Source organism: Arhodomonas sp. KWT2 (assembly GCF_041949875.1).
Classification (GTDB): Bacteria; Pseudomonadota; Gammaproteobacteria; order Nitrococcales; family Nitrococcaceae; genus Arhodomonas; species Arhodomonas aquaeolei.
Genome location: NZ_JBHFPQ010000032.1, coordinates 1 through 110,974, shown reverse-complemented (window position 1 = coordinate 110,974; position 110,974 = coordinate 1). Strand labels below are relative to the sequence as shown.

Sequence of the window (110,974 nt, the reverse complement as noted above, 5' to 3'; positions counted from 1 at the left end):
CTGGAACGCCGAGTCGCCGAACTGGAAGGCGGACCGGCCGGCGGAGACGCCGCCGTTTCCGGCGACGAGACGGAATCCGGCGGCGCCTGACGCCGCCTGCGGCGGGGGCAGGACGGCCCCCGCACCGGGAACAGGGAGGTTCGCGTGTCCCTAGCAGTCGTGAACGGCCGCGCCGGTGTCGGCGTGGAGGCGCCGCCGGTGGCGGTGGAGGTCCACCTCGCCGGCGGCCTGCCGTCGCTCACCATCGTCGGCCTGCCCGAGACCGCGGTGAAGGAGTCCCGCGAGCGCGTGCGCAGCGCGCTGGTGATGAGCGGCTTCGACTTCCCGCCGCGCCGGGTGACCATCAACCTCGCCCCGGCGGACCTGCCCAAGGACGGCGGACGCTTCGACCTGCCCATCGCCCTCGGCATCCTCGCCGCGTCCGGCCAGATCCCGGCCGATGCCCTCGACGGGCTGGAATTCGCCGGCGAGCTGGCACTGACCGGCGCCCTGCGCGGCATCTCCGGTGCCCTGCCGTTCGCGGTGCACTGCCAGCGCGCCGGCCGCCGGGCCGTCCTGCCCCGCGACAGCGCCGCCGAGGCCGCCCTCGTGGGGACGGGCCGCGTCCTCACCGCGGACCACCTCCTCGACGTCTGCGCCCACCTCACCGCCCGCACCCCGCTCGCCGTGGCGACGCCGCCACCCGCCGGTCGAGGCCCTTCGGTGGCGGACCTCGCCGATGTCCGCGGCCAGCAGCAGGCCCGGCGCTGCCTGGAGATCGCCGCCGCGGGCGGTCACTCGCTGCTGCTGTGCGGCCCGCCGGGCACCGGCAAGAGCATGCTCGCCGCACGCCTGCCCGGCATCCTGCCGCCAATGACCGAGCAGGAGAGTCTGGAGAGCGCGACCGTCGCCTCGGTGAGCGACGGCGGCTTCGACCCGGCACGCTGGGGGGTACGCCCGTTCCGGGCGCCGCACCACTCCGCCTCCCACGTCGCGCTCGCCGGCGGCGGCGGCCGTCCGAGGCCCGGCGAGGTCTCGCTGGCGCATAACGGCGTACTGTTCCTCGACGAGCTCCCGGAGTTCAGCCGCCGGGCACTGGAGATGCTGCGCGAACCGCTGGAGACGGGGCAGGTCGAGATCTCACGGGCCGCCGCCAAGGTCCGCTACCCGGCGACCTTCCAGTTGGTGGCGGCGATGAACCCGTGCCCGTGCGGCCACCTGGGCGACCCGGGGGGCGAATGCCGCTGCACCCCCGACCAGATTGCCCGCTACCAGGGCCGGCTCAGCGGCCCCCTGCTCGATCGCATCGACCTGTTCTGTTCGGTGCCGCGGCTGGCGCCGACGGAGCTGCGGGCGAGCCCGCCGGGAGAGGACAGCGCCACGGTGCGCGCCCGGGTCGCGGAGACGAGACGTCGCCAGCACGAGCGCGATGACGCGCCGGCGGCCGCCCTGCCGCCGGGGGTGCTGGAGGATCGCTGCCGGCTGGACGCCACCGCGGCCGCCCTGCTCGACCAGGCCGGCGAGCGCCTCGGACTCACCGCCCGGGGGATCCACCGCTGCCTGCGCGTCGCCCGCACGATCGCGGACCTCGCCGGCAGCGACGCGGTCACCGCCACCCACGTGGCCGAGGCGGTCGGCTACCGGGAACGTCGTGGCACAAGTGAGGCCGCGGCACCCCGGTGACGGCGTCGCCGGCGCATCCGGACAAACGGATCAGGGCAGCTCGATGTACCCGCGCCGGAGCACGGCCTCGAGGTCGTCGGCGGATGCCGGTGCCGCGGCGAGAAATCCCTGGAGATCGCCGCACCCCAGGCGGCGCACCGCCTCGAGCTGCTCCGGCGTCTCCACGCCCTCGGCCACCGTGGTCAGACCCATGCTCGCCGCGAGGGCGACGATGGTCTCCACCAGTCCCAGATCCATGGGATCACCGGGGATATCGCGCACGAAGGACTGATCCACCTTGAGGCAGTCCACCGGCAACCGCTTGAGGTAGCTGAGCGATGAGTAGCCGGTGCCGAAATCATCGATGGCGACGCGCACGCCGTGGCCCTTGAGCTCGGTGAGCTTCACGGTGTTGGCCTCGGCATCGCGCATCGCCGCACTCTCGGTAACCTCCACCTCCAGGGCATCGCCGGGCAGCCCGCAGGCCGCGAGCGCGGCAAGAACGGTGGCGACGAAGTCGTCTTGCTGCAGCGTGAGCGCGGAGATGTTCACGCCGACCCTCAGATTCAGTCCCCGGCTGCGCCAGTCCCGGGCCTGAACGCAGGCGGTGTTCAGGACCAGCCGGTCCAGTGCGTGGACGAGCCCGGTCTGCTCCGCCAGGGGAACGAACTCCGCCGGCGACACCCAGCCCCTGTCGGGACGGTGCCAGCGGGCCAGTGCCTCCAGGCCGGTGATCCGGCCGTCGCGGACGTCCACCCGCGGCTGGTAGTGCAGCTCGATGTCCTGCGCGGCGATGGCCTCGCGCAGGGCACGCTCCAGCGCGACCCGCTCCTGCACATGGTTCGCCTGGGCACGCCGGAAAACACAGTAGCCGAGGCCACCGAGCTTGGCCTCGTACATGGCGATGTCGGCGTTCTTGAGCAGCTCCGGCAGGGTCGCACCGTGCTCCGGATAGTGGACCAGGCCGATGCTCGTCCCCAGCTCGGCGCTCAACGAGCCGTGGCGGAAAGGGCGCTCGAAGCACTCGAGCACGCGGCGGGCCTCGGTCTCGAGGATCGCCTCGTCCGCCCCAGGGATCAGGACCGCGAACTCGTCGCCGCCCAGGCGGGCCAGCAGATACCTCTCCGGCAGGACCTCGCGCAGCCGCCCGGCCACCTGCTGAAGCAGGGCATCGCCGTGCTCATGGCCCTGAGTGTCGTTGATGTCCTTGAAGCGGTTGAGGTCCATGTACATCACGCCCAGCGGTTCACCCCGGTCGTCCGCCCGCGCGAGCAGGGCGCTGCCGCGGGCATGGAGGAGGCGACGGTTGGGCAGCCCGGTCAGGGGGTCGTAGTGGGCGAGCTCCTCGATACGGCGCTCGCGCTGCCGGCGCTCGGTGATGTCGTTCCAGACCACGTACAGCGCGGTGCGACCGCGGAACGCCATGGTGGTAAGCGTGACCTCGCAGGGGAAGGGTTCGCCGTCCGCCCGCAAATGGGTCCACTCGAAGCGGTGGAAGTGCCGTTCGTAGGCGATTCGCACCATCTCGGCGGCCTTGTCGCAGGAGCGCTGGCCGTCGGGCTGGAACTCGGGGGAGATGTCACAGGGCCGGCGCCCCAGGATATGGTCCCGGTCCGGCTGCCGGAGTATGTGCAGGGTCGCCGGATTGCAGTCGGCAAACGTGTCGTCGTCGAGGATGAGGATGGCGTCCTCGGAGGCCTCGAAGACGCTGCGGAACATCGCCTCGCGTTCCTCGAGCTGGCGCTCGTGGCGGCGGCGCTCGGTGATATCGAGCATGACGCCGACGATCCCGCCGGGAGCGCCGGCGTCATCCGGGAAGACCGCCTTGTGGAAGGAGATGTCCCGCTCGCTGCCATCGGTGAAACGGACCCGCGTCTCGTAGACCTGGACGCCACCGCTGGCGAGCAGGGCCCGGTCCGCTTCCTCGTAGACGGCGGCGAGATGCGGTGGCGCAAGGTCGTACACGCCCTTGCCGGCCACCTCCTCCGGGGCGCGCCCGAGGATGCCGCGGGCGAAGGCCTCGTTGCAGCCGATATAACGGCACTCGGCGTCCTTGAAGAAAACCGGTGCCGGGATGGCGTCGACGATCCGCTGCAGGAGGCGGCCGGCCTGGCAGCCGTCTCCCGGACAGTCGCCGCCCCCCGCGCTGTGCTCCCCCGAAGACCTGGCTTGATCTGCGTCCATTTCCCGCTCTGAATTGTCTCGCCGCAGCGGCAGTCCCTGCCCCGTTGAATCGTCCCGTGCCCCCGGTTCGCATCCCTGGCCGGGGGCCCGGTGCTCTGCGCTGACACTACCCGTGATCGCGACAGTATTCCACGAACATGACGGCAGCGGGGAGCGGCGCCGCGCCCGGAGCGGGCGCGGGACCCTTCGTCAGCGGTTGGAGAGACGGTAATCGACGGGAATCACGATCTGCCGGCCGACCAGGCCGGGCGGCGGTGCCGGCAGCGGGGAGGCGGAACGCACCATTCGCAGGGCCGCGCGATCCAGCGTACGACTGCCGGAGCCGCGCACGATCTCCAGGCCCTCGACGCTTCCGTCCGCGGCGATGCGCATCGCCACTCGGACGACCCCCTCTTCGCGGCGTAATCTTGCCCGGCGGGGGTAATGCTTGTGTCGCTCGAACAGCGCGACCAGCGAGCTGAGGTAGCCCTTGTTACCCGCGGCACCGGGATCCCCGGCATTTCCGCCCCCGGGCGCCCCCCCGCCGCCCGGGGACGCCGCCCGCTTACCACCGGGGCGGCCGGCCACCCCCTCCGACCCGCCGGTTGACTCGCCGTCCGGCGAGCCCGCTGTCTCGGCGGGCTCTTCCGTCCCCGCATCCGGTTTGCCCGCGGGCCCGGAATCCGATGACGCCGCAGGTTCCGGTTCCGGCTTGGTTTCCGGCTTGGTTTCCGGCTTGGGTTCCGGCTTGGGTTTCGGCTCCGGTTTCGGCTCCGGTTTCGGCTCCGGTTTCGGCTCCGGTTTCGGCTCCGGTTTCGGCTCAGGCTTCGGCTCAGGCTTCGGCTCAGGCTTCGGCTCAGGCTTCGGCTCAGGCTTCGGCTCAGGCTTCGGCTCAGGCTTCGGCTCAGGCTTCGGCTCAGGCTTCGGCTCAGGCTTCGGCTCAGGCTTCGGCTCAGGCTCGGGTGCGACCTTCGCCATCGCCTCCGCCGGGGGCCCCTGTGGCTGCGCGTCCTCGGACGATGCCTGTTCCACGGCGCCGCCCTTGCGGAGCCCGCCATCGCCGACCATCGCCAGTTCGAGGGTGACGGGTCCGCCGCCGCCACCGCCGGCGCCACCGCCTCCACCGCCGCCCACGGGCACACGCCACAGCCCCCACAGGAGGAGGGCGTGAGCGGCCAGGGATACCCCCAGCCCAGCCAGCAGGAAACGTCTATTGCCGTGGATCATGTCGAGCGTAGCGTGATCAGCGTCACCCGCTTCACCCCGGCCGCGCGCAACCGGGCCAGCACCGGCATCAGCTCACGGCTGGCGACGGCGGCATCCGCGCGGATAACCACCCGGACGGGCGGCTCGGCACCGAGGCGTTCATCGAGCCCGTCGAGGCTGACCCGCTCGCCACGCCAGGCGAGCTCACCCGCCGGACCAACGAGCAGGTCGGTCTCGGAGTCGGCCGATGCCCCCGCCTCGGTGTCCGGGGGACGCACGGGGAATGTTTCCGGTGGGGTCATGGTACCCGCCACCATGAAGAATACGAGCAGCAGGAAGATGATGTTGATCAGCGGCAGCAGGTCATCGCCCTGCCGCCGCGGCGAGGGCCGCGGGAGCTGCATTCACCGCCCCCCGTCGTCGTCGAGGAGGCGCACACCCTCCACGCCGCGGGCGCGCAGTCCCTCCAGAACACTCACGAGCCGCTGCAACCGCGTCTCCGGGGCGGGATCGAGATAGACAGTGGCCGGCGCATTCGCCCCCCGGACCGCGCCCGCCAGGGCATCCAGCCCCTCGTAACGGCTGCCGTCGAGGGTCGCGCCGTCAGGCAATACCCGCACGATCGCGGTACGCACGTCGCTCTCGCCCCCGCTGCCGCCGCCGCTGACCGTGACGTCCACGCGCCCCCAGTCGACGAGGCGCGAGACGAGCATGAAGAACACCAGCAGGATGAACACGACGTCAATGAGCGGTGTAAGGCTCGGCGCATGCCGCCGCCGGCCCGGCGGCTCAATACGCATTGGCGGCCCTGTCGCCGGCCTCCGCCACGGCCGCCGGCGCCGCCGTGGCGGCACCGGCACCCTGATCGGCCGGCGCGGCGGCATGGGTGAACACCCGGGTCACCGCGTCCTCCAGCCGCGTTCGGAAACGCTCCACCCGGGCATCCAGCCACGCGTGGGCGAACAATGCCGGAATGGCGACGATGAGGCCGGCGGCGGTGGTCAAAAGCGCCTGCCAGATGCCACCGGAGAGCACCGACGGGTCCGGCTGGCTGCCAGCGGCGGAGAGCTGCTGGAAGGCGGCGATCATACCGAGGACCGTGCCCAGCAGCCCCAGCAGCGGACTGAGCTGGGCGATCAGCTCCAGCGGTGTCAGCCCGCTGCGCAGGCGCTGGATCAGCGCGACAGACTGGCGGACCACCTCCTCGCGCACCTGCTCATCGTTCACCGACGGATCCCGCGTGCCGCGCATCGCCACGGCCACCACCGGCGCTGCCGGCTCGGCGCTCGAGGCGACGGTCTCAAGTGCCTCACGCCGCGCCTGTCCGCGCCAGGCGGTGAGCGCTGCCTCCACCTCGCGGAACCGCCCCAGCCCGGCACTCACGAACTGCAGACATTTGCCCGCAATCAGGGCGAGGGCCACAACCGACAGCACGCCCAGCACCCAGAGCACGGGCCCACCGGCCTCCACGAGCGTGAACAGCCCCGGTGAGGCAGTTTGCGGCGACATGACGACCTCCGATCCAGCCGTGGCAAGAGAAGGGCTATAGAGTACGAATAATGGGAATCATTATCAAACTCAACCGCGCATTGATCCCCGCGACACGGGCCGCGCGGAGGTGGCGTGCGGACACGCCACCTCCGCGCCTGCCGCCAGGCGCGCTAGAAGCGGTAGGTGAGCGTCGCCCGGACGGTCCGCTCGCGACCGTAGTAGCAATAGTTGAGGTCGTAGCAGGAGGCGATGTACTCCCGATCGAAGAGGTTGGAGACGTTGAGCTGCGCACTCATGCCGTCGATGCCGACTCGGGAGAAATCGTAACCGAGCATGGCATCGACCACAGCGTAGTCCGGCACCTTCTCGGTGTTCTCCTCATCCGCCTGGATATCGGCGCTGTAGCGCACGCCGACGCCGGAACGCAGACCGGCGAGCGCGCCCTCGTGGAACGTGTAGTTCCCCCACAGCGACACCTCGTGCTCCGGCACCTGATTGGCGGCGTTGCCCTCGGTGCCGTCCTCGGTCTCCTCGTAGGTGACGTCGGTGTAGGTATAGCCCCCCTGCACGGACAGGTTCTCGGTGAGGCGGCTGCGCACCTCGAGCTCCACGCCCTGGGAGCGGATCTCGCCGACCGCGCGGTAGAAGGTCTCGTCCGGGTCCTTGGTGGAGACGTTTTCCTGGGTGATATGGAAGACCGAGACACTGTAGCGGTCGCTGGTGCCCGGCGGCTGGTACTTCAGCCCCGCCTCCACCTGCTCGCCCTCGGTGGGCTCCAGCAGATCGCCGTCCTGATCGGTGGTCGCGTTGGGCGAGAAAGAGGTGGAGTAGCTCAGGTACGGCGAGACACCGTTGTCAAAGAGATAGAGTGCGCCGGCGCGGCCGCTGAACTGGGTGTCGTCCAGCTCGCTGGTGGTACCCGCGGTCTTGTTGGTGTTCTCGATATCGACCCAGTCGTGGCGGCCGCCGACGACGAAACGCCAGTTGCCAACCGCCATCTGGTCCTGGAGGTAGGCGCCGGTCTGGCGGAGCTCCCGGTCATGGCGGGCCGCATAGGTGAGCGTGACGTCGTTGCCGTACTGCGGGTCGGTGACGTCCAGGCTCGCCACGCTGCCCTGCGTCCAGAGGACGTCGTTGTCCCGGTGCTGGTAATCCACGCCGACCAGTACGGTGTGCTCGACCGGGCCGCTGTCCAGCTCGGCGGTGAGCTGGTTGTCCATCGTCCAGGCGGACAGGTCCTCCTCGGCGCCGTAGTAATAACGACCGAGCTCAGTGTCGGAGATCCAGCCCGTCGCGGCGACCTGGTCCAGGCTGACGTCGGAGTTCAGGTAGCGGACCTTCTGGCGGAATTCCCAGCGCTCGTTGAACGCATGCTCGAACTCATAGCCGAACATACGCTGGGTGCGCTCGAACTCGTCGTAATCAGGCTCGCCCTCGTAGAAGGTGTTATCGAGACTGATGCCGGCATGATCATCGACGGTCCCCTCGTAGGGCAGGCCGGAGTGGTACCCTCCCTCCGGGTCCTTCTGGAAGAAGCCCAGAAGGGTTAGATCGGTGTCCGGGGAGATGTCCCACGTCAGCGACGGCGCGAAGGCATAGCGCTCCTGCTCGACGGGGCCGAACTGGGTATCCTCGGCGCTGCCGAGGCCGGTCAGCCGGTAGGCGACGTCCTCGCCGGCCGGGCCGGTCAGGTCGAACGCCGCACTGCGCTGATCGTTGTTGCCGACGCGGAAACGCACCTCGCCGCTGCGCTCGAACTCGGGCCGCTTGCTGCTCAGCGCCACGATCCCGCCGGGGGAGGAGCGGCCGTACAGCACGGCGGCGGGTCCCTTGACCACCTCGATGTCCTGCAGGAAATACGGGTCGATGCTCATCGAGCTGTAGGAACCGCTGTCCCCCATGATCTTGAGGCCGTCGAGGAACGTGTTGTTGATGCTGCCGTCGGCGAAGCCGCGCAGCACCAGATAATCGTAGCGGCCGGACGCGCCGATCTGGTTGGTGAACACACCGGGGGTATAGTTGGCGGCGCGCTGCACGCTGTCGGCGGCCTTCTCCTCGATGTCCTCGCGGGTGATCAGCGACACCGCCTGGGGCGTCTCGATGAACGGCGTCTCCGTCTTTGTCGCCGCCTCGCCGGTCACGGTAATGGGCAGAACCAGCTGGGTGTCATCGGCGCCCTGCTGAACGTCGTCCGTGCCCTGCTGGGCCGCCGCCGCCAGCGGCAGCAGCGATACGCCGAGTAGCCAGGCCGTTCCCCGCCGGGCCGATCGGGAGATCTGCATATCAACTCCTCGCTTATCGTCCAAAGGCATTAGCGCTAGTGAGAATTATTCCTTTTCAAGCGCAGTCATGCCTTTGGGTCGCGCCGCAAAGGCTATGCGGGATGGCAGGCCTGCCCGCCCGATACGGGCGTCACCGCACAGCGCTGGGCGTCAGCCCATAGCGCTGACGGAAGGCCGTGGCAAAGTTCGTGGCATGACGGTAGCCGGCACGGTTGGCCGCCTGCTGGACGCTCAGTCCGTCGCGCAGCGCCCGGTGCGCCTGCTCCAGCCGGCGCTCGCGGAGGTAGTCGAACACCGAGCGCCCGTAGGCACGGCGGAACTTCGCGCGCAGGGTGCTGGGGCTCATGCAGGCCAGTCCCGCCAGCGCCTTGAGGGTGTGGGGCTCGCCCGGGTACTCGTCGAGGTACTCGCGCACGCGCTCGAGCAGCCGCCAGTCGCGGCCACGGGGTGCCGGCACCGGGCCCGGGAGGGCCTGCCCGCGCCCGGCGAGCCCCTGGGCGACGAGCTGCAGGGCGAGCCCCTCGGCCATCAGGGGCAGTGCCGGCGCGGCGGGCGCGCTGGCGATCCACTCCGCCAGCGACAGCCGCAGCCCGTAAGGCACCGACACCGGCCACAGCCCGCCGCCGCGGGACCGGAACAGCGGATCCACGCTGCCGGCGAGGCGTGGGTCATTCTCCAGGGAATCCCTGAGCAGGGTGAGGTTCACCGCCCGCACCCGCTGGTCTGCCGGGTGACGCGCCCGCAGCGACTGGTTGCGGTCATAGGCGAGGAGCAGCCCGTCACCGGCGGTGAGGGTGTGCCGGCTCGCGCCGAGCGCCAGTTCGGCGCGGCCCTCCAGGAGCACGATGATCGACACGTGCGCCGGCGCCTCCGGGCGGGCGTGGGCTTCATAGGTACGGCGCACGAACAGATCGGAGCCCACCATCTGCAGCCCCCGCCAGGGCTGGCGCTCGGCCACACGGCCCTCCGCCACTGTCTGGTCCGGCGGCACGTGCCCCTCGCCGGAGACCCGGTGACTCAGGTTGTAACGATGCTCATAGGCAGTCAGGTCGGCGACGGTCAGGCGCTGTCCCGGAGCGGGTTGCTCGGCCGCCACGGCAGCAGTGACGGTATCGGCCATAAGGGTTCCCCCCGGCTGGGTCGTCAGGGCGTGCGCAGAGGTACCTCTGGGCACTTCATTTTATGAATGATAATGCTTTTCATTCCATACCTCCACCCGGGTGCCGCTCACTCCCCGGGCGGCGGCGCCGCCAGCCGGGGACAGTTGCCGCACAGCCCGTACTCCGGGAGCAGGTCGCGGATGCAGCACATGCGCCGCTGCCGCCAGGAGCGGCGCCCACCCTCGCCGTCCGGCACATCAAGGTAGCGCACGGGCTGATGAAGGGGATTACGGGTTCCGTCCGGCCGGCGGGACGCGGCAAGCAGCGCATACGCGTCGTCGACGCCGCCCGGCGACAACCCGGCCTCCGCCAGGCGCCCGATGACGAATTCCAGGTAGTTGCCCGCGTTGCTCCAGAGCACCCGCGCCGAGAGGCGCTCGTGGCGGGCAAGGGCTGTGACGACAGGGCTCAGGTGATCGTCGAGCAGGTGAGCGAAGCGCTCGAACGGGCCGTCCGGAGTGGCCTCGAACGGCCCACCGGGGCCCGGCAGGTGGAACGCCTGCACATCGCCCCCGGTGCCGACGGCGACGCCGACGGGCTCCGGCGGCACCGGCACCCGCCAGCCCTGGACCGCCGCCGTGGCCACCGGCAGGATCAGCCGCGCGAAGTAGAACTTGCTCCACTGCGAGACCACGGCCCGGCGGGCCGACGGCACGAATCCCGGATGCATCCGTTCCAGGTACGGCTCCAGGCCGCCCGCCTCCAGCAGTGCCGGCACGGGGACGGTCACGTCCGAATCCGGTGCCTCCGCGGCCACGAGCCACTCGCCGTAGGCCGCGAACTCACCGGGAAACAGGGGCTCGAGAGCGGGGATCACGGCGGTCGCTCGATCAGTAGTGGCGTTCGGGAGAATCAGTCTATCGCCTTCCTGCGCAATTGATAACCATTCCCGTTATGGCTATCATCGACACGGTTCCCACTGGGCAAGCGGACAGCAGGCGGACGCGGACGTGTTTGAGGTCAAGGGGGCGAGTTTCGAGGTCGAGGGCCGGCGCATTCTCCAGCCCACCGACCTTTCGCTGGAAGCGGGTCTTGTCTACGGGCTGATCGGGCACAACGGCTCCGGGAAGTCGACCCTGGTCAAGCTTCTCGCGGGGCAGCATTCCCCCTCCGGCGGCATGATCCGCTTTCAGGGCCGTGAGCTATCGCGCTGGGGCGGGCGCGCCTTCGCACGCGAGGTGGCCTACCTCCCCCAGCGCCTGCCGGACACCGAGAGCCTGACCGGCCGCGAGCTGGTGGCCCTGGGACGCTATCCGTGGCACGGCCTGCTGCGCCGCCTCGGCGACGAGGACCGCCACCACATCGACCGGGCCATGGCACTGACCCAGACCGAGCCGTTCGCGGAGCGCATGGTGGACACCCTCTCCGGCGGCGAACGCCAGCGCGTATGGCTGGCCATGCTGCTCGCCCAGGGCAGCCGGTTCCTGATCCTCGACGAGCCCCTCACCGCGCTGGACATCGCCCACCAGGTGGAGATGCTGGCGCTGATCCGGCGGCTCAGCCACGAGCTCGGGCTCGGCGTGGTCATCGTGCTGCACGACATCAACATGGCCGCACACTACTGCGACCAGCTCATCGCGCTGCGCCAGGGCCGGCTCCTGGCCGAGGGGACCCCGGACGCCATGATGGAGGAGGCCACCCTCCGGGACATCTACGGCATCCCCATGGAGGTCGTGCCGCACCCGGAGAACGGCCTGCCGGTCGCGCTTGTGCACTACACCCGGCCGGAGGACACCGGCCGGACCTCCGCCCAGGAGCCACCGACGGACCGGTACGCCGCCGGCGGCTAGTCTTTCGCCGCGGTCGCGCCCGTCTCCTCCGGCGAAACGCCGCTCGCGGGCAGATCCTCCGCCTGCGTCTCCAGCATCCCCTCGCGCAGGATGAAGCTGATCACCCCGGTGAGCCCCTCCTCGCGGGCGAGGCTGGTGAAGCAGAACGGCCGCTCGCCGCGCATCGCGCGGGCGTCACGCTCCATGACCGACAGCGAGGCGCCGACGTGGGGCGCCAGGTCGGTCTTGTTGATCACCAGCAGGTCCGAGCCGGTGATCCCGGGGCCGCCCTTGCGCGGGATCTTGTCGCCGGCGCTGACGTCGATGACGTAGAGGGTAAGGTCCGAGAGCTCGGGGCTGAAGGTCGCGGACAGGTTGTCGCCGCCGGACTCGATGAGCACGGCGTCCAGCCCGGGGAACCGGGCCTGGAGGTCCGCCACGGCGGTGAGGTTCATGGAGGCGTCCTCGCGGATCGCGGTATGCGGGCAGCCGCCGGTCTCCACGCCGACGATGCGGCCCTCGGGCAGGGCGTGGTGACGGCCCAGGAAATCCGCGTCCTCGCGGGTATAGATGTCGTTGGTGACCACCGCGAGGGAGAAGCGCTCCCGCAACGCGCGACACAGCGCCAGGGTGAGGGCGGTCTTGCCCGAGCCCACCGGGCCGCCGATACCGATGCGAAGGGGGTCGGTGCGGGTCATCGTGATTCTCCGTGGTTCAGCTGCGGAACAGTCGGGTGTACTGGGTCTCGTGGCGGCTGCTGGCGATGGCCACACCCGGGGCCGAGCCGCCGAGGGCCTCGTCCGCGAGCCCCAGCGCGGCGCGGGTCCACTCCGGCACCCGGACGCCGAGCTCGAAGAGCACCCGCTGGCCCGCGGACTGGCCGAGGGGGATGAGCTTCACCCCGGCGGCAACCTGGTTCTCCAGCCAGGTCCAGAGATAGCCCGCCGCGGCATCCTCGACACGGATATCCCAGCGGCTGGCGGCGAGGGCGAACAGCGTCGCCCAGCTGGTGCGCCCCGGGGCGTCCCAGTCGCCGGCGTCGCTCTCGCCGAGGCTGACGAGCAGCCGCGCCAGCGCCCGGCCCATGTGCTCGTCCTCGGCGCGCAGCTCCGCGGTCTCCCGCGCGGCACGCAGCCAGTCGGTCCAGTAGCCCAGCCCCTCGGCATCCCCCGCCGTCCAGGCACGCATCAGCCGCGCCAGCGCCGGCAGGTCCACCGGCACCAGCAGCGCGCCGGCCTGCCCGGCGAGCCAGTCCGCGAGGTCGGAACCGTCGCGCACCGCGCCGTCCGCCACCGCCGTCTCCAGCCCGGCCGAGTAGGCGTACGCCCCCACCGGCAGGGTCGGACTGATGAGCTGCCACAGCCGCAGGGTGGCCGGATCAGGCATGGTCGTGGTGGTGGCCATGCCCGTGGCCGTAGGCCCCCGCTTCGGGCTCGAAGGGGGCGGACTCGTGGTGCACCGCCAGGCCGAGACCGGCGGCCATGGCGTCGAGGACGTGGTCGCGGCGGTAACGCAGCCAGCCCTCGCCGACCTGCAGTGGCACATGCCGGTTACCCAGGTGATAGGCGCCCCGCGCCAGGGTCGTGGGGTCTCCGGCGGTCACCGTGGACACGGCCTCGGCGGCGGCGGCGACCCGGACCACCGGGGCGCCGTCGCCGCCGAGGCGGTCGCCGTCGCGCAGCAGGGAGCCCCGCGGCAGATGCACCCCGGCATCCCGGCCGTCGTCCAGGGTGGCGCGGAAGCGGCTCTTCTGCCGGGTCTCGAAGGGCAGGGTCAGCACTGCCTCCGCGGACCGCACGTCGTCGTATCGTTCCGTGAGCTCGATCACGCTCGTCGTCTCCGTATCGTCGCCGCCCGCGCTCAGAAGAGGTAGTAGCGCTGGGCGAGGGGCAGCTCCTCGAGGGGCTCGCAGGTCAGGCGCTCGCCGTCGGCGCGGACCTGGTAGGTCTGCGGATCGACCTCGATGCTCGGCTGCCAGTCGTTGAGCTTCATGTCCGCCTTGGTCACCGTGCGACAGCCGGCGACGGCCACCGTGCGCTTGGCAAGGCCGAGACGGTCGGCGACGCCGGCCCTCGCCGCCGCCGCGGAGACGAAGGTCACCGCGGTCTCGGCGAGCGCGCCGCCGTAGGCGCCGAACATGGGCCGGTAGTGCACCGGCTGAGGCGTGGGGATGGAGGCGTTGGGGTCGCCCATCGGGGCGGCGGCGATCATCCCGCCCTTGACGATGACCCCCGGCTTGGCGCCGAAGAACGCCGGCTTCCAGAGCACCAGGTCGGCGAGCTTGCCGACGGCCACCGACCCCACCTCGTGGGCGATGCCGTGGGTGATCGCCGGGTTGATGGTGTACTTCGCGACGTAGCGGCGGGCACGGAAGTTGTCGTTGCGCTCGCTGTCCTCCGGCAGGGCACCGAACTGGCGCTTCATCTTGTGCGCGGTCTGCCAGGTGCGCGATACCACCTCGCCGACCCGGCCCATGGCCTGGGAGTCGGAGGCGATCATCGAGAACGCCCCGCGGTCGTGGAAGATGTCCTCCGCGGCGATGGTCTCGCGGCGGATGCGCGACTCGGCGAAGGCCACGTCCTCCGGAATCGCCGGGTCCAGGTGGTGGCAGACCATGAGCATGTCGAGATGCTCGTCGATGGTGTTCACCGTGTACGGCCGCGTCGGGTTGGTGCTCGACGGCAGCACGTTGGCCTCGCCGGCCGCCTTGATGATGTCCGGTGCGTGGCCGCCGCCCGCCCCCTCGGTGTGATAGGTGTGGATGGTCCGGCCCTTGAACGCGGCGATGGTGTCCTCGACGAAGCCGGACTCGTTGAGGGTGTCCGTGTGGATCGCCACCTGCACGTCGTAGGCATCGGCCACGGTGAGGCAGTTGTCGATGGCCGCCGGCGTGGTGCCCCAGTCCTCGTGGAGCTTGAGCCCCATGGCGCCGGCGCTGATCTGCTCGCGCAGCGGCTCCGGCAGGCTGGCGTTGCCCTTGCCCAGGAAGCCCAGGTTCATGGGGAACGCGTCCGCGGCCTGGAGCATGCGCGAGATGTTCCACGCCCCGGGGGTGCAGGTGGTGGCATTGGTGCCAGTGGCGGGCCCGGTGCCGCCGCCGAGCATGGTGGTGACCCCGGACATCAGCGCCTCCTCCACCAGCTGCGGGCAGACGAAGTGGATGTGCGCGTCGATGCCGCCGGCGGTGACGATGCTGCCCTCGGCGGCGATCACCTCGGTGCCCGGGCCGACGACGATGTCCACGCCGGGCTGGGTGTCCGGATTGCCGGCCTTGCCGATCCCGGCGATGCGCCCGTCGCGGATGCCGATGTCCGCCTTGACCACGCCCCAGTGATCGAGGATCAGGGCGTTGGTGATCACCAGGTCGACGACCTCGGCACCGCTGCGCTGACTCTGGCCCATGCCGTCGCGGATGACCTTGCCGCCGCCGAACTTCACCTCGTCGCCGTAGACGGTGTGGTCGCGCTCGACCTCGATGACCAGGTCGGTGTCGCCGAGGCGCACCCGGTCGCCGGTGGTGGGCCCGTACATCTGGGCGTAGGCGTCACGTTCTATGCGCGTCATTTCACCGCCCCCATGACCTCACCGCGGAACCCCACCACGCGGCGCTCGCCGGCATAGGCCACCAGGGTGACCGTGCGCGACTGCCCGGGCTCGAAGCGCACCGCGGTCCCCGCCGGGATGTCCAGCCGGAAGCCGAGCGCCTGGTCCCGGTCGAAGGACAGTGTCGGGTTGGTCTCGTGGAAGTGGTAGTGCGAGCCGACCTGCACGGGCCGGTCGCCGGTATTGGCCACGCTCAGGGTACGCCGCTCGCGGCCCTGGTTGAGTTCGATCCCGCCGTCGGCGGGGATGATCTCGCCTGGAATCATTGCCGGTCTCCTCTCCCGCGCGGGCTCAGCTGATCGGGTCGTGGACGGTCACCAGCTTGGTGCCGTCGGGGAATGTCGCCTCCACCTGCACCTCCCGCAGCATCTCGGGGATGCCGTCCATCACCTGGTCGCGGGTGAGCAGCCGCGTGCCCTCGCTCATCAGCTCGGCGACGCTGCGCCCGTCACGGGCGCCCTCGACAATGGCGTTGGCGATGTAGGCCATCGATTCCGGGTAGTTCAGGCGCACGCCCCGGGCGAGCCGCCGTTCCGCCACCATCGCGGCGGTGGCGAGCATCAGCTTGTCCTTCTCACGGGGTGTCAGTTCCACGTCTCAGGTCCTCCAGATCCGGGGTTCACAGGCCGGGCGATCCAGCAGCCGGGGACGCAGCGCCGCCCAGGCCGCGCGCAGCAGGGCGAAGGCCGCCTCGGCACCGTCACCGATCCAGCGCAGCACCAGCACGTCGTCGAGCCGGGTCACGCCCGCGACGGCGTCGGCGGGCAGCAGCTCGCGCACCGCGGTCACTGCGGCGTCGTCGGCGCCGGTGGCGAGCAGGATGGCGGTGGCCTCGGCACCCCCGAGCCCCCAGGGCGCGGAGAGCAGACCGCTGCCGGCGGCCAGGTCGTTGCGTTCGTGCAGCAGCGGCCGGCCATCCCGGTGGATGCGCAGCCGGGCGTCGAAGCGGCCGCTGACGAAGGGCAGCGCCCCCGCCGGCCGGCCCAGGCAGGTCACCTCCCAGCCGATGAAGCGGGCATCGCCGGCGAGCTCCACCGCCAGCGTCGCCTCCGCCTGGGCGCCGTCGAAGACGATCTGCTCCAGCGGCAGCCATTCCAGGGTGCCGCCGTCGGCGACCCGCAGGGTCTGGCGCTGGCAGGCCACCGGCCCGCCACTGCGATAGAACTTGTTCGCCCCCGGTGTCGTGATCAGGGCATGGGCGTCACCGGCCACGTCCACCGTGGTGTTGAGCCGGTCCCCGCCGACCACCCCGCCCGGCGGGTGCAGGATGTAGCTGTGGCACACGCCGGGCTCCGGGTGGAATGCCTTCTGAACCCGCAGCGGCCCGAAGTGGCGCCGATGCACCGGGATGGTTCGCGAACCATCCCGGCCGAAACCCAGCTCCAGCCCGGCGCGCCATCCCGGTGCACTGGCCGGCGCCGCGCTCACGCCAGCAGGCCCACCAGGGCCACGGCGCCGAAGGCGGCGGTCGCGCCGCCCGCCAGCCGCAGGCCGATGCCGGCCGCCGGCAGGCGCTGCGCAGCGATGCCGGCGAGCACGCCAAGGGCGTGCAGGACCGCGGTCGCCAGGACCATGCCGGCGCCGAAGGCGAGCCAGGCGGTGCCGCCGCCGGCCTCCGCCCCGTGGGCATGGCCGTGGGCCACGGCGAACAGCGCGGTGATCACGACGGCCATCCCCAGCGGCAGGCGCCGCCCGGCGGCCAGGCAGACACCGAAGAACACCAGCGAGCCGGCGATGCCCCACTCGGCCAGCGCGGCAGCCCCGTAGCCCGCGCCGAGCGCAGCCCCGCCGGCCATGCCGGCGACGAAAGTCGCGGGCAGCAGCCAGCGGGCCCGGCCACCCAGGGTCAGCGCCCACGCGCCTACGGCGATCATGGCGAGCAGGTGGTCAGCCCCCAGCCACGGGTGCGCGAGGCCGGCGGTGAATCCGGCCGCACCGTGGCCCGGATGGGCCAGCGCGGTCACGGGCAGGGCGAGCAGCGCCACGAGCCCCGGCAGCAGGGAACGGTAAGTCATGGTTGGTGCATCCTTGTGGAATGGCTTCACTGCGGGAGAAGCACAAGCCGTGCCACCGCCCCACCCTCCACGAATCGTCCCCAGCCCGTTCCCAACGCGCCACAATGGTGCATTCCGCGCACCCGAACAGGGCAGCGCGGGCGGCGCATCGGGGTGGTTTCCGGGTTAGGATGTGCGCGTCCCCTTCGCCACCGGGAGGACGCCCCGGCGTGCCCATGCTCGACGAGGTCCTGATCCTGCTCACTGCCTCGGTGGTGGCCGTGACCGCCTTCCGCCGTCTGCGCCTGCCCCCGGTGCTGGGTTACCTCGCGGTGGGGGTGGCGCTCGGGCCGTCGGCGACCGGACTGGTCGGCGACGTCGAGGAGGTCCGCCCGCTGGCGGAGTTCGGGGTCGTCTTCCTGCTGTTCACCATCGGTCTGGAATTCTCCCTGCCGCAGCTGCGCGCGATGCGCTGGACGGTGTTCGGCCTGGGCGGCGCCCAGGTGGCGCTGTGCACCGGGGTGCTGGGACTCACGGCCTGGGCGCTGGGCGCCGGCGGCGGTGCCGCGACGGTGATCGGCGGGGCGCTGGCGTTGTCGTCCACCGCCATCATCATCAAGCAGCTCACCGAGCAGGTGGAGATCCACAGCCGGCATGGCCGCCGGGCGGTGGGCGTGCTGCTGTTCCAGGACCTCGCGGTGGTGCCACTGCTCATCCTGATCCCGCTGCTCGGGCGCGAGACCGGCGACGGCATCGCCCTGGCCATGGGCGCGGCGTTCGTACGCGGCGCACTGGTTTTCGCCATCCTCCTGGCGATCGGCCACTGGGCCCTGCGCCCGCTGTTCCACGAGGTAGCGCAGGCACGCTCCAACGAGCTGTTCACGCTCACGGTACTGCTGGTGGCCCTGCTCGCGGCCTGGACGAGTCACCTTGCCGGGCTGTCGCTGGCACTGGGCGGTTTTCTCGCCGGGATCATGCTCGGCGAGACCGAGTACCGCCACCAGATCGAGGCGGACATTCGCCCGTTCCGGGACGTCCTGCTGGGGCTGTTCTTCGTCACCGTGGGCATGCTGCTGGACCTGTCGGTCGTCGCCGATCACTGGCTCGGCGTGCTCGCCGTGGTAGCCGGGTTCATGGCCCTGAAACTCGGCGCGATCTACGGCCTCGCCCGGCTCGGCCGCAACGACCCGCGGGTGGCGATGCGCACCGCCGTGATCCTCGCCGGCGGCGGCGAATTCGGCTTCGCCCTGCTCTCCCTCGGCCTCTCGCAGGCGGTGCTCGACCCGGTGGCGGGCCAGATCACCCTCGCCGCCGTGGTGCTCAGCATGGCGGTGGTGCCGGTGATGGTGCGCCACAACGAGCACATCGCCCACGGCCTCGTGGATACCGGCGAGTCCTCTCACGGCTCGGTCACCGAGCGCCAGGTGGCCGCCCACGCGGCCGCGCTGACGGACCACGTGATCATTGCCGGCTACGGGCGCACCGGGCAGAACGTGGCGCGCTTCCTGGAGGAGGAAGGCATCCCCTATCTCGCCCTGGACCTCGACCCGGCCCGCGTGCGCGAGGCCCAGGCCGCCGGCGAGCGGGTGCAGTTCGGCGACTCCGCGCGCCAGGAGATCCTCGCCGCAGCGGGGCTCGAGCGCGCACGCATGGTGGTGCTGACCTACAACGATCCCACTGCCACGCTCAACGTCCTCGAGCACGTGCGCGGACGCCATCCGCAGCTACCGGTGGTGGTGCGCACCCGCGACGACGTCTGGCTGGAGCGTTTCCACCGGGCGGGGGCCACCGCCATCGTTCCCGAGGTGCTGGAGGCGAGCCTGATGCTCGCCACCCACGCGCTGACCCTGCTCGACATCCCGCTGACCCGGATCTTCCGCTACGTGCGCGACGTCCGCGCCAACCGCTACCAGATGCTGCGCGGCTACTTCCACGGCGAGGAGCGGGTCGACCTCGAGAAGGCGGACCGCTTCCGCGAACAGCTCCACGCGGTGACCCTGCCGGAACGGGCGTACGGTGTGGGCAAGCGCCTGGAGGAGCTGCGCCTGGAGGAGATCGGCGTGAACGTGACGGCGGTGCGCCGCGGCGGCATCCGCGGGCCTCAGCCCGAGCCGGACACCCAGCTCCGCAGCGGCGACGTGCTGGTGCTCTACGCGACCCCGGAGAACCTGGAACAGGCGGAACGGATGCTGCTCGGGGGGCTGCGCTAGTCAGTGAGCGATCACAGCCAGAACCGCGACGATCCAGACGTGCGGCATCGCCGGTGCGCCGTCATCAAGCCCATAAACAGCGGCGGGACCGCATTCATTGCCCATCCGCAGGCGATGACCACACGCACCGGCCCGCCGCCCAGCGAGGCGGCGGCCGGGTACTCGTTCACGCCCACGGAACACACGCCGTGCCGGGGCACCGAAACGTGGACCGGTTCCGCGACCGCGGGACCTCGTGGCACCGCGCTCACACGGTGACACCGGCGCGGCACGCGGGCTTTCACAAGCCCCGCGCATTAGCCGCCAGTCGCGTACGCCGGCTTTTCCATGGATCGCCCGCCGAGCATGAACACAACGACCGCAATCACAGCGCCGAGCGCGTCACTGGCCAGCCCCGGATAGATAAGCGCCAGCGCCCCGACCAGTGCGAGCAAGCGCCACGCGGGCGTCAGCGCACGCCGCATATAGCCCTCAACCGCAACGGCCAGCAACAGCACGCCGAGCACACCGGTGACGGCCACCATGAGCACATTGAGCCAGGTCGCGTCGATGATGAGCATGCTGTGGGCGAACACGAACATATAGGGCACCACGAACCCGGCGATGGCCAGCTTCATCGCCTGTATGCCAGTGGCGTTGGGCGTGCCGCCGGAGATGCCGGCGCCGGCATAGGCGGCCAGTGCCACCGGCGGCGTGAGGTTGGCGAAGATGCCGAAGTAGAACACGAACATGTGCGCCACGAAGATGGCGGTGTCGCCGGAGCCGGCCAGCTCGCGGAACAGCGGCAGGTTGAGCAGGATCGGCGCCGCCATGGTCGAGGTGATGATGTAGCACGGAATGCTGGGCAGGCCCATGCCGAGCACGATGGAGGCGGCCATGGTGAGTGCCAGCGTGACCAGCAGCCGGAGCATGTCGTAGGGAATCGCCTGGCCCATGGTCACGACCGCATCGGCGGCGTCCAGGGCGATACCGGTGAGCGTGGCCACGCCGACGATGATGCCCACCGCGCCGCAGGCGATGGCCACGGGGATAGCGTTACGCACACCGTCGGTCATGGCGTCGCGACAGTCGCCAACGTCCATGACCTCGGACTCCAGTGAAAGCGCGCGGCGCGCGAAGTTGACGGCCACCGGTACGGCGATGATGGCGAACAGCCACCAGCGTGCGGCCGTCATGTGCGGCAGGCTGCGACCGTCCATCCACGCCATGATCTGCGGCTCGAAGATCAGAGCCGCGAGCACCGTCGACAGGCCCACGACCAGCCGTGGCGTGCCGCAGATGAGCACGGTGGATGCAATCGACCAGAACGCGGCAAAGAACGGCGCCCGCCCATCGAAGATCAGCCACAGCAGCACGACCATGGGAATGAGCAGATGCCCGCGCTTGAGCATCACCTCCTTTACCGGCGTGAGCTCCGCGCGGTCGATGCCGGACAGGCCGTTGCGCAGCGCGCGCAGGTGCACCTGAAACAGGATGCCGAGGTAGAACAGCAGCGCCGGGATGATGCCCGCCAGCATGATCTGGGTATAGGGCACACCCAGCACCTCGGCCATGATGAAGGCCGCCGCACCCATGATCGGCGGCAGGATCTGGCCGCCCACGCTCGCCGCGGCCTCGACCGCACCGGCGAATTCGGCACGGTAGCCGGTGCGCTTCATCAGCGGGATGGTGAACGCGCCCGTGGTCACCACGTTGGCGATCGCCGAGCCGTTGATCGAGCCGAGAAAGCCGCTGGCGACCACGGCGACCTTGGCCGGACCGCCCCTGGACGGGCCGGCGATCGCGAGCGCTAGGTCGTTGAACAGCTGCCCCAGCCCCGACTTGATCAGAAATGCGCCGAACAGGATGAACAGGATGATGTAGCTCGCCGATACCGCAATCGCCGTGCCCAGCAGCCCCTCGGTGATATAGACCAGGTGCGACACGACCTGGCGCGTGGTCGCGAGCACGATGGCCTCGTTGAGATCCGGATACAGCGACAGCTTGGCGTAGAAGGCATAGACCAGGAACGCCGCCGCCAACCCGGGCAGGCCCCAGCCCGTCACGCGCCGCGCGGCATCGATGACCAGTCCCAGCGCAGCCAGGCCCACCACCATGTCGACATTGTTGATACGCCCGGCCGAGGCGATCACCCGGTCGGCGGACAACAGCATGTAGCAGCCGATGGCCACCGCCAGCAGCGCCAGCACGGCCTCGGCCAGCGGCAACCGGTCGCGCGCGCCCTTCCTGGCGAACGGGTAAAGAACGAAGCTCAGCCCGAGCAGCACGTACAGGTGGATGCTGCGCTGCTTGATATCGACCAGCGGCCCGGCGAACGAGGTGTACAGGTGAAACAGCGCGAGCAGCACGCTCACGGCGATCACGACCTGCATGATCGCCTTCGGCAGGCGATCACGCATTACGCTCTCGCGATCGTATTTTTCCAATGTCTCGCGCGACGCAATCTCCGCTTGCGGGCTCTCGCCGCCCGGCTGGGACACGCTCATAGAATCAGCCCGTGCCTCGTGTATCGATCCAGTTTCCAATCAGGGTCGGCAGCACGCGATACAGCGGCGCGCGTGCATAGGCAAACGTGAGAATGGGCGCACCGGCCTGCCGACCGAGCGCGTGCCAGGCGCCATCGTAGCGCAGACTGTAGTTTTCCGCCGCCGCGGCCTGCACGGCCAAAGGGTCCACGATCCGGTCGATGCCGCTCATTACCACCCAGCCGTTCTCCAGCGTGGTGCGCTTGCCGGCGTGCGCCGGCACGCCCGCGCCGAAGGTCTTGAAGCGGGTGCCGATGAGCATGATCTGGCCGTTGTGCAGACGAAAACGTTCGATCCAGTTCTCGCGCTCCACCGAATGGGTCCAGCGCAGTGCGAAAGTCGTCCCGTCCTGCGCGGGATAGACGTAGCGCAGGTCGCCATTGTGGCGGATCAGCAGCCAGGATTGCGGCCAAACGAAGACGGCGGCGATCCCCCCGATCACCGCCGTCGCCAGTATCAGACCCCTGCGTTTGCGGGCCATCACCGCAGTGCCAAGCGTCACCCGCTAGCCGGCATCGTCTTCGCCGTCGGCCGAGCCGGAGTCGCCGCCGCCCTGCTCGTCATAGAACGCCTGTGCGCCGTCGGCCACCGGCACCACCAGGTTCCTGTCCATGGTGTCGCGGTCGAACTGCTTGAGCGCGCTGATCGAGACCTTGTCGGTCCCCAGATAGTCATAGAAACGACTGGCCAGCTCGTGGGCGACGTCGTCATCCATGGAGCCCGGCACGATCAGCAGGTTGCGGATCGACACGGTGTTGACGGCCTGATCGAGGTCGTAGCGCTCGGGCGCGTTGGCCGGAATCTCGTAGCTCTCGTAGTAGGGGTACTTCTCGAGCAGCCTGTCGGCCGTGTCGCCGTCGACGTTGACGAAGTTGACCTCGGTGTTCTGCATCAGGCCGGTGATGCTCGAATTGGGCACGCCCGAGGTGAAGAAGGCGGCGTCCAGGTTACCGTTGCTCATCTCGGTGACGCTGTCGGCGTAGCCGGTGTGGCTGACCCGCCCAAGATCGTCATAGCTCAGACCGGCGGATTCCAGCACCTTCTTGGCGCTCTGCTCCACGCCCGAGCCGACCTTGCCCACGCCGATGCGCTTGCCCTTCATGTCGGCAATGGAGTGAATATCGCTGCTCGCGGTGGCGACCACCTGGACGACGTTGGGATAGAGCCCGGCAATGGACTTGATGTCGGCCTTGCGCCCGTCGAACTGGTTCTGGCCGTTGATCGCGTCGTAAGCCACGTCGCTCATGACGATGGCGATCTGGTTGGTGCCGTCCTCGATATTGTTGATGTTCTGCACCGAGGCGCCGGTGGAGACGACCTGCACGTCACCGATCTTGTCGCTGGCCTCGAACACCCCCTTGAGCGCACCGCCGATCGGGTAATAGGTGCCCGAGGTACCCCCGGTGCCGAAGATCAGGTTGACCGGCTCACTGTCGGACGACGCCTGCGCCTGATCAGAGGACTTGTCGGCGCTGCCACCATTGCCCTCACTGCCGTCGCCGCACCCCGCGAGCAGCATCGCGGACAGCGCGAACACCGCGCCGAATGCGAAAACACGGTTCCCCATGATGGACCTCCTTGTTGGATATTGGCTATGCATGTGCCGAGGCGGGAACGCCGCAGCGGCATATTGGCGTCCATCAGTAGCAAACCGAGCCGCTGCGGGCAATGCGGCGATAGCGGAATGAGGCCTGCGCGGGCACGTTCACCCCGGCCAGACGCCATGTGCCGGTGTAGGTGTTGCAGCGGGTCACCGCACAGCTCCCACCAGCGTGATGCCGGACGTCCCGGCCTCGTGTAAAGCGTAGCGGATGCCTCGCCGGTCAACTCAGTGACCTTCAGGGCCTACCCGCGGACAACGTGGTGAGAAAACACGTCCCGTCCGCACGCCGCCAGGGCGAAAGCGGAAGACGAAAGACCTGCGGTGCGGCCGGCGCTGGAATGCCGGCGGCACCATGAGGGGGAGGAAGGATTTCGCTCGACGGCGGCGCTCCGGCAGCGGGGGCTACCAACCCGTGACCGACCGGAAACCGGGATCTGCCGTCGGACGCACGTCTAGACCCTGGACCCTGGCCGCGGGCGGTCGAAGTCGTACTCCGTTATCCGGCCACCGAGCGGCCGCATCATCGGTCGCTGGGACGGCCGACGGGTGACGCCGGCCGTCATCCGGCGATCCATGTCCATGCCCGAGAGGTCCTGCTCGGAGAGCTGGCCGCTCGATACCAGCGGATCCATCCGCGCGCTGCGCGGTCCCCTGAAGTGGGCCGCAACACCCGCGCTCGGCTGCTCACCCGCGTTACGCACGTCCTGCGGAGAGAGATAACCGCCACGGGCCGCGGCCTCGCCGCCTGCCGGGGCCGCCTGCGCCGCACCGATGCCCAGGATCAGGGCAACAACGAAAACACTCGACACGTGCCTTGCCATGATCATCACCTCTGCCTGTATTTGCCGGGAGGAAGGCAACGCCAAGACTCTCACGTAATCCGAATCCGGACTATCCGTAAAAACACCTAACCGCCGGTCGCCCGGAGCCGACAGGCAGCCCCCAGCATCAGGAAAAGCAGATGAGACCACGGCCAGGTGGCGGAACGGTCCCGATGGAACGGCAACCCGGGGTGAGACGGGCCATCGTGTCAGTGAGGAGTACGGCCCGCGTCGGCGGCGCCGTCACGCGCCCGCCGCCCGGGCGGGCGGCGGACATGATCGGAATGCGGATCGGGGCGGGACAGGGCGCGTCCTCGCAGACACGCCCCGTACCATGGCTACCCCCCGACGCTCAGGCCGGCCTGATCGACCATCCAGTGGATGGCCTCGCGGATCTCCTCCTCGGAGGCGGAGCCCTTCTGGGGCGGCATGTTGTTGAAACCGTTGGAGGCATGGTTCACGAGGGTGTCCATGCCCTTGTCGACACGCGGCGACCAGGCCGCCTTGTCGCCGATCTTCGGCGCCCCCAGCGTGCCACTCTGATGGCAGGCGGCACAGACCTGGTTCACCACCTCCTCACCGGAGCGCGGCCCGCTGCTGGCCTCCTCCTGACCGCCGCCGGCGGCGAGTTCCGGCATGGCCTCGCCGGTGAGGCGGACCTGTCCGACCGGTTCGAGGTTCTGCGCCGCCCGCTCGGCCGTGAACTGCCGGCGTTCCTCGGTATTGCCGTCGTAAAGCGTTGCCGCAATGATGGCCAGCACCACCGCCGTCACCACGAGGCCGCCGATGACGACGATGAAATTGCGAATGAACTTTCTGTCTTCCTGGCGACTCACCGCGTCCCCCCAAAGAGTCAGTGCCAGACACCGGCCACGCCGGGTCTGCTAGCGGAGTAAGGGGCAGGGACCCCGAACGGAAACGAGGGCAGAGTATATCGAGAATGGCCAGTGGCGAAAACTCGCCGGCCACAGGCCGTACCGATGCTTGGACATCACCCCGGCGACGCGATATTCTGTGCCTTCTCAACGCGCCCGTAGCTCAGCTGGATAGAGCGTCGGCCTCCGGAGCCGAAGGTCGCAGGTTCGAATCCTGCCGGGCGCGCCAGATTCGCGATGAGCCCGGCCGCGCACCGGGCTTTTTCGTTAGGGTCCGCACGGTCACGGCCCGGGCACGTAGCTCAGCCCCAGCGTGGGCCGGACACCGCGATAGTCGATCACGCCGTCCTCGTAGCGGACCGCGAACACCGACGACAGGCTCGCCCGCCACGCCCCGCCCCACAGGCGCCAGTCCAGTGCAATGCTCGCCCGGCGGTGGCGTGTCACCGAGTGCTCGATCCGGTTGCGGGTCATGCCACCGGCCAGTCCGGCACGCAGGGTTGCGTGGCGGATCAGCTGCCAGACGTAGTTCGCACTGAGGGCCCGGGTCACACGCTCGATCTCGCCGAGCTCGTCCTCGCGGTGGCTCACGAAGGCATCGGTGGAGAAGTCGCCGGGACCCATCGACCCGGTCAGCGACAGCCCGGTCAGCCGGACATCCACCGGGTTGTCACTCTCCAGCGCCTCGCGCACGTAACGGACCCGGGCCCGCGCGGCGAGCCCGCCGGCCAGGCGCCAGCCCCCCTGCAGCGCGGTGATGCGCTGGTCCGCCGGGATGTCGGCTCCCGCGGGCCGGTAATCCTCGCCGTAACGCTCGTAGGACAGCCGCCAGTCATACGGCAACATCCCGCCTTCACCGCTCAACGCCAGGAACCGGGCGGTGTCGGCGTGACCGTGCCCGCCAGCGGCGTCGTAGTCACCACTGAAACGCCCGTACTCCATCTCCATGGAAAGCCGCTGGCCGGCGACGGTGAGATCCCTCTGCCAGCTCAGGCTCCCGACGTCCTGGTTGATGCCTTCCAGCGCTGGCACCTCCGCCGCCGGCCCGTCGTAGCGGATCGCCGAGAGCGACACGGCACCGACGATGGTGTCCTCGATACGCCAGCGCCCGCCGCTGTAGCGTGAGCCGCCGCCTTCGCCGCTGCCGGAAAACAGCCGCATCGACTGGCTCGGCCCGGTGGTACGCGGGCGGAACAGCACCGACGCACCATCGATGGAGCGGTTGAAGGTGCGCGCGGAGGTGTCCACCGAGAGGTCTCCCGCCTTGACGCGGAAGGGCACGGGGGCCTGGTCGTTCTCCCAGGTCAGGCTGGCACGGCGCACGCTACCACTGCGGTAACGGCCGTCGTCTCCGGCCAGGGCGCCGGAGAAATCCCCCCGCAGCGTGCCGTAGGCGGAGAGACGCCGGTCGCTGCGCAGATGCAGCTCGTCGGCCGCGAAGGCCTCACTTGCGCTTACGCTGACCGGATCCCCCTCGATGCCGCGCCGCTCGACACGCAGGGCCTCATCTGCCGCGGCCGCTCCCGCCATCAGCGCGGGCAGTACCGCGACAGCCAGCACGACCGTCACCCGGCGACGGCCACGGAGTGCCTTCATCGCACCTGGGGCCCTCCCTTCGATGCAGCCTACAAGGCCCTCATGGTAGCGCGCTTACCCGGCCTGCCGGCTGGGAGGTGCGTCGCAGACTGACTGCCTCGTGGGATACGCACGCGCCTGCGCCGACGGGCTCAGGCCGGTGCCACGACGACCCGGTCGCGCCCCGTTGCCTTCGCCTCATAGAGGGCGGCATCGGCGCGCTCGGTCAGCATTGCCAGGGTCCAGCCGAAACGCATCTCCGCCACCCCGAGACTCACCGAGACGGGGCCGACCCCGGGGAACGGGGCGTCGGCGACGGCACGGCGGATCCGCTCGGCAAGCACCGTCGCACCGCGAAGATCCGTGTGTGCGGCCAGCACCAGGAACTCCTCGCCGCCCCAGCGCCCGAACTGGTCCGCCTCGCGGAGGATCGCGGCGACCCTGTGGGTGAGCTCGATCAGGGTACGGTCGCCGACCGGATGACCGAAGCGATCATTCACGGACTTGAACCAGTCGATATCGAAAAGCACCACGGAGAACGGTGTCGAGTAACGCGTGAACGCCGACTCCGCGGCCTGCAGCAGCGTGTAGAGCCTGCCGCGGTTGGTGACACCGGTAAGCCGGTCGTGGGTGGCCAGGTGCTCGAGCTCCGTGAGCAGGCGCTTGTGCTCGCTGATGTCGTGGAACACGCAGACGTAATGCTCGACCCGCCGGGCATGGTCGTAGACAGCGGCGATCGATTCCCAGTGGGGCTGGACGACACCGTCGCGGCGCCGGTTCCAGATCTCGCCCTCCCACCGGCCTTGCTCGCGCACCGCCGTCCACATGCGCGCGAAGAACGCCTCATCGTGGTGCCCGGAGCGCAGCAACGCCGGTGTCGCCCCCACCGCTTCCGACGCCGGGTAGCCGGTGAGGGTGGTGAACGCGGGATTCACGCGCTCGATCACGCCGTTCGCGTCGGTGATCATCAGCGCCTGGCTGGTACGGAAGGCCTTGGCCAGCAGCCGCTGCTCGGCGGCAAGCGCCCGCCGTTCGCTGATGTCCTCCACGATCCCGTCGATCCAGCGCTCGCCGGCGCTGTCGCGGACCCGCGCGGTGACTGCGACCCAGACCTCCCGCCCGTCCAGCGTCCGCAGCGGCAACTCGCGGGCACGCAGCACACCCGCGCGCATCAGCTCGGCCGCCACTGCACGCGCCTGGGCGGAATCGGGGTGGAAAGAGGCGGCGGACCGGCCGATGAGCTCGTCGGGTGTCGCCGCCCCGAGGATCCGGGCCATCGCGGGATTGGCATCGGTGACCCGCCCGCCGTCAGCGGGGCGGCTGCTGTACACGCCCACCGGCAGCGACTCGAAGATCCGCCGGTAGCGCTCCAGCCACTGCTGATAGCGATGCGCGCGGGTGACATCGTGAACGATGGAGTGGAGGTACTCCCGGCCGTCGATGAACACGGGTCCCGAGTACACTTCCACCTCCCGCAGCTCACCGTTCGCGGTACGGTGGCGGAAGCGGAAGAAGCGCTCCTGCTCCCGGCGGGCCCGGTCGATCTCCCCCGTCAGCATGTCCGGGGCAAGCGTGTTCAGATCGCCGACGTGCAGGGTGGTGATCTGACCGCGGGTGTAGCCATAGAACGCGAGGGCCGAGTCGTTGGCGTCCGCGATACGCCCCGTCGCCGCCTCGATGAGCAGCTTCGGGGCAATGTTGAGGTGGAAACTCTGCCGGAAATACGTCCGTTCGGCACGGCTGCGCTGCACCGCCTCGCGCCGCTCGTCCAGGGCCTCCAGCATCACGTCGGCCCCGTCTTCCAGCGCCCGGACGGTCACGACCAGCCACCGGCCCGGCACGCCGCCGGGCACGGGCAGACACAGTCGCAGCACACCCTCGCCACCGGCGAGCGCCGCCTCGAACGCGGAAGAGCACACGGCGCCGGGATCGAGCAGTGCCACGAAATGCCGGCCAACCGGTTCGTCGACGCCCGTCAATCGCGCTGCGGCGGGGTTGGCCTCGGCGACCGAACCTTCCGCAGTAACCTGAAGACGGCCCACCGGGGCGGCCTCGACGAACCCCTCCAGAGCTGCAAGCCGCCGCCGCAGCGCATGCTCGCCGGATATCTCTCCCTCAGCGGGTCGGCCCGTCGTCACACGCCGCCCACCCCGGGGCCGGCGAGCGCACCTGCAGGCAGCCCCCACCGGCCGTGCCCGCCGGGAGCGACGAGCCGGGAAGGATAAGTGTGTGAATCAATTCGCATGCCCGACATTATGCCAAGCAGCGGAGACAGGTGAAATGTTTAGTGAATCAGACACCTGTGCTTAATGATAACGATTTCCCCCCGTCCGCGGCGGCCGTGGACTGCTCAGCCGACGTCCTCTCCCGCCGGCTCGCGCTTGCGCCCGGTAACCATGGCGCGAGCCAGGTTCTCACCGTGACGAACACTGGCCAGGACCACGCCCGCGACGTGAAGACCGATCAGCACCAGCAGCGAATTCGCCAGGAAGGCGTGAGTCTCCTCGACCCACTCGACCCCCCAGAAGGCGTCCAGGGTGTACATCCAGCCGGTCAGCGCCGTGCCCGCGAGCGCGAGCAGCAGCACCACGATCATCGCCGCCCCGGCCGGATTGTGCCCGAGGTGGCGACGCTCACGACCGGATGCCATATCGACGATATAGCGCAGCACGGTGGCGGGCGGGCGCACGAACTGGGTGAAACGGGCGTAGCGTGGTCCGACCAGCCCCCAGAGCAGCCGGAAGCCGATCAGTCCGGCCACGATATAGCCGGCCCACTCGTGGATTTCCCCCCACTCGTCACCGGTGAGCCAGGCCACGGTCACCGCCGTGACCATCCCCCAGTGGAAGACCCGGACTGCCGGGTCCCACACACGGATCGTGCGCTCGCCCATCGCCTCAGTCCTCTCCCTTTACGCGCACCGGCTCCAGCGTCTTCGGGTTGAAATAGGCCTCCACCCGGTCACCGTTCTCGTCGTACGCGTACGCCTCGTAGCAGCCATCCTCAGTGCGGATGCTCTTCACTTCCCAGCCCTTGTCCATCAGCGCCTGCCGGAAGGTATCCCGGCTCTGCCACTCGGACTTCGGCACATCACATCCGTCCGCCGCCTGCGCCGCACCGGCCGCCACGACACCGAGCATCACCATCGAAAGCACAAGTCCGCGCTTCATCACTCAAGCTCCTTCAATCACCGAATGACGGTGGCCATCATCCCGGCGCAACCTGACAGGATCCTGAAAGACGGTGACGAATCGTGAAGCCGGTGTCCGGGTTACAATCGGCGCCCGGACACCGAAGGGGGCGGCCATGCGCATACTGCTGGTGGAGGACGACGCGAGCCTGGGCACCGCCGTCGTCGATCAGCTCGCCGCCGACGGGCACGCGGTCGACCGGGTGGATCACCTCTGCCGGGCCCGGCCCGCCCTGGCGGCGGTGGCCTACGACCTCTGCCTGCTCGACCTGATGCTGCCCGACGGCGACGGGCTCACGCTGCTCGGCGAGCTGCGCGGGCGCGGCGAGCGGCTGGCGGTGATCATCCTCACCGCCCGGGACCAGATATCGGACCGAATCCGCGGCCTGCGGGCCGGCGCGGACGACTATCTGGTGAAACCCTTCGATCTCGCGGAACTCTCCGCCCGCGTGCTCGCCGTGGGCCGGCGCAGCGCCGGCGACGCCGGACCGCGGATCGAGGTGGCGGGGGTCGTGATCGATGAGGCCGCGCGGACCGTCCACCGCGATGGCGAGCCGGTACGCCTGACCCAGCGCGAGTGGGCCCTGCTGGAGGCGCTGGCGCACAACCGCGGGCGCGTGCTCTCGCGGGGCCAGCTCGAAGACCGGCTCTACGCCTTCGGTGCCGAGGTGGAAAGCAACACCATCGAGGTCTACATCAGCCGGCTGCGCAAGAAGCTCGGCGCAGGCCTGATCGCCACGGAGCGAGGCCTCGGCTACCGCATGGTGCGCTCGTGAACGGCAGGGCCTTCAGCCTGCGCCGGCGTCTGGCGGGGATGCTCACCGCCGGTGTGCTCGCACTGTGGCTGGTAGCCACGGCACTGTCGTGGGTGCTGGTTCGTCACGAGCTCAACGAGGCCTATGACGAGTCCCTGGCACAGGCCGCACACCGGCTGCTCGCGCTCGGGGCCGCGGGGCCGGCCGGCAGGGAACCGACGACGGTCGGCGCCGGCGAGGGGCTGCTCACCTACCGCGTCCGCGACGCCGCCGGCCGGGTGGTGCTGAGCTCCCGCAATGCCCGCGACACCGGCTTCCCCGCACCGTTGCGGCCCGGTTTCGTCACCACCGCGTCGCACCGGGTGTTCACCGAGCGCGACGCCGACACCGGTCTGCTCATCCAGGTCGCCGAGCCCCTCGCCCACCGCCGCGAGGCGGCGATGGAGACGACGCTGAGCCTGCTCCTGCCGCTGCCGTTCCTGGTGCCGCTGAGCCTGCTCGGCGTGTGGTGGCTGGTGCGCCGGACCACAGCACCGGTGCTCTCGCTGCGCGGCGAGATCGAACGCCGCGCCCCCGGCGATCTGGCCCCACTGACCGCGAGCGGCCTGCCCGCGGAGATCCGTCCGCTGGCGGATGCCGTCAACCGCCTGATGGCACGGCTGCGTGACGCACTGGCGGCGGAACGCAGCTTCACCGCCAACAGCGCCCACGAGCTGCGCACGCCCATCGCCGGGGCCCTGGGCCATACCCAGCGGCTGCTCGCCGACACCGGCGACCCGGCCGTGCGCGAGCGCGCGCGGCACATCGAGGCCGGCCTGCGTCACCTCGCCCGGGTCTCCGAGAAGCTCATGCAGCTCGCCCGCGCCGAGGCCGGGGTCTTCGCCGCCGACACGCTCCAGCCCCTCGACGACGTGCTCGCCCTGGTGGTCGACGAGTTCAGCCGCCACGCCGGCAGCGGCGATCGGGTGACACTTACGGTACCGGACGGCGTGCGACTTGCCGGCGCGCTGGACCCGGACGGCTTCGCCATCCTGCTGCGCAACCTCATCGAGAACGCCCTGCATCACAGCCCGACGGACAGCCCGGTGGCGGTGGTGGTGGACGGCGCCCGGCGCCTGCGGGTGATCAACGACTCGCCCGTGATCCCCGCCGCCACGCTCCGGCAACTGCGGGCGCGTTTCCGGCGGGGGACGACCCGGCCCGGCGGCACCGGGCTCGGGCTCGCCATCGTCGAGGCGATCGCCGAGGGCGCCGGGGCCTCGGTGACCCTGAACTCCCCCGCCGCCGGCCGTGCCGACGGCGTCGAGGCAGTGGTCACCCTGCCGGACGGCACCCATCCGGCATGAGCGCGGGCACGCCGGTCATCGCCCCCGCTGGCGCCTGCCCCGGGCCAGCAACGCCCGGGCGCGCAGGAGTACGGGGCGGTCCACCATCCGGCCGTCCACGGAGAACACCGCGCCGTCCGCCGGGGCGGCATCGACCACGCGCCGCGCCCAGTCCAGGTCCGCCTCGCTGACCGCGAACGCCGCGTGGACGGGCCCGATCTGGGCGGGATGGATGCACAGCGCCCCCGAGAAACCGAGCCCCTGTGCCGTCTCCAGCTCGGCGCTCAGGCGCCCGGTATCGGTGTAGTTGGCGATGGAGCCGGGGAAGCCGATCGCCTCGATCCCCGCGGCCCGCGCCGCCCAGGCGACGCGGCGGGCGGGCTCGGTGAGCAGCGCCGCCCCGGGCGTGCCGCCCAGGTCCAGGGCCAGGTCCTCAGGCCCCAGGGCCAGGGCCGCGAGACGCGGCGTGGCCGCGGCCAGCCCGCCCGCGGCCAGCAGCCCCCGCGCGCTCTCGATCATGCCGATCACCGGCACTCCGCCCGGTTCGAGCCCCCGCTCCGTCTCCAGCTCGGTAAGGATGCCGTCGGTGACCACCAGCTCATGGGCGTGCTCGACCTTGGGCAGCACGATACCCGCGAGGGGCGCCCCGACGGCGGCCTCCAGGTCGTGGACCTGCTCCCGGGTGCCGGCGTTGACACGCACCAGCACCGCGACGCCGTCCGCCGCCAGCCGTGCGATCGCCGTGGGCAGCGCGGCCCGCGCCGCCGGCCGCCGCTCGGGGGCGACGGCGTCCTCCAGATCCAGGATGCAGGCGTCGGCACCACGCCGTCCCGCCTTCTCCAGCAGGCGTTCGTTGTCGGCGGGCACGAACAGGAGCGACCGCCAGCCGGGCCATTGCGTCATCTCGTCTCTCCCTTTCCGCCGGGCGGTCTGACAGCCCGGCTCGCGACGGGGGCGGTGAGGCCGTGATACGCCCGCCCTGTCCCCGTCTCCGCGGTCATTCCACCCGGCCGGTCAGCGCCAGCGCCCCGTCCGGACGGGTGACCCACAGGCGCGTGCCGTCGCCCTCGGGCACGCCGGCGGTGGTGAAGGCCATGTCGTCGAACACCGGCGCGCGGGAGCGGTACTCGAACCGGCGCACCGGCGTCCCGCGCTGCTGCACGGCCAGGTCGAGCATGAGCGTCGCCATCAGCGGGCCGTGGACGACCAGCCCCGGATAGCCCTCGACGCCGGCGCAGTAGGACCGGTCGTAGTGGATGCGGTGGCTGTTGTACGTGAGCGCCGAGTAGCGGAAGAGCAGCACCGGGTCCGGACGCCAGGTCGCCCGCCACGCGGGCTCGGGCATGTCGTCGCTCCCGGCGGTGTCCGCCCCGCCGCCCGACACCGGCGCGCGGTAGACGATATCCTGGGCCTCGTCGATGCGCCCGCCGCGCTCGCCCTCGATCTCGTGGCTGACGGTGACGAACACCAGCGGCCCGCTGCGGCCGTCCTTGGGCACGACCTCCGCCACCGTGGAGCGGCAGTGCACCCGCTCGCCCACCTGCAGCGGCCGCTCGATGGTCATCCGGCTGCCCGCCCACATCCGCCGGTGGCCCGCCGGCAGCGCCGGCAGGAAGGCCCCGAGGCGCTCGTGACCATCGCCGCCGGAGGCGGAGGCGCGGTAGAGCGGCGGGAACAGCAGCCACTGCCAGCACGGCGGCAGCGGCGTGCCGTCCGCGGGCAGGGACGCCTCCCGGTCCAGGGCGGCATTGAAGGCGGCGACGCGCCAGGCGTCGACGGTATCGTCACCCTCGCGGGTCCGCCCGATCCACGCCCGCGGGTCGGTTTCACTCATGGCCGAACTCCCGGCGTATCGCCTCGGTGTTCTCGCCCAGCGACGGGCAGCGGCCGAGGTGGTCACCGTACCACCGCGCCTGCACCGGCGGCGCGGGGATTTCGGCGTCGGCACCGCCGGCCAGGGCCACGTGGGCCTGGCGCAGGGCCGGGTGGTCCAGCACGTCGGCGGGCTCGTTGAGCTTGCCGTAGGCGATTCGCGCCCGGTCGAGACGCTCGATCAGCGCCGCCTCCGACAGGGCGGCGGTGGCCTCGGCGACGGCCGCCTCGACCCGCTCGCGCTCGGCGGTACGCCGGGCGATGCTGGCGAAGGCGGGCTCCTCGAACAGATCCGGGCGCCCGAGCACGTCCCGGCACAGCCGCTCCCATTCCCGCTCGTTCTGGATCGAGATCACCACCTCCGTGCCGTCGGCGGTGGGGAACGCACCGTAGGGCACGATGGAGGGGTGGCGCATGCCCATGTACGCCGGCGCCTCCCCGGCGTAGCGGGTCTGGAGCAGCGGCACGGCCATGAGGTCGGCCATGCTGGAGAACAGCGACGCCCCCAGGCGCTCGCCCTCGCCGGTGCGCTCACGGCGGATCAGCGCCTCCAGGATGGCGCCGTAGGCGTTGATGCCGGTGACGATGTCGGCGATGGACACGCCGATGCGCCCGCGCCCGCTGATGCTGGAGAGCCCGCTCTCCGCCTGGATGAGCATGTCGTAGGCGCGCATGCTGGCGTAGGCGTTGTCCTCGCCGTAGCCCGAGATGCCGCAGACGATCAGCCGGGGGAAACGGGCGTTGAGCGCCTCCCAGCCGTAGCCGAGGCGGTCGATCGCGCCGACCGAGAGGTTCTGCACGAACACGTCGGCGCGCTCCAGCAGGCCCTCGAAGACGGCGCGGTCAGCGTCGTCGCGCAGGTCCAGGCAGACCGACTCCTTGCCGTGGTTGGCCCATACGAAGTAGGTGGCCTCGCCCTTGACGTATTCGTCGTAGCCCCGGGCGAAGTCGCCCTCGGGGCGCTCTATCTTGATCACCCGGGCGCCGGCATTGGCCAACCGGGCGGTGCACACCGGCGCGGCGACCGCCTGCTCCAGCGAGACGACCAGCGTGCCGGCGAGCGGCTTGTCCTGGGCCTGCGTATCCATGGTGACTCCTTCAGAACGACCGCGGCATCCCCAGAACGTGTTCCGAGAGATACGCGAGGATGAGATTGGTGGAGACGGGCGCGACCTGGTAGAGCCGGGTCTCGCGGAGCTTGCGCTCGATGTCGAACTCGCGCGCGAAACCGAAGCCGCCGTGGGTCTGCAGGCAGGTGTCGCCGGCCCGCCAGGAGCAGTCCGCGGCGAGCAGCTTGGCCATGTTGGCCTCGGCGCCGCAGGACTCGCCCGCGTCGAACCGCCCGGCGGCCTCGTGGACCATGAGCTCGGCGGCCCGCATGTCCGCGTACGCCCGGGCGATGGGGAACTGCACGCCCTGGTTGCGCCCGATGGGCGCCCCGAAGACCTCGCGCTCGCTGGCGTAGGCGCTGGCGTGCTCGATGAAGAAGCGCGCATCGCCGATGCACTCGAAAGCGATCAGGATGCGCTCGGCGTTCATGCCGTCGAGGATGTAGCGGAAACCGCGCCCCTCCTCGCCGATCAGCGCGTCGGCGGGCACCGAGAGGTCGTCGAAGAACAGCTCCGTGGTGTGGTGGTTCATCATCGTCTCGATGGGCTGGACGGTGAGGCCGTTGCCCGCCGCCTCGCGCAGATCGACGAGGAAGACGCTCAGCCCCTCGGTCTTGCGCGAGACCTGGTCCCGGGGCGTGGTGCGCGCGAGCAGCAGCATCAGGTCGGAGTGCTCGACGCGGCTGATCCACACCTTCTGGCCGTTGATCACGTAGCGATCGCCACGGCGCTCGGCGAACGTCCGGATCGCGGTGGTCTCGGTGCCGGCACCGGGCTCGGTCACACCGAAGGCCTGCAGGCGGAGCTCGCCGGAGGCGACGCCCGGCAGGTACGCCGACTTCTGCGCCTCCGAGCCGTGGCGCAGCAGCGTGCCCATGGTGTACATCTGCGCATGACAGGCCCCGGGATGACCGCCGGAGCGCGCGATCTCCTCGAGGATCACGCCCGCCGCCGTGAGCCCGAGCCCGGCGCCGCCGTATGCCTCCGGGATCAGCGCCCCGAGGAAACCGTCCTCGGTGAGCCGCCGCACGAACGCGTCGGGATAGCCCCGGGTGGCGTCGAGCTCGCGCCAGTAGCTGCCCGGGAAGTCCCCGCACAGACGGGCAACGGCGTCGCGTATCTCGCGGATGGTGTCGGGCTCGTTCATCGATCCTCCCCTGAATGAGCGCCCGTGCCGGGCGCCGGGCCCAGCCGTGCGAATGCCTGCCGCTCGGCGGCGTCGAGGCGCGGCACCAGGCCCTGCTCCCACTCCAGGTAGCGGCGCGCGGCATCGAGGTTGCCGTCGTGGCGGTCGTGTACGAAGAACAGCCGGTCGATGCAGGCCCGGTCCGGCGGATCGTCCGGCGTCTCCACCACCGGCCCGCCGGCGGCGGCCCAGGCGTCCAGGCCGCCGTCGATCAGCGCGACGCCGTCGATACCGTGATCGGCGAGGTCGCCCGCCACCAGGGCGGCACGATCCGGGTCGTCGGCGAGCAGGCGCACGCCGCTGCGTTCCCGCGCCAGCACGGGGATGAACTCGCCGAGGCGGGAGCGGGTCAGCCAGCGCGCCCCCGGCGGGTGGCCGTGGCGGTGGGCGGCACTGCCGCGCAGGTCGAGGACCGGCGGCCCATCGCCGCCCGCATCCTCGGCGACCGCCGCCACCGCCTCGCAGCGGGCGAGCGCCGGCAGCGGGGCCGGCACCGGTGCGTCCGGCAGCAACGCCGTCTCCGCCACCGGCAGCACCCGCGCGTCCAGCCCCATCAGGCGCAGCCAGTAGGCGCACAACGGCGCGCGCACGCCATCGTCGTCCGCCAGCACGACCCGGGCGGTAGGCACGGCGATCCAGGCCTCGGTGGCCTGGATGAGCTCCACGCCAGGGGCGCGTACCGTGCCGGGCAACGGGGCGGCCGCGGGGTCGCCGGGCTGGCGCACGTCCAGGCAGTAGACCGGCTCCCCGGCGGCCCGCCAGGCGGTGACGTCGCCGGCGGTGACCGCGCTCACACCAGCATCGGCGGCGAGCGCGCGGATGCGTGCGCGCAGCCCCGGCGACGGCGTGGCGGGCGCGTCCGTGGCGACGATGTCCTCCGCCCCGTGGGCGCGGGTCCGGCCGGCGAGCTCCCAGCCCATGGTGCCGTTGCGCAGGGCATAGACCGGGTTGGGCACGCCGAGCTCGATCAGCGTCTGCGCGCCGATGATGCCGCGGGTACGCCCGGCGCAGTTGATCACGATGGGGGTATCGGGGTCCGTGACCAGCGATTCCAGGCGCACGGGCAGCTCGACGTTGGGACAGCAGCGCGCCCCGGGGATGCTCATGCGCCGGTATTCCGCTGGCGGCCGCGCGTCGAAGAGGTGGAAGCGTTCGCCGTCGCCGATACGGGCCGCAAGCTCCGCGGCGTCGATCATTGGCGTGTGCCGGCGCATCTCCACCAGCTCGCCGAAGGCCTTGCTCGGAACGTGGACGCCGGCGAACTCGCCGTAGCCGGCGCGGCGCCAGGCGCGCAGCCCCCCCTCCAGCCCGAACACCCGCCGATAGCCGAGCGCCCGCGCCCGGCGCACCGCAAGCCGGGCCGTGGTGCCGCCCTCGTCGGCGATCACCAGCGGCACACCGGAGTCGGGGACGAGCCGGGGCAGGTCGAGCTCGAAGCGGCTGTAGGGCAGCGGCACCGCCCAGAAGGGGTGGCGCAGGCCGAACTCGCCGGGCTCGCGGACGTCCAGCAACGCCAGCGTCTCGCGGGCGTCGAGCCGGACCTTGAGCTCGCGGGGACTGAGGGTGTCCATGCGCATCACCGCCGGGTCTGCACGCCGATGTCCATGGGCGCGCAGGTACCGGCCTCCGGATCGAAGCGCGTCCGCCCGGTGAGCGTCTCCAGCGCACGGCCGTAGAGATGGAGGTGACGGATGACCCCGCCCGGCGGGATCCGGACCGAGTGGATGTCGTCGGCGAGCAGCGCCACGCCCTTGCCCGGGGCGACCTCGACCTCCTCGCACACGGCCAGCCGGGCACGGCCCTCGACCGAACCGTCGTCGAGACGGCGGTAGAGGGTGTTGTGCTCCACGCCCTCCACGGCGGCCACGCACGCCCAGGTGGTGTGGTCGTGGGGCGGGATGCGCTTGCCCGGGTACATGACGTTGAGATAGAGGGCGTAGCGGCGGTCCGGGTCCTCGCTAAGCAGGTAGCGCGCCTGGCGCTCGTCGGCGGACGGCGCAGGGAAATCCGCCTCGCCCCAGAGGACACGCTCGCGGGCCAGCTCGATGAGGGCGTCCAGGGCCCGGCCAAGCGGCTCGCGCTCGCGTACCTCGCCGGGCAGCAGCGCCCGCACCCGTGCCAGGGTCTCGTTCACCCGCGCCTCGCGTTTCGCCTGCGTGTCCATTGCCTTGCTCCTCAGTACACCCGGGCCACCGGCTCGACGCTGGCGAACTCCGGCGTGCCGGTCTGCAGCCGCACGGGGCGCTCGCCCAGGCGCACGGCGCCGTTCGCGTCCAGCCAGGCGAGGCTGTGACGCATCCACTCGGTGTCATTCCGATCAGGGAAGTCCTCGCGGGCGTGGGCGCCGCGGCTCTCGGTGCGGTGGTGGGCGGCGTGCACGGTGGCCGCGGCGCAGCCGAGCAGATTCTCCAGCTCCAGGGTCTCGATCAGGTCCGTGTTCCAGATGCGCCCGCGGTCGGTGACCGAGACGTCGGCAAAGCCCGCCACCAGGGCGTCGATCCGGCGGCAGCCCTCCTCCAGGGTCCCGCCGGTGCGGAACACCGCCGCGTAGTCCTGCATGTCCCGCTGCAGGCCGTCGCGCAGGCGGGCGGTAGGGGTCTCGCCGGCAGCGGTACGCAGCCGCTCCAGGCGCTCGATCGCCGGCGCCGATGCCGACGCCGGCAGGGCCCCGCGGTCCGGCCCCTCGCCGCGCAGCACCTCGGCGGCGCGCAGCGCGGCGGCCCGGCCGAAGACGATGAGGTCGAGCAACGAGTTCGAGCCCAGGCGATTGGCACCGTGCACGGACACGCAGGCGGCCTCGCCGATGGCCATGAGCCCGGGCACCACGGCCTCCGGGTCGCCGCCGCGGGGCGCGACGACCTCGCCGTGACGGTTGGTGGGGATGCCGCCCATGTTGTAGTGGACGGTGGGCAGCACCGGGATGGGTTCGCGGGTGACGTCGATCCCGGCGAAGATGCGCGCCGTCTCCACGATACCCGGCAGGCGCTCGTTGATGACCGCCGGGCCCAGGTGGGCGAGGTGGAGGTGGATGTGATCACCGCGCTCGCCGACGCCCCGGCCCTCGCGCATCTCCACGGTCATCGCGCGGCTGACCACGTCGCGGGAGGCGAGGTCCCTGGCGTTGGGGGCGTAGCGCTCCATGAAGCGCTCGCCGTCGGAGTTCGTGAGGTAGCCGCCCTCGCCGCGCACGCCCTCGGTGATCAGGCACCCGGAGCCGTAGATGCCGGTGGGGTGGAACTGCACGAACTCCATGTCCTGCAGCGGCAGGCCGGCGCGCAGGGCCATGCCGGCGCCGTCGCCGGTGCAGGTGTGCGCGGAGGTGCACGAGAAGTACGCGCGCCCGTACCCCCCGGTGGCGAGCACGGTGATACGCGCGCGGAAGCGGTGGATGCGTCCGGTGGCTAGCTCCAGGGCGACGACCCCGCGACAGGCGCCGTCGGCGTCCATGATCAGGTCGATGGCGAAGAACTCGATGTAGAACTCCGCCTGATGCTTGAGCGACTGCTGATAGAGGGTGTGCAGGATGGCGTGGCCGGTGCGGTCCGCGGCGGCGCAGGCGCGGTTGGCGCGGCCCTCGCCGAAACGCGTGCTGTGCCCGCCCAGGGGCCGCTGGTAGACGCGGCCGTCACCGGTGCGCGAGAACGGCACGCCGAAGTGCTCGAGCTCGGTGATCGCCGCCGGGGCGGCCTCGCACATGGCGGCGATGGCGTCCTGGTCGCCCAGCCAGTCGGAGCCCTTGATGGTGTCGTAGGCGTGCCAGCGCCAGTCGTCCTCGTCCATGTTGCCCAGCGCCGCGGCGATGCCGCCCTGGGCGGCCACGGTGTGGCTGCGGGTCGGGAAGACCTTGGTCACGCAGGCGGTGTCGAGCCCCTGGGCGGCCATGCCCAGGGTGGCCCGTAGGCCGGCGCCTCCGGCGCCGACGACCACCACGTCGTGGCTGTGCTCGATGATCGGCTCGGCAGCGGACATCGGCTTGTCGTCACTCCATTCCGTTGACGGCCCGGCTCACCGGTCGGGCGCGATGCAGCACGGGGGCAGTCCGCTGTCGGGAGCCCTTCCACACCCCGGGCCGCGATGACCGGGGGAGGGGCAGTGCGGCGGCGGACCGACCGCGGCCAGGGGTGACCGCAGCCGGACGTACTGGGACGTGTCCCCAACGTGTCCGCCGACGCATTGCCCCTCCCCCACGAAGGCTCACACGCAGCGCGCCCCGTCCACCTCCAGCGCCACGCCGCTGATGAACTCGGCCTCGTCGCTGGCGAGGTAGAGCGCGGCGTTGGCGACGTCGGCGGGGCGGGACATGCGCCCGAGGGGGATGGTGGCGAGGAACTTCCTGCGGTTCTCCGGGGTGTCCGGCACGCCCATGAAGCGCTCCAGCATTCCGGTCTCGCCGATCACGGGGCAGATGGCGTTGACCCGGATGTTCTCCGGGCCGAGCTCCACGGCCATGGACTTGCTGGTGACGATGGCCGCGCCCTTGCTGCCGTTGTACCAGGTCAGTCCGGGCCGCGGCCGGACCCCGGCGGTGGAGGCGACGTTGATGATGTTGCCGCCGCCACGCTTGCGGAAGTGCGGCACGGCCTCCAGCGCGGCCAGGTAGATGGACTTCACGTTGACCGAGTAGCAGCGGTCGAAGTCGTCCTCGGTGACGTCCATCATCGGCTGGTTAACGTGGGTGAAGCCGGCGTTGTTGACGATGGTGTCGAAGCCGCCGAAACGCTCGACGGCGGTGTCGATCATCGCCTTCACGTCGGCCCGGTTGGCGACGTCGGCGCGCACGCCGACGGCACTGTCGCCGATCTCGGCGGCGACGGCCTTCGCGCCCTCCTCGTTGAGGTCGGCGACCACCACCTTTGCGCCCTCCCGGGCGAACACCCGGGCGATCTCCGCGCCGAAGCCCGACGCCGCGCCCGTGACCACCGCGATCCTGTCCTTCATCCTCATGGGACTCTCCTCCTCACTATCCTTCATTCATATGTGACCGGGGTTTGGGCCGCGCGGGGTGAGAGGATCCCGCCGGGACACGCTGTGAATACCTCCCTGTACGCTCGACTGCGGCCATCCATGGCCGCAGACGGTCCCGGCGGGACCCTCCCACCCGCGCGCTCCGATTGCCGTCGCATCAGCCATGGTTGAGCACGACGGTCTTGACCACCGAGAACTCGCGCAGCGCCTCGAAGCCCTTCTCGCGCCCGTGGCCGCTCTTCTTCATGCCACCGAAGGGCAACTCGATGCCGCCGCCGGCGCCGTAGCCGTTGACGAAGACCTGCCCCGCGCGCACCCGCCGCGCCATGCGCATCTGGCGGGCTCCGTCGCGGGTCCAGATGCCCGCGACCAGGCCGTAGTCGGTGCCGTTGGCCAGGGCGACGGCGTCCGCCTCGTCGCGGAAGGGAATGGCGCAGAGCACCGGCCCGAACACCTCCTCACGGGCGATGGTGTGCTCCCGCGGCACCGGCCCGAGCAGCGTCGGCGCGACGTAGTAACCCTGCTCCGGCGTGCCTTCGGCGATGCGCCCGCGGGCGATCACCGGCACGCCGTCCGCCTCCGCGTCGGCGAGCATGCGCTGCACCCGCTGCTGCTGGGCGCGACTGACCAGCGGCCCACAGTTCGCGTCCGCGTCGTGGCTGGCGGTGACCAGCTCGCCGAAGGCGGCGGTCAGGCGCTCGATGAAGGCGTCGAAAACGCTCTCCTGCACCAGCACCCGGCTGCCGGCGGAGCAGGTCTGGCCGGCGTTCTGGACGATGGCCTTCTGCACCACCGGCAGCACGGCGTCGAAGTCGGCGTCGTCGAAGACGATCTGCGGCGACTTGCCGCCGAGCTCCAGCACGCAGCCGACGTGATTGCGCGCCGCCGCCTGCTGGACCAGCGTCCCCACCTCCGGGGAGCCGGTGAAGGCGAGGAAGTCGATATCCGGGTGGGAGGCCAGCGGCGCGCCGGCCTCCTCGCCGAGGCCGGTGACCACGTTGATGGCCCCCGGCGGGAAGCCCGCCTCGATGGCGAGGTCGGCGATGCGCAGCGGCAGCAGGCAGGCCTCCTCGGCGGGCTTGAGCACGGTGGCGTTGCCCATCGCCAGCGAGGGCGCGAGCGAGCGCCCGAACATCTGCGCCGGGTAGTTCCACGGAATGATGTGACCGGTCACGCCAAAGGGCTCGCGCAGGGCCATCACCGTGTAGCCGTCGAGGAACGGGATGGTCTCGCCGTGGACCTTGTCCGCCGCCGAACCGTAGTACTCGAAGTAGCGCGCCGCGGCGACCATGTCCGCGCGGCCCTGGCTCAGCGGCTTGCCGGTGTCCCGGCTCTCGAGCTGGGCGAGCTCCTCGGCGTTGGCCTGGATCAGCTCGCCGACGCGCATCAGCAGCCGGCCGCGCTCGATGGCGGTGAGCCGGCCCCACTCGCCCTCCTCGAAGGCGTGACGGGCGGCGGCGACGGCCTCGTCCACCTCGGCGGCACCGCCGCGGGCGATCTGCGCGAACGCACCGTCGTCCGAGGGCGCGTGCACGGCGACCGCGCCACCACCGGCGGCGGCGCGCCACTGGTTGTCGATCAGGATCGTGACCGCTTCGCCGTCCGGCGAGATGTCGAGCTTCGTGCGGGTCATGAAATCTCCTCCTGTGTGGCGGCGTCCGCGTGGCTGCGCTCCAGGCTGCCCTCGCTCACCTCGCCGCGCTCTATGACGAGTGTCCGGTCGGCGAACTGCCGCAACAGCGCCGGGTTCGATTCGGTGATCACCAGGGTGATGTCTCGGTCACGCTCGCGCAGGGTGCGCAGCGCCTCCGCGTAACGGTTGGCCAGTGCCGGGGCGAGGCCCTGGAAGGGCTCGTCGAGGAGCACGACCCGGGTGCCGATCATCAGCGCCCGGCCGAGGGCGACCATCTTGCCCTGGCCGCCGCTGACCGTGCCGCCGGGGCGCTCGGCCATGTCCCGGAGCTCCGGGAGGATCTCGTAGACCCCGTCCAGCCGGCGCCGGATCTCCTCCGGTGCCACCCGCGCGGCGCGGGCCGGCAGCAGGATGTTCTCGCGCACGTTGAACGCGGAGAACAGCCGCCGGTCCTCGGGGGCGTAGCCGATCCCCAGACCAGGCCGGGCGTGGGCGGGGATGTCGTCGATGCAGCGATCGCCGAGATACAGCGAGCCGCTGTCCGGGGCGATGAAGCCCATGACCGTGCGCAGGGTCGTGGTCTTGCCCGCGCCGTTGCGCCCGATCAGCGCCACGGTCGCCCCGGGCTCGAGGGTGAAGTCCACGTCGCGCAGGACGGGCACCCCCTGGATACGCGCATTGATGCCTTCAAATCGCAGCATGGCTACAACCCAATCACGTCGCGTTGCACGCCGGCGTCGGCGAGCACCTCGGCGGGCGTCCCCTCGATACGGATGCGCCCGGCGTCCCAGACCGCCACCCGCTCGGCGTAGCGCTCCACCATCTCCATGTCGTGCTCGACGAACACCGCCGTGACCTGCTGGTGGGCGAGCACCCGCAGCAGGGTGTCCATCACCTGGAACTTCTCCTGGGAGCTCACCCCGCTGGTGGGCTCGTCCATCAGCAGCACCCGCGGCTTGAGCGCCAGCGCCAGGGCGATGTCGATGAGCTTGCGCTGGCCCTCCGGCAGCGCGGTGACCACCTGGGCGGCGACGTCCGCCACGCCCATGAGCTCGAGCAGCTCCATCATCTCGTCGCGGGCTGTGGACGCGGACAGCGGCCGCCACAGCGAGCGCACCCGGTCCCGGGCGGCGGCTCCGATGAGCATGTTCTCGATCACCGTGTGCTCGAGGAACAGCTGCGGGATCTGGAACGCCCGGGCGATGCCGCGCCGGGTGATCCAGCGCGGGCTGCGCCCGGTGATCTCGGTGCCGTCGAAGCGCACCGTCCCGGACTTGGGCCGCAGGTAGCCGGTGCAGATATTGAGGAACGTGGTCTTGCCCGCCCCGTTGGGGCCGATGATCGCGAGATGGTCCGACTCGTGGACCGACAGGTCCACGCCGTCGGCGGCCTTCACCCCGCCGAACTCGATGTGCAGGTCACGGGCCTCGATGAGTGCCTGGCTCATGATGCCTCCCTCCCCGCCGGCGCGAACCGGCCGGATATCCGGTGCCACAGGCCGACGAGCCCCTCGGAGGCGAACAGCACGATCACCAGCAGGACCACGCCCAGCAGCAGCTGCCACATGTCCGCGGCGAGCACGGCGAGGTACATGCGCACGCCCTCGTAGACCAGCGCCCCGGCGAACGCGCCCAGCACGTGGCCGGCCCCGCCGAGGATGGCGATGAACACGAACTCCCCGGAGCGCACCCAGTAGGCATACTCCGGCGTCACCAGGCCCTGCATGACCGCCGCCAGGGTACCGCCCACGCCGGCGAGCATCGCCGAGATCACGTAGGCCACCAGCAGCGTGCCCCGCGCCGAGATGCCCAGGTACTCCAGGCGGGTCTCGTTGGTCTTGATCGCCGCCAGGGCCCGGCCCGGTGCCGAGTTGAGGTAGCGGTGCACCAGCCAGCCGAGCACCGCCGCCGTCGCCAGGGCGACGTAGAACAGCGTGTACTCGAAGGGCAGCCGCTCCAGGCCGATGCCGAGCACGCTCGGACGCGAGAGGATCAGCCCGTCGCTGCCGCCGGTGTAGTGGTAGAACTTCTCCAGCACGGCGTAGAAAACCATGGAGAACGCCAGGTTGAGCATGCCGAAGAAGATGTAGCGGTAGCGCACCACGAACAGCCCGACCAGCAGGCCCAGCACGCCGCTGCCGAGGGCGCCGATCACCAGCAGGGTGAGCAGCTCGCCGCCACCGAGCAGCCGCGCGGCGAAGGCCGCCACGTAGGCGCTGGCCGCGAAGAACAGGGCGTGCCCGAAGGAGACCTGGCCGGCACGCAGCAGCACCACGATGCCGAGCACCGCGAGCCCTTTGGCGATCGCCAGCACCAGGAAGGTCTTGCTCCAGGGCGCGAACAGGGGCATGAGCGCGATCAGCGCCACCACCCCGAGCAACAGAAACCGGCCGCCGCGCATGTCAGATCTTCCTCGTCTGGACCGTGCCGAACAGCCCGTTGGGACGGACCAGCAGCACGAGCATCATGATGAAGTAGGGCATCAGCACGTCGAGCTCGGGCATCAGGTAGATCGCGAACGAGCGCCCCAGGCCGATCAGCACCGCGGTGACCGCGGCCCCCTCGACCTGCCCCAGGCCCGCGGTGACCACCACCGCGAAGGAGAGCACGATCATGTCCGCGCCCATACCGAGCTGCACCGCCGTGGTCGGCGCCGCGAAAGCGCCGCCCAGGGCGGCCAGCACGGTGCCGATGGTGAAGGTCAGCAGGAACACCCGGTTGGCGTTCACCCCCATGGCCGTCGCCGCCTCGCGGTCCTCGGCGGTGGCGGTGATGAGGTGGCCGAGCAGGGTGTGATGCAGGAACCACCGCAGCCCTACCAGCGTGAGCACGGCCACACCGGGCAGCAGCAGCACCTGGTAGGCGTTGTAGGGGATGCCGAGCACGTTGATGGTGCCCATCGCGTCGACCAGGCTGCTCGCCGCGTAGGGCTGCACGCCGAAGACCAGGCGCTGGACGTCCTCGAGGATCATGAAGATGGCGAAGGTGACCAGCAGCTGCAGCACCTCCTCCTTGACGTAGATGTAGCGCAGCACGAAGCGCTCGATGACCAGCCCGAGCACGCCGCCGGCCATCGCCGCGCCGATGACCAGCGCCGGCAGGTGCAGCCAGGGGCTGAGCCCGGCGGAGGCGATCGCCAGGCCGATGCCCGCCGACAGGTACGCGCCGATGGCGTAGAAGCCGCCGTGGGCGATGTTGAGGATGCGCATCACGCCGAAGATCAGCGTCATCCCGACCGCCACCATGAAGACCTGCGAGGCATACGCCAGGCCGTCGAGCACGGCGAGCGTGAAGATGATGAGGTCCACGGTTCCCCTCCCGCTTCAGGCCGCGGGGCGCCGGAGCGCCCCGCGATCAGGCCGTCGTCGATCCGCCGGGCTTAGTGGCAGCCCGGATAGGTGGTGACGTCGGTGTCCAGGAGGTCCGCCGACAGGCCCTTGAGCCACTCGGTGGAATCCTCGCCGGCCGGGGTCGTGATCGCCTCGGCAGGGAAGACCGTGATGTCGCAGAGCTCGGCGATGTCCTTGCCCTCCACCTGCTTGGCAGTGCCGAGCATCTGGTCCTCCAGGCCCTGGTGATCCGCCGGGCGGATGGTGATCTCGCTGGTCGCACCGCGGAAGCTCAGACCCTCGAAGGCGTCGGCCAGGGTCTCGGTGTCCGGCCACTCGCCGTCGTTGGCCTCGATGGCGCGGTCGTAGGCGGCCTGAAGCGCGTCGAACGCCTGGACCATGTGGAAGGCGGAGTAGATCGGCACGTTGCCGGTCTTCTGGCGGAAGCTGCTCACGAACTCGTTGAACTTCTCGTCGTCGGCATAGCCGGGATGGGCATAGTAGTGGTCGCCACGGGCACCGACGATCGCCCCGGTGGGCATGTCCTCACCCAGGCGCTCCAGCGAGCTCTCGGCGAGGGGCAGCACCAGCGTCGAGCGCTCGTCGAGCCCGCGCTGCTTGGCCTGGCGCACGAAGTTGTCGAGATCGCCACCCCAGGAGGTGGAGAGCACCACGTCCGGGCGCATCGCCAGCAGCCGCGTGATCTCGGTGGAGAAGTCCGGGGTCCCGAACTTGGGGAAGAACTCGGCAACCACCTCGACGTCCGGCTTCAGGGTCTGCAGGGCGGTACGGAAGATCTTCCAGGAGTCACGGCCCCAGGCGTAGTCCTGGTTGACCACGGCGATGGTCTCGAAGTCGGGGTGGGTCTTCAGCAGGTACAGCACCGAGGCCAGCATCTCGGGGGTCGCGTTCGCCTGCGTGCGGAAAACGTAGTTGTAGTCACCCTCCTCGAACACCCGCTGGGTGCCGCAGTCCCACATCAGGTTGACGACTTCGAGGTCCTCGGCGAGCGGCGCCACCTTCAGGCAGTTGCCGCTGGAGATCGAGGCGAACATGACGTCGTAGCCCTCGCTCTGCACGAGCCGGCGGTACTCGGAGAGCAGGTGCTCACTGCCCGCCCCCTCGTCGATGAAGCTCAGGTTGAGCGGCACGCCGTGGATCCCGCCGTTGTCGTTGATCCGCTCGGCCATGATCTCGGCGGCGGCACGGGCGGGCTCACCGAACACGGAGGCCGGCCCCGAGAGGAATGCGGAAATGCCGATGTCGATCTGCTCGGGCTTGTCGGCGGCGCCGGCCGTGCCGATGCCGAGCGCGCAGACGCCGGCGAGGAATGCGCGCCCCAGCGGGCGCAGCGGATTGCTCGTACCCATCTCTCTCTCCTCCAGCGATGTTGTTCGTTCTGGTCGCTCCCCGTGGGGCGGCGACTCCGGACAAGCATGGCCGAGGAGAGGAATATCTCAATTATATATTTTTGATCCCGGCTATCGTTTTACCGCATACCCCTGGGTATCGCAGAGCTCACCGCGCCAGCGCCCGTCCTCCACCAGCCCGCGGGCGCAGTGGGTGAGCAGCTCCGCCACCGCGCGGGCGGCATGGGAGATCGGGCGGTCCGAGGGCTCGGCGACGTAGACCGTGCGATCGATAGCAGGATTGACGATGCGCCGCGCCACCAGCTCACCGCGGGAGAGCTCCTCGTAGACCGCGGAGTGCGAGAGCACCGCCTGTCCGAGCCCGCGGCGCACCAGCGCCTTGATCTGGGTGAGGGCGTCGATCTCGGTGCGGATCCACAGCCGCACGCCGTTGTCCCGGGCAGCCTTCTCCACCAGCTCGCGCAGACCGTGGCGACGGGCGGGCAGGATCAGCTCGAAGCGCTCGAGCTCCTGCATGTCCACCGTCCCGTCGTCACGGCCGGCCCCGGGGAGGCTGACCAGGTAGAGGTCCTCGGTGAGCAGCTGCCGGGCGGAAATACCCGGGGAGCGCTGCACGCCGTAGAGCATGGCGAGATCGAGCTGGCCGGCGCGCAGCCAGTCGAGGATATAGCCACTCATGCTCTCGACCACCCGCAGGGAGACATTGGGCAGCTCATGATGGGCCATCTCCACCAGCGGCACGCCGAGCACCAGGCTCACCGAGTTGGGCAGGCCCAGGCGCACGCTCCCGTGGGGGTCGACGCTGCCCGCACGCAGCGCCTCCCGCGCCTGCTCCAGCTGCGAGAGGATGCTGCGGGCATAGCCGAGCAGCTCCAGGCCCGCCTCCGTCGGCGATACGCCACGGGCGGAGCGGGTGAGCAGGGTCACGCCCAGCTCCTCCTCCAGGTTGCGCACGTGCTGGCTGAGTGACGGCTGGGCGACGTACAGCGACATCGCGGCCCGCTTGATGGAGCCGCTCTCCACGATCGCCACGAAATAACGCAGCTGCCTCAGGTCCATCGGTCCCTCTCCTCACAGCGGTGTTGCCCGGCCCCTCGCCCGGGCGACGCCGATAACCTATCCCGCCTATAGGAATTTTGTATCAATATCAGCGAGCACAATAGAAATCCTGAATTATGCTCCAGCACAGGTGCCGCGGATACCCCGACGGAACCGGCACCCCGTCCGCCGTAACGGCGGGCAGTACAACAACTATCGACTCTACAGGAGAGAAACCATGTCCAGTCACGGCATTACCATCGCCGCGCGTCCCCTGGCGCTCGCGGCCGCCGCAGTGCTTGGCCTGGCGGCCACGGCCCCCGCGTTCGCCGAGACCCCGATGGAGCGCCTGCAGGCGGACGCCCCGAAATCCTGGGGCCAGTGGGGCGACGACGACCAGGTCGGTGCGCTCAACTACCTCGGCGCCGAGCAGGTGAAGAACGGCGCGGCCGCCGTCTCCGGCGGCGAGATCTTCTCGCTGCAGATCCCGATGAGCCACAACTTCGGCCCGGTCTTCCCCGGGCGCATCCCGATGATGCACTACATGGCCCAGGACGAGAGCACCTTCGCCGCGGGCAAGAAGGACCCGCTGCCGGGCGGCGTGAAGTTCTCCGACGACGTCGCCTTCATGTACCTGCAGGGCACCACCCACGTCGACGCCCTGGGCCACGCCTGGTACGGCGAGCGGATCTACGGCGGCGTCTCCGCCGAGACCACCGTGGACGGCCACAGCCACGCGGACGTCGCCGCTATCGGCAAACGCGGCGTGGTGGGCCGGGCGGTGCTGCTCGACGTCGGCCGCCACATGGGCGGCGACGACACCCGCCTGGACAACGACGAGTGCATCACCCTGGCGGACCTGAAGGCCACGGCCGAGGCCCAGGGCACCACCATCGGCAAGCGGGACATCGTCATCGTGCGCACCGGCTCCATGGCCCGCTATTTCGACGAGAAGACCAACAGCGAGTGGGACGCCATGTCGGAGCCGGGCCTGTGCTATAGCCACGAGATGGTGCAGTGGTTCGCCGACATGGAGACCCCGATGATCGCCGCGGACAACCTGGGCGTGGAGAAGGTGGTGCAGGAGATCGACGGCGACACCGTCGTGATCCCGCTCCACGGGGCGCTGATCCGCGACCTCGGTGTCGTCCTCTCCGAGATCTACTGGCTGGAAGGACTCGCCGACGACAGCGCCGAGGACGGGCAGTACACCTTCATGTTCGCCGCGGCACCGCTGCAGGTCGAGGGCGGCACCGGTGCACCGGTGAACCCCATCGCCATCAAGTAGGAGCGAGGGCGGCGGTGCCGAGGCATCGCCGCCCTGCTGGCGGCCCGGGGATCACCGGCCATAAACTCGGGGCGGACCGGCACACCGCCGGCGGACACCAGACAGGAACCCCGGATGCCCGACGTGGAATACCGCACCGACACCCCGGTCACCACTGCCCAGTTCACCGCGCTGCTCAACGCCTCCTCCCTGGGCGAACGACGGCCGGTGGACGACCCGGACTGCATCGCCGGCATGCTCGACAACGCCGACCTCACCGTCTCCGCCTGGGCCGGCGGACGACTCGTGGGCGTCGCCCGCTCGGTGACCGACTTCCATTACGCCTGCTACCTCTCGGACCTCGCGGTCGACCGTGCCTGGCAGGGTCGTGGCATCGGCCGCCGGCTCCTGGCGCTTACCCGCGACGGGCTTGGTCCGCGCTGCCGGGTGTTCCTGATCGCGGCCCCCGGCGCCGACAGCTACTACGAGCATATCGGGCTGACCCGCCAGCCCCGCTGCTGGGTGCTCACCAGGGACGATGCCCTGTCGTCGTGACCCCGCCCCTTGGAAAAGGTACCAAGTGAGCCTATATTCGGGATCACATGAACGGAGGTACGCCATGTCCGCCCACACCGAGGTCCAGCAGCTGGGCGAACTGCTCGGCCTGCCCGATCCCGCCGGCCTGTCCCACCTGAGCCTGTCCGAGGAGCTCGTTCACGGGCTGTCGGTATCGGCGCTGGACCGTCTCGCGCAGGAGATCGCCCCCGGGGACAAGGCGTTCCCGGAGATGATCGTCTCCCGCGCCACCCTCAAGCGGCGCCGGCGGGAAAAACGTCCACTGAGCGCCTACGAGAGCGAAAAGCTCGCACGCACGGCGGGCGTATGGCGCATGGCGCTGGACGTCTACCGCGACGAGGACCACGCCCGGCGCTTCCTCCACCAGCCCCACCCGCTGCTGGAGGGCCGGACGCCGCTGGCACTGGCCGTGGAGAGCAGCGTCGGCGCCGAGGCGGTTGAGCACATCCTCGGGCGGCTCAAGTACGGCTCCGCGGCGTGAGCGTCCAGCGCCTGGACCGGACGCTGAGCGCCTACCGCATCGGCGATCCGGACGGCGACTACCCCATCTACGACGCCACCGGCTCGCGGCGCTACCCCGGGCGCTGGAACACCGCCACCACCCCCGTGATCTACGCCTGCGAGCACTACTCCACCGCCATGCTGGAGAAGCTCGTGCATGCCGGCGGGCTAATGCCCCCGAACCAGCACTTCATCGAGATCACCCTGCCCCACGGGCTGAGCTACGAGATGGTCACCAAGGACGCGCTGCCTGGCTGGGACACCCCCGAGCCCTCCGTGTCCGCCGGGTTCGGTGCGCGCTGGGCCGCCGAGCGCCGCTCCGCGGTCCTGCTGGTGCCCTCGTTCGTCGCCCGGGTGGAGCACAACGTGGTCATCAACCCGGATCACGAGGAGTTCGAACGCATCGGCCACGGCCTGCCGACCCCGGTATGGTGGGACGACCGGCTGTTCGCCGAGTGAGACCGGCCCGCCGCCGGGGCGGCCGACCAGGAGACAGACCATGGACGCATTCATGCAGGCCGCACTGGACGAGGCCCGTCAGGGCTACCGCGAGGGCGGCATCCCCATCGGCTCCGTGCTCGTGCGCGACGGCCGCATCATCGGCCGCGGCCACAACCGCCGGGTCCAGGACGGCAGCGCGATCCGCCACGCCGAGATGGACGCACTGGAGAACGCCGGCCGCCTGCCCGCATCGGCCTACCGCGCCAGCACCCTCTACACCACGCTGTCGCCGTGCCCCATGTGCACCGGCGCCATCCTGCTCTACGGCATCCCCCGGGTGATCATCGGTGAGAACCGGACCTTCACCGGCGAAGAGGCACTGCTGCGCTCACGGGGTGTCACCGTGGAGGTTCTGCAGGAGACGGCGTGCATCGAGCTCATGAGCGCGTTCATCCGCGAGCGCCCCGAGCTCTGGAACGAGGACATCGGCGTGTGAGGCGCGGCCACCTCGACCCGGCGTGACACGGACACGCTTGAATCACGGCCGGGTGGCATCCATCCCTTTCCGGTGAATCCCTCTCGGCCCGTGCCACCGCCACGGGCCCGGGCCCCACGCCAACGGAGGCAGCATGGAATACCGCCAGCTCGGCCGCACCGGCCTCAAGGTCTCGCCGCTCAGCCTGGGGACGATGACCTTCGGCTCCAACTTCATCAACATCGCCGAGGTCGGCCAGGACGGCGCCGACCGCATGGTCGCCCGGGCCTGGGAGGCCGGCATCAACCTGTTCGACACCGCCGACGTCTACTCCTTCGGCGAGTCCGAGGAGATCCTCGGGCGGTCGCTGCGCAACGTCGGCATCGACCGCGACCAGGCCGTGATCGCCACCAAGGTCCGCGGCCCGATGAGCCCCGCCGCGGCCGAAGGCCGGGGCGACCCGAACAACGTCGGACTCTCGCGCAAGCACATCATGGCCGCCTGCGAGGCGAGCCTGCGGCGCCTTGGCACCGACCATATCGACCTCTACCAGGTCCACGGCTGGGACGTACGCACCGATGTCGAGGAGGTCCTGCGCGCCCTCGACGACCTGGTCCGCCAGGGCAAGGTGCTCTACACCGGCTGCTCCAACTGGCCGGCCCGCCACCTGGCCCGGGCGCTGACCCTGGCGGAGGCCCACGGCATGGAGCGCTTCGTCTCCCTGCAGGCGTACTACGCCCTGGTCGGGCGCGAGCTGGAGCACGAGCTGCTGCCGCTGTGCCGGGAGCAGGGCCTCGGGGTGCTGCCGTGGTCGCCCCTGGCCGGGGGCGTGCTCAGCGGCAAGTTCCGCCGGGACAACACCGCCCCGGAGGACGCGCGGCGCAGCGGCTTCGACTTCCCGCCCATCGACCGCGAACGCGTCTGGGATGCGATCGACACGCTGGAGGCCGTCGCCGGCGAGACCGGCAGCACCATCCCCCGCGTCGCCCTCGCCTGGCTGCTGGCACAGCCCGGGGTAAGCAGCGTGATCGTCGGCGCCAAGCGCATGGAGCAGCTCGAGGACAACCTCGAGGCCGCCGAGCTCACCCTCAGCGACGAGCAGATCCGGCGGCTGGACGAGGTCACCCGGCCGGACCCCATCTACCCGGAGTGGATGGTCGAGCGCCAGAACGCCAGCCGCTAGCGTCCGCGAAGCCGGTCACCGGGACCCGGACGGCGTCTCAGGCACGCCGCCGGGTCGCCAGTGACACGCCTGCGCTGGCGACCGCGATGCCCAGCCATCCGGCGGGCGTCACGGCCTCGCCCAGCACGACCCGGGCGATCACGGCAGCCATCGGCGGCACGAAGAAGAACAGTGACGCCACCCGGGCGACCTGTCCCGCCCGGGTCATGGCGAGCAACAGGGTGACCGCGACGAGGGAGTTCCCGATCACGAGATACCCGAGCGCGGCGGCGAACGGCACCGTCCATTCCAGGTGGCCTTCCCCGAGGAAGACCAGGGGGAGACACAGCGCCGCACCGAGGGCGTACTGGATCAGGTTCACGCTGACGGGGTGATGCCCCACGCCGAAGCGTCTCTCGTAGAGCATGGCGGCGACGATCCCCGCCAGCGCCCCCACGGCCAGTGCGACACCGGCAGGGGTCAGGCTCGTGCGGCCGCCACCGGCGAGAATCACCGTCATCGCGCCGGCGAGGCCCAGTACCAGCCCGCACCACTGTCCGGCACGCACACGCTCGCCGACCACCACCGGGGCGAACACCGCCACCAGTATCGGCTGGAGCGAGACGATCAGGGCGACCACGGTGGCGGAGGCCCCGCTATACAGCGACAGGTAGGTCAGCCCGAAGTACACCACCTGCACCAGCACACCCACGACCGCCACGTCGCGCCACTGCTGTGCCCCCCGGGGCAGCGCCGGGCGCAGGATTGCGAACAGCACCGCCATCGCCCCAGCGGCGCAGAGGTAACGCAGCTCCAGCAGCACGAACGGCGACGACGCGTGCAGCGCGACCTTGGCCACGGGGAAACCCGCGGACCAGAGCAGGACGAACACGCAGGGTGCCAGCGCCATCAGCCGCCGGGGATGGGCCGGGACGGCCCCGCTTGTCTCGGCCATGGGTAACGGCCTCCCGATCACTTGCCATAAGGGTCACGGGATTGAAGCACGGGGGATAACGCGCAAAAATTCACCAAATTTGCGTATTATTGTGCAGATATGCACAAATTCGACTGGCAGGATCTCCAGCATTTCCTGGCCCTCGCACACGGCGGCTCGCTCTCGGGCGCTGCCAGGGCGCTGGGCGTTGACCACGCGACGGTCAGCCGCCGCATAGCGGCGCTGGAGGCAGCACTGGACGTCAAGCTCGTCCACCGCCTGCCGCGCAGCGTGCGTCTGACACGGGAGGGCGAGGCCCTGCTCGACCGGGCCGCACTCGCCGAACGCGGCATGGTCCAGCTCGGACACTACCTCGACGCCCGCGCCGGCGCGGCGACTACGGAGGTCCGCGTCAGCGCCTCGCCGGCGGTCGCGACCCGGCTGGTGGCGCCATCCCTGCCGGCGTTTCACCGCGACCATCCGGAGATCACGCTGACGCTGGCTGTCACCCCGGAGATCGCACAGCCGGACCGGGGCGAGGCCGAATTGGCGATCCGGCTCGTCGAGCCCACGGAGGGCGAACTGCTCGCCCGGCGGGCCGGCAGCATGGCATTCGGACTCTACGGCCCCCCGGGCTACGCCGCACGCCCCGGCGCAGAGTGGTCCTTCATCGGCTACGACGACACCTACGAGCACGTCACCCAGCAGCAGTGGCTGCGTTCGGTCGTCGGCAACCGGCCGGTCGTCTTCCGCTCCAGCGATCTGCTCGCGCAGCAGGAGGCAGCGGCGGCCGGCCTCGGCGCGGTATCGCTGCCCCGCTTCATCGGCGACGCGGACGACCGCCTGGTACGGCTGCCCCAGCAGCAGCCGCACCCGTCGGCCCCCATCTGGCTCGTCACCTACCCGGACCTGTTCCGCGCACCGCCCGTGGCCGCGGTCATGACGTTCCTCGCCGGTATCGTCGCCGAGCACTGCCCCCGGGAAGACTGAGGGCCTGGACGGACGACGACGGCTCAGGCGCTCCGCCGTCCGGTCACCAGCCGCACCGCCAGCGCCCCCAGCACGAACCCCATGACGTAGCGCTGCACGGACAGCCATAGCGGCCGGCGCCGCAACCTGGCGGCGAGCGTCGACGCGGACAGCACGATCGCCAGGTTCACCGGCAGGCTGACGGCGATCTGCACCAGCCCCAGGAGCACGCCCTGGGTGAACAGCGGCCCGTACGCCGGCGAGACGAACTGGGGGAACACCGAGAGGTAGAACACCGCGATCTTGGGGTTGAGGGCATTGGTCAGAAAGCCCGTCAGCAACAGCCGCCGGGGGCTTTCCTCCGGCAGCGTCCGGGCCTCGAACGGTGAGCCGGCGCCGGGGCGCACCATCCGCCAGGCGAGATAGAGCAGGTACACCGCACCCAGCCAGCGAACGAGCTCATAGGCAAGGGGCACGGCCAGGAACAGCGCGGTCAGCCCGCCCGCGGCGGCGAGCACGTGGACGAGGAAACCGGCAATCACGCCCAGCAGCGAGAACACGCCCGCGGTCCGCCCCTGACAGATCGAACGGGAAACCAGATAGACCATGTTCGGGCCCGGACTGAGGACCATCACCAGCGCGGCGGCGGCGAAGACCAGGAGCTCCCCCGGTGGGATCATGACACGCCCTCGCGGATACGGCGGTAGTCCAGCCTAACCGGAACCGCGTTCCACGGCGAACGCCGGGCCCCTCGGGGGAATCACGGTGCCCCCTTGCAGAGCGATTATCCCGCCTTCATTTAGTCAATCGGGATGACGGGGCACGGAAAGACGCTTATCAACCCTCGCAGGAGGTGCCCTGTGGACCTGATACGAATTATCTTCGCGATCCTGCTGCCGCCCCTCGGCGTGTTCCTCCAGGTCGGCCTGGGCGGACAGTTCTGGATCAACATCCTGCTCACGATCCTCGGCTACATCCCCGGCATCGTGCACGCGGTCTGGATCATCGCCCGGCGGTGAGCATCGACGCCCGGCCACGGGACGAGGCCGCCGCCCTACGCCGTCTCGAGCGCTTCGCCGTGTTCATGGATACGGCGCTGCCCGTCCCGGGCACATCGTGGCGGATCGGTGCGGACGCCCTGGTCGGGCTGCTGCCGGGGATCGGCGACGGCGTGATGGCCGTGCTGGCGCTCTACCCCGTGTTGGAGGCCCGCCGCCTCGGGGTGAGACGGCGGACACTGGCGCGCATGCTCGCCAACATCGCCGTGGACTTCGCGGTGGGCAGCATCCCGCTGGCGGGCGACGTCTTCGACGCCGGCTTCCGCGCCAACCGCCGCAACGTCGACCTGCTCCGCCGGACACTGGCGGCGTGGCGCCGCGAATGAACGCTCGGGCGCGGACACCCGGGTCCGCTATCATGGCGCGGCAGCACACGCGAACGGAGGAGACCATGGCCGCCACCGCCGAGGAGATCATCCACGCCCTGTCCCTGGAGCCCCACGTGGAAGGCGGCTACTACCGGCGGACCTACCAGGCGGATGCCCAGCCGCGGGTGCTCACACCGGGGGGCGAGCGCCACGCCATGACCTCCATCCACTACCTGCTCACCGCCGCCGCCCCGGTCGGCCACTTCCACCGCAACCGCTCGGACATCGTGCACTACTTCCACATGGGTGATCCGGTCCGCTATCACCTCATCCACCGGGACGGACGCCTGGAGCAGGTGGACCTGGGTCACGGCCTGGCCACCGGGCAGTGCCTGCAGCTCACCGTCCCCGGGGGGGTGTGGAAGGCCTCCGAGCTGCTCGCCGGCGGACACGGTTACGGGCTCATCAGCGAGGCGGTATCCCCGGGCTTCGACTTCGCGGACATGACCCTGGCCGAACGCGACACCCTCGCCGCCGCCCACCCGGAGCACGCGGCGCTGATCCACCGGCTTACCCGGGAGTAACGACCGTGGCAGCCGCGCAACGCGGCCCCCGGCAGTGATAGACCCCGCCCGGCGGCAGGTTACGCCAGACCGGCTCGAACGCCACCGTGCGGAAGAACCGACGGTAGAGACCGTAGTACACCCACGGCATCACCGTGATCTGGCTCACCCAGGGACCACCCCGCTCGGCCAGAACGGCGAACACCCGCTCGCGCAGCGCCGGCGGCAGGCTCGGCGTCGGCAGCCCGCTGAGAACGCCGTCGAGCCGGGATATGCCCCGTTCGTGCAGCAGCGCCTCCAGGTCGGCGACGTCGGCGACCACCACTTCCGCCCGGGGGGCGGCCTGGGCGGCGAGTGCAGCGAAGTCCGGATCGCGTTCCACGGCGATGAGACGGCTGTCCGGGTGCATGCGCGCCGCGGCGGCACGGGTGATGCTGCCGGTACCCGCACCGAGCTCGAGCAGCCACTGTGGCCGCCCCGGGTCCACCCCCCGGCAGGTCGCCGCGGCCAGGTGCCGGCTGGACGGCGCGAACGACGCCACCCGCCGGCCCTGCTGGAGATACTTGCGCAGGTACAGCCGCCGCTCTCCCCTGCGCCCCTCCACCACGCGTGCATGCATCCGCGTCATCGTGCCTCCACTGGTACCCACCCCGACACGGGGCCTGTCGGCGCAGGCTAGCGGCGGGGCACTACACGGGCACGACAGCCGGATTACAGCAAGTCGACGCCGGGCAGCACGCCGGGCACGGCCAGCACCCCGAGGACCACGAACAGCCCCGCCGCCACGCCGTGGACCAGGCGCATCGGCAAGCGGTTGGCGGCGACCCCGCCCATGAACACCACCGGCACGTTGGCCGCGAGCATGCCCACGGTGGTGCCCGCCACCACCGCCCAGAGCGGGTCGTAGCGCGCGGCGAGCACCACCGTCGCGATCTGGGTCTTGTCCCCGATCTCCACCAGGAAGAAGGCGATCAGCGTGGTGAGAAACGCACCGTAGGGATAGCGCGCCGCCGCATCGTCGTCATCGTCGGGCACCAGCAGCCACAGCCCCATGGCGACGAACGAGACCGCCACCAGCCACTGCTGCACCGCCGGCGGCACCAGTGCGGCGACCCAGGCGCCGGCGACACCGGCCGCGGCGTGGTTGGCCAGGGTGGCGACGAGGATGGCGGCGACGATCGTCCCGGGGCGGCGGAACCGCGCAGCGAGCACCAGGGCCAGTAGCTGGGTCTTGTCGCCGATCTCCGCCAGGGCGACGGAGACGGTCGAGATCAGAAAGGCTTCCAACGGGGATCCTTCGGGGGCGGGCCTCACGGACACGATGACACACTGCATCCGCCCGCCCCGGTCCGGATGCCGCGTGTCAAAGGTCTCGTCAGGCACCTACCGGTGCTGCCCGCGCCACGATCCATTGAGGGATCAAATCTGTTGACGCGCGCCCCGCGGCCACCGGCCCCGGGCGACTACTCCCCAAAGACGGCTCGGAGTGTATCGGCTGCCGCGGCCCGGGTCCAGCCGGCGGGCTGTCATGCGCATGCAATCCGCAACGCCTACAACTGGCGTGCCCGCAACCGGCAGCGGCACCCTTTCCCAGCAGGCAGTACTGGCTCTTATGCGAAACATCACGATTCGCGCAAGACTCTGGCTCACCCTGGCGGTCCTCGTCGGGGCGATCGCCGCGGTCTCGCTCACCGGCTTCTGGCAGATCTCCCGGCTGGACGCGGCGGTCACCGCCGTCGCCGACCGGGCACTGGCCCGTGTACGCGACGCCCAGCAGGTCCGCAGCGCGATCACCGCGATCGAGCGCGCGGAAAAGGGCGCGCTGCTGGCCCGGGCATCGCTGGACATCCCCGGTGCCAAGGCCTACTTCGCCGAGGCGAAGCAGGCGTTCGAGACCCTGGATACGCTGATCGCCCGACTCGACTCCCTGACCACCGGCGCCGGACAGAGCGAACGCCTGGCGAGCTTCCGCAAGACCCTGACGCGTTACCGCGAGCTCCACGGCCGGCTCAAGGACAACGCGGACAAGGGGCTGGTACAGCCGGCAATCAAGCTCAGCGAGAGCGAAGGGGACGCACTGCTGGAGAGCGCCCACGAGACGCTCGGCACTTACATCGACGGCGTCGACGCCGCCGCCGCGCAGGCCCGCTCCCGCGCGGTGGACGGTGCCCACGCGGCACGGCTGTGGATCGCCGGCGTCGCCTCCCTGGCGGTGCTCACCGGGCTGCTGCTCACCGCCCTGCTCGCGAGCCACATCCGCCGGGGTCTGGACCGGGTGGTCGCGACGGCGGATGCCGTTGCCGGCGGCGACCTCACCGCGCGGGTGGCGTGGCCGCGCAACGACGAGATCGGCCGCATGAGCCGGGCACTGGAGCGCAGCTTCGCCGAGTTCGCCGGCTCGGTGGACGCCATTCGCGCCGCCGACAGCGCCCTGGGCGAGGCCGCCGACGCCCTCTACCGGCGCAGCAACGAGACCCTGGACGGGGCCCGGCAGCAGGACGAGCGCCTGGAGGAGGCGGTCACCGCGGCCACCCAGAGCGCCGGCGCGGTCGAGGAGGTCGCCGCCGCGGCGAGCGAGGCCGACGACACCACCGCCGACGTCGACGCCCGTATCCGCGACGGCCGCGGGCGGCTGGAGGCCGGGCTGGCGGGGGTGCGCGCCGCGGAGCGGGACCTCGGCGAGACCGCCGAACGGCTGGAGGCGCTCAACGGCCACTGCGAGACCATCGGCGAGGTGGTCGAGGTCATCGACAGCATCGCCCGTCAGACCAACCTGCTGGCGCTGAACGCCGCGATCGAGGCGGCCGGGGCGGGCAGCGCCGGCGAAGGCTTCGCCGTAGTGGCCGAGGAAGTCCGGGCTCTCGCCCAGCGCAGCAGCCAGTCCACCGATAATATCCAGACCAGCGTCACCGAGCTCCAGCGCCTCGCCAACGAGAGCCGCGAGGCGATGGCGCACAGCCTGAGCTCCGCCCAGGCGGCGCGGGAGGAGACCGGCCACGCCAACGAGGCGTTCGGCGACATCGCCACCGGCGCCCGGCACATCCGTGAGCACACCGAGCGCATCGCCACCGCCTCCGAGGAGCAGACCCGGGTGGGCGCGGAGCTGCGCCGCCAGCTCGAGGCGGTGAGCGGGATCGCAACCCAGACCACATCGAGCAGCGAGGCCAACGCCGAGGTCGCCGAGTCCCTGCGCACGCAGGCCGCGGAGCTCGCCCGCCGCGTGGAGCGCTTCCGCACGGCCTGACCACCGCCTCACCCGCCTACAGCTGGAAGCGCGCCGCCACCGTCTCCAGATCGCCGGCGATCCGGGCGAGCTCGTCGCTCGCCCCGGTGACCTGCGTCATCGAGGTCGCGCTGCTGGTGGCCACCTCGCTGACGCCGGCGATGTTGCGGTTGATCTCCTCGGACACCGAGGTCTGCTCCTCGGTCGCGGTGGCGATCTGCGCGGTAAGGTCCGCGATCTGCTCGATCCCGCCGATGATCGTCTCCAGCGCGTGCTCGGCCTCATGGGCCCGACTCTGGGCGACCCCGGTGCGCTCATGGCTGCTCTCGATGGCCTCGACCACGGTCCGGCTGCTCTCCTGGACCTGGGTGACGATGCCCCGGATGCGTTCGGTCGAGCGCTGGGTCTCGCCCGCCAGCGAGCGGACCTCCTCGGCCACCACGGCGAAGCCGCGGCCGGCGGTACCGGCACGCGCCGCCTCGATCGCGGCGTTCAGCGCCAGCAGATTGGTCTGATCGGCGACGCTGGTGATCACCTCCACCACCTCGCCAATGTCGCCGGCGTGGCGCTCCAGGGCCTGGATGGCCTCGTTGGCGCGGTTCATGGAGGCGGCGACGCCGGAGACCGCCTCGCCGTTCGCCGTGATGGTCCCGCGACCGGCGTCGGCATCGCGACTCAGCGTCCTCGCGGTCTCCGCGGACTCCGTGGCGTGCCGCGCGATCTCCTGGACGGACGACGCCATCTCGTTCATCGCCGAGGCCGCCTGATCCGTGTCGCCGCGCTGGCGCTGGATGCCGCCCTGGGTCTCCGAGGCCACCGAGGAGAGCTCCTCCGCCGACGAGGATACCCTCGAGGAGGACTCCTTGAGCCGGGCGAGCATGGCCCCGAGGTCGACGCGCAGTGCCTCGGCGGTACCGGCCACCCGTCCGACCTCGTCGCTCGAACTCACCGCCACGGGCTGGCGGAAATCCCCGTCGCCGATGCGGTCGAGGTCCGCGACCAGCGTCTTGAGCGGACGGGTCACCGTGCGCCGCAGCAGCCAGCGCAACGCCAGGGCGCTGACGATGATGGCCAGCAGCATACCGCCGAGCCCGATCCGCAACGCCGTGCTGGCGGCGGCACGGTGCTCCACGGCCTTCTCCCCGGCGCGGGCCTCGATAGCGGCGACCAGGTCGTCGAGGGCCTGGCGCACGGGCGTGGTCATCCCTGACAGCTCCCGGTCCACACCGGCAACCGCGAAACCGTTCGCGGCGAGACGCTGCCGGCCATCGCGGATCCGGGTCACCATCTGCCCGTGCGCCCGTTCGAACGCACCGATGGCCGCGAGCACCTTCGAGTTCTCGAACTGCGCCTTCAGCTCCCCGACGTTCTTGTCGACCCCGGCACGGGCCTGCTCGTAGCGCTGCCAGTAATCCTGGCGTCCGTCGGGATCGCGGCCGCGCAGGAGATAATTCTTCCAGGCGAGGGTCTGGTTGGCGAAGCGCCGCTGCAGGTCCGCGGTATCCGACATGCGCGCACTGAGCTGCGCCTGGAGGTGACTGAAGCCGGTAACCGACTCCCACGTGCGCATCACCGCGAACGAGGCCCCGGCCACGATCAGCAGCACGCCCACCGCGACCGCCGCCAGCACCTTGGCCTCGACGCTGTTGAATCGATTCAAAGCCTTTTCTCCCACCTTGTAACCTCACGTGACAACCGCGCCCCGCGCCTTCCGTCGATTCGGCACACCGCGCGGCCCCGGCGGACACGGTGGTGGCCGGTCGACGCGGGATAAGCGGTTTGCGTGCCCTGCGGGAGGGAGCCGGGATGACGCGGCATCCCCGGTCGCCGCCGGACGGGCGCTGTCACACCCGGGCGGCGAGGGGAATTATTATTCAAAATGTGAACTGCTTAACAACTACCTCGGAATAGGTAGCCGTTCTCCCCGATACCCGGAATCAGGCCCCGCGGGAGCCGGCGGCATCGTCCAACGGCGCCACTGCACCGGGCACTTCCCCTTCCGGCTGGCGCCGACGGTCCACGAACAGGCTGTTGCCCGGCTCGCGCTTGGCGCAGTGCTTGATCTCGGCGAGCACCGTGGCGATCTGGTAGTGGCTGGTGAAGCGGCGGTCCAGCACGGGGACAGCAGCGAGGGAGATGGAGAGCAGCGGGAAACGCTGCGGACAGCCCTGGCGGTCACGGGTCTCGATACCCCCGCGCTCACGCTCCCGGGCGTCGTAGAGCGCCGGCGCGTGGGCGGCGAAGTCCTCCAGCAGCGCCCGGCAGCGGGGCTCCCAGTCGCTGCCGCGAAGCAGCAGCACGAAGTCGTCGCCGCCGACGTGACCGGCGAAATCCCCGGCATGGAGCCGCGCCTGGAGGATGCGGGCGGTGGCGAGGATGGCCTCGTCGCCACGCTGGTAGCCGTAGAAGTCGTTGTAGGCCTTGAAGTGATCGAGATCCGCGTGGACAACGGTGAACGGCGTGCCCGCAGCGAGCAGGGCATCGATATGCTGCTCGATGCGCACGTTGCCGGGCAGGCCGGTCAGCGGGTTGGCATGGCGGGCGCTGTGGACCTGGAGGTCGGTGATCCGGCGCAGCAGGTCGAAGACGCTGCCCACGCCCAGGTAGAGCCCGTCGGGATCGGTGATGAGGATGGCCTCGTCGGCGTCGTCGGCCTCGGTCACCCGGCGGCTCAGCGCCTCAAGGGGCAGGTCACCGGGGACGGTGACCGTGGAGGACTCGACGAAGCCCGTTACCTCGCGCCCGGCGAACAGGGCATGCCCGTAGTTGTGGGCCAGCCGCGAGAGCAGGGTGTCCCGGCGCACGATGCCCACGGCCCGACCGTCCCTGCCCACCAGCGGGACACAGCGCAGGTCAGGCTCCGCGCGGAAACGCGCCGCCACCTCGGCGACGCTGGCCGTGGGCTCCGCGGGGACGACCTCGCGCGCGAGTAGCCGCGCGGTCGGCCGCTGGACGGCAGCACCGGGCACACCGCCGGCATCCCCGCCGGGCATGGGCTGATCCACGGTGAGCGGGCGCTCCGCCGGCCGGCCGAAGAGATAGCCCTGTGAGTGGGTCATGCCCAGCGCGCGCAGCGCCGTGTACTCCGCCTCGGTCTCGATGCCCTCGACGATGACCCGCGTGCCCATGCGCCGGGCCATGTCCAGCACCGAGCGCACCACCTCGCGCTTGCCGGCATCGGACTCGACGCCGCTGGCGAAGTGGCGGTCGATCTTGACGTAGTCGGGACGCAGCTCCGACCAGTGGCGCAGGCCCGCGTAGCCGGCACCGAGGTCGTCCAGGGCGACGGCGAAACCCATCGAACGGTAGTGGTCCACGGCGTGGCGGACGATGGCGTAGTCGTGGATGGGAAACTGCTCGGTGATCTCGATGACGACCCGCTCCGGGGCGACCCCGGCGCGCTCCAGGAAGCGCAGGGTCTCGCCGGTGGGATGGTCGCTGGCGACCACCGCGTCCGGGGTGACGTTGAGGAACAGCCGCCCGGGGCAGCCCGCCCGGCCGAAGGCCTCAATGGCGACTTCACGGCAGAGCAGGTCCAGCTCCACCAGCCGGCCCTCGCGGGCGGCGGCGTCGAAGAGCTTGAGCGGCGAGTGCAACGGCCCGGACGACGGCCCGCGGATGAGCGCCTCGTGCCCCCAGAGCCCGCCCGAAGGGCAGGTAAGGATCGGCTGGAACAGTGCAGTAAGCGCCCGGGCGGAGAATATCGCGTCCAGGCTTTCGCGTTCGATCATGATGTGCCCGCTGAAACCCCGCTCGTCAGCGTAGTCACCGCGCGTGACACGGCGGTGACAGCGCGGGTGCTCACAACGCCCGCTCTAGGCGGTGCAGCGGCGCACCGAGGGTGGCGTAGTCCCGTGGCCGGCAGGTGAGCACCAGCACCTGGTGGCGTTCCGCGGCCCGGGCTAGGGCCAGCTTCATCGCCTCGAAGCGGTGTTCGTCGGCGAAGGCCAGGGCGTCGTCCAGGACCACCGGCACCGGCTCGCCGCGCTCGGCGACCAGATCGGCGAAGGCCAGGCGCACGAGGATGGCGAGCTGCTCGCGGGTGCCCAGGCTCAGGTCGTCGAAGGCCTCTTCCCGGCCGCCGCGGCGCACACCGGTGAGGGTCAGCGTGTCGTCAAGCACGAGCTCGGCGTCCGGCATCAGCATGCGCAGGTACGGTGCCAGGCGCTCCATCACCGGACCGAGGAAGGTCCGGCGGGCCTCGCTCGCCGCGGCCTCCAGCTCGTCGGCGACCAGCTTCACCGCCCCCGCCTCGCGGTGCAGGCGCTCCCGCTCCCGCTGGGCCTCCGCCAGTGCCGTGTCCAGCTCGACCCGGCGCTCGCCCAGACCCTGCTGCCCCAGCGCCTCCAGCCGCACCTGGAGATCGCGCACGCTGCGCTCGGCGCGTTCGCGCTCCTCGCGCGCCCGGCTCACCGCGGCCTCGGCGGTTTTGAGCTGCAGGGCCACCGTCTCCGGGTCCTCGGCGGCAATGGCGGCATCGGCACGGGCGAGGTCGTCGCGGGCGGTCTCCAGGGCCTGGCGGGCGGCGGCCAGGGCGGCATAGAGGGCGTCGTCGTCCCGGCCCGCGCGCGCCTCCGCCAGGGCGGCGGCGAGCTGGTCCCGGCGCCGGGCCTGCTGGTCACGCTCGGTACGCGCGGCCACCCGGGCCTCACGGCAATCGGCGAGCGCGTCACGGCACTCACCGTGCCGCTGGCCGGAGTCCGCGTGCTCGCGCTCCCGGGCCTCCCGAGCCTCGCGCCGCGCCGGCAGCGCCGCCGCGGCACTCTCCAGGTCCACCCCGTCGTCAGCCGCCGGCAGGGCCTCGATGCGCTCCGCGGTCGCCTGCACGCGCTCACGCAGGGCCGCCACGCCGTCCCGGGCGTGCGCTGCGGCGACCTTCTCGCTCGCCGCAGCATCCGCGTGGGCACGCTCGCGGCGCTGGAGCGCGGCCTCCGCATCCGCCGCGGTGTCCACGCCGAGGCGGGACGCCACCCCGCGCCGGGCCTCGCGGGCCTCGTCCCGGGCCTCCCGCGCCGACGTCAGGTCCACCCCGCCGGGACTCACACGCACGGTGCCGATCCCCTCGAGGGCGAGCACGCCCTCGCCGGTCAGCCGCCACTGCCCCTCGGCAACGGGCTCCGCGGCACCGCTGACCGACACGGGCACGGCGACCTCGGCGTCCACCCGGGTGGCACCGGCCTCCAGCCGCGCCTCGGCCCGGGCCAGGCGATCCTCGATACCGCGCAGTTCGTCCACGTCCCCGCGCTGGATAGCGACGTCCGCCACCGACGCCCGTGCCTGCCGGGCGGCCTCCAGCGCCTCCTCCGCCCGGGCGAGGGCCTCGCGGTCGGCACGCAGGCGCTGCTCGCCGTCCAGGCGCTCGCGGGCCCGCGCGGCCTCCTCCTCCGCCCGGCGTGCCGCACTCACGGCCCCGGCAGCGGTTTCGTGGGCGGCGCGGGCCTCGGCCTCCGCGGCCTCGGCACGGCTCACGCGGGCATCCGCGTCCGCCAGCGCGGTGTCCGCGGCGGTCAGGGTCTGCTCCAGCCCGGCGAGCGCACGGATATCCTTCTGGCGCTCCGTCCAGTCCCTCTCGCGCTGCTGGTGCTCGGCCTCGGCGACGCGCACGGCACCGGCGAGGCGTTCGCGCTCGGCACGCCTGGCCTCCAGTCGCTGGTGGGCGGCCCGGGCGGCATCGAGGCGGCGCTGGCGCTCGGCGGCGGCGTCCGGGTCGTCCAGCGCGGCGAGCTCCTCGCGCTCTCGGGCGAGCCGGTTCACGGCCTCGTCGAACTCGGCGAGCTGGCCGTCCACCTCGGCCAGCTCCGTGGACAGGGTCTCCACCCGGGCGTCGGCATCCTTGAGGGCCTTCCCCGGGCGCCCGGTGGACGTCCAGAAGCGGCCCCGCTCGGTGGCGAAATGGCGGAGCAGGCGCTGGCCGGTGGCCCCGCCGAGGACGTCGCCGACCTCCGCCTCCAGTACCGCGCCGAGGGAGCGGCGCGCGCTCTCGGCGGGATCGACGGCATGGAAGGTGGTGCCCTGGGTCACCCAGAGCAGACCCCAGACGCCCTGATGGCGGGCGTCGGTGGCACCGCGGCCCGGGCGCTCGAAGCCGAGCAGCGACTGCAGCGCCTCCTCCGCCGCATCGCCCTCCCAACGGCCGCCCGGCCCCTCCAGGCGGGCACCGGCGCCCTGGCAGAAGCGCTTCCAGAGTCGGTACTCGTCGCCGCCGCAGGTGAAGGTCAGGGTCACCTCCGGGCCCACACGATGACCGTAGGGCTGGAGCTCCGAGGCCGCCCGGCCGCTCAGCCCGTGCCGGTCGAACAGTGCCACGCGCAGGGCCTGGAGCACGGTGGACTTGCCCGCCTCGTTGTCGCCGCCGAGCACGTTGAGGCCGCCCTCCAGGGGCCCGATCTCCAGCGGCGCCACCAGGCGGCGGAAATTCTCGATGCGCAGGTGCCGGATCTCCAATGCGTCCCTCCCTGACGGAGCGCGTCAGTGCAACTCGCGGTAGGCGGCGTAGAGGCGCTGCACGGCCTCCGCGGCATGTGGCTCGCCGGCGGCCTGGCGCTCGCGCAGCGCGGCCAGCGCATCGGCGACGAAGCCGCTGCCCTCGAAGGCGGCGAGGTCCGCCTCGGTGGCCTCCGGGCGCAGCGCGGCGTCGTCCCACTCCAGGTACGCCAGCCGCGCCTGCCAGCGCTCCAGGAGCTCATCCAGCGCGGAGCGGGTCGCGAGATCGACACCGCCGGCGAGCGCGAGACGGAGGACATGGCGCTCCAGCGGCGCGGACAGGCCAGTAAGGCGGTCCTCGAGGGCCTGCAGGGCGCCCTCGCCGGTGAGGTCCTGCTGCCACTCGTGCCAGTGGTAGTGGCTCGTGGCCAGGGGCGTGACCGCCGGCGCGTCACCGCCCGACAGATCCACCCGCAGGACATGCCCCGGGTCGCGGCTGCGGAAGCTGTCCGTCTCCGGGGTGCCGGAATACCAGGTGCGCTCGGCGATCTCCAGGGTCCCGTGCCAGTCGCCGAGGGCCAGGTAGTCCAGGCCGGCGGTCACGGCGCGGTCCTCGGCGATGGGATTGTGGGCCTCCGCGGCCTCCGGCAGGCGGTTGCGCAGGCTGCCATGGGCGAGGCCGACCCGCACCGCACCCCCCGGGGTCGCCGCGGTGTCGAACCACTCGGTGACGTCGCCGGGCTCGTGGCGGCGCCGCAGCGGGGCGGGCAGCACGGCCAGACGGCCGTCGGCGAGGACCAGCGGCTCCGGGGTCAGGGCGGCGTGGACGTTATCCGGCCGGCAGCCGAGGCGCTCGATGCGCGTCCACACGCTCTCGGCGAGGGCAGCGTCGTGGTTGCCGGGCAGCAGCACCCACGGCCCGGGCCACTCGGCCATGGCCTCCATGGTCCGGCGCAGGGCGGCATCGGGCAGGGTCTGGCTGTCGAAGACGTCGCCGGCGACGAGCACGGCGTCGGCCCGGTGCTCGGCGGCCAGCACGGCGATGCGTCGGATCACGGCGTAGCGCTGCTCGCGCAGCAGTGCCCCGGCGTCGCCGGCGATCCGGCCAAAGCCCTTGCCGATCTGCCAGTCGGCGGTATGGAGTAGACGCAAGCGGCGGTCCTCCTGTTCACCATCCCGGCGTCACGCATCGGCCACAGGCGGGCACCTGCCGTGCCGCCGGGAAAAAAGTGCGGCCCGGCGAACCGGGCCGAAACAAGGGTAATCGGCATCGTGCCGACTTTACAGGAGGGAAAGATTGACACCGGGCTCCGGGCACCTCCCTGTGCCCGTCCCCGGCGACGGCTTGCGCCGCCGTGCGCATCTCACTTCCAGCGTCCTACAATGGCTGACAACACCCAGGACGAAGAGGTTCCCGTTCCATGCCGGAGACCCGCAGAAACGTGCTCGGCACCTCACTCGATGCCTGCTGCAGCGACCCCGTCACGGGCTTCTACCGCGACGGCTACTGCCGCGTCGGCGCCGACGACGCGGGCGTTCACGCGGTGTGCGCCACCCTCACCGACGAATTCCTCGACTTCAGCGCCCGCCGCGGCAACGACCTGTCCACGCCCCGGCCGGAGTTCGGCTTCGATGGGCTGTCGGCCGGCGACCAGTGGTGCCTGTGCGCGGCACGCTGGCTGGAGGCCCACGAGGCCGGCTGCGCCCCGCGGGTACGGCTGCTCGCCAGCGACGAGGCCGCCCTGGAGGTGGTGGCGCTGGAGACCCTCAAGCCCTACGCGCTGGACCTGTCGTGATGGAGGTCTGGTTCAGCCACGGCCAGGAGAGCGGCCCGTGGGGCTTGAAGATCACCCGGCTGGCGGAGGTCGCCCGGGCCGCCGGCGCGGGCGTGACCAGCATCGACTACCGCCACACCCGGGACCCGGACGAGCGCGTGCGCCACCTCCTCGCGCAGCCGCGTCCGCGGGGCCCGCTGGTCCTGGTAGGCTCGAGTATGGGCGGCTATGTGGCCGCCGCGGCGAGCGCCGCGCTCCGGCCGGCGGGGCTGTTCCTGATGGCGCCGGCGTTCTACCTGCCAGGCTACGAGGGAGACGTCACGCCCCACGCCGGCGACGTGGAGGTGGTGCACGGCTGGCGCGACGAGCTGATCCCGCCGGCGCACAGCGTGCGCTACACCGGGGCCTGCCGGGGGCGGCTGCACGTGCTCGACGGCGACCACGGCCTCTCGGAGGTGATCGACGACATCGCCGCGCTGTTCGGGCGGTTTCTCGACCGGGTGGGCACCGCGGCCACGCCGTGACGCCCCGGCCTCAGGCGCCGTCCAGGGCCGCCTCCACGGCGGCGCGGCGGGGTATCGGCGCCACCGCGCCCCGCCCCAGCGTGGACAGCGCCGCGGCGACGTTGGCGTACCGGGCCGCCGCCTCCGGCCGGGCCCCGCGCACGATCCCGGCGAGGAACGCCCCGTCGAAGGCATCGCCGGCGCCGGCGGCGTCCACCTGTGCCACGGGATGCGCCGGGCAGTGCACGCGCTCGCCGTCCGCGGCGACCAGCACCCCCTCGCGCCCCATTTTCAGGGCCACGACGCGGGGCCCGAGCCCCGCGTAGAAGTCCACCACCGCATCGGGGTCCGTCAGCCCGGTAAGCCGGCGCGCGTCCTCCAGGCCCGGCAGGGCGATGTCCGCCTCGCGCATGGCGGCATGGATCACCGCACGGGCCCGGGCGAGCGGCCAGAGCTTGAGGCGCAGGTTGGTGTCGTAGCTCACCGTCACGCCGGCCTCGCGCGCCGCCGCCATGGCCGCGAACACGGCGTCACAGGCCTTGGAGCTGATGGCCTGGCTGATGCCCGAGACGTGCAGCACCCTGGCGGCACGGATGTAGTCGAGGGGCAGGTCGTCCGGGCCCAGCCGGCTGGCCGCCGAACCCTGGCGGAGGTAGCTGAACACGTGCTCACCGTCGCGGTAACGGATGAAATAGACGCCGGTGTGCGCATCCCGGTCCACGGCCACCGCACTGGCGTCCACGCCCTCCGCCGCCCACAGATCGAGGAACGCCCGCCCGAAGCCGTCGTCGCCGAGGGCGGTGAGATACCCGACCGCGGCCTCCTGGCGCGCCGCGGCGATCGCGCAGTTCGAGGTATCACCGCCGTAACCCTGGAGGAACCACGTCCCGCCGTCGCCGGGACGCTCGCTGAGCTCCAGCAGCGGCTCGCCGAGACAGACGATGTCCACCATGGCGCGTCAGCCGCCGCCAACGGCTGACGCCGCCCGGCGCTGGCCCTTCACCCGATCGTCAACGGTCATTGGAACCACTCCCCTCGCTGCACCCCCGGACCGGCCAGAGCGCCGGCGCCGGGTATCCATAATATGGACAAAAAGCCCGGATATTAAGACCATAGGCAGCATCAGGACGGGCCGTCAAACCGGCAACAGGAACGACACCGGATGACCGCAGCCGGACAACAGGACAGTGCTTCCGCGACGCGGGGGGCGGCGACCTTCGTCAAGGGGCTACGCCTGCTCCAGACCATCGCGGCACTACCCGGACCCGCACGCCTGAAGGACATCCAGCGGGCGGGCGCGCTTCCGCGGGCGACGCTGTACCGCCTGCTCGGCGCCCTCGAGGGCGAGCGTTTCGTCGTCCGCGACCCGCTCCACGGCGGCTACCTCCTCGGCCCCGAGCTCGCCCGGCTCGGCTACCAGAGCCGTATCCAGAACGATCTGCCGCGCGGCGCCCGCGAGGCACTGGTGGCGATCCGCGACGCCACCGGCGAGACCGTGCACCTGGCGGTGCCCCGGGGCGACGTGATGGTCTACGTGGACAAGGTCGAGTCCCTGGCCTCGGTGCGCATGGCGTCCATGGTGGGCAATCAGGTGCACATGCACGCCTCCGCCGTGGGCAAGGCCTTCCTCGCCGCACTGGCACCGGAGGCCCTCGATCGCTACGCCGGACGGCTCGCCCTGGAGCCAATGACCGCCAACACCGTGACCGGCCTGCCGGCGCTGCGGGCGGCGCTGGAAACGGTGCGGGCGCAGGGCTATGCCGTCGACGACGAGGAGAACGAGCCCGGCATCGTGTGCTTCGGCCGGGCGCTCTACGGCGTGGACGGGCAGCCCATCGCCTCGGTCAGCGTGAGCGTGCCCCGCTACCGGCTCGGCGACGACTGGGCACACCGCTATGCCGGGCCGATACGTACCGCCTGCGAGGCGGCCGGCCTGCTGATGTCACCACCCGGCCACGACGACGGGCCCGGGCGGCCCGGGTAACGACGGGCACGGCCGGGGCCCCTCAGGAGACGGTCATGGATCCACGCTTTCAGGACGCACTCGCCGAACGCCCGCTGGTGGCCATCCTGCGCGGCATCACGCCGGACGAATGCGAGTCGGTCGCCGACGCGCTGATCGACGCCGGCTTCGGCATGCTCGAGGTCACCCTCAACTCCCCGCAGCCATGGGAGAGCCTGCGCCGGCTGCGCGCCCACTGCCCGGTTCAGACCCTGGTGGGCGCGGGGACGGTACTCGACACCGGCTCGGTCACCCGCCTCGCCTCGATGGCACTGCCGCTAATGGTCACCCCGAACACCGACCCGGCGGTGATCGACGCCGCCTCGCGCGAGGGGCTGACCAGCCTGATCGGCTGCATGACGCCCACCGAGGCGCTGCTCGCCGCGCGCCACGGCGCCTCGGCGCTCAAGCTCTTCCCCGCCGCGCGCCTGGGCCCGGGCTATCTCCGGGACGTGCGTGCGGTGCTGCCCCCGGCGCTGCCGGTGTTCGTGGTCGGTGGGGTCAACGCGCAGAACCTGGCCAACTTCCATGCCGCCGGGGCGGCAGGTTACGGCATCGGCGGGGACGTCTATCGCGCCGGGCGCCCGGCAGTGGAGGTGGGTGCCGCCGCCCGGGACATCGTCACCGAATACCGGCGCGTCAGGGGAGAGGGGCAATGAGCGGGCGGATCATCGTCGTCGACTGGGGCACCACCGCGTTCCGCGCCTACCTGGTGGACGCGGACAGCGGTGCGTGTCTCGAGCGGATCGCCGCGGGCCGGGGCATGCGCGAGCTCGCCGGCGGGTCCTTCGCCGACTACTGCCGCGAACGCCTCGGCGACTGGCGCGAGGACGGCGCCGTACCCGTCTACCTCGCCGGCATGGTGGGCGCGCGCCAGGGCTGGCACGAGGCCCCGCAGCCGGCGCTGCCGGTCACCGCCGGCGACCTCGCCGACGGACTGACCGCCGCCCCCGGGCTCGACAACACCTGGCTGGTGCCCGGCGTGCGCGTGCACGGCGACGGCGGCCACGTGGACGTGATGCGTGGCGAGGAGGTCCAGATCATCGGCGCGCTGGCGCTGGCGGCGCGCGGCGACGCGACGCTCTGCCTGCCGGGCACCCACAGCAAGTGGGCCCGCGTCGACGACGGCACGCTCCGCCACTTCGCAACGGTAATGACCGGCGAGCTGTTCGAGGCGGTGACCCGGCACACGATCGTCGGCGCGCCCGCGGCGGACAGCGACACCCCCGACGACGACGCCTTCCGTCTGGGCCTCACGGAATCCGGGCGTCGCGGCGGCCTCGGGCACCAGCTCTTTACCGCCCGCAGCCGCTGGCTCTACGGCGGGCTCGCCGCCACCGGCATCCGCGACTACGTCTCGGGACTGCTCATCGGTCACGAGATCCTGGGCATGCGCGGGCTCTACGCCCCCGACGAGGTGGTGCTGGTCGCGGACGGACACCTGCGGCCACGCTACGAGGCCGCGTTCGGGCACTTCGGTCTCAGCGTCCGCCCCGTCGCAGCGGCGGACGCCAGCCTCGCCGGCGTGCTCGCCCTCGCCCGGCGGCACCCGCACGTGGGCGGGGCGGGGTGAGCGCGGGGGACGGGCGCCCCCTCAGCGCCGGGTCAACTTGAGCTCGATGCGCCGGTTGCGCGCCATCGCCTCCGGCGAATCCCCCTCGGTCAGCGGCTGGTACTCGCCGTAACCCGCCGCCGCGAGGCGCTCCGCGGGGATGCCCTGATCGATCAGGAAGTGGACGATGTTGGTCGCCCGCGCGGTGGACAGCTCCCAGTTGGAGGGGAAGCGCTCGGTGTTGATGGGCCTGCGGTCGGTATGGCCCTCCACCTGCAGCACCCAGGGGATGTCCCCGGGGATGCGCTGCGCCACCTGCTTGAGCACGTCCGCGAGCTGGCGCAGCTTGTCCTGTCCGTCCGCCCCGATCTGCGCCGAGCCGCTGTCGAAGAACAGCTCCGACTGGAACATGAAGCGGTCGCCGACGATCCGGATCTGCTGGATGTCGCCGAGGACCTCGCGCAGCCGTCCGAAGAACTCGGAGCGGTAGCGCGAGAGCTTCTCGACGCGCTCGGCCAGAGCCAGGTTCAACCGCTCGCCCAGGTCCTCGATCCGGGTGCGCTGTTCGCTGACGGTCTCCTGGGAGACGGACAGCGCCCGGGCGACGCGCTGGATCTGGTCGCGCAGCGCACGCAGCTCGTTGCGCAGGCGCTCGATACGGGTCTCCGCGTCCGCGGTAAGCCCCTTCTGCTCAGACAGCGCCTGATCGCGCTCGTCGATCTCGGCGACCAGGTCGCGGATGCGCATGGTGCGCTCCTCGATGGCCTTCTGGGCGAGATGGGTGCGCTCCTTGGCGTCCGCGAGCTCCGCGGACAGCGCCTTGCTGCGGTCGCGGGCCTGGGTCAGGCTCTGCTCGGTATCGCCGAGCTTGCCGGAGAGGGCCCCGACCTCCTCCTCCAGGCGCTTGCGCACCTTGCGCAGGGTGTCGATATCCGCCTGCAGCGAGGCCAGCTCGGTGAGCCGCACCTTGAGCTTCTCGCGGCTGACCTCCAGGGCCTTATCCTTCTCCGCGAGCTCGCTTTTGAGCTGCTCTTTATCGCCCTGCGCCTGCTTGAGGGACTCGGCGAGGGAATCGCGCTCGGACAGCGTGGTGTGCAGCTCATTGTAGACGCTGGACATGCGCTCCTGCAGGTGCTCGCGCTTGCCCCGCTCCATCGACAGCTCCTCGGCGAGGCGCTCGACATCGTCCTGCAGGCGCTGCAGCGCGCGGCTCTTACCCGAGAGCGCGTCGCTGAGGTAGAACTGCGTCACCACGAAGAGCATGAGCACGAACACGAACGCCAGCAGGATCGTGGCGAGCGCGTCGACGAAGCCGGGCCAGATGTTGACCGCGTTGCGCCCCCGGCGGCTACCCCCGAACATCGCCGCTAACCCTGGCGGTCGTCACGGAAGTGCGCAAGGGTGCGCGTGAGCAGCCGCAGCTCCTCGCGCAGCTCGTTGACCACGTGCTCGCGGTCCCCGGCGAGGCCCTGGCGGAGCTGGTCCAGGCTGCCGGCGATGTGGCGCAGGTTGTCCCGGACCTCGCGCTCGTGGGCCTCGTTGCTGCCGGTGACATCCGCCAGGTTCTGCAGCACGCCCTGCAGCTCCGCCTGGGTCCGGGTGAGATTCATCAGCCCGCGCTGCTCGCCGCGGGACTGCTCGGCGAGGTTGGCGATCTCCTGGGTGAGCTCGGTGAGCCGGCCCTCCGAGTTGCGCCGCTCCTCCTCGCCCCGGGCCATGATGCGCTGGAGCTTGTCCAGGCTGTCCGCGGTCTGCTCCAGCAGCGCCTGGATGTAGGCGGGGACGTTACCCTCGCCGTCACCGCCGGCCCCGCCGCTGCCGAGCTTGGTCTGCCCGGACAGCCACTCCTCGAGATCATTGTAGAACCGGTTCTGGGCGTAGCCGCTCTGCAGGTCGATGAAGCCGAGCACCAGGGCGCTGGCGAGGCCGAACAGCGACGAGCTGAACGCCGTGCCCATGCCCGAGAGGGGCTGCTGGAGGCCGTTCTTGAGCTCGGCGAACACCGCCGCGGCGTCACGGCCCTCGATCGACAGCGAGGAGATCACCCCGCCCACCGCGCGCAGAGTGTCGAGCAGGCCCCAGAAGGTGCCGAGCAGCCCGAGGAAAACCAGCAGCCCGATCATGTAGCGCGAGAGGTCGCGCTGCTCGTCCAGCCGGGAGCGGATCGCGTCCAGCAGCGTGCGCATCGACATCGTGGACAGGCTGAAGCGGTCGCCGTGGCGGCCGGTGAGCATCCGTGCCATGGAGCCGAGCAGCCCCGAGCGCGGCGGTTCCGGCGGGTTCTCGCGGTCGGCGCGGCGGAAGGCCTCGATCCAGGAGACCTCCGGGCCGAGAATCAGGACCTGGCGGAAGTTGATCAGGATGCCGATGGCGAGGACACCGAGGATCAGGCCGTTGAACACGGCGTTCGCCATGAACGCGCTGCGCAGCGGGCCGGCGAGGAGGGCGCAGGCCACCGCAACGCCGAGCAGGAAAACGCTCATCCAGATCAGCACGCGATTGGGATTTCGCACCGGGCTCTCCCTGAGGATCTGCGGCAAAGCCCTTACTCTAGCGCGAAACAGCCCCGATTGTGATCCGTTTCCGGTAATTACGTCCATTGCCATAGCCGTGCCCTCGCCATAGCCGTCCACTGGGTTAGACTCCCGGGGCGGATCAATCTGGAGGGATGCACCCACATGGAAGGCACCGGTCTGCGCGACCGTCAGGCGTGGCCGCTGCTCGCGGCCGTGATCGGCGGGGGCGTGCTCATTTACCTGCTCCGCGGGATGCTCACGCCCTTCCTCGTCGCCGCGGTGCTGGCCTATATCAGCGATCCCATCGCGGACCGGCTGGAGGCCCGGGGTCTGTCACGCACGCTCTCGGTGGTGATCGTCTTCGGCGCCACCCTCGGCGTGGTGATCGGCGTGGCACTGATGCTGCTGCCACTGCTCGCCCACCAGGTGGACTACCTCGTCCAGCGCCTGCCGGCGATCGTGGACTGGGTGCAGCGCACCGCCGTGCCATGGATGGAGGAACACCTGGGCGTGTCCGCCTCGCGGCTGGACGTGCAGACCCTGCGCGACGCCGTCACCCAGCACTGGCAGTCCACCGGCTCCGTGGCCGCGGCGGTCATCGCCCGCGCCACCCAGTCCGGACTGGCGCTGGTGGGGCTGATCACCAACCTGGCGCTGATCCCGGTGGTGGGCTTCTACCTCCTGCGGGACTGGGACGTGCTCATGGAGCGGATCCGCGAGCTGCTGCCGCGCTCGGTGCAGGGCGTGGTCGGCCGGCTCGGGGGCGAGTGCAACGAGGTGGTGGCCGCCTTCCTGCGCGGCCAGCTGCTGGTGATGCTCGCGCTCGGTGCGATCTACACCACCGGGCTGTGGCTGGTGGGGCTGAACCTCGCGATCCTCATCGGCATGCTCTCGGGGCTGGCGAACATCGTGCCCTACCTCGGCTTCATCGTGGGCATCACCACGGCGAGCGTGGCCGCGGTCTTCCAGTTCAACGACATCCTCGTACCGCTGCTGCTGGTCTGGGCGGTGTTCGGCATCGGCCAGACGCTGGAGGGCATGGTGCTCACGCCGCTGCTGGTCGGCGACCGCATCGGCCTGCACCCGGTGGCGGTAATCTTCGCGGTGCTCGCCGGCGGCCAGCTCTTCGGCTTCGCCGGCGTGCTGCTCGCCCTGCCGGTGGCCGCGGTGATCGCCGTGCTCCTGCGCCACGCCCACGACCGCTACGTGCACAGTACCCTCTATCACGGCATCGCCGGCGCGGACGGCGAGGCCGGCGAGGAACAACGAGACGACAACCCCACCCGGGACTGACCCTATGAGCGTGAACATCCCCGAACGAATCGCCCGCGACATCGACGCCGCCCCGCGGCAGGTCGAGGCCGCGGTGCGGCTGCTCGACGAGGGCGCGACGGTGCCCTTCATCGCCCGTTACCGCAAGGAGGCCACCGGCGGTCTGGACGACGGCCAGCTCCGCGAGCTCGAACGCCGGCTGGTCTACCTGCGCGAGCTCGAGGAGCGCCGCGCCACGGTGCTCGCGGCGATCGAGGAGCAGGGCAAGCTCAGCGACGCGCTGCGCGCATCCATCGAGGCCGCCACCACCAAGCAGCGCCTCGAGGACCTCTACCTCCCCTACCGCAAGAAGCGCCGGACCAAGGGCGAGATCGCCCGCGCCGCCGGGCTGGAGCCGCTGGCGGACGCCCTGCTCGCCGACCCGGGCCTGGACCCGGCCACCGCCGCCGCGGACTACGTGGACGCCGAGGCCGGCGTCGCCGACACGGACGCCGCGCTCGAGGGCGCGCGCTATATCCTCGCCGAGCGCTTCGCCGAGGACGCCGAGCTCATCGCGGGGCTGCGCGACTACGCCTGGCGCGAGGGCGTGCTGGTCTCCGAGGTGGACGAGTCACGGCGCGAGGACGGGGTGAAGTTTTCCGACTACTTCGACCACCGCGAGCCCCTCCACGGCATCCCCTCCCACCGCGCCCTGGCGCTGTTCCGCGGCCGCCGCGAAGGCGTGCTGCGCCTGCGCCTGGCGATGCCCGACGAGCTCGCCGAGGAGCGCACCGGCCCCGGGCGGGGCGAGGGCATGATCGCCGAGCGCTTCGATATCCGCCACGCCGGCCGCGCCGCGGACGACTGGCTCGCCGGCGTGGTGCGCTTCACCTGGCGGGTGAAGCTCCTGACCCGGCTGGAGACGGACCTGCTCGGCAGCCTGCGCGAGAACGCCGAGGCGGAGGCCATCGAGGTGTTCGCGCGCAACCTCCACGACCTGCTCCTCGCCGCCCCCGCCGGCCCCAGGGCGGTGATGGGCGTGGACCCGGGACTGCGCACCGGCTGCAAGGTCGCGGTGGTGGACGCCACCGGCAAGCTCGTGGACACCGCCACGATCTACCCCCACGCGCCGCAGAAGCGCTGGGACGAGGCCCTGGCCGCTCTCGACGCCCTGGTCCGCCGCCACGGGGTCGCGCTGGTCGCCGTGGGCAACGGCACCGCCTCGCGGGAGACCGAACGCCTGGTCACCGAGCTGCGCCAGGGCCACGGCGGGCTCGCCAGCGTGCTGGTCTCCGAGGCCGGCGCCTCGGTCTACTCCGCCTCGGAGACGGCGGCACGGGAGTTCCCGGACCTGGACGTCTCCCTGCGCGGGGCGGTCTCCATCGCCCGGCGGCTGCAGGACCCGCTCGCCGAGCTGGTGAAGATCGATCCGAAGTCCATCGGCGTCGGCCAGTACCAGCACGACGTCAGCCAACTCGCACTTGCGCGCAAGCTCGACGCCGTGGTCGAGGACTGCGTGAACGCCGTGGGCGTGGACCTCAACACCGCCTCCGCGGCGCTGCTCGCGCGGGTCTCCGGGCTGACCACGGCGCTGGCCGAGCGCATCGTCGAGCACCGCGACGGCAACGGCCCGTTCCCGGACCGGAAGTCGCTGATGGCGGTGCCACGCTTCGGCGCCAAGACCTTCGAGCAGGCGGCGGGCTTCCTGCGCATCCGCGACGGCGACCAGCCCCTGGACGCCTCCGCGGTCCACCCCGAGGCCTACCCGGTGGTCGAGCGCATCCTCACCGAGACCGGCGGCGGCATCGCCGAGCTGATCGGCAACAGCGAGCTGCTCGGCGGCCTGGACCCGGCCAAGTTCACCGACGAGCGCTTCGGCCTGCCCACGGTCACCGATATCCTCGCCGAGCTGGACAAGCCCGGGCGCGACCCGCGCCCGGCCTTCCGCACCGCAACCTTCCGCGAGGGCGTCGAGCGCCCGGAGGACCTGGAGCCGGGGATGGTGCTTGAGGGCACCGTCACCAACGTCACCAACTTCGGGGCCTTCGTCGACGTCGGCGTCCACCAGGACGGGCTGGTGCACATCTCCGCCATGGCGTCGCGGTTCGTGCGCGACCCCCGCGAGGTCTGCCGCCCCGGAGACGTGGTCCGGGTGAAGGTGATCGACGTCGACCTCCAGCGCCGGCGCATCGGGCTGTCCATGCGCCTGGACGACGAGGCCGGCAGCAAGGCCGGCCGGGATCAGCCGGCGGGCAAACCGGGGGGCGCCGGCAAGGGCAAAGGCAGGGGCCGGGGCGGGCGCCGTGACAACAAGCCCGAGCCGCGCCCGGAGACGGCCATGGGCGCCGCCTTCGCCGCACTGCAGGGCCAGCGCGACCGCTCCGGGCGCTGATGGCCCCGGCGCGCGTTGGGCATCGGGGCGCGGGGCGCTGGTATCATGGAGGCAGTCAGGCGTTGTGCGATTGCCATGAGTGACACCGCGTCCCGCGACGAACCGCGCTTCCCGCCGCCGCCCCGCGAGCCCGACCTCGACGAGTGCTGCGGCACGGGCTGCGACCCCTGCGTGTTCGATATCTACGACCAGCGCCTGGAGCGCTGGCGCGAGCGCTGCGCGGCGATCCGCGAGGCCCACGGGCTGCCGCCGGCCGAGGAGCCGCCGTGCTGATCAAGCTGCTGGTACTGGCGGCAGTGGTGACCGCCGCGGTGCTCTGGGTCTCGCCGGCGGCGCGGGCGTCGATCCGCCCGCACCTGCCGCGCCTGATCCTCATCGGCGCGCTGGTGGTCATCGCGCTGCTGGTCGTCACCGGCCGGCTGTCCTGGATCGGCGCGGCCATCGCCGCCACCGCCGCCGCCATCCAGCGCTTCATCCCCACCGCGATGCGCCTCGCCCCGCTGCTGCGCTTCCTCGGCAGCCGCACGGCACCCGCCGGCGGGTCCGCGGGGACACCCCCACCGTCGGGCGGCGACGACGGCCCCATGACCCGCGCCCGGGCCCTGGCCGTGCTCGGCCTGGAGAACCAGCCCGACCCACCGGACCGGGAGGCCGTGCTCGCCGCCCATCGCCGGCTCATCCAGCACTGTCACCCCGACCGCGGCGGCTCCGGCTACCTCGCGGCACAGCTCAACGAGGCCCGGGACTGCCTCCTCGGAGACGACCGCGCCGCCTGAGCGGGCGGCCGGGCATACGCCCGGGCGCGCCGGGGCTGATAGACTGCTCCCGCAAGCGATTCGCGCGGACGAACAAGGGCCCGAGGCGATGTACCACCGATTCTTCGGACTGGAGCACGACCCCTTCCGGCTGACCCCCAGCGCGGAGGTGGTCTTCCCGCATCCGAGCTTCCAGCGCGCCAAGGCGTATCTGGAGTACGGCCTGATGCGCGGCGAGGGGTTCGTGGTGGTCACCGGACCGCCCGGCTGCGGCAAGACCACCCTGGTCGCCGACCTCCTCGCGAGCGTACCCGAGGAGACGGACATCACCCAGATCGTCACCTCCCGGCTCGGCGCCGAGGACCTGCTGCGCCTCACCGCCAGCGGCTTCGGGCTCACCCCGGCGCACCGGGACAAGGCGACCATCCTCGCCACCCTGCAGGAGGACCTCACCGAGCGCGCCCGCCGCGGCCGCCGCGCCCTGCTCGTGGTGGACGAGGCCCAGGACCTGGAGGCGGAGGCACTGGAGGAGCTGCGGCTGCTCACCAACCTCACCGTCAACGGCGAGCCCGCGCTGCAGATCCTGCTGCTCGGCCAGCCGCCACTGCGCGAGCTCATCCGCCGCCCGGAGATGGAGCAGTTCCACCAGCGCCTGATCGCGAGCTGCCGGCTCGAGCCCCTCGACGAACAGCAGACCCGGGATTACGTGCACTACCGCCTGGAGCGCGCGGGCTGGGACGGCGACCCGGGCTTCTCCGAGGCCGTCTTCCGGCTGCTGCACGTTGCCACCGGCGGCGTGCCCCGGCGGATCAACCTGCTCGCCGGGCGGATGCTGCTGGACGCCTTCGCCGACTCCCGCCACACCATCCGCGCCGAGCACCTGCGCGCGGTGCTCGACGAGATGGAGGACGAGGCCCTCGACGAGGAATGGCGCGACGCCTACGACGCCATCACCGGCACGGAGGCGGACACACCCGGGGCGGCACCGGCGCCGGAAGGCGCGACAGCGCAGAGCGTGGCAGCACCCCCCCGCGCGGAGACCACCGAGGCTCCGGCAGCGCCGGGGATCGGGGCGGCGCCGTCACCCGGCCCCGTCGCGGACGATGTCACGGCGCCGGACCGGGCAGAACCCGCGGGGACGCCCAACGAGGACATCCGGATAAGTGACGCCGACGCCCCCGTGGAGGACGGCGCGCCGACGGAGCCGCTGCTCGGCGCCTGGGACGAAGAGCGCCACACCCTGCCCCCCCTCGACAAAGCGAGGACCGGCGAAGGCACCACCCCCCGCGGCGAGGAACCGATACTCACGGACATCGTCTCGCCGGAGCCGCGCTCGGCGGGCGCCGCGGCCACGCGGGCCGCCACCGGGACACCGCCGCGCCAGCGCCATACCACCGCCTGGCTCGCCGGGTTGCTGGCAGTGGTCGCCCTGGTCATCGTGCTCGGCGCGGCCACGCCGGTCTTCGACGGCCTCCACACCCTGGTCGCCGACTGGTACGCGCGCCTGCTCGGCGGAGGCTGACCCCCGCGGCGACTACTCCGGCCGGCGGTAAAGCCCCACCAGCTCGGTGTGGGCGAGCACGAGACCGGACATCGCCCGCTCCAGCGCGCCACGGTCGAACGGCACCCCGGTCTCGCTGAGCGGGGCCGCCAGGGCATACAGCCGGAAGAAATAGCGGTGCTTCCCCACCGCCGGCAGCGGCGCCATGTAGCCGACACTGTGCCCGCCGTTGAGCCCCTCCGACGCCCCTTCCGGCAGGGCTGCGGCGGTCACGCCCTCCGGCAGGCCGCCGTCCTCGGCGGGCAGATTGTAGACCAGCCAGTGCACCTCGCGCTCCCGGGGCTGGTCCGGGTCCGGCGCGTCCGGGTCGTCGACGATCAGGGCCAGGCTCTGGGCGGCCTCCGGCACCCCCTGCCACTCGAGGGCCGGCGACAGCTCGGCCCCGTCGCCGGTATAGCGGGCGGGGATGGTGCCGTTGTGCTGGAATGCCGGGGATGTCAGCTCGAAGGCCATGCGCTCGCTCCCTGCGTTGTCGACGGTGCGTCATTGGGCGGTAACAGCGGCAAGGATAGCGGCGACGCCCCGGACGTGCGCAAGCCACTGGTGAGCCGGGGCCCGGGCCGCCTATGCTGACAGGGCCGGATCGACTCATCCCCCACCCAGCGGCATGGAGGGCCACCATGATCCCGTCCCTGTTCACCCTGCTCGCCTTCCAGCTCGTCGGCGAGATCACCGTACGCGCGCTTCGCCTGCCCCTGCCCGGCCCGGTGCTGGGCATGGTGCTGCTGGCCGTCGCGCTGAGCCTGCGCGGCGGCCCGCCAGAGCCGCTGGGCCGGATCGCGCGGGGACTGCTGGACCACCTGTCACTTCTGTTCATCCCCGCCGGGGTCGGGATCATCGCGCATCTGAGCCGCGTCGCCGATGAATGGCTCGCGATCACGGTGACCATCCTCGCCAGCACCGCGGTCACCCTGGTGGTCTCGGCAGCCACCCTGAGCTGGCTGATGCGTCGCCTGGCGCCGCAGGAGGAGTAGGCGATGGACACGCTCACGCGGATCTGGGTCTACCTCGCCGGCCAGCCGCTGCTGTGGCTGACCGTGACCGTGGGCGCCTACGGCCTGGCGCAGTGGCTGTTCCGCGCGACCCGCGAGCTGCCGCTGGCGAACCCGGTGCTGCTTGCCGTCGCCGCGCTGGTGTCCGTGCTGCTGGCCACGGACACGGACTACCAGACCTATTTCGACGGCGCGCAGTTCGTGCACTTCCTCCTCGGCCCGGCCACCGTGGCCCTGGCGATCCCGCTGTACGGCCAGGCGGAACGGCTGCGGCGGCTGTGGCTGCCCATCGGCGTGGCGCTGCTCGCCGGCTCGCTCACGGCCATCGTCTCCACCCTGGGCATCGGCTACCTGATGGGGCTAGACACCGAGACCCTGCGCTCGCTGGTGCCGAAGTCCGTGACCACCCCCATCGCCATGGGCATCGCCGAGCAGATCGGTGGGCTGCCCTCGCTCACGGCGGTGCTGGTCATCCTCACGGGCATCACCGGCGCGGTGCTCGGCATCCCCATGCTGCGGCTGGTGGGCTTCCGCGACCCGGTGGCCAAGGGCTTCGCGGTCGGGGTCGCCGCCCACGGCATCGGCACGGCGCGGGCGTTCTCCCACAGCGAGGCGGCCGGCGCCTTCTCCGGGCTGGCCATGGGGCTCAACGGCGCCGTTACCGCCATTCTGGTGCCGGTGTTACTCTGGCTGACCGGCGGGTGACCACCCGCCGTGGGGGCGGGCGAACAAGACACTGGCAACCCGGAACAGGGAGAGATCACTGATGCGATGGCAGCAGTTCCCGGCGGTCGCGGTGCTGGCGCTGGCCGGCGGCACGGCCGCGATGGCGGCGACCCCCGACACCCGTCACCTCGTGCTCTACCAGAACGCCGCGGCCTTCGTGAGCGCGAGCGTGGCCCTCCCCGCCGGCGGCGGGCCCCTGCCACTGGAGGGCCTGCCCGACGGCATGCGCTTCGAGACCCTGTCGGTGACGGACGACGACGGCGCGGTGCAGACCGTGCGCCGCCCGGCCCCGGCAGGCTCGACGCTGGCACGCTGGCGCGGCCGCGAGGTGGTGCTGCTGCACGACGGCCAGCGCCGCCGTGGCCGGCTGCTGGCGGTGGAGAACGGCACGCCGGTGGTCTCCGTCGACGGCCGGCTGGAGTGGATCGACGCCGCCTCGCCCTGGCGGGTCGCGCTGCCCACCGACACCCTGCCGCAGGCCACTGCCGCCACGGTGATGCCGGCCGACGGCGCCTCCGGAGCGCTCGCCCTCGACTACCTCACCGAGGGCCTGAACTGGCAGGCGGACTATACCCTCCGGCTCGCGCCGGCCGGGGCGCGTCTGTCCGGTTCGGCAACGCTGCAGAACACCAGCGGCGCGGACTTCGACGGGGCCACCGTCACCCTGATCGGCGGGCAGGTGAACGACCCCGGCAACGGTGGCCCCCGGCCCATGAAGCTGGAAGCACGGGCCATGAGCGCGGACTCGGCAGCGGCGCCGGCGCCGCAGGCCGCCGGGGACTGGTACCGCTACCGCCTGCCGGGCACCCACAGCCTGGGCGATGGCGAGCGGCTGCGCGTGCCGCTGCTCAACGCCGTGCCCGTCGACGTGGAACGCCGTTACCGGGTGAGCGGCCAGGCCATGCGCCAGGGCGGCGACGAGCCGCCGGTGACCGTCACCACCGAGGTCACCCCCCGGGGCCGCAACGACGTGCCCCTGCCGGCGGGCACCGTGCGCGTGATCGACGCCACCGGCGACGCCCCGCTCTACCAGGGCGGCGACCGCATCGACCACATCCCGCCGGGGGAAGCCTTCGAGCTCTCCCTGGGCACGGCCTTCGACCTGAGCGCGGAGCGCGGGCGCACGGCCTACCGACGCATCGGCGACGACACCCACGAGATCGCCTGGCGGGTGACCGTCAGCAACGCGGGGAGGGACAACCGCACGGTGGAGGTCGTCGAACACATGGCCGGCGACTGGGAGCTGCTCGAGGCGAGCCCCGCCAGCGAGGAGCAGGACGCGGACACCGCCCGCTGGCGGCTGTCCGTCCCCGCCGGGGACGAGACGACGCTCACCTACCGGGTGCGCGTCCGCCAGTAGGGCTGTCGCACACGGCCTCTGCGGCCGTGCACGACCCACGCGGGCCCGCCGGCCGCCGTCGCAGCGCACGTCAGCCGGCGATAGCGTCGGATATGCCGGGCTGCTGGCGGTGATCGTCGGCTGCCGGGCGCAGCCGACCTACGGCAGGGATCCCGGGCGGTGACAGGCCGCGCGGGTTGGCCCCGCTCCTGGCAGACCGGTAGGTCGTGCACGGCCGTGTGCCGTGTGCCGTGTGCCGTGTGCCGTGTGCCGTGTGCCGTGTGCGACATCTTCATGACCGCGCCGGAATGTCGCACGCCTGCGGCGCACGACCTACGCGAGTTCCCGTAGGTTGGCTGCTCCTGGCAGCCAACATCCCGTCCTGCGGTGCCGGCAACGTCGACTACCGTGAGCGGCCGACCTCGCAACCCCGATGCGCGCGCGTTCTGACGGCACCTGCGCAGGCGGGGCGAGGCCAGGATGGCCGCCCTGGGGCCGCCATACGCAAGCCCGTCTCCATCCGTTTCAGCGTCATCAAGGACCAGACACCCAATACCCGCAAATCGCTTGATACGCGGGACGGTATTTACCCGGGATCACAACGCCCTGGCTTACGCACCACCGTGCGCTGTAGTTCGGCCGCTCGAAGGCAACCGACAGACCCCTGGCCGGCCCCGGAACGCCGGGAACCGGCGGAATCAGGGCCGGATGGCGGTCACTTCAGTCCGCGGGCGCGGCGGATGGTATCGTACGCGGCCTGGATCTCCTGGGTGCGCTCCTTGGCGACGTCGATCATCTCCTCGGGCAGGCCCTTGGAGACGAGCTTGTCCGGGTGGTGCTCGCTCATGAGCTTGCGGTAGGCGCGCTTGACCTCGGCGTCGCTGGCATCCTCGCTCACACCGAGCTCACGATAGGCCTCGGGCAGCGGATCCCGGCCGGCCTGGCTGGCGTGGCTGCGCTGGTAGCCGCCGGCGAGGAAGGCCACCAGCCGCTCGAAGTCCGCCTCCGAGATACCGAAGTGCAGGGCGATGCGCTTGAGCACCCGGGCCTCGGCGTCGCCGAGGGCACCGTCCGCCATCGCCGCCTGGATCTGGATCTCCAGGAAGATGCGCACCAGGTTCATGCGTCCGCGACACGCCTGGCGGAACTCCGCGAGCGCGGAATCGAGATCGAACTCCGTCGACTTGCCCTGGTTGAAGTACTCGATGGCCTGGCGGCGCTGCGTCTGCGACAGCCGCATACGGTTCATTACCTGCTCGGCGGCGGCGATCTCCGCCTGGGAGACGCGACCGTCCGCCTTGCAGATGTGGCCCATGACGGTGAACGTGGTGCGGAAGAACACCGCCCGCGGGTCATTGCCGCCCGAGGCCATGCGCGCCCGCGCGAGCCCGCGGTCGAACCAGTGCCCGAGCGCCAGCCCCACCAGCGCACCGAGAATGCCGCCCGCCATGTAGCCGAAAACGGCTCCGATGATCTTGCCAATCCAGTTCATGCCTACGCCGTCAGAGCAACGCGAAAGGGCAAAAGATGCGGGGCCGGGAACGGGGCGTCAAGGGAGACACCTCAGCGCAGCCATGCCCGCGCGAATTCGTCCGCCGGCATCGGCCGGCCGTAGTAGTAGCCCTGGGCGAATTCACAGCCCAGTGACGCGAGCGCGCGGGCCTGCTCCGCCTCCTCCACGCCCTCGGCGAGGGTGGTCAGGCCGAGGTTGCGCGCCATGGCGATTATGGTCGCGACGATGGCGTGATCGCTCTCGCTGACCAGCATGTCGCGGACGAAGGACAGGTCGATCTTGAGCATGTCCACCGGGAAGCGCTTGAGATAGGCCAGCGACGAGTAGCCGGTGCCGAAATCGTCGATGCACAGCGTGAATCCCGCCTCGCGCAGGGCCGCCGTGATCTCCACGGCATGGTCCGGATCGCTGGCGATCGCGGTCTCCGTGAGCTCCAGGCGGATGGCCGACGCCGCCAGCCCGGCCCCGCGGGCATGGCGGGCGAACTGCTCGGCCACACCGGCGTGCTCGAGCTGCTGCGCGGAGACGTTGATGGACAGCTCCGGCGGCAGCGCCACCCCTCGGCTGCGCCATTGCGCGAGCTGGCCGCAGGCGGTGCGCATCACCCAGTCGCCGAGCCGGCCCATCATACGCCGCTCCTCGGCGGTGCTCACCGCACGCCCGGGATTCACCCAGCCCCAGTCCTCGTCGTACCAGCGCAGCAGCACCTCGGCACCGATGAGTTCACCGGTGTCCAGGGCGACCTGCGGCTGATAGTAGAGCTGGAGGACGTCGTTTTTAAGCGCCTGGTCCAGGCGTTCAGCCAGGGACAGGAAATCGTCGAGCTCGCGGCTCATGTGCGGCTCGTAGACGCTGTACTCGATGCTGCCGCGCTTGGCCCGGTACATGGCGATATCGGTGTGCATGAGCAGCTCGTCCGCCGTGTCCCCGTCCCGGGGCGCGAGCGCGATGCCGATGCTCACTTCCACGGGGATGCTGCGCCCGTCCACCGTCAGTGGCTGCCCAAGGGCGTCCACCAGACGCTCGGCGATACGGGTCGCAGCGGCCTCGTCGGCGTCCTCGGCGATGACCACGAACTCGTCGCCACCGAGCCGGGCCAGGGTCTCGTTGGCGCGCAGGGTGTTGCGGAAACGCTGCGCCACCTCCACGAGCACGCGATCCCCCGCGGCGTGCCCCTGGCGGTCGTTGATCTCCTTGAAGCGGTTGAGGTCGAGGAACAGCAGGGCCAGGGAGCTGCCGCCGCGGCGGAGACCGGCGAGGCTGACCGTCAGCCGGTCCATGAACAGCGCGCGGTTGGGCAGCCCGGTGATCTCGTCGTAGAACGCGAGCTGCTGGATCCGCCGCTCACTGGCCTTGCGCTGGGTGATGTCGCTGCCGATCTGCAGGACGCTGCCGCCGCTGTCCTCGCCGGCCAGCGACCAGTGCGACTCGACTACGATGTGCCGCCCACCGCGGGTATGCTGGTCCAGCTCGCCGCTCCAGTAGCCCTCCTCGCGGACGCGCCCGCGGGCGTCGCCGTAGGCGTCCGGCGGCACGCGCAGGACCTCGGCGGCGGAACGGCCGATCACCTCCGAGGCGGACCAGCCGTAGGTCTGCTCGGCACCCCGGTTCCAGTAGCGGATGCGGTCCCGGGCGTCCGTCAGGAGGATGGCATCGCGGGTATGCTCCAGCAGCATCGCCTGCTCGCGGATGCGGCTGTCCGCCTCGAGCCGCTCCAGCTCCGCGGCGGCACCGGCGGCGAAGATGCGCAGCGTCGAGCTGACGAACTCGGGATCCTGGACCGGGCGCCGGTAGATCACGTAGAGCACGCCCAGGTTCTCGCCCGCGGTGTTGCCCAGGCGCTCGCCGACGTAGCCCCGCGCCCCCATGTCCGCGAGCAGGGTGTCCTCGGGGAAACGCTCGGCCACACGGTCGGTCACGACGCAGTAGGACTGCTCCAGGTTGACCGCACAGGGCGTGCCGCCGAGGGCGTAACTCAGCGGCTCCGCGGGCCGGCCGTCACAGTGGCCGGCGACGCTGTACACCCGGGAGGGATCCTCGGGCAGGCAACGGGCGATGTAGCCGGCATCCGCACCAAGCACCTCGGTCATGGTGCGCACCAGCCGCTCGAAGAACTCGTGGCCCGTTCGCGCCGAGACCGCCGCGGCGATGCGAAAGACGGCGTCCTGCAGGCGGTCCTCGCGCTCGCGGGTACGCAGGGACTCGATCCCGAAGGCGAGATTGTCGGCGAGCTCGCCGAGCAGCTGGAGCTCGTCCGCCTCCAGCGGGCGTGCCGTGGTCGTCACCAGCCCCAGCACGGCCAGATTGCGCCCGCCGCTGCGCAGGGGCAGGCAGGCGACGACGTGATCCGCGCCCAGCGCGCCGGACACGGGATGCTCGCCGGCGTGCAGGGCATGAATCGCGTCCTCGTCGAGCCCGCCGTCGCCGGCGGCGTGCCAGGCGACGGGCTGAGCCCCTTCCGCGGCGGGATCATCCACGGTACCCACCCACGCCACCAGATAGCCGCCGATCTCGATGGCAAGGCGGCACACCGTGTCGAGCAGCCGCCGCTCGTCAGCAGCACGAATAACCGCACGGTTGCAGCGGCTGAGCAGGCGCAGCGCGCGGTTGGAACGCTCCCGGGCGAGCTGGGCGCGCTTGCGGTCGCTGACGTCGCGCAGAACGGCGACGAAATGCGACGGCCGGCCCTCGCGGCCCAACAGCGGGACGACCCGCAGCTCCACCCAGTAGGGCTCGCCATTGCGGGTATGGCTGAGCAGCTCCTCGCCGGCGGACTCCCCCCGCTCCAGCGCCGCACGGATACGCGCGCGCGACTCGTCCGATACCCGCGGCCCCAGCAGATCCCACGTCGCCCGTCCCAGCACCGACTCCGGCGAATAACCGGTCACCCGCTCGAAGGCGTCGTTGACGAACACGATCCGGGAGCCCCGGCCCGTCGATGGATCGGCCTCGGTGATGACCACGACGTCGTTCAGCCGGGCCACGGCGGTCTCCAGGAACTCCAGGCGCCGGCGCTCGCGATGACGCTCGGTGGTATCCCGCAGGTAGACGGTCAGCCCGTCCGGCGCCGGGTAGGCCCGAACGTCCAGCCACAGGCCAGGGGGATGGAAGCGGGCCTCGAACGACACCGCCGCCTGCAAATCGAAGGCCCGCTGGAACGCCTCGGTGAAGGTCTCGTCGTTCAGGCCCTCTATGTCCCGGATCACCCGTGCGAGCAGGTCGTCCCGGGAGCGGCCGAGGACGCGCTCGGCCTCGCCGTTGACGTAGGTGAACCGGAAGTCGCGGTCCAGGGTGAAGAAGGCGTCCGTGATGCTCTCCAGGGTCGCGGTCAGGCGCTCCGCGAGCCGGCGCTGGGCGGCCTCGCTGGCCCGCAGCCGGGACTGGGCATCGGTGAGCAGCAGCGGTGTACCGGCGGGCCCCAGGACCGCGTCCACCTCGCCGCCGGTAAGCTCCTGCAACCGCCGGTGAGTATCCTGAAGGGTCTGGACGAGCTCGAGATACCCGCCCGTCGGCGATTGCCCGCTGTCCGGATCTCCGGTACTCATGGCCCGGCACCTCTGCCGAGACCGATCCGCGCCAGCACACGGCCCGGCTCCGAAAGCGATCCGACGATCATTTCACGGGATCCGGCCCGCTCGACCACCAGCATGGGCGTGAGCAGGACGCCTTCCTCCAGCGCACGCTGGGGCGTCTCGAAGACATCGATGATCTCGACCTCGCAGGGGACGGCGAGGTAGTCACGGCGTATGGCCTCCAGATTGGCGATCGCCTCCCGGGAATTGGGGCCATCGCCGGCCACGTACAGCCGCAGTGAGAGGGCGTCAGCCGTCATCGCCGACAGTCCCGGCGTGGTCATCCCGGTCGGCGTGACGCCAGCGGCCGCGTTCCCGGCGCATGGCGTCGCGCTCCCGGTCGACCTCGGCGTCCTGCCGGGTCACGGTGCGTTGCTCCGCCTGTTTGTACTCGCGCTCGCGCTCCAGGTGACGGATACGGGCGTCGAGCTCCGCGGTCTCCGCCTCCAGGCGCAGGCGCTGGCGTTCGCGTTCGTCGGCCGCACGCTGACGCTCCAGGCGCCGGGCCTGCTCCTGCTCCCGGCGAAGGGTGCCCATCAGGACCTCGCCCCCGGCGGTGTAGACATCCGCCAGCGTGACGCCGCCGTCGTCGAGCAGGAGCTCCCGGACCTGGCCGGAATGGGCGGTCCCGCGGGACTTGACCACCGACAGGCCGCGATTGCGCTCACCGCCCTGGACACGGTAGCTGAGATGGATCCAGGTGTCCGCGAGGGTCGAGATCTGCAGCGGGGTGCTCTCCGTCTCCGGAATCTCCCGGTCCAGCAGGCTGGTGCACAGCAGTGTGACGCCCGCCCCCTTCGCCCAGTCCACCAGGCGTTCGATCACGCTGTGTGAGAATGCCGTATTGCCGGATTTGGCCAGTGCCGATACCGGATCGATGATCACGCAGCTGGCCCCGTGCGCCTCCGCGTGATTGCGGATCGCAACGAAGTGGATCTCCGCGCTGCCGGCGATCGCCCGGGCCGGCACGATGGACAGCAACCCGTCCGAGACAGGCGAGGCGAGGTCGATACCGACGGATGACAGGTTGCGCATCAGCTCGTCCGGCGGCGAGTCGATGCTCGCCCACACGGTGCGCTCGCCGTTACGGCAGGCAGCCTCGGCGAACGCGCCGTACAGGGTCGTCTTGGCCGTGCCCGGGGCGCCGGTGATGAGCACGCCGGCCTGCCGGAGATAGCCACCGCTGAGCATGCTGTCCAGCCGCGGGATACCGGTGGAGAGCCGCTCGTTGGAGACCGGGCCGTTCGCCCCCTCGGGCCGCGGCACGTAGGCCACCTCCATGCCGCTATCACCGATCACCAGCGGGACCTGATTCTCCTCGAAGCGCGAGCCACGGAACTTCACCACGCGCAGACCGCGCTGGGAGATACCCTGCACGGTGTCATGGCTGAGCTCGATGCTGCAGTCGACCATGAACTGCATGAAGCCCAGCCCGTCCATGCCCGGAACGCCGGCATACCCCGGTGCCTTGGCGGTGATGATGCAGGTGAGCCCGCGCTCGAGCAGCCAGTTGTGCAGCCGGCAGGTCTCACGGCGCGCGGCGGCCCCGTCCATGAACGCGAGCACGACATCGAGGGCGTCGAAGACGACACGCCGCGCGCCCATCTCCGCCACCTTCGCGTCCAGCGCGGCGAGCATGCCGCCCAGGTCCACGTCCCCTGCTGGTGCCATGCCGGGATCCGGCTGGGCGTCGAGAAAGAACAGGCCGTCGTCCTGGAGGCCGTCGAGGTCCCAGCCGAAGGTCGCGGCATTGGCGGCAATGCGCCGGCCGGTCTCCTCGAAGGCGACGAAGATCGCCGGCTCGCCATGCTCCCGTGCGCCGTTGACCAGCGTCTGGAGCGCAAGCACCGTCTTGCCGGCACCCGGTCCACCTTCGACAAGGGTCACGCGCCCGTATGGCAGACCGCCTCCGGTCATCTCGTCCAGCCCGGCGACACCGGTCGGTGCCTTGGCCGCGCCCGCAACGGATTCGCTCATCTCTTCACCGCGGTCCTGACACCCGTAGTGTCGACATTTAACCAGCGTGCGTGATGCTTATCCATCACCAATAGCGTGCAGATCCGTACGTTTCCACCCTAACGACAGGCGTGACGGGCCAGTCAATAAACAGCATGGACGCGACGACTTTTGGCCGGCGGAGGAGCGATGGGGCCGCCGCCGGGCCGGCGACAGCCTCCGGGAGAACACGGCGGTCACAGCGCCCAGAGGTCGACGAACTCGTGCACCGGCATCGCCTCCAGGCGCTCGCGCTCGCCGCACGCATCGAGGATGCGCCCAGCCTGTTTCGGGGCGAAGCGGGTGGCGAGCGCGCGCTCGAACTTGTCCTTCAGCACCGGGATGCCCTCGTCACGGCGGCGCCGGTGGCCGATGGGATACTCCACCGCGACCCGGTCGGAAACCCGAACTGCCGGTAGCCGGGTCCCTTCGGGATTGTGTGCGGTCAGGGGGGGAGTGGCCACGACACGAGACGGGTTGCGGGTTGCCTTTCGTTCATTAAATAGCTATGTTCACGAAACATGAACAATGCAAAAACATGAACACATGACCCGGTCACCTCACGAATACGATCTCCTGGACTCAGTTGCCCGTCGCCTCTCAACGGCCACGGCACTATCGCTCGAGCCCGTTCCGGGCACGGGGTCTTGGATCGATGGGCAACTGGTAATCTCGATGCCCGATGGACCCCGGCACTGCTATTCGGTGGCGCTGAGGCGCAACCTTCGACCCGCCTCGTTGGGCGCCATAGTCCTCCAGTTGCGTGAGCTCCCGCAGCCAGCGCTTCTGGTGGCTGACTACGTTAATCCGAATATCGCGGAGCGCCTTGCCGACGAGCGCATCGAATTCATGGATGCCGCCGGAAACGCCTACCTGAACCAACCGGGCCTGTTCGTTTGGGTCAAGGGGCAGAAGCCTGCATGGGAATATGGGCTCGCCCGGTCAGATGCGGTGTCGCCGCTGGAGAAGAGCGACGGTTTCAAGCCATCCAGCCTGTACGTCATTTTCGCGTTGCTCTGCAAACCGGGCCTGGAGTCGGCGCCCTATCGGGAAATCGCCGCCTCATCCAACGTCGCCCTGGGCTCGGTGAACTGGGCCATGCGGGAGCTTCGGGAGCGCGGTTATCTATACCAGAAGGGCCGGAATCGTCGGCAACTGATCCGCAAGTCCGACCTCAGGGACCGCTGGGTGGCGTCCTTCATCGACAAGCTCCGGCCGAAACTGAGGCTGGGACGGTTCACCATGTTGAAGCCGACCGACGAGTGGTGGCGCTCGCTAACGGCCGACGAATTCGACATCGTCTGGAGTGGGGAGATCGCGGCCTGGAAGATGACTGGTTATTTGCGTCCGGAGCGCGCCACGCTCTACGCCGATAACCTACCGCGCGGATTCCTGAATCGACATCGGCTGGCCCGCTCGGATGACGGTGAGATCCAGATATCACGTCGGTTCTGGGGATTTGTGTCAGGCACGACGGATCGTGCCATCGCCCCCCCACTGCTGGTCTATGCCGACCTGGTGGCGAGTGGCGAAAGCAGAAATCTGGAAACGGCAAAGCTGATTCATGAGCGATATCTTTCTGAGTCTGAGTCCGGGCAGTGACAGCCGGCTCCCGCCCCTGGAGGCAATGTCAGAGGCGGCAGCGGATGAAGCTCTCGAATTCATGGTCGTCGGCGCCACCGCGAGGGATCTGGTACTGCACCGCGGTTTCGGGATCCGGGCAATACGTGCCACGCAGGACGTCGATGTCGGCGTTCACGTCGCATCGTGGAACGATTACGAAAAGCTGGTCGATAACCTCCTGGGCCGGGGGTGGAAAAGGCGGCAGGAACGGCGCTACCACCGGCTCCATTACACTGAGCATCAGTGGATAGACATCGTGCCGTTTGGCGGCATTGCGCGCCCTGATGGCACCATTGCGTGGCCGCCCGACGGTAACGAAGTGATGTCCACCCTGGGGTTTTCGGAGGCCTTCAGGCACGCGCTCCTATTCGAGCTGCCAAGTGGGTACCTCTGCCCCGTAGCGTCTCTGCCCAGCCAGGCTCTACTGAAGATAGCGGCCTGGCTCGATCGCAAGGCAGCCAGCGACGCCTCTGACCTGGCATTCCTTATGGAGACGTACGCCGACGCCGACAATCTGGGGCGCCTCTATGAGGGCGAATCGCCTGTGGCGGAACAATACGACTACGAGGTTTCCCTTGCAGCCATCCACCTCCTGGGCATGGACATTCGGCGCACGGCAAGCACGCAAGCGATCGGCGGCGTCCTCGACAGCCTCAGACAAGCCCTGGAAACGCCTGACGCATCTGCCCTTATTATCGCGAGCACCGGTCATCTTGCTGATCCAGCGGATATCGACCAGGCGGTGAAACGATTCGAGGCACTTGTTCGTGGCATGTCCCACCAATAGTGGCACCGCTCACGTCTTCGGCGTGCTTGCGGTACGGGGTCTCTGGACAGGGCCGTTTCAGCGCGTGAGTAACCGGGACCGCGCCGAGATCATCCGGCACGGCCCCCAAAGTCTCACAGCGCCCAGAGGTCGACGAACTCGTGCACCGGCATCGCCTCCAGGCGCTCGCGCTCGCCGCAGGCATCAAGGATGCGCCCGGCCTGTTTCGGGGCGAAGCGGGTGGCGAGCGCGCGCCCGAACTTGTCCTTCAGCACCGGGATGCCCTCGTCACGGCGGCGCCGGTGGCCGATGGGGTACTCCACCGCGACCCGGTCGGTGGTGCTGCCGTCGGTGAAGAACACCTGCACCGCATTGCCGATGGAGCGCTTCTCCGGGTCGAGATAGTCCTTCGAGAACTGCTCGTTCTCCACCACCTTCATGCGATCGCGCAGGGCGTCGATACGGGGATCGGCGGCGACGTGATCCTCGTAGTCGTCGGCGGTGAGGCGGCCGAAGATCAGCGGCACCGCGGTCATGTACTGGATGCAGTGGTCGCGGTCCGCCGGGTTGTTCAGCGGACCGGTCTTGTCGATGATCCGCACCCCCGCCTCCTGGGTCTCGATCACCACCTTCTCGACCTCGTCGATCCGGTCGCGGACCTGCGGGTGCAGGGTCATCGCCGCCTCGGCCGCGGTCTGGGCGTGGAACTCCGCCGGGAAGGAGAGCTTGAAGAGGATGTTCTCCATCACGTAGCTGCCGTAGCCCCGGCTGAACTGCAGCTCGTTGCCCTTGAACAGCACGTCGCGGAAGCCCCAGGTCGGCGCCGACAGCGCCTTGGGATAGCCGATCTCGCCCCGGTCGACGATCAGCGCCAGGCGCAGCCCGCGGGAGGAGGCATCCCCCGCCGCCCAGCTCTTGCGCGGGCCCGCCTGCGGGGCGTGGCGGTAGGCGCGCAGGGCGGAGCCGTCGATGAAGGCGTGGGAGGCGACGTTGGTGACGTCGTCCACGTCGCCGCCGAGCAGGCCCATGGACACGCAGGCGGAGGCGATGCGCACCAGCATCACGTGGTCCAGGCCCACGCGGTTGAAGCTGTTCTCCAGCCCCAGGATGCCCTGGATCTCGTGCGCCTTGATCATCGCTGTGAGGAGGTCGCGCACCGTCATCGGCGCCCGGCCCTCGGCCACCGCGCGGCGGGAGAGGTGATCGGAGAGCGCGAGGATCGCGCCGAGATTGTCCGAGGGGTGGTTCCACTCCGCCGCCAGCCAGGTGTCGTTGAAGTCCAGCCAGCGCACCATCGCGCCGATGTTCCACGCCGCGGTCACCGGGTCGAGGCGGAAATGCGTGCCCGGGATTTTCACGCCGCCGGGCATGTCCGCGCCCTCGACCACCGGCCCCAGCAGCTTGGTGCAGGCCGGATACTGCAGCGCCAGCATCCCGCAGGCGAGGGTGTCCATCAGGTCGTAGCGGGCGGTCTCGTACGCCTCCGTGGACGTGATCTCCGTGTTGACCACGTACTCGGCGATGTCCTTGAGGGGCTGGTCGTAATCGGGACGGGCGCCCGATCCGGTGGTCGTGCTCATGGTGTTGTCCTCCGCATTAGCTGGCCCACCGTGCTCCGGAAACGGTGCCGGGAGACGGAGACACGGCCCTTCCCCGGGACCGCGCGCCTACTCCCGTTCTGGTGTCTCCCCCGGAGACTCTAAACCCCTAATGCGGCGTGTGTGCAGACCGCGCTCACGATACCCGGCGCCGGCCCGGGCCATGCCCCGCCCGATCCTGCCGGCGGGATTGCGCGCCGTCCGCCCGGGAGAGGCCTCCCGGTGCGGCGGCACGGGCCGGTTCAGGACCGGTCGAAACCGAACAGCTCGGCCGGGTTATCCACCAGGATACGCTGGCGCTCCGCCTCGTCCGGGGCGTACCGATAAAGCAGCTCCAGCAGCTCCGCGTCGTTGGGCGGCGGCGTCCGGGACAGCGGGTGCGGCCAGTCGCTGGCCCACACGACGCGGTTCGGGGCGGCGTCGATATAGGCACGGGCAATCGGCAGCACGTCGTCCCAGGGGTAGCCCTCGGCGGAGATCTTCTCGCCCAGGGAGAGCATGACCCAGAAGTTGCCTTTGCCGAGCAGCTCGATGGTCTTGCGGACGTTGGGATCGTCCATGCCCAGACGGGCATCGGCGCGTCCCAGGTGATCGATCAGCACCGGGATGTCCAGGTCCTCGTAGAGCTCGACGCTGTCAAGGATGCCGTGCTTTTCCGGCTGGATCTTCGCGTACCAGCCCAGTTCGCGCAGCCGGCCGGCGGCGTGGCGGAACTCCCGCGGCGACAGCCCCACCCCCAGCTCCTTGCGGAAGGTGAAGCGCGCACCGCGCACGCCGGCCTCGTGCAGCGTCTCGATGTACGCGTCGTCACGCTCCTTCAGCGCGATGGCGTTGGCGCAGCCGCGATAGTCGGGGCCGGCCTGCTCGAGCGCGTCCAGCACCACGCTGTGATCGGCGCCATAGGTGGTCGCCTGGACGATCACGCCGCGCTCGACCCCCAGGGCTCGGTGCATGTGCAGTGCCGCGTCGATGGTCGCCGAGGGCATCCTGAAGGGCGCGTCCGCGCGCATCGGATAGACATCCGGATCGCCGAACACGTGGAACTGCGCGTCGCACGTGTTCGCCGGCGGCGCTTCCCGGGGCGCGCGGGGATCCGGATTGAACGGGAAATACTCGGGCATGGTGGCTCCTGCCGTTAGCGGATCGAAGGGCCGCCCCGGGCATGCGGCCCGGGGTCAGCGGGTCAGGACCCGGCCCGGCGGCCGATTACCGCCATCACGTCGCACTGAATCAGAAACCTCGATTCCACCGGGTTCTGGATGGCGTGCCGGGCGGGCCGGGAGTCCGGATCGGGGAACATCTTCAGCCATTCGGCGTTGAGCACATCCCGCTGGGAACGGTCCTGCATCCAGACCGTCATTTTCAGGATGTCGTCGGTGCTGCCGCCGGCGGCTTCGACGATGTTGCGCACGTGCGTGAACATGTGTGCGCACTGCGTGGGCAGGTCCGCGCCCAGCTCCCCGGTCTCCGGGTCGGTCCCGTTGATCACGCCGGAAGCCACAAGGTCCCCGATCCGGCTCGCGGCCGGGATCGGGTTGTTGTGCTGAAAGCCGGCGCTGTCAACGCTCTTGCGTCGTGACATGCGGGGATGCCTCCCGATCAGCGATGGATGTCGGCCTCGCGGATCAGCGTGGCCCAGCGCTCGTACTGCTCGTCGAGGAACGCCTTGAACTCGTCCACGTCCATGGCACGGGCGTCGGCGCCGGCGGTCTCGAATTTCTTCTCCACGGCCGGGTCGTTGAGGATCTTCTCCAGCGCCGCGTTCAGCCTGTCCACGACCTCGTCGGGGGTCCCCGCCGGGCCGAACAGGCCGGTAAAGGTCTCCGATACCGCGTCGGAATAGCCGAGCTCCTTGAGGGTGGGGACGTCGGGCAGGGACGGCAGGCGTTCCGGCGAGGTCACGGCCAGCGCCTTCAGCTTGCCGCTGTTGATGTACTGCCTGGCCACGGTGTACTGATCGAAGTTGAAGTCCACACGGCCGCCGAGCAGATCGGTGGTGGCCGGGGCGTTGCCCGCGTACTGGACGGTCAGCCATTCGGTGTCCAGCAGACGCTGCATCATTTCACTGATCAGGTGATTCTGGGTGCCGGCGCCCGGGGAGGCCATGGTCAGCTCGCCGGGGTTCGCCTTGGCCTTTTCGAACAGTGCCTCGGCGGAATCCACACCCAGCTCCGGATTCACCTGCAGCACCAGCGGCACGAAGGAGATGGAGCCGATGGGCGCAAAATCGTCCTTCCAGAAGTAGTTGTCCTTACGGAACAGCAGCGGGCTGAACAGCACCGGGCCGTTGGGGGCGACGAACAGGGTGTAACCGTCGCTCTTGGCGTTGATCACGTGGGAAGCGGCAATCATGCCGCCGGCGCCGGGCCGGTTCTCGACCACGAACGGCTGGCCGAATTCCTTCTCCAGGCGGTCGGCGATGATACGCGCGTTGAAGTCGACGTTGCCCCCCGGCGGATAGGGGACCACCAGCTGCACCGGCTTCTCCGGCCATGCCGCCTGGGCACCACCGGTCAGGCACAGCAACAGGAACGGAACGATCAGGCATTTGAAAAATCGCATTTTCTCTCTCCTCCCGATGCGGGGCGTTTGGCGTCGCGCCCCATACGACGAATGCCTTTTGTGTTGTTTCGGATCAGCTTCTGCATCCGCCGCCGCGCCTTCAAGCGCCTGAAGCCGGAGACGTCCACCATGTGGATTTTTTGACTCATTTGCCCCCGGGGTAGCCTTCCGGCCCCCGTCGTGGACGCACAGAGCCCGCCGGAGGAGGGAGACCGGGAACCGGTGCTCAGCGCGACGACGGCGGCCGTTCCCGGCATGAACCACGGCGGCCGGCCATACCCCGGGGGCACACCAGTGACGCCCGCCGGCCGCACCCCACACGGCGCCATCACGGTTCGACGGCCTCATGGCGCGGTTTCAGGGGATGACTTCTGCGATTGGCCCCTGCCCGAGCCACCGTGCGCGCACGGCCACCCGGGCGTAATGGCCAGCGCGGGACCAGGCCCCCGGCCAGGATTCCCGGAGGGTAGCGGCAGGCCGGAACGGACCGCCGCAGCACCGGCCGTGCGACCCGGCGGGGCGTCAGGAAAATCGGATCAGCAGCGGATACGGGGCCGATTTCCTCACCCCGGGCCAACGGCGCTCGCAACCACAAAGTCCACTATATGGACTTTTACGTCAGCACGTCGTTGTACCTTTCTCGCCCCCCTGCCTAGCATTCCGGTTAAACGATAAACAGCGAATCCACGGTGAGGAGAGAGATGTGCAAGTCGACATCGGCGCGCTTTCGCCCCAGCAGTGCTACCGCCTGATCAGCGGGATCGTGGTGCCCAGGCCGATCGCCTGGATCAGCTCCCGGTCTCCGGAGGGCGTGGTCAATCTCGCCCCCTTCAGCTGCTTCACGTTCGTCTCCAACAGCCCCCTGATGGTGGGCATCAATATCGGCCGCAAGGCCGGCCGCGAAAAGGATACGGCGCGCAACATCCGGACGCTCGGCGAGTTCGTCGTCAATATCGCCGACTGGTCCATGGTGGAAACGGTGCACGCCAGCGCCGTGGAATACGACACCCACGAGAGTGAGGTGGAGAGCCTGGGTCTGGCGGTGGAGCCGTCCGGAACCATTACCCCGCCGCGGTTGGCGATGACGCCGATCGGCATGGAGTGCCGGCTGCACAGCATCACCGCCTTCGGCGATACCGGCGCCGAGTTCTTCGTCGGCGAGGTCAGGCTGGTGCACATCGCGGACGCGCTCTACCAGGACGGCCGCATCGACACCCGCGCGCTGCAGCCGGTGTGCCGCATCGCCGGCGCCAACTACGCCACCCTCGGCGAGATCCGTGAGCTCAAGCCCGTGGCGCAAACCCCCAAGACCGTCGTGGAGCGCCGGCCATGAACGACGACACCCGGCCACCGGATACCGACGGGGACACGCCGGGCGGCGAGCACGGCGACGGCGGCAGGACCGTGGGCGCACGCAGCATCCGGCGCGCCCTGGCGATTCTCCGCATCCTCGCCACCGGCCAGGAACACGGGGTCCGGATCACCGACATCGTCTACCAGACGGGCCTCAACCGGCCCACGGTCCACCGCATCCTGCGCGTGCTGATCGAAGAGAAGGCGGTGGAGCAGGACCCCGAGACGCGCCGCTACATGGTCGGCCCGGAAGTATCCCTGCTGGGGCTCTCGCGCACCGCGCGGGTGCCGGTGAAGACCGTGGCCGAGCCCTACCTGCGGCACATCGCCGAACAGTGCGGCGACAGCGTCTTCCTGACCATCCGCAGCGGCTTCGACTCCATCTGCGTGGACCGCAAGACCGGCAGCTACCCGGTGAAGGTGCTGTCCATCGAGGTGGGCGCACGCCGGCCCCTGGGCATGAGCGTGTCCGGGCTGGTGCTGCTGGCATTCGCCGGCGACGACGAGGACGTGGACGAGGTGCTGCTCGGCAACGAACAGCGCCTGGCCGGCCACGGGCTGGAACCGGACGCGGTCCGCCGCCGCATCACCGAGACGCGCACCCTGGGCTACGCCTACAGCGAGGTGGGCGTGGTGCCCGGCACCCGCGCCCTGGCGCTGCCGGTGTTCGACACCGAGGGCGGGCTGGTGGCCTCCGTGGCGGTATCCGCCATGGCCGACCGGCTCAGCCCGGAACGGCTGGCCACCCTGGTGCCCCTGATCCGCCAGCAGACCGAGTTGATCGCCAAACGCCTCAGCGAAGTCCAGAAACGCCGCCGCTAGGCGCCCCTATAGAGTCTGGAGCGACCATGACATCCACGACCCTGCGCCCGGGAGGGCCCCTGCTGAGCGGCGCCGTCTACGGCTGCCTGCTCAACGTCCGCGACGAGCTGGACCGGCTCGGCGACGCCATCGACGAGCCCCCGTACAACGGCGCCCCCACCGGCCCGGTGCTGTACGTGAAGACCCCGAACACCCACATCGCCGCCGGCGCGCCGGTGCCCATTCCCGCCGACGTGGACCGGGTCCGTGTGGGCGCGAGCCTGGGCGTCGTGATCCGGGACACCCTGACCCGTGCCGACACCGGCCAGGCTGCGGCGGCGATCGCCGGCTACACCCTGGTGAACGACGTCACCGTGCCCCACGAGAGCCTGTTCCGGCATCCCCTCAAGCAGAAATGCCGCGACGGCTTCTGCCCGATCGGCCCGTGGCTGGTGGACGCCGCTGACCTGCCGGACCCGGCGACGCTGAGCGTGCGCGCCTTCGTCAACGGCGAATGCCGCCACGAGGCCGGCCTGGATCGGCTGGTACGCCCGGTGGCCACGCTCCTCGCCGACATCTCCGATTTCACCAGCCTCTACCCCGGTGACCTGATCCTCGCGGGTGTCTCCCCCGACGTGCCGCTTGCCGGCCCGGGCGACACCGTGGCGGTGGAGATCGACGGCCTCGGCCGGCTGGTGAATCCACTGGTCCGGGAATCGAGCCACCGGGAGCACACGTCATGAAGCGGGCACGTATCGCCTTCGAGGGCCGGGTCCATCAGGCCCGGGAGGACAACGGCCGGGTGCGCCTGGCGGACGGCCGCCACGTGGCGGAGAGCGAGGTGGTCTGGCTGCCCCCGGTGACGCCGGGCACGATCCTGGCACTGGGCCTGAACTACGCCGACCACGCCGCCGAGATCGCCTCCAGCGCCCCAAAGGAACCCATGGTCTTCCTCAAGGGCGCCAACACCCTGGTGGGCCACCGCGCCTTCACGCCGCGGCCCGCCGACGCCACCAACATGCACTACGAGTGCGAGCTCACGGTGGTGATCGGCCGGCCCGCCCGCCGTGTGGCACGGGCGGACGCCTACGACTACATCGCCGGCTACACCGTCGCCAACGACTACGCGGTGCGCAACTACCTCGAGGGCTTCTACCGCCCCAACTTCCGCATCAAGAGCCGCGACAACGGCACGCCCATGGGCCCGTGGCTGGCGGACACGGCGGAGATCCCCGACCCGATGGACCTGCGGCTCACCACCCGCGTCAACGGCGAGACCACGCAGCAAGGCACCACCCGGGACATGATCTTCGACGTCCCCTTCCTGATCGAATACTTCAGCAGCTTCATGACCCTGCGGCCCGGCGACGTGATCCTCACCGGCACCCCAAAGGGCACCGTGAACGTCATGCCCGGCGACGAGGTGGTCACCGAGATCGAGGGTATCGGCGCCCTGCACAACACCATCGTCGCGAGGACACCGTGATGCTCAGTGAAGACGCCATCCGCGACGCGGCCGAACGGCTCGACCACGCCGAGAGCGACCGCAGCCAGATCGACCATCTCACCCTGCAGTACCCGGAGCTGGGCTTCGAGGACGCCTATGCCGTCCAGCGCCGCTGGGTGGACATGAAGACGGCCCGCGGCCGCCGCGTGATGGGCCACAAGATCGGCCTCACCTCCCGGGCCATGCAGCGGTCCGCGCACATCGACGAGCCGGACTACGGCGTCCTGCTCGACGACATGTTCTTCGAGGACAACGGCGGGATCCCGGTGGAGCGGTTCATCGTGCCGCGCCTGGAGGTGGAGCTGGCGTTCGTCCTCTGCGGCGACCTGACCGGCCCGGACTGCACCGTGCTGGACGTGATGCGCGCCACCGAGTACGTCATCCCGGCGCTGGAGATCATCGACGCCCGCGTCCGCCAGGTGGACCCGGCCTCCGGTGCCCCCGCGCAAGGTGTTCGACACCATCTCGGATAACGCCGCCAACGCCGGCGTGGTGCTCGGCGGGCGCACCTTCCGCCCGTTCGACGTCGACCTGCGCTGGAGCGCGGCGGTATGCAGCCGTAACGGCGTGGTCGAGGAAACCGGCGTGGCCGCCGGCGTGCTCGGCCACCCCGCCAAGGGCATCGCCTGGCTGGCCAACAAGCTGGCACCGCACGGCGTCACCCTCCGGGCCGGCGAGATCGTGCTCGCCGGCTCCTTCACCCGGCCGGTGGCGGCGTCCGCCGGAGACACCTTCCACGTGGACTACGGCCCGCTCGGCGCGATCGGGCTGCAGTTCGTCTAACGGAGGCGGCGATGGAACTCCCCGTGAACCGTTTCAGGCAGGCACTGCGGGAGGGGCGCACCCAGATCGGCCTGTGGTGCGCCCTGGCCGACGCCTACGCCACCGAGATCGGCGCCGCCGCCGGCTTCGACTGGGTCCTGATCGACGGCGAGCACGGCCCCAACGACGTACGCTCGATCCTCACCCAGCTGCAGGCGGTGACCCCCTATCCCGCGCACCCGGTGGTGCGGCCCGTCAACGGCGAGTCCGACACCCTCAAGCCGCTGCTCGACGCCGGCGCCCAGACCCTGCTGGTGCCGATGGTGGAGAGCGTCGAGCAGGCGCGGCGCATCGTCGCCGCCACCCGCTACCCGCCCCACGGCCATCGCGGCGTCGGCGCCGGCCTGGCACGGGCGTCGCGCTGGGGCCGGGTAGCGGACTACGTGCACCGCTGCCACGAGCAGCTGTGCGTGCTGGTGCAGGTGGAAAGCCGCGCCGGCCTGGCCGCCCTGGACGGGATCGCGGCCGTGGACGGCGTGGACGGTGTCTTCATCGGCGCCGCCGACCTCGCCGCCGACATGGGCCACCCCGGCGAGGCCGGTCACCCGGAGGTCAACGCGGCGGTGCTCGACGCATTCAGCCGCATTCAGGCGGCGGGCAAGCCCGCCGGTGCGCTGACGCTCAACGAGGACCGGGCCCGCGAGCACCTTGCCGCCGGCTGCCGGTTCCTCGCCGTGGGCGCCGACGCCGCCCTGCTGGCCCGCGCCACCGACGCCCTGCTGCGCCGTTTCACGACACCGGAGGGCGATGCGCCGCCCACGCACGGAGGTTACTGACCCGATAGATAACCGGTCCCGGCACGGTCGCCGCACTTTCGGAGGAGGAGAGCGATCAATGACACGTCCAATCAACTGGCTTCAGGTCGGTGCCGCAGCGCTGCTCGGCCTGGTCGGTGCCTTTTTCGTCTGGCACGGCAGCGACTACCCGATGGGCTCGCTGCGCCGCATGGGGCCGGGGTTCTTCCCGGTCATCGTCGGGGCCGTGCTGCTGCTGTTCGCCATCCTGCTGGTGCTGGAGGTGGCGCACTCGGAGAAGGAAAAGGACTTCTGGATTCCCCGGCCGATCCTGATGGTCTCCGCAGGCTTCGTCGCCTTCGCCGCGCTGCTGGAGCGCGCCGGCCTGGTGCCCGCCACGCTGGTCATGGTGATCCTGGTCTCGCTCGCCGAGAAGCCGCTACGGCCGGTCTCGGCGGCGGCCAACGCGGTGGCGCTGAGCGTGCTCGGCGTCGTGGTGTTCCTCTACAGCTTCGGCATCCCCGTCGCGGCGATTCACTGGTGATCTGATGGATATCCTGCATAACCTGGCGCTGGGCGCCGGCGTCGCCTTCTCCCTGGACGGGCTGCTGTTCTGCTTCGTGGGCGTGCTGGTGGGCACGTTCGTGGGCGTGCTGCCGGGCATCGGCCCCCTAGCGGCGATCTCCCTGGCGCTGCCGCTGACCTATTACCTCTCGCCGCCGATCGCACTGATCATGTTGGCGGGCATCTTCTACGGCGCCCAGTACGGCGGTTCCATCGCCGCCATACTGCTGAATCTGCCGGGCACGGCCTCCGCGGCGGTAACCTGCCTGGACGGCAACCAGCTCACGAAGCAGGGCCGCCCGGGCGTGGCCCTGTTCACCGCCGCCATCGCCTCGTTCACCGGCGGCATCTTCGCCCTCGTGATGGTGCTCGGCTTCACCCCGATGATCGCGTCCTTCGCCACGGACTTCGGAGCCCAGGACTACTTCTCGATCATGCTGCTGGGCCTGGTCGCCGCGTCCACGCTCTCGGTGGGCTCGCCGCTGAAGGGCATGACCATGGTGGTGCTCGGTATCGCCCTGGGCATGGTGGGCATCGACGACACCTCCGGCGCCGAGCGCTTCACCTTCGGCCTGCTGGCGCTCTCCGACGGCGTCAACCTCGTGGCCCTGGCCATGGGCCTGTTCGGGGTCGGCGAGATCCTCGCCAACCTGGGGCAGACGCATCGCGAGCCCCTCAAGACCGACGGGCTGACCTTCCGGTCCATGCTGCCCAGGCGCGAGGAATGGCCCGGCCTGTGGCGGACCATCCTGCGCGGCTCCGGCATCGGCGCCTTCGTGGGCGCACTCCCGGGCTCCGGCCCCGCGATCGCGGCATTCATGTCCTACGCCGCGGAGAAGAAGATCAGCAGGAACCCGGAGGCGTTCGGCAAGGGCGAGCTGCGCGGCGTGGCCTCACCGGAATCCGCCAACAACGCCGCAGTGCAGGCCGCCTTCATCCCCACCCTGAGCCTGGGCATCCCCGGCGACGCAGTGATGGCCGTGCTGCTCGGCGCCATGATCCTCCACGGCATCACCCCGGGGCCCATGCTGGTGACCAGCGAGCCGGAGATGTTCTGGGGGCTGGTGGTCAGCTTCGGCATCGGCAACTTCATGCTGCTGATCCTCAACCTGCCGCTGATCCGCGTCTGGGTGCGGATGCTCTCGATCCCCTACCACGTGCTCTACCCGGCGATGCTGTTCTTCATCTGCGTGGGCGTCTACTCCGTGCGCAACAGCGTGTTCGACATCTACAGCACGCTCATATTCGGCGTGATCGGCTACTTCCTCATCCGCCTGCGCTACCCGCCGGCCCCCCTGCTGCTGGGGTTCATCCTCGGGCCGATGATGGAGGTGCACTTCCGCCGCGCCCTGCTGCTCGGCCGCGGCGACTACACCACGTTCTTCGACAGCGTGCCGAGCACCGTATTCCTGATCCTCAGCGCCCTGTTCCTGCTACTGCCGCTGTGGTCGACCTTCCGCAGGCGCACGGCCCGCCTCAGCAAAGAGGGACGGGACTGACGTTGTTGGCGGGAAAATGACCGCCCCGGCAACAACCGCGTCGCCGCCGGGAAACGGGGCGACGCGCGCTTACCGGACCGCGCCGATCAGCATGTCGGCCACGGCACGTACTGCGGGCGCATCCTTCAGATCCGCGTGAATGACCAGCCAGACAGGGCGTGGTTCGGGTCGCTCCGGGGTGACGCGGACGAGATTCCCGTTTCGCGCCGCCATAACGCACGGCAAAAGCGCCACGCCCAGCCCGGCCTCCGCGGCGGCACGCTGGCTGTGGAAGTCCCCCGTCAGCAGATCGAGGGGGCGGTTTCCCGCGAACTCCTCCAGCCAGCGTTGCTGCGGCACATGGGCGAGTGTCTCGTCGAAGGCAATGAAGCGCCACTGGTGCGGCGGGAGCCGGGCGACTTCGGGGCTGGCATAGAGCGCGAAGGCGACCGAGCCGATTCGGCGCATGATGTTCTGTCGCCCTTGTGGCTCGATCATGCGTACGGCCAGATCGGCCTCACCGCTGTCGAGCGAAGCGATGTGCGAACTCGCGGATAGCACGATTTCCAGGCCCGGATGCGCGGCGCGCAGGTCGCGCAAGGCGGGAATGATGATTTCACTGACGAGCACCGGCGGCGCCGTCAGCCTGACGCGGCCGGTCAGCGTGCCCCGCGTGGCGTGAACGAGGCGCTCGATGCGGTGCGCCTGCTGCTCCATGTCCAGGGCGATTTCGGCTATCTCCCGCCCCTTGTCGGTCAGCGGCGTGGCACGGGCGAGCCGGCGCACCAGCTTGTGACCGACACTTCCCTCGAGCGCGGCGAGCCGGCGCGACACGGTGGCGTGGTTCACACCCAGCGCGCGCGCCGCGCCGGCCAGCGAACCCTCCCGGTGCAGCACCGCCAGAACGTGAAGATCGCGCCAATCCATCTGATCATTTTTGCACAGATGACGTGTCGATATACCGAATTCTCAGCAGAGAATCCGCCTGCAAGAATCCTTCGACCACGTCAGACTGGAGCGAAATCATGATCCCGACCCTTCCTCTCGGAACTGCCGGCCCGACGCTGCCCGCGCTTGGCCTGGGCTGCATGGGCATGTCCGAATTCTACGGCGAGACCGATGACGACCGGTCACTGGCCGTGCTCCGGCGTGCCTATGAGCTGGGCGTGCGGATGTTCGACACCGCCGACATGTATGGCAATGGTCACAATGAAGAACTGCTGGCCCGCTTCCTGAAAGAGGGCGGTAGCGACGCCTTCATCGCTACCAAGTTCGGTATTCGCAAGGCACCCGGCGAATACGCCCGCACCATCGACAACAGCCCGGACTATATCCGGCGGGCGTGTGAAGCGTCCTTAAGGCGTCTCGGCGTCGAGCGGCTCGACCTCTACTACGTCCACCGCGCCGAGGCGGGGCGGTCGATCGAGGAAACCATGGAGGTGCTTTCCGGGCTGGTGCAGGCGGGCAAGATCGGGCATATCGGCCTCAGCGAGGTCTCCGTCGAAACCCTGCGCCGCGCCCATGCGGTTCACCCGGTGGCGGCCGTGCAAAGCGAATACTCGCTGACCACCCGCGACATGGAGACCGGGGTGCTTCCCGCCTGCCGTGAACTGGGGATCGCGTTTGTCGCCTACAGCCCACTGGGGCGTGGACTGCTGTCGGGCACGATGAATTGCGGCGATCTGGCCGAGAACGACTTCCGCCGCAACGCGCCGCGCTTTGCCGACGGGGCGCTGGAGGCGAACGTCGCGCGTCTCGGTACGCTGCGACACATCGCCGACCGGCGAGAGGCGACGCCTTCGCAGGTCGCGCTCGCCTGGGTGCTGGCCAAGGGCGTGTTTGCCATTCCGGGCACCAAGCGGGTGGCCTATCTCGAAGAGAATATCGCCGCTACCGACGTTCACCTTACCGCCGATGATCTGACCGAGCTGGATCGCGCCTATGCTCCAGGCAGCTTTACGGGGGATCGCTACACCGCCGAGGGCATGAAGGGTATTGACGCGTGAGCACAGTGGCAGACAGTCCGGATCAGGACGCGGCGGCCGGACGCCACGCGATGCAGGCCATTACCGGCGAGGCGATGGACGGCATTCTCGCCTCCGTCGGCAGTCATTCCCCGCAGCTCGCGGGCAACCTCGTTACCCATGCCTTCGGGTCGGTGATCGCCGACCCGAAGGCATGGGCCTGGTTGCGCGGGAGCTCGCGACCGTCGCCATGCTCGGCGCAATGGGCGGATGAGAGGGCCAGCTGCGCACCCATATCGGGTTCGCACTCGATTGCGGCCTCGCGCCCGAGAAGATCATCGCCGGTGCCGAACACGTCTCGGTCTATGCCGGTTATCCACGTGCGCTGACCATGCTGCGGATCGCACGCGAGGTGCTGAATGATCGCGGAGTGGCGCTTCCGGTCGCCCGGCCTTTCCACCTGCACGATCATACGACACGCCTGTTCGACAGCGGCGGCGATGGTCCGCCCCTGGTGCTGCTCCATGCGCTCAGCCTGGACTGGCGGATGTGGTCCCGCGTCATTCCACTGCTCACGCCGCGTTACCGGGTTATCGCCTACGACCTGCGCGGATTTGGCGGGCTGTCGCTCGGCGGGTCGATCGCGCTGGAGCTGGCGCTCCGGCGGCCCGACCTGGTCACGGACCTGACGGTAATCGCGGCGACGGCATGGCCTTCCCCCGCTTTCGAGGAACGCCCCCGGGCCGCCGAAACGGCGGGCATGGAGGCCTAGGTCATTCCCAGCCTTACGCGATGGTTCCGCACCAGCGCCGTGGAAATCGTGGTCTGTCCCCGATTTTCCGTTTAGGCCTGGTCTCAGCGGCCAATTCTGAGGCGCACCGCACCGGAAAATCGCTCCACTGCACCCCTGGTTAACCATTCCGCCCCGAAGTTTGCTTCATGAACTGGAGAAGCGGTTACTAGATGACTTATTTTCCACGAGCTATATCGATTTATTGTTGCATATACCCATCCGCCGTGGAAATCGTGGTCTGTCCCCAACCCCCTCCCAATCCCGCTGCCCCCAACCCCCAACATTACAACCTCCTAAACTCTTTATAATTGCCATTCCACCAGTCAATCCATGCATCATGCAGAATTTGCCCTTCAATAGATGCCTTTGGGTCGTACTTTGCAAATCCTTTCAATTGCTTTTCTATACAGGGTATGAATATGGAATGATAAGCCTCCGGCAATTTCGGATGCAATTTATAAAGTGTACCATCACTTACCAACTTTGCTTCTTTAAGTGCGATCGATAACTTATTGATATAAGTATTTCGTTCGTCTTCACTAAATGAACCAACAATAGAATTGCCACCAGTGATCTCCTTTAGATATCTATCAGCATTAAAGTACAATTCCTGTGCCCGCTTAAAGTTTTTTACTTCATTCTTAACCTTTGCAGTATTGGGGTCTTCACTACATGCACCGCCTAATATTAGGAAAATTAGCGCGACTAGCAGAAACAGATTTTGACGAAGCCTGTTCATTTTAATACCATATGCGTCATTATTGGGTCTTAACGCCGAACTAAAGGACACCCATGAAGCGCAGCGGGGTGGGCATCCATTTTGAGCGCCGTGTTATGCGATTTTGCCGTAGAATCAACTTACTGCTGCTCACGAATATCACCTTGCTGAAGCCCAATGTTCGAAATCTTTGTGAAATCATCAAAGCCACAGTTTTCACAGTGAAGATGAAAAGCTAGCGTGAAGCCTTCTGTGGCTTTCTTTTCATAAAATTCGTTGTATTCGTTTTCTTCTTTATGAACCCTCACCTCATACTCCAAAACCCTTAATATTTGTTTTCCTTCACATTTTGGACAAAGGAAATAAAAGTAGTCAGTAAGGCATGTTTCACCTTTCAATTTTCCTTCCGTGACATCATCGGAGCCGTGATACGCCTTACCTTTGTTGAACTTTGTCTTTGCCATTAGTCATGACTCCTTTATGCGCATAACAGTGATTAGATCGCGCACGAATATCGGATAAACGTGCGCGCGTGATATCACGGTTTCCTACGTGTTGAATATAGCTCGTATCCCCCTGTAAGGACAGAGGTTCCTATTCGGCTCGGGACTTCGCGCCGTGATATGCCGCTCGCAGTTTAGGCCGGGAGCAATATACGGGTATCGGGAGGCAAACGAGTCGGAGCAAGGTGCGACAGGCTAGACGTTGTCACCTAAGACAACGACCAGTCGCGAATGTAGGTCGGAGTGCCATCAGCGCCGGCAAACGGGGAACACTCCGCCGGGTGTTCCCCGTAGGACTCAGATCAGTGCGGACTAGAACGCGTCCCCGGGCACCCGCACCCAGCCCTCCATGAGCACCCGCGCGCTGCGGCTCATGATGGCCTTTTCCACGGTCCAGGCGCCGTCCACCTGCCGTGCCTCGGCGCCGACGCGGAGGGTGCCGCTGGGGTGGCCGAAGTGGACGGCGCTGCGGTCGTCACCGCCGGCGGCGAGGTTCACGAGCGTGCCGGGGATGGCGGCGGCGGTGGCGATGGCGACGGCGGCGGTGCCCATCATGGCGTGGTGGAGCTTGCCCATGGAGAGCGCGCGGACGAGCACGTCGATGTCCTCGGCCTTCACCGCTTTGCCGCTGGAGGCGGTGTAGCCCTTCGGCGGGGCGACGAAGGCGATTTTGGGGGTGTGCTGGCGGCTGGCGGCCTCCGCGACTTCGCTGAACAGGCCCATGCGCACGCCGCCGTGGGCGCGGATGGTCTCGAACATATCCAGAGCCTTTGGATCCTCGTTGATCGCGCCCTGGAGCTCGGTGCCGGTGTAGCCGACGTCCGAGGCGTTGACGAAGATGGTCGGAATGCCGGCGTTGATCATGGTGGCCTGGAAGGTGCCGACGCCGGGGACCTCCAAGTCGTCCACGATGTTGCCGGTGGGGAAGATCGCGCCGCCGCCGTCCGCCGGGTTCATGAACTCGATCTGGATCTCGGCGGCGGGGAAGGTGACGCCGTCCAGCTCGAAGTCGCCGGTCTCCTGCACCGCGCCGTCGGTGATCGGGATGTGGGCGACGATGGTCTTCTCGATGTTGGCCTGCCAGATGCGCACGGTGCAGTGGCCGTTCTCGGGGATGCGTCCGGCGTCGATGAGGCCGCTGTTGATGGCGAAGGCCCCCACGGCGGCGGTGAGGTTGCCACAGTTGCCACTCCAGTCGATGAAGGGCTTGTCGATGGAGACCTGGCCGAAGAGGTAGTCGATGTCGTGATCCGGGCTGTCGCTCCGGGAGAGGATTACGGTCTTGGACGTCGACGAGGTGGCGCCGCCCATGCCGTCGGTGTGCTTGCCGTACGGGTCGGGGCTGCCGATTACGCGCAGCAGCAGGGCGTCGCGGGCCGGGCCGGGCTGCTGCTGCGCGGCCGCCGGGAGGTCGTCGAGGCGGAAGAAGACGCCCTTGCTGGTGCCGCCGCGCATGTAGGTGGCGGGGATGCGGATCTGTGGTGCGTGGGTCATGGGTATGTCTCTCTCGGTTGGCTTCCCCCTCTCCCCAACCCCTCTCCCGCCAGGGGAGAGGGGCTAGACGCCGGCTTCCCCGGATATCGAGGCTTTGGCTGCTCCCCTCTCCCCTCGTGGGAGAGGGGCTGGGGGAGAGGGGGCAAGCTGTTCAGGATGTCCTCTAAGACATGGTCCGTTTCGTTCAGTATCTGGTGGTTCCAGTAGCGCAGGACGGTAAAGCCCTGGGCCCGGAGCCAGGTGTCGCGCCGTTGGTCGGCCGCGCTTTCGTTGTGCTGGCCGCCGTCGCATTCGACGATCAGCCGTGCGCCGAAGTGGACGAAGTCCACGATGTACGGGCCGACCGGTTGCTGGCGGCGGAATTTCCGGCCGAGCATTCGATGGGCCCTGAGCTGGCGCCAGAGGATGCGTTCGGCATCCGTCATGTTCCGGCGCAGCGATTTCGCGAAACGCTTCTGGTCCATTGCAGTCTTCCCTGACCGGTTGAGATTTCGTCCGCTCCCTTCCCGGGAGCGGTAATTTGTGGTGGTCAAGTAATTTCGGACACCGCGATGGGTGGTTCGGCTGCCATTTGTCGTTCGTAGACGTTGGGAGGCAGATAGCCCAGCGTCGAGTGGATTCTGACCGCGTTGTAGAAGCTGACGATATAGTCAGCGATGTC

110 protein-coding genes and 1 tRNA gene (1 of these 111 cut by a window edge) are annotated in these 110,974 nt (G+C 70.2%); 44 read left to right on the top strand and 67 right to left on the bottom strand.

The genetic code is table 11. The features are described 5' to 3' along the window. A protein-coding gene (locus ACEZHJ_RS04535; protein ID WP_375036279.1) for an accessory factor UbiK family protein crosses the window boundary here: on the top strand, positions 1–90 show its 3' portion. 204 nt of this gene lie to the left of the window's left edge; only the last 90 of its 294 coding nucleotides appear in the window; its start codon lies off the left edge, out of view; the stop codon is at positions 88–90. Positions 91–144: 54 nt separating this feature from the next. Continuing rightward, positions 145–1,662, top strand: a complete 1,518-nt coding sequence (locus ACEZHJ_RS04530) for a YifB family Mg chelatase-like AAA ATPase (RefSeq protein ID WP_375036278.1) — start codon at positions 145–147, stop codon at positions 1,660–1,662. A 30-nt stretch (positions 1,663–1,692) separates the two neighbouring features. Here ACEZHJ_RS04530 and ACEZHJ_RS04525 read toward each other — a convergent pair whose 3' ends face one another. The 8 genes from ACEZHJ_RS04525 to fhuF form a co-directional block, all read right to left on the bottom strand. Then, the gene (locus ACEZHJ_RS04525) at positions 1,693–3,825 is read right to left on the bottom strand and encodes a putative bifunctional diguanylate cyclase/phosphodiesterase (protein ID WP_375036277.1); all 2,133 of its coding nucleotides are present in this window, start codon (positions 3,823–3,825) and stop codon (positions 1,693–1,695) included. 189 nt (positions 3,826–4,014) lie between these two features. Beyond that, a complete protein-coding gene (locus tag ACEZHJ_RS04520) occupies positions 4,015–5,031 on the bottom strand; it encodes an energy transducer TonB (protein WP_375036276.1) in 1,017 nt (338 codons plus the stop codon). Beyond that, on the bottom strand, positions 5,028–5,414 hold the full coding sequence (locus tag ACEZHJ_RS04515) for a biopolymer transporter ExbD (protein WP_259202051.1): 387 nt from the start codon (positions 5,412–5,414) through the stop codon (positions 5,028–5,030). Before ACEZHJ_RS04515 ends, ACEZHJ_RS04520 begins: the two co-directional genes overlap by 4 nt. After that, positions 5,415–5,810 carry a biopolymer transporter ExbD gene (locus ACEZHJ_RS04510; protein ID WP_163141835.1) on the bottom strand — a complete coding sequence of 132 codons (396 nt, stop codon included), beginning with the start codon at positions 5,808–5,810 and terminating at the stop codon, positions 5,415–5,417. Then, positions 5,800–6,519, bottom strand: a complete 720-nt coding sequence (locus ACEZHJ_RS04505; protein ID WP_163141832.1) for a MotA/TolQ/ExbB proton channel family protein — start codon at positions 6,517–6,519, stop codon at positions 5,800–5,802. Before ACEZHJ_RS04505 ends, ACEZHJ_RS04510 begins: the two co-directional genes overlap by 11 nt. Before the next feature lie 152 nt (positions 6,520–6,671). Beyond that, complete coding sequence (locus tag ACEZHJ_RS04500; RefSeq protein WP_163141829.1) at positions 6,672–8,783, bottom strand: TonB-dependent siderophore receptor; 2,112 nt, start codon at positions 8,781–8,783, stop codon at positions 6,672–6,674. A gap of 130 nt (positions 8,784–8,913) precedes the next feature. Continuing rightward, a complete protein-coding gene (locus tag ACEZHJ_RS04495; protein ID WP_018719161.1) occupies positions 8,914–9,903 on the bottom strand; it encodes an AraC family transcriptional regulator in 990 nt (329 codons plus the stop codon). A 107-nt stretch (positions 9,904–10,010) separates the two neighbouring features. After that, on the bottom strand, positions 10,011–10,760 hold the full coding sequence (gene fhuF, locus ACEZHJ_RS04490) for a siderophore-iron reductase FhuF (protein WP_259202053.1): 750 nt from the start codon (positions 10,758–10,760) through the stop codon (positions 10,011–10,013). 133 nt (positions 10,761–10,893) lie between these two features. Between fhuF and ACEZHJ_RS04485 the strand changes: the two genes are divergently transcribed. After that, positions 10,894–11,733, top strand: coding sequence for an ATP-binding cassette domain-containing protein (locus ACEZHJ_RS04485; RefSeq protein ID WP_259202054.1), 840 nt, complete (start codon positions 10,894–10,896; stop codon positions 11,731–11,733). Here ACEZHJ_RS04485 and ureG read toward each other — a convergent pair. From ureG to ACEZHJ_RS04445, 8 genes are read right to left on the bottom strand one after another with little or no spacing between them, the layout of a single operon-like run. Beyond that, positions 11,730–12,410 (bottom strand): urease accessory protein UreG, encoded by a 681-nt coding sequence (gene ureG, locus ACEZHJ_RS04480; RefSeq protein WP_375036275.1) that lies wholly within the window; start codon positions 12,408–12,410, stop codon positions 11,730–11,732. The genes ACEZHJ_RS04485 and ureG overlap by 4 nt on opposite strands. A gap of 16 nt (positions 12,411–12,426) precedes the next feature. Then, positions 12,427–13,116 carry an urease accessory protein UreF gene (locus ACEZHJ_RS04475; protein ID WP_375036274.1) on the bottom strand — a complete coding sequence of 230 codons (690 nt, stop codon included), beginning with the start codon at positions 13,114–13,116 and terminating at the stop codon, positions 12,427–12,429. Next, positions 13,091–13,540 carry an urease accessory protein UreE gene (gene ureE / locus ACEZHJ_RS04470; RefSeq protein ID WP_163143180.1) on the bottom strand — a complete coding sequence of 150 codons (450 nt, stop codon included), beginning with the start codon at positions 13,538–13,540 and terminating at the stop codon, positions 13,091–13,093. The genes ACEZHJ_RS04475 and ureE overlap by 26 nt, the downstream gene beginning before the upstream one ends. 32 nt (positions 13,541–13,572) lie before the next feature. Beyond that, positions 13,573–15,276, bottom strand: coding sequence for an urease subunit alpha (gene ureC, locus ACEZHJ_RS04465; protein ID WP_259202058.1), 1,704 nt, complete (start codon positions 15,274–15,276; stop codon positions 13,573–13,575). After that, entirely contained in the window at positions 15,273–15,581 is a 309-nt protein-coding gene (locus ACEZHJ_RS04460; protein ID WP_163142871.1) for an urease subunit beta, read from the bottom strand. Before ACEZHJ_RS04460 ends, ureC begins: the two co-directional genes overlap by 4 nt. A gap of 25 nt (positions 15,582–15,606) precedes the next feature. Continuing rightward, positions 15,607–15,909, bottom strand: coding sequence for an urease subunit gamma (locus ACEZHJ_RS04455; protein WP_018719153.1), 303 nt, complete (start codon positions 15,907–15,909; stop codon positions 15,607–15,609). 3 nt (positions 15,910–15,912) lie between these two features. Next, positions 15,913–16,743: an urease accessory protein UreD gene (locus tag ACEZHJ_RS04450; RefSeq protein WP_163142868.1), complete on the bottom strand. Its 831-nt coding sequence runs from the start codon at positions 16,741–16,743 to the stop codon at positions 15,913–15,915. Continuing rightward, positions 16,740–17,330, bottom strand: a complete 591-nt coding sequence (locus tag ACEZHJ_RS04445) for a HupE/UreJ family protein (RefSeq protein ID WP_375036273.1) — start codon at positions 17,328–17,330, stop codon at positions 16,740–16,742. The genes ACEZHJ_RS04450 and ACEZHJ_RS04445 overlap by 4 nt, the downstream gene beginning before the upstream one ends. Before the next feature lie 215 nt (positions 17,331–17,545). Here ACEZHJ_RS04445 and ACEZHJ_RS04440 point away from each other — a divergent pair, with 215 nt between their 5' ends. Beyond that, positions 17,546–19,519, top strand: coding sequence for a monovalent cation:proton antiporter family protein (locus tag ACEZHJ_RS04440; protein WP_259202061.1), 1,974 nt, complete (start codon positions 17,546–17,548; stop codon positions 19,517–19,519). A gap of 296 nt (positions 19,520–19,815) precedes the next feature. Here the strand turns inward: ACEZHJ_RS04440 and ACEZHJ_RS04435 are convergent, their stop codons facing one another. The 5 genes from ACEZHJ_RS04435 to ACEZHJ_RS04415 form a co-directional block, all read right to left on the bottom strand. Beyond that, a complete protein-coding gene (locus ACEZHJ_RS04435) occupies positions 19,816–21,918 on the bottom strand; it encodes a TRAP transporter permease (protein WP_375036272.1) in 2,103 nt (700 codons plus the stop codon). A gap of 91 nt (positions 21,919–22,009) precedes the next feature. Then, positions 22,010–22,525, bottom strand: a complete 516-nt coding sequence (locus ACEZHJ_RS04430; protein WP_375036271.1) for a DUF1850 domain-containing protein — start codon at positions 22,523–22,525, stop codon at positions 22,010–22,012. A gap of 24 nt (positions 22,526–22,549) precedes the next feature. Next, the gene (locus ACEZHJ_RS04425; RefSeq protein ID WP_163142481.1) at positions 22,550–23,611 is read right to left on the bottom strand and encodes a TAXI family TRAP transporter solute-binding subunit; all 1,062 of its coding nucleotides are present in this window, start codon (positions 23,609–23,611) and stop codon (positions 22,550–22,552) included. Between the two features lie 488 nt (positions 23,612–24,099). Then, positions 24,100–24,468, bottom strand: a complete 369-nt coding sequence (locus ACEZHJ_RS04420) for a hypothetical protein (protein ID WP_259202064.1) — start codon at positions 24,466–24,468, stop codon at positions 24,100–24,102. 338 nt (positions 24,469–24,806) lie between these two features. Beyond that, positions 24,807–25,304: a cytochrome c5 family protein gene (locus ACEZHJ_RS04415; RefSeq protein WP_205599908.1), complete on the bottom strand. Its 498-nt coding sequence runs from the start codon at positions 25,302–25,304 to the stop codon at positions 24,807–24,809. Between the two features lie 191 nt (positions 25,305–25,495). Here ACEZHJ_RS04415 and ACEZHJ_RS04410 point away from each other — a divergent pair. Continuing rightward, positions 25,496–25,572, top strand: a tRNA-Arg gene (locus ACEZHJ_RS04410). 53 nt (positions 25,573–25,625) lie between these two features. On the opposite strand, the gene ACEZHJ_RS04405 is transcribed toward ACEZHJ_RS04410, so the two are convergent. The 4 genes from ACEZHJ_RS04405 to ACEZHJ_RS04390 form a co-directional block, all read right to left on the bottom strand. Beyond that, positions 25,626–26,939 (bottom strand): hypothetical protein, encoded by a 1,314-nt coding sequence (locus tag ACEZHJ_RS04405; protein ID WP_259202065.1) that lies wholly within the window; start codon positions 26,937–26,939, stop codon positions 25,626–25,628. 131 nt (positions 26,940–27,070) lie between these two features. Next, positions 27,071–29,056 (bottom strand): PAS domain S-box protein, encoded by a 1,986-nt coding sequence (locus ACEZHJ_RS04400; protein WP_375036270.1) that lies wholly within the window; start codon positions 29,054–29,056, stop codon positions 27,071–27,073. A 212-nt stretch (positions 29,057–29,268) separates the two neighbouring features. Beyond that, on the bottom strand, positions 29,269–29,811 hold the full coding sequence (locus tag ACEZHJ_RS04395) for a cytochrome b/b6 domain-containing protein (protein ID WP_018719134.1): 543 nt from the start codon (positions 29,809–29,811) through the stop codon (positions 29,269–29,271). 4 nt (positions 29,812–29,815) lie between these two features. Beyond that, positions 29,816–30,088, bottom strand: coding sequence for a PepSY domain-containing protein (locus tag ACEZHJ_RS04390; RefSeq protein ID WP_163141879.1), 273 nt, complete (start codon positions 30,086–30,088; stop codon positions 29,816–29,818). Between the two features lie 136 nt (positions 30,089–30,224). Here ACEZHJ_RS04390 and ACEZHJ_RS04385 point away from each other — a divergent pair, with 136 nt between their 5' ends. Then, on the top strand, positions 30,225–30,884 hold the full coding sequence (locus ACEZHJ_RS04385; protein WP_163141876.1) for a response regulator transcription factor: 660 nt from the start codon (positions 30,225–30,227) through the stop codon (positions 30,882–30,884). Then, on the top strand, positions 30,881–32,209 hold the full coding sequence (locus ACEZHJ_RS04380) for an ATP-binding protein (RefSeq protein ID WP_205599873.1): 1,329 nt from the start codon (positions 30,881–30,883) through the stop codon (positions 32,207–32,209). Before ACEZHJ_RS04385 ends, ACEZHJ_RS04380 begins: the two co-directional genes overlap by 4 nt. Positions 32,210–32,224: 15 nt before the next feature. Here ACEZHJ_RS04380 and ACEZHJ_RS04375 read toward each other — a convergent pair whose 3' ends face one another. The 15 genes from ACEZHJ_RS04375 to ACEZHJ_RS04305 form a co-directional block, all read right to left on the bottom strand. Then, complete coding sequence (locus tag ACEZHJ_RS04375) at positions 32,225–33,091, bottom strand: CoA ester lyase (RefSeq protein ID WP_163141873.1); 867 nt, start codon at positions 33,089–33,091, stop codon at positions 32,225–32,227. Between the two features lie 94 nt (positions 33,092–33,185). Then, the gene (locus tag ACEZHJ_RS04370; protein WP_375036269.1) at positions 33,186–34,022 is read right to left on the bottom strand and encodes a MaoC family dehydratase N-terminal domain-containing protein; all 837 of its coding nucleotides are present in this window, start codon (positions 34,020–34,022) and stop codon (positions 33,186–33,188) included. Continuing rightward, on the bottom strand, positions 34,015–35,148 hold the full coding sequence (locus ACEZHJ_RS04365; protein WP_259202069.1) for a CaiB/BaiF CoA-transferase family protein: 1,134 nt from the start codon (positions 35,146–35,148) through the stop codon (positions 34,015–34,017). Before ACEZHJ_RS04365 ends, ACEZHJ_RS04370 begins: the two co-directional genes overlap by 8 nt. A gap of 10 nt (positions 35,149–35,158) precedes the next feature. After that, positions 35,159–36,316 carry an acyl-CoA dehydrogenase family protein gene (locus tag ACEZHJ_RS04360; RefSeq protein ID WP_259202070.1) on the bottom strand — a complete coding sequence of 386 codons (1,158 nt, stop codon included), beginning with the start codon at positions 36,314–36,316 and terminating at the stop codon, positions 35,159–35,161. Beyond that, positions 36,313–37,926, bottom strand: coding sequence for a rhodanese-like domain-containing protein (locus ACEZHJ_RS04355; protein ID WP_375036268.1), 1,614 nt, complete (start codon positions 37,924–37,926; stop codon positions 36,313–36,315). Before ACEZHJ_RS04355 ends, ACEZHJ_RS04360 begins: the two co-directional genes overlap by 4 nt. A 5-nt stretch (positions 37,927–37,931) precedes the next feature. After that, positions 37,932–38,519 carry a cysteine dioxygenase family protein gene (locus ACEZHJ_RS04350; protein ID WP_163141856.1) on the bottom strand — a complete coding sequence of 196 codons (588 nt, stop codon included), beginning with the start codon at positions 38,517–38,519 and terminating at the stop codon, positions 37,932–37,934. 11 nt (positions 38,520–38,530) lie between these two features. Next, positions 38,531–40,324, bottom strand: coding sequence for a succinate dehydrogenase flavoprotein subunit (gene sdhA, locus ACEZHJ_RS04345; protein WP_163141853.1), 1,794 nt, complete (start codon positions 40,322–40,324; stop codon positions 38,531–38,533). Between the two features lie 225 nt (positions 40,325–40,549). Beyond that, the gene (locus ACEZHJ_RS04340; protein WP_375036267.1) at positions 40,550–41,293 is read right to left on the bottom strand and encodes a glucose 1-dehydrogenase; all 744 of its coding nucleotides are present in this window, start codon (positions 41,291–41,293) and stop codon (positions 40,550–40,552) included. 184 nt (positions 41,294–41,477) lie between these two features. Continuing rightward, the gene (locus tag ACEZHJ_RS04335; RefSeq protein WP_018719122.1) at positions 41,478–42,953 is read right to left on the bottom strand and encodes an aldehyde dehydrogenase family protein; all 1,476 of its coding nucleotides are present in this window, start codon (positions 42,951–42,953) and stop codon (positions 41,478–41,480) included. Continuing rightward, a complete protein-coding gene (locus tag ACEZHJ_RS04330) occupies positions 42,950–43,654 on the bottom strand; it encodes an ABC transporter ATP-binding protein (protein ID WP_018719121.1) in 705 nt (234 codons plus the stop codon). Before ACEZHJ_RS04330 ends, ACEZHJ_RS04335 begins: the two co-directional genes overlap by 4 nt. A 2-nt stretch (positions 43,655–43,656) precedes the next feature. Next, positions 43,657–44,400, bottom strand: coding sequence for an ABC transporter ATP-binding protein (locus ACEZHJ_RS04325; protein ID WP_018719120.1), 744 nt, complete (start codon positions 44,398–44,400; stop codon positions 43,657–43,659). Continuing rightward, positions 44,397–45,353, bottom strand: coding sequence for a branched-chain amino acid ABC transporter permease (locus ACEZHJ_RS04320; protein WP_018719119.1), 957 nt, complete (start codon positions 45,351–45,353; stop codon positions 44,397–44,399). Before ACEZHJ_RS04320 ends, ACEZHJ_RS04325 begins: the two co-directional genes overlap by 4 nt. A gap of 1 nt (position 45,354) precedes the next feature. Further along, positions 45,355–46,260, bottom strand: coding sequence for a branched-chain amino acid ABC transporter permease (locus tag ACEZHJ_RS04315; RefSeq protein ID WP_018719118.1), 906 nt, complete (start codon positions 46,258–46,260; stop codon positions 45,355–45,357). Positions 46,261–46,331: 71 nt separating this feature from the next. Beyond that, positions 46,332–47,651 carry an ABC transporter substrate-binding protein gene (locus tag ACEZHJ_RS04310; protein ID WP_375036266.1) on the bottom strand — a complete coding sequence of 440 codons (1,320 nt, stop codon included), beginning with the start codon at positions 47,649–47,651 and terminating at the stop codon, positions 46,332–46,334. Between the two features lie 111 nt (positions 47,652–47,762). After that, complete coding sequence (locus ACEZHJ_RS04305) at positions 47,763–48,710, bottom strand: LysR substrate-binding domain-containing protein (RefSeq protein ID WP_375036265.1); 948 nt, start codon at positions 48,708–48,710, stop codon at positions 47,763–47,765. A gap of 217 nt (positions 48,711–48,927) precedes the next feature. Here ACEZHJ_RS04305 and ACEZHJ_RS04300 point away from each other — a divergent pair, with 217 nt between their 5' ends. From ACEZHJ_RS04300 to ACEZHJ_RS04275, 6 genes are all read left to right on the top strand, one after another. Beyond that, on the top strand, positions 48,928–49,977 hold the full coding sequence (locus ACEZHJ_RS04300) for a cyclase family protein (protein ID WP_163140714.1): 1,050 nt from the start codon (positions 48,928–48,930) through the stop codon (positions 49,975–49,977). A gap of 114 nt (positions 49,978–50,091) precedes the next feature. After that, positions 50,092–50,511, top strand: coding sequence for a GNAT family N-acetyltransferase (locus ACEZHJ_RS04295; protein WP_018719114.1), 420 nt, complete (start codon positions 50,092–50,094; stop codon positions 50,509–50,511). A 64-nt stretch (positions 50,512–50,575) separates the two neighbouring features. Next, entirely contained in the window at positions 50,576–51,013 is a 438-nt protein-coding gene (locus ACEZHJ_RS04290; protein WP_018719113.1) for an antitoxin Xre/MbcA/ParS toxin-binding domain-containing protein, read from the top strand. After that, positions 51,010–51,492, top strand: a complete 483-nt coding sequence (locus ACEZHJ_RS04285; RefSeq protein WP_018719112.1) for an RES family NAD+ phosphorylase — start codon at positions 51,010–51,012, stop codon at positions 51,490–51,492. Before ACEZHJ_RS04290 ends, ACEZHJ_RS04285 begins: the two co-directional genes overlap by 4 nt. Positions 51,493–51,532: 40 nt before the next feature. Next, a complete protein-coding gene (locus ACEZHJ_RS04280; RefSeq protein ID WP_018719111.1) occupies positions 51,533–51,970 on the top strand; it encodes a nucleoside deaminase in 438 nt (145 codons plus the stop codon). Positions 51,971–52,103: 133 nt separating this feature from the next. Next, positions 52,104–53,132: an aldo/keto reductase gene (locus ACEZHJ_RS04275; protein WP_163140712.1), complete on the top strand. Its 1,029-nt coding sequence runs from the start codon at positions 52,104–52,106 to the stop codon at positions 53,130–53,132. A gap of 37 nt (positions 53,133–53,169) precedes the next feature. Here ACEZHJ_RS04275 and ACEZHJ_RS04270 read toward each other — a convergent pair whose 3' ends face one another. After that, positions 53,170–54,066: a DMT family transporter gene (locus ACEZHJ_RS04270; RefSeq protein ID WP_018719109.1), complete on the bottom strand. Its 897-nt coding sequence runs from the start codon at positions 54,064–54,066 to the stop codon at positions 53,170–53,172. A gap of 99 nt (positions 54,067–54,165) precedes the next feature. On the opposite strand from ACEZHJ_RS04270, the gene ACEZHJ_RS04265 reads away from it, so the two are divergent. Further along, positions 54,166–55,035 carry a LysR family transcriptional regulator gene (locus ACEZHJ_RS04265; protein WP_163140710.1) on the top strand — a complete coding sequence of 290 codons (870 nt, stop codon included), beginning with the start codon at positions 54,166–54,168 and terminating at the stop codon, positions 55,033–55,035. 23 nt (positions 55,036–55,058) lie between these two features. Here the strand turns inward: ACEZHJ_RS04265 and ACEZHJ_RS04260 are convergent, their stop codons facing one another. After that, positions 55,059–55,694, bottom strand: coding sequence for a LysE family translocator (locus ACEZHJ_RS04260; RefSeq protein WP_163140708.1), 636 nt, complete (start codon positions 55,692–55,694; stop codon positions 55,059–55,061). A gap of 180 nt (positions 55,695–55,874) precedes the next feature. On the opposite strand from ACEZHJ_RS04260, the gene ACEZHJ_RS04255 reads away from it, so the two are divergent. The 3 genes from ACEZHJ_RS04255 to ACEZHJ_RS04245 all read left to right on the top strand — a co-directional run bounded on the left by ACEZHJ_RS04255 (position 55,875) and on the right by ACEZHJ_RS04245 (position 56,964). Further along, entirely contained in the window at positions 55,875–56,033 is a 159-nt protein-coding gene (locus tag ACEZHJ_RS04255; protein WP_018719106.1) for a YqaE/Pmp3 family membrane protein, read from the top strand. Further along, complete coding sequence (locus ACEZHJ_RS04250; protein ID WP_375036264.1) at positions 56,030–56,398, top strand: DUF4112 domain-containing protein; 369 nt, start codon at positions 56,030–56,032, stop codon at positions 56,396–56,398. Before ACEZHJ_RS04255 ends, ACEZHJ_RS04250 begins: the two co-directional genes overlap by 4 nt. A gap of 65 nt (positions 56,399–56,463) precedes the next feature. Continuing rightward, the gene (locus ACEZHJ_RS04245; RefSeq protein ID WP_163140704.1) at positions 56,464–56,964 is read left to right on the top strand and encodes a cupin domain-containing protein; all 501 of its coding nucleotides are present in this window, start codon (positions 56,464–56,466) and stop codon (positions 56,962–56,964) included. On the opposite strand, the gene ACEZHJ_RS04240 is transcribed toward ACEZHJ_RS04245, so the two are convergent. Both ACEZHJ_RS04240 and ACEZHJ_RS04235 read right to left on the bottom strand, forming a co-directional pair. Continuing rightward, complete coding sequence (locus tag ACEZHJ_RS04240) at positions 56,951–57,571, bottom strand: methyltransferase domain-containing protein (RefSeq protein ID WP_375036263.1); 621 nt, start codon at positions 57,569–57,571, stop codon at positions 56,951–56,953. The genes ACEZHJ_RS04245 and ACEZHJ_RS04240 overlap by 14 nt on opposite strands. Before the next feature lie 83 nt (positions 57,572–57,654). Further along, positions 57,655–58,230 carry a TMEM165/GDT1 family protein gene (locus tag ACEZHJ_RS04235; protein ID WP_205599842.1) on the bottom strand — a complete coding sequence of 192 codons (576 nt, stop codon included), beginning with the start codon at positions 58,228–58,230 and terminating at the stop codon, positions 57,655–57,657. 325 nt (positions 58,231–58,555) lie between these two features. Here ACEZHJ_RS04235 and ACEZHJ_RS04230 point away from each other — a divergent pair, with 325 nt between their 5' ends. Further along, positions 58,556–60,187, top strand: coding sequence for a methyl-accepting chemotaxis protein (locus ACEZHJ_RS04230; RefSeq protein WP_375036262.1), 1,632 nt, complete (start codon positions 58,556–58,558; stop codon positions 60,185–60,187). A gap of 16 nt (positions 60,188–60,203) precedes the next feature. Here ACEZHJ_RS04230 and ACEZHJ_RS04225 read toward each other — a convergent pair whose 3' ends face one another. The 4 genes from ACEZHJ_RS04225 to ACEZHJ_RS04210 form a co-directional block, all read right to left on the bottom strand. Continuing rightward, the gene (locus ACEZHJ_RS04225) at positions 60,204–61,826 is read right to left on the bottom strand and encodes a methyl-accepting chemotaxis protein (RefSeq protein ID WP_259202084.1); all 1,623 of its coding nucleotides are present in this window, start codon (positions 61,824–61,826) and stop codon (positions 60,204–60,206) included. 277 nt (positions 61,827–62,103) lie between these two features. Continuing rightward, positions 62,104–63,897 (bottom strand): bifunctional diguanylate cyclase/phosphodiesterase, encoded by a 1,794-nt coding sequence (locus ACEZHJ_RS04220; RefSeq protein WP_163142065.1) that lies wholly within the window; start codon positions 63,895–63,897, stop codon positions 62,104–62,106. A 70-nt stretch (positions 63,898–63,967) separates the two neighbouring features. Continuing rightward, a complete protein-coding gene (locus ACEZHJ_RS04215) occupies positions 63,968–66,610 on the bottom strand; it encodes an AAA family ATPase (protein WP_375036261.1) in 2,643 nt (880 codons plus the stop codon). A 24-nt stretch (positions 66,611–66,634) separates the two neighbouring features. Further along, positions 66,635–67,741, bottom strand: coding sequence for a DNA repair exonuclease (locus ACEZHJ_RS04210; protein WP_163141431.1), 1,107 nt, complete (start codon positions 67,739–67,741; stop codon positions 66,635–66,637). Between the two features lie 269 nt (positions 67,742–68,010). Between ACEZHJ_RS04210 and ACEZHJ_RS04205 the strand changes: the two genes are divergently transcribed. Further along, positions 68,011–68,385 (top strand): DUF2237 family protein, encoded by a 375-nt coding sequence (locus ACEZHJ_RS04205; RefSeq protein WP_163141428.1) that lies wholly within the window; start codon positions 68,011–68,013, stop codon positions 68,383–68,385. Then, positions 68,385–68,888, top strand: coding sequence for an alpha/beta fold hydrolase (locus ACEZHJ_RS04200; RefSeq protein WP_163141425.1), 504 nt, complete (start codon positions 68,385–68,387; stop codon positions 68,886–68,888). The genes ACEZHJ_RS04205 and ACEZHJ_RS04200 overlap by 1 nt, the downstream gene beginning before the upstream one ends. 10 nt (positions 68,889–68,898) lie before the next feature. Here ACEZHJ_RS04200 and ACEZHJ_RS04195 read toward each other — a convergent pair whose 3' ends face one another. Further along, positions 68,899–69,819, bottom strand: coding sequence for a sugar kinase (locus ACEZHJ_RS04195; RefSeq protein ID WP_018719096.1), 921 nt, complete (start codon positions 69,817–69,819; stop codon positions 68,899–68,901). A gap of 210 nt (positions 69,820–70,029) precedes the next feature. Between ACEZHJ_RS04195 and ACEZHJ_RS04190 the strand changes: the two genes are divergently transcribed. From ACEZHJ_RS04190 to ACEZHJ_RS04180, 3 genes are read left to right on the top strand one after another with little or no spacing between them, the layout of a single operon-like run. Beyond that, the gene (locus ACEZHJ_RS04190; protein ID WP_163141424.1) at positions 70,030–70,851 is read left to right on the top strand and encodes an IclR family transcriptional regulator; all 822 of its coding nucleotides are present in this window, start codon (positions 70,030–70,032) and stop codon (positions 70,849–70,851) included. A gap of 35 nt (positions 70,852–70,886) precedes the next feature. Beyond that, the gene (locus tag ACEZHJ_RS04185) at positions 70,887–71,528 is read left to right on the top strand and encodes a 2-dehydro-3-deoxy-6-phosphogalactonate aldolase (RefSeq protein ID WP_018719094.1); all 642 of its coding nucleotides are present in this window, start codon (positions 70,887–70,889) and stop codon (positions 71,526–71,528) included. Then, the gene (locus ACEZHJ_RS04180) at positions 71,525–72,442 is read left to right on the top strand and encodes a 2-dehydro-3-deoxygalactonokinase (RefSeq protein ID WP_163141421.1); all 918 of its coding nucleotides are present in this window, start codon (positions 71,525–71,527) and stop codon (positions 72,440–72,442) included. The genes ACEZHJ_RS04185 and ACEZHJ_RS04180 overlap by 4 nt, the downstream gene beginning before the upstream one ends. A gap of 21 nt (positions 72,443–72,463) precedes the next feature. Here the strand turns inward: ACEZHJ_RS04180 and ACEZHJ_RS04175 are convergent, their stop codons facing one another. Continuing rightward, positions 72,464–73,783 (bottom strand): peptidoglycan -binding protein, encoded by a 1,320-nt coding sequence (locus ACEZHJ_RS04175; RefSeq protein ID WP_018719092.1) that lies wholly within the window; start codon positions 73,781–73,783, stop codon positions 72,464–72,466. A 5-nt stretch (positions 73,784–73,788) separates the two neighbouring features. Then, positions 73,789–74,934, bottom strand: coding sequence for a MotA/TolQ/ExbB proton channel family protein (locus ACEZHJ_RS04170; protein ID WP_026321205.1), 1,146 nt, complete (start codon positions 74,932–74,934; stop codon positions 73,789–73,791). Between the two features lie 165 nt (positions 74,935–75,099). Here ACEZHJ_RS04170 and ACEZHJ_RS04165 point away from each other — a divergent pair, with 165 nt between their 5' ends. The 5 genes from ACEZHJ_RS04165 to ACEZHJ_RS04145 all read left to right on the top strand — a co-directional run bounded on the left by ACEZHJ_RS04165 (position 75,100) and on the right by ACEZHJ_RS04145 (position 80,857). Continuing rightward, positions 75,100–76,230, top strand: coding sequence for an AI-2E family transporter (locus ACEZHJ_RS04165; RefSeq protein ID WP_018719090.1), 1,131 nt, complete (start codon positions 75,100–75,102; stop codon positions 76,228–76,230). A gap of 4 nt (positions 76,231–76,234) precedes the next feature. Then, positions 76,235–78,580 carry a Tex family protein gene (locus tag ACEZHJ_RS04160; RefSeq protein WP_259202090.1) on the top strand — a complete coding sequence of 782 codons (2,346 nt, stop codon included), beginning with the start codon at positions 76,235–76,237 and terminating at the stop codon, positions 78,578–78,580. Between the two features lie 75 nt (positions 78,581–78,655). Beyond that, positions 78,656–78,853 carry an oxidoreductase-like domain-containing protein gene (locus tag ACEZHJ_RS04155; RefSeq protein ID WP_163143677.1) on the top strand — a complete coding sequence of 66 codons (198 nt, stop codon included), beginning with the start codon at positions 78,656–78,658 and terminating at the stop codon, positions 78,851–78,853. Next, positions 78,847–79,356, top strand: a complete 510-nt coding sequence (locus ACEZHJ_RS04150) for a hypothetical protein (RefSeq protein ID WP_163143679.1) — start codon at positions 78,847–78,849, stop codon at positions 79,354–79,356. The genes ACEZHJ_RS04155 and ACEZHJ_RS04150 overlap by 7 nt, the downstream gene beginning before the upstream one ends. Before the next feature lie 88 nt (positions 79,357–79,444). Then, positions 79,445–80,857 (top strand): ExeA family protein, encoded by a 1,413-nt coding sequence (locus ACEZHJ_RS04145; protein ID WP_375036260.1) that lies wholly within the window; start codon positions 79,445–79,447, stop codon positions 80,855–80,857. A 12-nt stretch (positions 80,858–80,869) separates the two neighbouring features. Here the strand turns inward: ACEZHJ_RS04145 and ACEZHJ_RS04140 are convergent, their stop codons facing one another. Further along, the gene (locus ACEZHJ_RS04140) at positions 80,870–81,349 is read right to left on the bottom strand and encodes a YbhB/YbcL family Raf kinase inhibitor-like protein (protein ID WP_018719085.1); all 480 of its coding nucleotides are present in this window, start codon (positions 81,347–81,349) and stop codon (positions 80,870–80,872) included. Positions 81,350–81,516: 167 nt separating this feature from the next. Here ACEZHJ_RS04140 and ACEZHJ_RS04135 point away from each other — a divergent pair, with 167 nt between their 5' ends. The 3 genes from ACEZHJ_RS04135 to ACEZHJ_RS04125 all read left to right on the top strand — a co-directional run bounded on the left by ACEZHJ_RS04135 (position 81,517) and on the right by ACEZHJ_RS04125 (position 83,974). Next, positions 81,517–81,870 carry a CidA/LrgA family protein gene (locus ACEZHJ_RS04135; protein ID WP_163142433.1) on the top strand — a complete coding sequence of 118 codons (354 nt, stop codon included), beginning with the start codon at positions 81,517–81,519 and terminating at the stop codon, positions 81,868–81,870. Between the two features lie 3 nt (positions 81,871–81,873). After that, positions 81,874–82,593, top strand: coding sequence for an LrgB family protein (locus tag ACEZHJ_RS04130; RefSeq protein ID WP_018719083.1), 720 nt, complete (start codon positions 81,874–81,876; stop codon positions 82,591–82,593). A 61-nt stretch (positions 82,594–82,654) separates the two neighbouring features. Then, complete coding sequence (locus tag ACEZHJ_RS04125; RefSeq protein ID WP_375036259.1) at positions 82,655–83,974, top strand: DUF4139 domain-containing protein; 1,320 nt, start codon at positions 82,655–82,657, stop codon at positions 83,972–83,974. Between the two features lie 694 nt (positions 83,975–84,668). On the opposite strand, the gene djlA is transcribed toward ACEZHJ_RS04125, so the two are convergent. The 5 genes from djlA to ACEZHJ_RS04100 form a co-directional block, all read right to left on the bottom strand. Then, positions 84,669–85,445 (bottom strand): co-chaperone DjlA, encoded by a 777-nt coding sequence (gene djlA / locus ACEZHJ_RS04120; protein WP_018718126.1) that lies wholly within the window; start codon positions 85,443–85,445, stop codon positions 84,669–84,671. Between the two features lie 71 nt (positions 85,446–85,516). After that, positions 85,517–89,011: an EAL domain-containing protein gene (locus ACEZHJ_RS04115; protein ID WP_375036258.1), complete on the bottom strand. Its 3,495-nt coding sequence runs from the start codon at positions 89,009–89,011 to the stop codon at positions 85,517–85,519. After that, positions 89,008–89,298 (bottom strand): circadian clock KaiB family protein, encoded by a 291-nt coding sequence (locus tag ACEZHJ_RS04110; RefSeq protein WP_018718124.1) that lies wholly within the window; start codon positions 89,296–89,298, stop codon positions 89,008–89,010. Before ACEZHJ_RS04110 ends, ACEZHJ_RS04115 begins: the two co-directional genes overlap by 4 nt. After that, entirely contained in the window at positions 89,288–91,015 is a 1,728-nt protein-coding gene (kaiC, locus tag ACEZHJ_RS04105; protein WP_375036257.1) for a circadian clock protein KaiC, read from the bottom strand. Before kaiC ends, ACEZHJ_RS04110 begins: the two co-directional genes overlap by 11 nt. A 215-nt stretch (positions 91,016–91,230) precedes the next feature. Continuing rightward, positions 91,231–91,419, bottom strand: coding sequence for a 2-methylcitrate dehydratase (locus ACEZHJ_RS04100; protein WP_375036256.1), 189 nt, complete (start codon positions 91,417–91,419; stop codon positions 91,231–91,233). 403 nt (positions 91,420–91,822) lie between these two features. Between ACEZHJ_RS04100 and ACEZHJ_RS04095 the strand changes: the two genes are divergently transcribed. Next, complete coding sequence (locus ACEZHJ_RS04095; RefSeq protein WP_163139908.1) at positions 91,823–92,635, top strand: type IV toxin-antitoxin system AbiEi family antitoxin; 813 nt, start codon at positions 91,823–91,825, stop codon at positions 92,633–92,635. Next, positions 92,598–93,443: a nucleotidyl transferase AbiEii/AbiGii toxin family protein gene (locus tag ACEZHJ_RS04090; protein ID WP_375036255.1), complete on the top strand. Its 846-nt coding sequence runs from the start codon at positions 92,598–92,600 to the stop codon at positions 93,441–93,443. Before ACEZHJ_RS04095 ends, ACEZHJ_RS04090 begins: the two co-directional genes overlap by 38 nt. A 113-nt stretch (positions 93,444–93,556) precedes the next feature. Here the strand turns inward: ACEZHJ_RS04090 and ACEZHJ_RS04085 are convergent, their stop codons facing one another. The 4 genes from ACEZHJ_RS04085 to ACEZHJ_RS04070 form a co-directional block, all read right to left on the bottom strand. After that, positions 93,557–95,002 carry a bifunctional 2-methylcitrate dehydratase/aconitate hydratase gene (locus ACEZHJ_RS04085; RefSeq protein WP_375036254.1) on the bottom strand — a complete coding sequence of 482 codons (1,446 nt, stop codon included), beginning with the start codon at positions 95,000–95,002 and terminating at the stop codon, positions 93,557–93,559. 260 nt (positions 95,003–95,262) lie between these two features. Then, positions 95,263–96,141 carry an amidohydrolase family protein gene (locus ACEZHJ_RS04080; RefSeq protein ID WP_375036253.1) on the bottom strand — a complete coding sequence of 293 codons (879 nt, stop codon included), beginning with the start codon at positions 96,139–96,141 and terminating at the stop codon, positions 95,263–95,265. A 62-nt stretch (positions 96,142–96,203) separates the two neighbouring features. Then, positions 96,204–96,602, bottom strand: coding sequence for a RidA family protein (locus ACEZHJ_RS04075; RefSeq protein WP_163139916.1), 399 nt, complete (start codon positions 96,600–96,602; stop codon positions 96,204–96,206). Positions 96,603–96,619: 17 nt separating this feature from the next. Then, the gene (locus tag ACEZHJ_RS04070; RefSeq protein WP_163139918.1) at positions 96,620–97,582 is read right to left on the bottom strand and encodes a tripartite tricarboxylate transporter substrate binding protein; all 963 of its coding nucleotides are present in this window, start codon (positions 97,580–97,582) and stop codon (positions 96,620–96,622) included. Positions 97,583–98,285: 703 nt separating this feature from the next. Here ACEZHJ_RS04070 and ACEZHJ_RS04065 point away from each other — a divergent pair. The 9 genes from ACEZHJ_RS04065 to ACEZHJ_RS04025 are packed head-to-tail and all read left to right on the top strand — an operon-like array spanning position 98,286 to position 104,862. Next, positions 98,286–98,915, top strand: coding sequence for a flavin reductase family protein (locus tag ACEZHJ_RS04065; protein ID WP_163139922.1), 630 nt, complete (start codon positions 98,286–98,288; stop codon positions 98,913–98,915). After that, a complete protein-coding gene (locus tag ACEZHJ_RS04060) occupies positions 98,912–99,757 on the top strand; it encodes an IclR family transcriptional regulator (RefSeq protein WP_018718114.1) in 846 nt (281 codons plus the stop codon). Before ACEZHJ_RS04065 ends, ACEZHJ_RS04060 begins: the two co-directional genes overlap by 4 nt. Positions 99,758–99,783: 26 nt before the next feature. Beyond that, positions 99,784–100,479: a fumarylacetoacetate hydrolase family protein gene (locus ACEZHJ_RS04055; RefSeq protein WP_163139926.1), complete on the top strand. Its 696-nt coding sequence runs from the start codon at positions 99,784–99,786 to the stop codon at positions 100,477–100,479. Continuing rightward, entirely contained in the window at positions 100,476–101,222 is a 747-nt protein-coding gene (locus ACEZHJ_RS04050) for a fumarylacetoacetate hydrolase family protein (RefSeq protein ID WP_375036252.1), read from the top strand. Before ACEZHJ_RS04055 ends, ACEZHJ_RS04050 begins: the two co-directional genes overlap by 4 nt. Continuing rightward, positions 101,222–101,716: a hypothetical protein gene (locus ACEZHJ_RS04045; protein WP_375036251.1), complete on the top strand. Its 495-nt coding sequence runs from the start codon at positions 101,222–101,224 to the stop codon at positions 101,714–101,716. Before ACEZHJ_RS04050 ends, ACEZHJ_RS04045 begins: the two co-directional genes overlap by 1 nt. Further along, on the top strand, positions 101,679–102,026 hold the full coding sequence (locus ACEZHJ_RS04040; RefSeq protein ID WP_375036250.1) for a fumarylacetoacetate hydrolase family protein: 348 nt from the start codon (positions 101,679–101,681) through the stop codon (positions 102,024–102,026). The genes ACEZHJ_RS04045 and ACEZHJ_RS04040 overlap by 38 nt, the downstream gene beginning before the upstream one ends. Positions 102,027–102,037: 11 nt before the next feature. Continuing rightward, entirely contained in the window at positions 102,038–102,841 is an 804-nt protein-coding gene (gene hpaI, locus ACEZHJ_RS04035) for a 4-hydroxy-2-oxoheptanedioate aldolase (protein ID WP_375036249.1), read from the top strand. A gap of 58 nt (positions 102,842–102,899) precedes the next feature. Next, a complete protein-coding gene (locus ACEZHJ_RS04030) occupies positions 102,900–103,343 on the top strand; it encodes a tripartite tricarboxylate transporter TctB family protein (protein WP_018718109.1) in 444 nt (147 codons plus the stop codon). A 4-nt stretch (positions 103,344–103,347) separates the two neighbouring features. Then, entirely contained in the window at positions 103,348–104,862 is a 1,515-nt protein-coding gene (locus tag ACEZHJ_RS04025) for a tripartite tricarboxylate transporter permease (protein WP_259202106.1), read from the top strand. 69 nt (positions 104,863–104,931) lie between these two features. Here the strand turns inward: ACEZHJ_RS04025 and ACEZHJ_RS04020 are convergent, their stop codons facing one another. Continuing rightward, on the bottom strand, positions 104,932–105,768 hold the full coding sequence (locus ACEZHJ_RS04020; protein WP_259202107.1) for a LysR family transcriptional regulator: 837 nt from the start codon (positions 105,766–105,768) through the stop codon (positions 104,932–104,934). A gap of 98 nt (positions 105,769–105,866) precedes the next feature. On the opposite strand from ACEZHJ_RS04020, the gene ACEZHJ_RS04015 reads away from it, so the two are divergent. Further along, entirely contained in the window at positions 105,867–106,847 is a 981-nt protein-coding gene (locus tag ACEZHJ_RS04015) for an aldo/keto reductase (protein WP_163139934.1), read from the top strand. Between the two features lie 349 nt (positions 106,848–107,196). Beyond that, positions 107,197–107,577 (top strand): alpha/beta fold hydrolase, encoded by a 381-nt coding sequence (locus ACEZHJ_RS04010; protein ID WP_375036248.1) that lies wholly within the window; start codon positions 107,197–107,199, stop codon positions 107,575–107,577. Positions 107,578–107,881: 304 nt separating this feature from the next. Here the strand turns inward: ACEZHJ_RS04010 and ACEZHJ_RS04005 are convergent, their stop codons facing one another. The 5 genes from ACEZHJ_RS04005 to ACEZHJ_RS03985 form a co-directional block, all read right to left on the bottom strand. Continuing rightward, positions 107,882–108,337, bottom strand: coding sequence for a hypothetical protein (locus tag ACEZHJ_RS04005; protein WP_163139939.1), 456 nt, complete (start codon positions 108,335–108,337; stop codon positions 107,882–107,884). Between the two features lie 119 nt (positions 108,338–108,456). Continuing rightward, entirely contained in the window at positions 108,457–108,780 is a 324-nt protein-coding gene (locus tag ACEZHJ_RS04000; RefSeq protein ID WP_163139941.1) for a hypothetical protein, read from the bottom strand. Between the two features lie 351 nt (positions 108,781–109,131). Then, a complete protein-coding gene (gene prpF, locus ACEZHJ_RS03995) occupies positions 109,132–110,313 on the bottom strand; it encodes a 2-methylaconitate cis-trans isomerase PrpF (protein WP_375036247.1) in 1,182 nt (393 codons plus the stop codon). Beyond that, positions 110,310–110,738: an endonuclease domain-containing protein gene (locus ACEZHJ_RS03990; protein ID WP_240466345.1), complete on the bottom strand. Its 429-nt coding sequence runs from the start codon at positions 110,736–110,738 to the stop codon at positions 110,310–110,312. Before ACEZHJ_RS03990 ends, prpF begins: the two co-directional genes overlap by 4 nt. Before the next feature lie 104 nt (positions 110,739–110,842). Next, positions 110,843–110,959, bottom strand: coding sequence for a hypothetical protein (locus ACEZHJ_RS03985; protein WP_375036282.1), 117 nt, complete (start codon positions 110,957–110,959; stop codon positions 110,843–110,845). Positions 110,960–110,974: the final 15 nt, after the last annotated feature.

Coding starts and splice junctions, on each gene's coding strand:
- ACEZHJ_RS04060 (WP_018718114.1), top strand. CDS start 98,912: ATGAACGACGACACCCGGCCACCGGATACCGACGGGGACACGCCGGGC.
- ACEZHJ_RS04070 (WP_163139918.1), bottom strand. CDS start 97,582: ATGCGATTTTTCAAATGCCTGATCGTTCCGTTCCTGTTGCTGTGCCTG.
- ACEZHJ_RS04360 (WP_259202070.1), bottom strand. CDS start 36,316: ATGAACGAGCCCGACACCATCCGCGAGATACGCGACGCCGTTGCCCGT.
- ACEZHJ_RS04075 (WP_163139916.1), bottom strand. CDS start 96,602: ATGTCACGACGCAAGAGCGTTGACAGCGCCGGCTTTCAGCACAACAAC.
- ACEZHJ_RS04495 (WP_018719161.1), bottom strand. CDS start 9,903: ATGGCCGATACCGTCACTGCTGCCGTGGCGGCCGAGCAACCCGCTCCG.
- ACEZHJ_RS04055 (WP_163139926.1), top strand. CDS start 99,784: ATGACATCCACGACCCTGCGCCCGGGAGGGCCCCTGCTGAGCGGCGCC.
- ACEZHJ_RS04005 (WP_163139939.1), bottom strand. CDS start 108,337: ATGAACAGGCTTCGTCAAAATCTGTTTCTGCTAGTCGCGCTAATTTTC.
- ACEZHJ_RS04160 (WP_259202090.1), top strand. CDS start 76,235: ATGAGCGTGAACATCCCCGAACGAATCGCCCGCGACATCGACGCCGCC.
- kaiC (WP_375036257.1), bottom strand. CDS start 91,015: ATGAGCGAATCCGTTGCGGGCGCGGCCAAGGCACCGACCGGTGTCGCC.
- ACEZHJ_RS04460 (WP_163142871.1), bottom strand. CDS start 15,581: ATGATTCCAGGCGAGATCATCCCCGCCGACGGCGGGATCGAACTCAAC.
- ACEZHJ_RS04435 (WP_375036272.1), bottom strand. CDS start 21,918: ATGCGTGATCGCCTGCCGAAGGCGATCATGCAGGTCGTGATCGCCGTG.
- ACEZHJ_RS04355 (WP_375036268.1), bottom strand. CDS start 37,926: ATGGACACCCTCAGTCCCCGCGAGCTCAAGGTCCGGCTCGACGCCCGC.
- ACEZHJ_RS04175 (WP_018719092.1), bottom strand. CDS start 73,783: ATGTTCGGGGGTAGCCGCCGGGGGCGCAACGCGGTCAACATCTGGCCC.
- ACEZHJ_RS04115 (WP_375036258.1), bottom strand. CDS start 89,011: ATGAGTACCGGAGATCCGGACAGCGGGCAATCGCCGACGGGCGGGTAT.
- ACEZHJ_RS04180 (WP_163141421.1), top strand. CDS start 71,525: ATGAGCGGGCGGATCATCGTCGTCGACTGGGGCACCACCGCGTTCCGC.
- sdhA (WP_163141853.1), bottom strand. CDS start 40,324: ATGTCCGCTGCCGAGCCGATCATCGAGCACAGCCACGACGTGGTGGTC.
- ACEZHJ_RS04030 (WP_018718109.1), top strand. CDS start 102,900: ATGACACGTCCAATCAACTGGCTTCAGGTCGGTGCCGCAGCGCTGCTC.
- ACEZHJ_RS04385 (WP_163141876.1), top strand. CDS start 30,225: ATGCGCATACTGCTGGTGGAGGACGACGCGAGCCTGGGCACCGCCGTC.
- ACEZHJ_RS03990 (WP_240466345.1), bottom strand. CDS start 110,738: ATGACGGATGCCGAACGCATCCTCTGGCGCCAGCTCAGGGCCCATCGA.
- ACEZHJ_RS04130 (WP_018719083.1), top strand. CDS start 81,874: ATGGACACGCTCACGCGGATCTGGGTCTACCTCGCCGGCCAGCCGCTG.
- ACEZHJ_RS04110 (WP_018718124.1), bottom strand. CDS start 89,298: ATGACGGCTGACGCCCTCTCACTGCGGCTGTACGTGGCCGGCGATGGC.
- ACEZHJ_RS04155 (WP_163143677.1), top strand. CDS start 78,656: ATGAGTGACACCGCGTCCCGCGACGAACCGCGCTTCCCGCCGCCGCCC.
- ACEZHJ_RS04395 (WP_018719134.1), bottom strand. CDS start 29,811: ATGGGCGAGCGCACGATCCGTGTGTGGGACCCGGCAGTCCGGGTCTTC.
- ACEZHJ_RS04325 (WP_018719120.1), bottom strand. CDS start 44,400: ATGAGCCAGGCACTCATCGAGGCCCGTGACCTGCACATCGAGTTCGGC.
- ACEZHJ_RS04085 (WP_375036254.1), bottom strand. CDS start 95,002: ATGAGCACGACCACCGGATCGGGCGCCCGTCCCGATTACGACCAGCCC.
- ACEZHJ_RS04140 (WP_018719085.1), bottom strand. CDS start 81,349: ATGGCCTTCGAGCTGACATCCCCGGCATTCCAGCACAACGGCACCATC.
- ACEZHJ_RS04440 (WP_259202061.1), top strand. CDS start 17,546: ATGCTCGACGAGGTCCTGATCCTGCTCACTGCCTCGGTGGTGGCCGTG.
- ACEZHJ_RS04240 (WP_375036263.1), bottom strand. CDS start 57,571: ATGACGCGGATGCATGCACGCGTGGTGGAGGGGCGCAGGGGAGAGCGG.
- ACEZHJ_RS04190 (WP_163141424.1), top strand. CDS start 70,030: ATGACCGCAGCCGGACAACAGGACAGTGCTTCCGCGACGCGGGGGGCG.
- ACEZHJ_RS04275 (WP_163140712.1), top strand. CDS start 52,104: ATGGAATACCGCCAGCTCGGCCGCACCGGCCTCAAGGTCTCGCCGCTC.
- ACEZHJ_RS04205 (WP_163141428.1), top strand. CDS start 68,011: ATGCCGGAGACCCGCAGAAACGTGCTCGGCACCTCACTCGATGCCTGC.
- ACEZHJ_RS04195 (WP_018719096.1), bottom strand. CDS start 69,819: ATGGTGGACATCGTCTGTCTCGGCGAGCCGCTGCTGGAGCTCAGCGAG.
- ACEZHJ_RS04135 (WP_163142433.1), top strand. CDS start 81,517: ATGATCCCGTCCCTGTTCACCCTGCTCGCCTTCCAGCTCGTCGGCGAG.
- ACEZHJ_RS04045 (WP_375036251.1), top strand. CDS start 101,222: ATGCTCAGTGAAGACGCCATCCGCGACGCGGCCGAACGGCTCGACCAC.
- ACEZHJ_RS04280 (WP_018719111.1), top strand. CDS start 51,533: ATGGACGCATTCATGCAGGCCGCACTGGACGAGGCCCGTCAGGGCTAC.
- prpF (WP_375036247.1), bottom strand. CDS start 110,313: ATGACCCACGCACCACAGATCCGCATCCCCGCCACCTACATGCGCGGC.
- ACEZHJ_RS04000 (WP_163139941.1), bottom strand. CDS start 108,780: ATGGCAAAGACAAAGTTCAACAAAGGTAAGGCGTATCACGGCTCCGAT.
- ACEZHJ_RS04365 (WP_259202069.1), bottom strand. CDS start 35,148: ATGGATACGCAGGCCCAGGACAAGCCGCTCGCCGGCACGCTGGTCGTC.
- ureC (WP_259202058.1), bottom strand. CDS start 15,276: ATGACGCGCATAGAACGTGACGCCTACGCCCAGATGTACGGGCCCACC.
- ACEZHJ_RS04185 (WP_018719094.1), top strand. CDS start 70,887: ATGGATCCACGCTTTCAGGACGCACTCGCCGAACGCCCGCTGGTGGCC.
- ACEZHJ_RS04305 (WP_375036265.1), bottom strand. CDS start 48,710: ATGGACCTGAGGCAGCTGCGTTATTTCGTGGCGATCGTGGAGAGCGGC.
- ACEZHJ_RS04310 (WP_375036266.1), bottom strand. CDS start 47,651: ATGGGTACGAGCAATCCGCTGCGCCCGCTGGGGCGCGCATTCCTCGCC.
- ACEZHJ_RS04350 (WP_163141856.1), bottom strand. CDS start 38,519: ATGGACACGCAGGCGAAACGCGAGGCGCGGGTGAACGAGACCCTGGCA.
- hpaI (WP_375036249.1), top strand. CDS start 102,038: ATGGAACTCCCCGTGAACCGTTTCAGGCAGGCACTGCGGGAGGGGCGC.
- ACEZHJ_RS04525 (WP_375036277.1), bottom strand. CDS start 3,825: ATGGACGCAGATCAAGCCAGGTCTTCGGGGGAGCACAGCGCGGGGGGC.
- ACEZHJ_RS04515 (WP_259202051.1), bottom strand. CDS start 5,414: ATGCAGCTCCCGCGGCCCTCGCCGCGGCGGCAGGGCGATGACCTGCTG.
- ACEZHJ_RS04320 (WP_018719119.1), bottom strand. CDS start 45,353: ATGCGCGGCGGCCGGTTTCTGTTGCTCGGGGTGGTGGCGCTGATCGCG.
- ACEZHJ_RS04430 (WP_375036271.1), bottom strand. CDS start 22,525: ATGGCCCGCAAACGCAGGGGTCTGATACTGGCGACGGCGGTGATCGGG.
- ACEZHJ_RS04015 (WP_163139934.1), top strand. CDS start 105,867: ATGATCCCGACCCTTCCTCTCGGAACTGCCGGCCCGACGCTGCCCGCG.
- ACEZHJ_RS04390 (WP_163141879.1), bottom strand. CDS start 30,088: ATGAAGCGCGGACTTGTGCTTTCGATGGTGATGCTCGGTGTCGTGGCG.
- ACEZHJ_RS04165 (WP_018719090.1), top strand. CDS start 75,100: ATGGAAGGCACCGGTCTGCGCGACCGTCAGGCGTGGCCGCTGCTCGCG.
- ACEZHJ_RS04265 (WP_163140710.1), top strand. CDS start 54,166: ATGCACAAATTCGACTGGCAGGATCTCCAGCATTTCCTGGCCCTCGCA.
- ACEZHJ_RS04340 (WP_375036267.1), bottom strand. CDS start 41,293: ATGAAGGACAGGATCGCGGTGGTCACGGGCGCGGCGTCGGGCTTCGGC.
- ACEZHJ_RS04080 (WP_375036253.1), bottom strand. CDS start 96,141: ATGCCCGAGTATTTCCCGTTCAATCCGGATCCCCGCGCGCCCCGGGAA.
- ACEZHJ_RS04290 (WP_018719113.1), top strand. CDS start 50,576: ATGTCCGCCCACACCGAGGTCCAGCAGCTGGGCGAACTGCTCGGCCTG.
- ACEZHJ_RS04420 (WP_259202064.1), bottom strand. CDS start 24,468: ATGGCAAGGCACGTGTCGAGTGTTTTCGTTGTTGCCCTGATCCTGGGC.
- ACEZHJ_RS04375 (WP_163141873.1), bottom strand. CDS start 33,091: ATGACGCAATGGCCCGGCTGGCGGTCGCTCCTGTTCGTGCCCGCCGAC.
- ACEZHJ_RS04520 (WP_375036276.1), bottom strand. CDS start 5,031: ATGATCCACGGCAATAGACGTTTCCTGCTGGCTGGGCTGGGGGTATCC.
- djlA (WP_018718126.1), bottom strand. CDS start 85,445: ATGAACTGGATTGGCAAGATCATCGGAGCCGTTTTCGGCTACATGGCG.
- ACEZHJ_RS04050 (WP_375036252.1), top strand. CDS start 100,476: ATGAAGCGGGCACGTATCGCCTTCGAGGGCCGGGTCCATCAGGCCCGG.
- ACEZHJ_RS04405 (WP_259202065.1), bottom strand. CDS start 26,939: ATGAAGGCACTCCGTGGCCGTCGCCGGGTGACGGTCGTGCTGGCTGTC.
- ACEZHJ_RS04245 (WP_163140704.1), top strand. CDS start 56,464: ATGGCCGCCACCGCCGAGGAGATCATCCACGCCCTGTCCCTGGAGCCC.
- ACEZHJ_RS04025 (WP_259202106.1), top strand. CDS start 103,348: ATGGATATCCTGCATAACCTGGCGCTGGGCGCCGGCGTCGCCTTCTCC.
- ACEZHJ_RS04295 (WP_018719114.1), top strand. CDS start 50,092: ATGCCCGACGTGGAATACCGCACCGACACCCCGGTCACCACTGCCCAG.
- ACEZHJ_RS04020 (WP_259202107.1), bottom strand. CDS start 105,768: ATGGATTGGCGCGATCTTCACGTTCTGGCGGTGCTGCACCGGGAGGGT.
- ACEZHJ_RS04505 (WP_163141832.1), bottom strand. CDS start 6,519: ATGTCGCCGCAAACTGCCTCACCGGGGCTGTTCACGCTCGTGGAGGCC.
- ACEZHJ_RS04270 (WP_018719109.1), bottom strand. CDS start 54,066: ATGGCCGAGACAAGCGGGGCCGTCCCGGCCCATCCCCGGCGGCTGATG.
- ACEZHJ_RS04330 (WP_018719121.1), bottom strand. CDS start 43,654: ATGCTGCGATTTGAAGGCATCAATGCGCGTATCCAGGGGGTGCCCGTC.
- ACEZHJ_RS04445 (WP_375036273.1), bottom strand. CDS start 17,330: ATGACTTACCGTTCCCTGCTGCCGGGGCTCGTGGCGCTGCTCGCCCTG.
- ACEZHJ_RS04425 (WP_163142481.1), bottom strand. CDS start 23,611: ATGGGGAACCGTGTTTTCGCATTCGGCGCGGTGTTCGCGCTGTCCGCG.
- ACEZHJ_RS04010 (WP_375036248.1), top strand. CDS start 107,197: ATGCTGCGGATCGCACGCGAGGTGCTGAATGATCGCGGAGTGGCGCTT.
- ACEZHJ_RS04300 (WP_163140714.1), top strand. CDS start 48,928: ATGTCCAGTCACGGCATTACCATCGCCGCGCGTCCCCTGGCGCTCGCG.
- ACEZHJ_RS04510 (WP_163141835.1), bottom strand. CDS start 5,810: ATGCGTATTGAGCCGCCGGGCCGGCGGCGGCATGCGCCGAGCCTTACA.
- ACEZHJ_RS04475 (WP_375036274.1), bottom strand. CDS start 13,116: ATGGCCACCACCACGACCATGCCTGATCCGGCCACCCTGCGGCTGTGG.
- ACEZHJ_RS04200 (WP_163141425.1), top strand. CDS start 68,385: ATGGAGGTCTGGTTCAGCCACGGCCAGGAGAGCGGCCCGTGGGGCTTG.
- ACEZHJ_RS04220 (WP_163142065.1), bottom strand. CDS start 63,897: ATGATCGAACGCGAAAGCCTGGACGCGATATTCTCCGCCCGGGCGCTT.
- ACEZHJ_RS04230 (WP_375036262.1), top strand. CDS start 58,556: ATGCGAAACATCACGATTCGCGCAAGACTCTGGCTCACCCTGGCGGTC.
- ureG (WP_375036275.1), bottom strand. CDS start 12,410: ATGACCCGCACCGACCCCCTTCGCATCGGTATCGGCGGCCCGGTGGGC.
- ACEZHJ_RS04500 (WP_163141829.1), bottom strand. CDS start 8,783: ATGCAGATCTCCCGATCGGCCCGGCGGGGAACGGCCTGGCTACTCGGC.
- ACEZHJ_RS04260 (WP_163140708.1), bottom strand. CDS start 55,694: ATGATCCCACCGGGGGAGCTCCTGGTCTTCGCCGCCGCCGCGCTGGTG.
- ACEZHJ_RS04090 (WP_375036255.1), top strand. CDS start 92,598: ATGAGCGATATCTTTCTGAGTCTGAGTCCGGGCAGTGACAGCCGGCTC.
- ACEZHJ_RS04335 (WP_018719122.1), bottom strand. CDS start 42,953: ATGACCCGCACGAAGCTCGACATCTCGCCGGACGGCGAAGCGGTCACG.
- ACEZHJ_RS04125 (WP_375036259.1), top strand. CDS start 82,655: ATGCGATGGCAGCAGTTCCCGGCGGTCGCGGTGCTGGCGCTGGCCGGC.
- ACEZHJ_RS04145 (WP_375036260.1), top strand. CDS start 79,445: ATGTACCACCGATTCTTCGGACTGGAGCACGACCCCTTCCGGCTGACC.
- ACEZHJ_RS04370 (WP_375036269.1), bottom strand. CDS start 34,022: ATGAGTGAAACCGACCCGCGGGCGTGGATCGGGCGGACCCGCGAGGGT.